The sequence below is a fragment of the Ruegeria sp. O6 genome, from assembly GCF_056535045.1.
This window is the reverse complement of sequence record NZ_JBQERM010000014.1, coordinates 1-100,122: the sequence shown is the minus strand read 5'-3', so window position 1 is coordinate 100,122 and position 100,122 is coordinate 1. Positions and strand designations below refer to the sequence as shown.

The window sequence follows — 100,122 nt, the reverse complement described above, 5'->3', positions numbered from 1 at the left end:
CTCTGAACGAAAAAAAGCTGCGCCTGAATGGCGCGGCTTCAAAATCTTGCTCAAGCAGAAGCTTAGCTGCCGCTGTTGCTGCCTGCAGTTGTGATACCGCCGGTTGCGGTGTTGCTGCCGGTGCTCAGCGATGCGCCGTTCAGGGCCTGGTTCACGTCTGTTGCCAGGCCGGTCGCGCCAGCCGAGATCTGCTGGTATGCAACGGCTGCCAGGCCGATGACTGCTGCGGTCAGAACAACCCAGTCAACTGTTACTGCGCCGTCTTCGTCTTTGCGGAAGTTCTTGATGAACTTGATCATGTTACGTCCCTCCTAAAGGATCAAAAAGAGTTTAACAAACCTCGGCGTTCTTCAGAGCTTTCTCTCTCAGTCCGCTCATGTCCGTCTCGGTATGGATTAATGTTTGCCTGTTGTGCGTGGCAGGAATTGGGCCAAACACAGATTTTTTTTCGCGCGGCTTAACTTTTTAGTCACTAAATGCGTAAGCGTTTGTAAATAAGGCAAAAAAAAATTCTTTGATTGATGCCAAGCGCTCTGTAGCGGTGCAAATTTACGCCAAATGAGGCGAAATTGCCCCAATTCGCTTTGTTTTTCTGGCTTTGGGCGAAGATTCGCGGTTCAAATCGCGTAAAAAGAATACATGAGGCAGGCACATGACTCTCCGGAACGCACTTCAATGCGCCGGTGTACTGGCGTTTCTACTATCTGGTGTCGCACCCGGGTATGCGACCGAGGTTGAGCCGCGCGGAGTTTACAAGCGGATCAAAGCTCCCAAGCCGGGTGAGCGTCCTCGCGTGACGATTCAGATCACCCCCGAGGAACACGCGGCCAAGCCCTCAGCCCCCAGTACAGGGGTGGAACTGGTGGTTCCAGAAATCATAGCAAGAACCAAAGTGGTTCAGCCAACAGTGCCCGGAATCGGTGCCGCGCCTGACCCTAAAGGGTCGTACAAGGCATTCTGGGACCGCATTTCACCACACATTGATGAAAGCGGGGCCGGGCGGCTTGATGCTGCGATAAACGCGCTGGCGGCGACGAATGTAAGATCGCCCCGGCTGCAAGCTCTGCAAAACATAGCAAAAGAACGCGGGATCGAGATTTTGCGGTCAACCGTGGGAACCAATGTGTCGCCAGCGCTGGTGCTGGCCGTCATTTCGGTTGAATCGGCCGGTCGCGCAGATGCCGTCAGTTCGGCCGGCGCGCAGGGGCTTATGCAATTGATGCCCGCCACAGCTGCCCGCTTTGGCGTTAAGGACAGTCTGCAACCCTCGCAGAACATCGCCGGGGGCGTGAAATACCTCAACTGGCTGATGGAAGAGTTCGGGAATGATCCGATTCTGGTTCTGGCCGGTTACAACGCGGGTGAGGGGGCTGTACGAAAACACAGCGGCGTGCCGCCTTATGCCGAAACCCGAGACTATGTCCCCAAGGTTCTGGCCGCTTTCCAGATCGCGCGGGCTTTGTGCGCGACGCCGCCGGATCTGATTTCAGATGGATGCGTGTTCCAGACCTCAAACTGAAAAGGCCCGCCTCGATCCGGCGGGCCTTTTCTTTTGTTCAGCCGACGATTGTAGCTTCGGTCGCGGCGCGCATTTCGTCTTCACTGACACCCTCTGCCAGTTCAACGATCCTCAATCCGCCCTCGACCACGTCCAGAACGCCGAGATTGGTGATGATGCGATCCACGACGCCCTTGCCGGTCAGTGGCAGAGTGCATTCCTTCAGGACTTTGCTTTCACCGTGCTTGTTAGTGTGGTCCATAACCACGATCACGCGCCCAACGCCTGCAACCAGGTCCATGGCGCCACCCATGCCTTTCACCAGCTTGCCGGGAATCATCCAGTTTGCCAGGTCGCCTTTCTCATCCACTTCCATGGCACCTAAAATCGCAGCAGCGATTTTGCCGCCCCGGATCATCGCAAAGGATGTGGCGCTGTCGAAATAGGCAGTGCGGGACAGTTCGGTGATCGTTTGTTTGCCCGCGTTGATCAGGTCCGGGTCTTCTTCGCCCTCATACGGGAAAGGGCCCATACCCAGCATTCCGTTTTCCGATTGCAGAGTGATGTCCTTGTCGCCCACATAGTTCGCCACCAGCGTCGGAATCCCGATGCCGAGGTTCACATACATGCCGTCTTCCAGTTCCTCTGCCGCGCGTGCGGCCATCTGATTGCGGTCCCAGGGCATTATGCATCCTCCTTCTTGCGGGTGGTGCGCTGTTCGATGCGCTTTTCGTGATCGCCTTGGATGATGCGATGCACATAGATGCCGGGCAGGTGGATCTTGTCCGGGTCCAGTGAGCCGCGCGGAACAATCTCTTCCACTTCGGCCACGCAGATCTTGCCGCAGGTGGCAGCGGGCACGTTAAAGTTGCGGGCGGTCTTGCGGAACACCAGATTGCCGGTGTCGTCAGCTTTCCAGGCCTTGACGATAGCCAGATCGGCAAAAATGCCTTCCTCAAGGATATAGGTCTCGCCGTTGAAATCCTTGTGCTCCTTGCCTTCCGCAATCACGGTGCCGACGCCCGTCTTGGTGTAGAACCCGGGAATACCGGCACCACCGGCGCGCATCCGTTCGGCCAGTGTTCCTTGCGGGTTGAATTCCAGTTCCAACTCGCCGCTCAGATACTGACGCATGAATTCGGCGTTTTCGCCGACATACGAGCTGATCATCTTTTTGACCTGCTTGGTCTGCAACAGGATGCCGATACCGAAATCGTCCACACCGGCGTTATTCGACGCAAAACTCAGGTCCTTGACGCCCGAATCCCGGATGGCAGCAAGCAACAGTTCGGGAATGCCGCACAGGCCAAACCCGCCCGCGGCAATCAGCATGCCATCCGTCAGCACCCCATCGAGTGCCTCGGCGGCATTGGCATAGACTTTCTTCATGGAAAACTCCCCCAATGACATGGTGATGGGCAGGTTTTGCCGCCACGTCATGGGGAAGTCAATGAAACCAGAAGGTTCAGGTATTTCTACGGTAGTTCAGCTGACAATAGTGTCAGTCGGCGATCAGGATCCCGCAGGCGATGCGCCCACCTGCACCGCCAATGGGCTGGCTCATGTGATCGTCGCCAGCTTCGTGGATGATGAAAGTTGATCCGTCCCCATCCAGCAATACATCTCCATCACCTTCAAGCGAAACAAGGTTTGTAAAGGCCTCCATCTCGCCCACGCCATCCTGTCCCACATATAGATTGGGCAGATCGCCGGGCTCGGGGCCTTCAGGGTTCAGCAGCCCATGTGCGCCTTCAACTTTGCCAACATGGCCTTGAGCCGTCTTGAACCCTTCGCCGGCCTCGCAGACACCATGGCTGTGCAGGTGCAACCCATGTTTTCCCGGCGGCAGGTCTGTGACGCGCACGTGCAGCAGAACACCATTGGGCCCTTGCGTCGCCTTCGCCTGACCAATGACGTCGCCTTGCGCGTTGATGATTTCGGCTGTGGCGGACTTGACGTGATGCGCGGCATGGCCCTGCGTGGCAGCCGCAACGCTTATCGCCGCAACAAGAATGGCGGTTCTGAACATGTCTCAACTCCTTTACTGAACAACGCAATCCTGTATCGCGTCAGTCCATAAACACGCGGGCCGGTTCCTTTATTCAGAAACCGGCCCGCGTGTTTGGTGACATGTCCCGGTCAAAAGTCCGGTTTATTCAGCCGCTTTCTTTGCTGTCTTCTTGGCGGCAGCCTTCTTTTTGGGTGCAGCCTTTTTCTTGGTGCCCTTCTTGGATGCGCGCTCATTGACCAGTTCGATGGCCATTTCCTGCGTCACGTCTTCGGGCTTGATGTCTTTCGGGATGGTCGCGTTGACCTTTTCCCACTTCACATATGGCCCGTACCGTCCGTCCAGAACCTGCATCGCGCCGCCATCGGGATGCTCGCCCAGGTCTTTCAAAGCTTTTGCCGCTGCGCGCCCGCGCCCACCGGGATTGGCTCGTTTTTCCGCCAAAAGCTCTACGGCGCGGTTCATACCGATCTCGAACACATCGTTTGGGTCTTTGAGGTTGGCATAGACCGGCTTGGCTTCATCGGCCAACTGATGCATCAGATAGGGGCCAAAACGCCCGAAGTTCGAGGTGATCATGCCGCCTTCGGGGTGCTCACCGATCTGGCGCGGCAGGGACAGAAGCGTCAGCGCCTTGTCCAGATCCATGTCATCCTTGCTCCAGCCGCGTGGAAGCGAGGCGCGCGGAGGCTTCTTGTTCTCGGGCGTGGGTTCGCCTCGCTGGACATACGGCCCAAATCGGCCGGACTTCAGCCAGATCTCATCCCCGGCGTCTTCGCCCAGCAATTGTTCGTCGCCTTCCGCGCCTTCACCGGCGATAGGCCGCGTATAAGTGCACTCCGGATAGTTTCCGCAGCCCACGAACCCGCCGGTGCGTGAGGTTTTCAGGTGCAATTGTCCCAACCCGCATTTCGGGCAGATACGCGGGTCGGACCCGTCTTCACGCGGGGGGTAAAGCTGTGGCGCCAATGCCTCGTCCAGCTTGTCCAGCACTTCCGATATGCGCAGTTCGGATGTTTCGCCAATCGCTGCCGAAAAATCACGCCAGAACTTGCCCAGCAGATCCTTGTAGTCACGATCACCGGCGCTGACGTCATCCAGTTGCTCTTCCAGATTCGCGGTGAACTCGTATCCAACGTATTGACGGAAAAAGTTCAGCAGAAAGATGGTGACGATCCGGCCCTTTTCCTCGGGGATCAGCCGGTTCTTGTCTTTGCGCACATATTCGCGGTCCTGAATCGTGGTCACGATTGAGGCATAGGTCGAAGGACGTCCGATCCCCAACTCCTCCATCCGTTTGACCAAAGTGGCCTCGGTATAGCGCGGGGGCGGTTGCGTGTGATGCTGCAACGCCAGAACGGCTTCGTTATCGGCCATGATAGCGGCTTTGTCCGACTCGCTGGTGGCCTTGGCAAACTGATCGCGCAGCGTGGTCTTGGAAAAGCGCGCGGGGTCGCCCTCCATGATCTGTGGCAGGCGCTTTTCGTCATCATCGGCGACATCATCGCGGCCTTCCTCATAGACGCGCATGAACCCGTCGAACATTACCACCTGACCGGTGGCTCGCAGACCGACCTGACCGTCGTCACTGCCAATCTCGACCGTTGTGCGCTCCAATCGTGCTGCCGCCATCTGGCAGGCAATGGTCCGTTTCCAGATCAGATCATAAAGCTTGCGCTGATCTTCATCCGTGACCTTCAGCGCCTTGGCATCGCGCGTCATATCCGTGGGGCGGATACATTCGTGTGCTTCCTGCGCGTTCTTGGCCTTGTTCTTGTACATACGCGGGCTGTCCGGCACATATTCTGCACCGTACCGGTCCGCGATGGTGTCGCGCGTTGCCGTCACGGCCTCGGGTGCCATGTCGATCCCGTCGGTTCGCATATAGGTAATGTATCCGGCCTCATAGAGGCGCTGCGCAACCTGCATCGCATGGCGCGCGCCCATGCCGAATTTGCGGCTCGCCTCCTGTTGCAGGGTCGAAGTCATGAACGGCGCGCTTGGATTGCGCGCGGCGGGCTTGGCTTCGACCGAAGTCACACGCAGCGCGCGGCTGGTGACGGCCTGAACCGCCAGTTCGGCCTGTGTTGCGTTGGCCAGATCGTGCTTGTCCAGTTTCTTGCCCGCCAACGTGACCAGCCGCGCCTCATAGGTCTGACCACGCGGTGTCTCGAACAGGGCCCGAACCGACCAGTACTCGACCGGCTTGAACGCTTCGATCTCCATCTCACGCTCGACGATCAGGCGCAGACAGACCGACTGCACCCGACCTGCGGATTTTGCGCCGGGCAGTTTGCGCCACAGAACCGGTGACAGGTTGAAGCCAACAAGGTAGTCCAAGGCGCGGCGTGCCAGATACGCTTCGACCAGGGGCATATCGACGTCGCGCGGGTTCTTCATCGCCTCGGTCACCGCTTCTTTGGTGATGGCGTTGAAGGTCACCCGGCTAACCGGTGTGTCTTTCTTGATCGAGCGGCGCTTGGTCAGCGCTTCCTGCAAATGCCAGCTGATTGCCTCACCCTCACGATCAGGGTCGGTGGCGAGGATCAGCGCGTTGTCTTCTTTCAGCGCGTCGGCGATGGCCTTTACATGTTTGCGGCTGTCATTACCCACTTCCCATGTCATGGAAAATCCATGGTCCGGATCGACCGATCCGTCCTTTGGCGGCAGGTCCCGCACATGGCCGTAAGAGGCCAGAACGGTGTAGTCAGGGCCGAGATATTTATTGATTGTTTTTGCTTTGGCCGGAGATTCTACAACAACTACGGGCATTTAAGGGGAAACCTCGCTCGACGAATTTGGCGCCTTCTATGGTGGTGCAAAATGTGTGGGGCAAGCGGGGATTGTCAATGCGTTCCTTTGGCAGGCGGAAAAGCGACGTGATTTCAGCGTGATACCCGCACCTGATCGCAGGCAGAGCGTTCGATTGGGCAATCTTGTTTTCCGTCCAAATCAGCCTGCCAGAGACAACAGCCCGCCCGGCTGTCGCTGGATTCGTCCGTCCAGTTCAAGGTCGACCAGCGCTGGCCCCAGATCCCCGGCCGAGGCCGCAATATCGCGCAGCAACTGGTCTTCGGCGATAGGGGAAGGTCCCAACCGCTCAAGAATTTGCGCCTGCAAGTCCAGTACGGCAGGCCGTGGCTGCATGGCGGGCGGCAACTCGGGTTTTGCAAAGACCAGATCGCCTTGCTGCGGCAGGGCTTCGACAACGTCGTCTGCCGAACGGACCAGCGTCGCACCGTCCCGAATCAAAAGGTTGCACCCGGCAGCGCGGGCGTCGAACGGATGGCCGGGCACGGCAAGAACCTCGCGCCCCTGATCCAGGGCGTCACGCGCTGTGATCAGGCTGCCGGATTTCGCGGCGGCCTCGACCACCACAACAGCTTGGGCCAGGCCCGAGATGATCCGGTTGCGGCGTGGAAAATGCCTTGCCTGAGGTGTCACGCCCATCGGCTGTTCCGACAGCCGCAGTCCCTTGGTCGCGATTTTATGCGCCAGTTCCGTGTTCTCGGCCGGGTAAATGACATCGACACCGCCCGCCATGACGGCAACAGTGCCGGTGTCCAGCGACGCCATATGCGCTGCCGTATCAATGCCGCGCGCCAGACCCGAGACAATCACATGTCCCTTTTCACCCAAGGCGCGCGCCAGACCACGCGCCATCCGTGCGCCCAGCGAGGAACAGTTGCGCGCGCCCACCATCGCAATCGTCGGTTTCTGCAACAGCGACACATCCCCGATGGCCCAAAGCAAGGGCGGGGCATCGGATAGGTCGTTCAACGCGTTGGGGAATTCTGCGGACCCAAGGCACAAAAGCCGCGCTTTGGCTGCTTCTGCGGCCCTGAGTTCCGCCTCGATCACGCCGGGGGGACAGGTTTCATACCCATCTATTCCGGCGGCGCGCGCCATTTCAGGCAGCGCGGCCAGCGCGTTCTGCGCCGAGCCATGTTCACGCAGCAGCCGACGAAACGTCGCCGGGCCGACCTTGCGCGAGCGCAACAGGCGAAGCCACGAAAACCGGTCCTCTTCCGTGGTGGGTGGGAGTGGGGGGTGATTGGAAGAAAGCTGCTCTTCGGTCATCCGTTGCTCCGCCTGATTGCAGAACTGGTTTACGGGACAGGGGGTTAACAGCCTCTGAATCGCAGATAATTAGCAGCGATTTATCTGTATTTCTCGAAGAATACACCGATCAAGTGTCTGAAAATAAATAAAAGAATATTTTCCAACCGGCGCTCAAATCAATGGCGTCGGTTGGAGTGCTATCGAATCAAAGTGGCGCATGGTTAACCCTGCGCCTGCCTTTGCGCTTCTCTTCCGCCTCAGGCTGCCGACCCGCCGACAGTCAACCCGTCCATCAGCACCGTCGGTTGACCCACACCCACGGGCACCCATTGACCGTCCTTGCCACAGGTTCCCATACCCGGATCCAGCGCCATATCGTTGCCAAGGCCGCGGATGCGCTTCAAGGCCGATGGCCCGTCACCGATCAGCGTGGCGCCCTTGACCGGCGCGCCGATCTTGCCGTTTTCGACACGATACGCCTCGGTGCACGAGAAAACGAACTTGCCGTTGGTGATGTCGACCTGGCCGCCGCCGAATCCAACCGCCCAGATGCCGTCATTAATATCTGCCACCAAAGCCGCCGGATCAGCGTCGCCCCCCAACATGATCGTATTGGTCATGCGCGGCATGGGTTTGTGCGCATAGCTCTGTCGCCGCCCATTTCCCGTGGGTGCAACGCCCATCAGCCGGGCGTTTTGCCGATCCTGCATGTAGCCGGTCAGGATGCCATCCTCGATCAATACGGTGCGCGAACTGGGCGTGCCCTCATCATCCACAGTGATCGAGCCGCGACGGTCGGCAATCGTGCCGTCATCCACCACGGTCACGCCCTTAGATGCTATCTGTTGCCCCATCAGTCCGGCAAAGGCCGAGCTTCCCTTGCGGTTGAAATCGCCCTCAAGCCCGTGACCGATGGCTTCGTGCAGCAAAATACCGGGCCAGCCGGGACCAAGTGCAACCTCCATCACGCCGGCAGGGGCGGGAACCGCGTCCAGATTGACCAATGCGATGCGCAGGGCTTCGCGCGCCTTGGCCTGCCAGTCGGCAGGGTCGATCAACCCGCTCAGGCCAACCCGCCCGCCGCCACCGGCCGATCCGCTTTCGCGCCGCCCGTCCTGTTCAACAATGACCGAGACATTCACGCGCGTCATGGGGCGCACGTCACGCACCGTCACACCATCGGGTCGCAGAATTTCCACCTCCTGAACGGCGGCTGCGATCATTGCGCTGACCTGAACCACCCGCGGATCCAGGTCGCGGGCAAAGGCGTCAATCTCCCGCAGGGTTTCGATTTTCACCGGGAAGGCGGCGGATTCGATTGGGTCTTCGTCCGTGTACAGGCGCGTATTCGTGGGCCGGGGCGCTTCGGCGAGCGTTCCGCCTCCATCGCCAACCGCCAGTCGCGCGGTTTCGGCGGCACGTTTCAGCGCGGCAATCGATACATCAGTCGAATGCGCATATCCGGCAACTTCGCCCTGAACGGCGCGCAGGCCAAATCCCTCGGATGCGTCATAAGACGCGGTGCGAAGCCGCCCGTCGTCAAACACCAGAGATTCGGATTTCCGACGCTCGACAAACAGCTCTCCATCCTCGGCCCCGTCCGTTGCCGAGCGCAATATGGCCAGTGCTTCATCTTGCGGCAGGGCGCTCTCAAAGGGGCGAAACGTGGCTTCAGGCATGGGTTGCGACCTTTCGGGTTTGATCCAGATCAAAAATAGCGTCTGTTTGACGCAAGCATTTTGCTTTATCTACCCGCTGGAATATGGTTTTTAACGCGGCCAAAGACAACGGGAGAGGTGCGACCGATTCACACCTTTCCGTCAGGGACGCAAAGATCAAACGATCAGGACAGAACATGAAGAATGCTTTGATGCTTTCAGGGTTTATGACAGCCCTCTCCAGCCTACCCGCCATGGCTCAGGAGCTTGAGATTATCGGCAAGCCGGTAGACGGCGGCATGGGCTTCCAGCCCGCGGCCACCAGCCTTGCCACAGGAATCCAGAAGCTGGACGGCATGATTCTCGTGATCATCACCGCAGTCTGTCTGCTGGTTGCAGCTCTGCTGGTCTATTGCATCGTGCGCTACAATCAGCGCGCAAACCCGACCCCGGCGCGTTTCTCGCACTATACCCCTGTTGAAATCGCCTGGACCTTGGGTCCGATCTTGATTCTGGTGTTTATTGGCGCGTTCTCGCTGCCGGTTCTTTTCAAACAGCAGGAAATCCCGGAAGGTGACATCACCATCAAAGTCGTCGGCAACCAGTGGTACTGGACCTACGAGTATGTTGATCACGATTTCGCATTCGACAGCTATCTGCTGGGCCACCCGGCGACCCTGGACGAGGGCGCACGCCCTGCGGACGCGGACGTGACGCCATTTGTTCTGGATGACGCAATGCGCGCCAAGCTGATCGATGCAGGCTACAGCGATGATGAATGGCTGTTGGCCACCGACACCGCTGTTGTCGTTCCGGTCGGCAAGGTCATCGTGATGCAGGTGACTGCATCCGACGTGATTCACTCGTGGACCATCCCGGCCTTTGGCGTAAAGCAGGACGGTGTGCCCGGACGTCTGGCCGAACTGTGGTTCCAGGCCGACAAGGAAGGCATCTATTTTGGTCAGTGTTCGGAACTGTGCGGCAAGGACCACGCCTATATGCCGATTACCGTCAAGGTCGTAAGCCAGGAAGTCTATGACGAATGGCTGCAAGGTGCGATCGAAGAATATGCGGGCCTGCCGCAAAGCTATCAGGTCGCCTCGAACTGAGTACGATAGGGGCGGGCTCAACCCCGCCTGAAACAAATTTCAGGCTGCGCGGGCGATCCGCGCAGTTTTCGCCCCAGAAGGACCGGAAATGACTGACGCAAGCATCAATGCCAGCACTGCGACCGCCCGGGCGGACGAGGCCGGCTTTGGCGATTACTTCGCCCTGCTGAAGCCGCGCGTGATGTCGTTGGTTGTGTTCACGGCATTGGTCGGCCTGTTGGCGGCCCCTGTTCCTGTCCATCCCTTCGTCGGATTCTGCGCCATCCTGTTCATCGCCATCGGAGGCGGAGCATCAGGTGCGCTGAACATGTGGTGGGACGCGGATATCGACCGTGTCATGAAACGCACCAAATCCCGCCCGATCCCTTCGGGCAAGGTCGAGGAAGGCGAGGCGCTGGCCGTTGGTCTGGCTCTGTCTGGTCTGTCGGTGATCATGCTGGGCCTTGCGACCAACTGGTTTGCAGGCGCGTTTCTGGCCTTCACCATCTTCTTCTACGTTGTCGTATACACGATGTGGCTGAAGCGTTCGACGCCGCAGAACATCGTGATCGGTGGCGCAGCGGGTGCGTTCCCTCCGGTGATCGGCTGGGTGGCCGCCACAGGATCGATGTCGGTCGAGCCCTGGCTGATGTTTGCACTGACCTTCATGTGGACGCCGCCGCATTTCTGGGCGCTGGCCCTGTTCATGCGCTCGGACTATGACGACGCGGGCGTGCCGATGCTGACCGTCACCCATGGTCGCCGCGCGACACGTGTCCATATTCTTGTCTATACAGCCCTGCTGGCCCTGCTGGCCATCGGAACTGCATTTTCAGGCATTGGCGGCCCGATCTATCTGACCGTTGCATTGATTCTGAACATCCTGTTCCTGCGGGGCGCGTGGAAAATCTCGCGCCGGACCGAGGATGATTCCGAGGCAGATAATTTCAAGGTCGAACGCGGTTTCTTCAAGCTGTCGCTGCTGTATCTGTTCCTGCATTTCGGTGCCGTTCTGGCCGAAGCCCTGCTGAAACCCTATGGTCTGGGGGGATGGTCATGAGCCTTCGCAAAGACCACGAGCTGCATCAGCGCCGGTTCAGCCGCAATCTGGGTGTCGGCCTGACCCTGGCCGCCTTTATCGTGATCATCTTTGGCCTGACCATCGTCAAGGTCTCGGGCACTGATTTCAACAGGGCGACGCAAGAGGTTCAGAACTGATGGCGTTGTCCGGTCCTCAGAAAACGGTTTTCCAGACTGTTGGCGTGGTTGTCCTGATGGGCAGTCTGGCCTGGGCGTCGGTGCCGTTCTACAACTGGTTCTGCCGGGTGACCGGATTTGGTGGCACCACCGGTGTTGCCGAAACTGCCCCCGATACCATTCTGGATCGCACCGTTACCATCCGTTTTGACGCGTCCAAGGCCAAGGACATGGAATGGGAATTCAAGCCGGTCGTGCGCGAGATGGATGTGCGCATCGGCGAAACAGGTCTCGCGTTTTACGAGGCCTTTAACCCGACCGACCGCCCCATTGCCGGGCAGGCGTCTTACAACGTGGCGCCCTATTCTGCGGGTGGGTATTTCCAGAAGATTGCCTGTTTCTGCTTTGAAGAGCAGGTGCTGCAACCCGGCGAACGCGTTGAGATGCCGGTGACTTTCTTCGTCGACCCGGAAATGGTCGAGGATCTTGAAGCCAAGTATGTTCATACGATCACGCTGTCGTATACATTCTACGAAATTGACCTGCCCGAGGGCTATGCCGCCCTCGATGCGCAGGCAGATACAAACACGAACTAACGCCTGTAGGTGAGGGACGCTGATGGCACACGCTAAAAACCACGATTACCACATTCTGGCCCCGTCGATCTGGCCTCTGATCGGCGCCGTCGGCGGCTTTGTCATGCTGTTCGGAGCCGTTCTCTGGATGCAAGGCATCACGCCCTTCATGTTCTGGGCCGGTCTGGCAGCTGTGCTTTACACGATGTTCGCCTGGTGGTCGGATGTGGTTGCGGAAAGCCGTCAGGGCGATCACACGCCTGTTGTCCGCATCGGTCTGCGTTACGGCTTCATCCTGTTTGTCATGTCCGAGGTGATGTTCTTCTTCGCCTGGTTCTGGTCGTTCTTCAAACATCGCATGTACCCGATGTACGACTATGCCGGCACCGAATACATTCAGCCGGATATTCATGCGGTTGACCCGTTCCACCTGCCGCTGATCAACACTCTGGTCCTGTTACTGTCAGGCTGTGCGATCACCTGGGCGCACCATGCGCTGGTGCATGACAACGACCGCAAGGCGCTGATCAATGGTCTGGCCATTGGCATCGTGCTGGGCATCGCCTTTACCTTCCTTCAGGGCTATGAATACGCCGAACTGCTCAAGCATGAAGGCTGGGAATTCGGCGGCGACCAGTTCTATTCCAACTTCTTCATGGCAACGGGTTTCCACGGCGCACATGTGATCATCGGGACAATCTTCCTGACCGTCTGCCTGATCCGCGCGCTTAAGGGTGACTTCACCCCCGAAAAACACGTCGGTTTTGAGGCCGCCGCTTGGTACTGGCACTTCGTCGACGTGGTCTGGCTGTTCTTGTTCTTTGCCGTCTACATCTGGGGCCAGGCTCCGCTGATGTAACGCCGGTCAGGCTGATCAGTTGCAAAAGCCGCCCCAAGGGGCGGCTTTTTCTCTATGCGGGGCGTAAGATTGCGCCCCATACAATTGCGTGGTTGCAATTCAGCACGCGCGCCCCTTAACAAGACGCCGGTTCCTGAAAAGAAGTTTGGTCCTGACATGCGCCGTTTCCTGTTCCTGCTAATCTTCGGCCTCGCCGGTTTGGGCGTGCTGCTGTCGCTGGGCATCTGGCAGGTGCAGCGTCTGGCGTGGAAGCAGGACGTGCTGACCGAGATCGAAGAGCGGATCTCGGCTGCGCCGGTTTCCCTGCCGCGGCAGGTTTCGGTGGATCAGGACAAATACCTGCCGGTAACAGTGTCGGGCGAAATGGAGCCTGCGGAAGTCCACGTTCTTGTTTCGCTCAAACAGGTCGGTGCGGGGTATCGCATCATTCAGGCTTTCAACACCGAAGATCGCACTATTCTAGTTGATCGGGGTTTTGTCCCGACAACTGCGAAGCAGACCGAACGTCTGACCGGTCCGATGGAGATCACCGGCAATCTGCATTGGCCAGATGAAGTTGACAGTTACACGCCCGCACCTGATCTCGACGCCAACATCTGGTTCGCCCGCGATGTGCCCGCGCTTGCGGCTGCACTGGGCGCGGAACCGGTTCTGCTGATCGCCCGTTCGCAAACCGATCCGAATGTGACACCGCTGCCGGTGGACACGGCGGGCATACCAAACGATCACCTGCAATATGCAATAACCTGGTTTGGCCTGGCTCTGGTCTGGGCCGCGATGACCGGATACTTCCTGTGGCGCAACCGTGCCAATTCTGAAAGTGACGCGACATGAAATATATCTCGACCCGCGGGCAGGCGCCCGAACTGACGTTTGAAGAGGCGATGTTGACCGGACTTGCCCGCGATGGTGGCCTGTATCTGCCCGCCGAAATCCCGGTGATGTCGCAGGACGAGATCGCGGCGCTGGCCGGATTGCCCTACGAAGAAATCGCATTCCGTGTGATGTGGCCCTATGTCAGCGGCTCATTCGCCGAGGATGAGTTCAAGGCGATCATCGCCCGCGCTCACGAAGGTTTCGGCCACGATGCCCGCGCGCCATTGAAGCAGCTGAACGAGAACCACTTCCTGCTGGAACTGTTCCACGGCCCCACACTGGCCTTCAAGGACTTTGCCATGCAGCTGATCGGCCAGTTGTTCCAGGTGGCGCTGAAACGCCGTGGTGACCGTGTGACCATCGTCGGCGCGACCAGCGGGGATACCGGTTCAGCCGCGATCGAGGCGTTCCGCGGGCTGGACGCGGTGGATGTGTTCATCCTGTTCCCGCATGGCCGCGTGTCCGAAGTGCAGCGCCGCCAGATGACCACGCCTGCGGACAGCAATGTGCATGCTCTGGCCGTTGATGGTGATTTTGACGATTGTCAGGCTGCGCTGAAAGACATGTTCAACGATTTCGACTTCCGCGACGGCGTGAAACTGGCGGGTGTGAACTCGATCAACTTTGCCCGCGTCTTGGCGCAGATCGTTTATTACTTCTCGGCTGCCGTCAGCCTTGGTGCGCCGCACCGCAAGGTCAGCTTCACGGTGCCAACCGGCAACTTTGGCGACATCTTCGCGGGCTATCTGGCCAAGCGAATGGGGCTGCCGATTGATCGCCTAGTGGTGGCGACCAACCAGAACGACATTCTGCATCGCTGCCTCTCGGGTGAGGGGTATTTCAAGGGCGAAACCATCCCCTCGATCAGCCCGTCGATGGACATTCAGGTCAGCTCGAATTTCGAACGCGCGCTCTATTATGCCTATGGCGAAGATGGCGGGGCCATCGCACAATTGATGGATGAGCTGAAACAGGGTGGCTTCAATATCAGCCAGGGCGCGATGAAAGCGCTGCGTGAGAATTTCGATTCGGGCCGTGTGTCCGAAGAGGAAACGCTGGCCACGATCAAATCCACGCTGGCGCACAGCGCCGAACTGGTCTGCCCGCACACCGCCGTGGGCATCAAGGTCGCAGAAGAACACCGCGCGGCAGACGTTCCGATGATCACGCTGGCCACTGCGCACCCGGCGAAATTCCCGGCCGCGGTCGAGAAGGCGAGTGGTGAACATCCGCCTCTTCCCTCCCGCATGTCTGATCTGTATGAACGTCCGGAACGGGTGACCCGCATCGCCAATGATCTGGGTGCCCTCGAGGATCATATTAAAAGGCACATCGCTGAGTGACTGTCAGACAAGACCAACTGAAGAACGGGTTTCGTATCGTCAGTGAACATATGCCGGGGCTGCAATCTGCGGCCATCGGCATCTGGGTAACCGCCGGTGGGCGGCATGAGCGGATCGAACAGAACGGTATTGCGCATTTCCTTGAACATATGGCGTTCAAGGGAACCGAGCGCCGTTCGGCCTTGCAAATTGCCGAGGCGATCGAGGATGTGGGCGGCTATATCAACGCCTATACCTCGCGCGAGGTAACGGCCTATTACGCACGCGTCTTGAAGGACGACGTGGCACTGGCGATGGATGTGATCGGTGACATCGTTTTGAACCCGGTGTTTGATCCACGTGAGATCGAGGTTGAGCGGGGCGTGATCCTTCAGGAAATCGGTCAGGCCCATGACACACCCGATGATGTGATCTTTGACTGGCTGCAAGAGCAGAGCTATCACGACCAGCCCCTGGGCCGGACGATCCTGGGCCCGTCCGAGCGGGTCAGTGCCTTTTCGCGCGAAGATTTGTCGGGCTTTGTGACCGAACATTATGGCCCCGAACAGATGATCCTGTCCGCAGCTGGTGCTGTGGATCACGACATGCTGATGAAACTGGCCGAAGAGATGTTTGGCCATCTGCAATCCCGTAAAGGTCTGATCCCCGAGATCGCACGCTTTACCGGTGGCGAAGCCCGTCAGGTAAAAGAGCTGGAACAGGCACATTTCGCCCTGGCGCTGGAAAGTCCCGGCTATCGCGACGATGCGATCTATACGGCGCAGATCTATTCGACCGCATTGGGCGGTGGCATGTCCTCGCGCCTGTTTCAGGAAGTGCGTGAAGCACGTGGGCTTTGCTACACGATCTTTGCGCAGACCGGTGCCTATGCCGATACCGGAACAACCACGATCTATGCCGGAACCTCGGCCAATCAGGTGGCCGAACTGGCGACGATCACCATCGATGAGATGAAGCGCGCCGCCGAGGACATGAGCCCCGAAGAGGTCGCCCGTGCCCGGGCCCAGATGAAGGCCGGGATGCTGATGGGGCTGGAAAGCCCGTCGAATCGGGCCGAGCGTCTGGCGCGGCTGGTGCAGATCTGGGGACGGGTGCCCTCGCTGGAAGACACGGTTGCCAAGATCGATGCGGTCAGCACCGAGGACGTGCGCGCCTTTGCCGAAACCATGGCCGTTCAGGCCCCGGCGGCGCTGGCGCTTTACGGACCGGTCGCAGACGCACCGACATTGGCGGACTTGCAGGAGAGGCGTGCAGCGTGATGCTGTTGGGCAGACGCAAGCTGAAACTCGAGACCGCGCGGCTTAGCTTGCGTCCGCCTGTACATTCCGATTTCAACGATTGGGCGGCGTTGCGGCGCGCCTCAAAAGGTTACCTGACCCCGTGGGAGCCGATCTGGGCCAAGGATCACCTGAGCCGCAAATCCTTTACCAATCGGGTCTACTGGGCTCAGCGCTCAGTCGCGAGTGGCACAGCAATTCCGCTTTTCCTTTTTCGCCGTGAAGACAATGTGTTGGTCGGGGCGATCACGCTGGACAATATCCGGCGCGGCCCTGCGCAGGCCGGAACCCTGGGTTACTGGACCGGTGAATCCTTTGCCCGTCAGGGATACATGCGCGAAGCGATTGGCGCGATGGTACATCACGCCTTTACCCGTCTGGATCTGAGCCGGATCGAAGCCGCGTGTCTGCCGGAAAACCGGGCGTCGCGCGGTTTGCTGGAAAGCTCGGGCTTCAAATATGAAGGCGTGGCGCAGTCTTATCTACAGATCAACGGGCGATGGCGGACGCATGTTCTCTATGCCAGCCTGCGGTCCGACCGGCGTGGCAAGACGGACGCGGGCTAGGGGGGCTCTGCCCCCGGTCGCGGCAAGCCGCGCCTCCCCCGGGATATTTTTGGCCAGATGAACAAGGGGCATGACTTGGTGACGATCTGCGCTACACTTCGGGTATGCGCTGGTTGGTTGCAGCATTGATGGTGATTTCGGGCGGGGCCGTGGCGCAGGAGCGGCGGCCGAGCCATTGTATCGCCATCGCCGAGGCGGCGCCGGGGATCGAATATCTGCACAAAGCTGCATGGCAGGACCCGGTGCCGGAGTTTTCGGTGCGCATCAGCTATATCGCGCATGCCGCTTTTATGATCCAGACCCGTGGCGGGTTGAATGTGGTGACAGACTTTACCGGGTTCATCGGCAGTGCCGATCTGATTCCCGATGTGGTGACAATGAACCATGCCCATGACACCCATTGGACGGCGCATCCCGACCCGGCGATCCCGCATGTCCTGCCGGGATGGGGAGAGTTCGGGCAGGGGATCGAACATCACCTGAATCTGGGCGAGATGCTGATACGCAATGTCCCAACCGATATCCGCTCGGCCTATGGCGGAGTTGAGGAACGCGGCAATTCTATCTTCGTGTTCGAGGTCGAAGGGCTGTGTATCGGCCATCTGGGACATTTGCATCATGTACCGTCAGACGAACAGTTTGCTGCGCTGGGTCGGTTGGATGTGGTCATGGCCGCCGTCGATGGCGGAACAACCATGCCCTTGCCCGACATGATCTCGGTTCTCAAGCGGCTGAAAAGCTCGGTGATCATTCCGATGCACTGGTTCTCGGAGTTTTCGCTGGATCGCTTCCTCGTGGATATCCGGGATGAGTTCCCGGTCGAACGTGACGGCGTGTCCGAGATCACCGTCTCTCTGCGTGACTTGCCGGACCGTCCAACCGTTGTCGTGCTGGAGCCGCGCTATCTGATTGATCTGGAATAAGGCTTGCCGTGGTGGGATCGGTTGGGCATTGAAAGCGTATGAGTCTGAACCCCGCTGATGACCGCATTGCCACGCTGATCCGCTCGAAACTGGGCGATCACGTGCTGCGCCCGGTGACCGACCGGTATCTGGAAGAGCCGCGTGGGCGACTTGTCGGACAGGCTGGCCTGCTGGCCTTGCCCCGCACAACCGAGGAGGTCTCGGTACTGGTGCAGGTGGCGTCCGAAATGCGTGTTCCGGTGGTGCCTTATGGCGGCGGAACCGGTCTGGTCGGGGGGCAGGTAATGCCGCATGGGCCAGCGCCCCTTGTGATTTCGCTGGAACGGATGACCGCCATCCGGTCCGTCTATCCCACCGAATACGTACTGATTGCCGAGGCCGGCGCCATTTTGCAGGATGTCCAAGCCGCGGCCGAGGCGCAAGACCGCCTGTTTCCCTTGACGCTGGCGGCGCAGGGATCCTGTCGGATCGGGGGCAACCTGTCCACCAATGCCGGGGGCGTCAACGTCTTGCGCTATGGCAATGCGCGCGACCTGTGCCTTGGGCTCGAGGCCGTTCTGCCCAATGGTCAAATCTGGCAGGGTCTCAGCCGGTTGCGAAAGGACAACACAGGCTATGACCTGCGCAATCTGCTGATCGGGGCCGAGGGCACGCTGGGGATCATCACCGCAGCCGCGCTCAAGCTGTTTCCCCGGCCTGCCGCGATCGGGACGGCGATGTTTCAGGTGGCGTCACCCGAGGCTGCCATTTCCCTGCTGGCCCAGGCGCGTGATCGCGTGGGCGAGGCTGTCAGCACTTTCGAACTGATCCACCGGCAGGGGCTGAAGTTCTTGTCCGAGGTTCTGCTGGATGTCCGGCAACCGTTTGAAACACCGCCAGAGTGGAGCGTTCTGATCGAATTGGGGCTGGCCACGGGGCAGTCTCCGTCCGACGCGCTGGAGGATATCTTTGTCCACGCGCAAGCGCTTGGGCTGGTGCAGGATGGCGTGATTGCACAAAGCGAGGCGCAGCGTGATGAGTTGTGGGCCGTGCGCGAGCGAATCCCCGAGGCCAACCGCCTGATCGGCTCGGTGTCGAGCCATGATATCTCGATCCCGATCTCAGAAATTCCGGAATTTGTGCGCCAAGGGGAAAAGTTGGTTTCCGGTCTCGGGCAGTTCCGGATCAATTGCTTTGGCCATCTCGGGGATGGCAATCTGCACTACAACGTCTTTCCCCCCAAGGGGCAGCGCCGCGCGGAATTTGAGGGTCAGAGCGCTGTGGTCAAGCGGGCCGTGCATGATTTGGTCCATGCCTTTGATGGTTCGGTCAGCGCGGAACACGGCGTGGGCCGCATGAAAACGGACGATCTGGACCGCTATGGCGATCCGGTAAAGCTGGATGCAATGCGGACCATCAAGGCGGCGCTGGACCCCTTGGGCATCATGAATCCCGGCGCGGTGCTGAAGGCGTGAACCCGGCTCTGACTCTTGTTAAGAAATCCGAAGGTTGCCGCGTTAAAGCCCTTCGAATTCGCACAGGACATGCACGTCCATGCCCATATCTTCCAATACTTTGCGCCCGCCGAGGTCAGGCAGGTCGATAATGAACGCGCATGAGACGATCTCACCGCCCAAACGCTCGATCAGTTTGATGCCCGCCGCCGCAGTGCCGCCTGTGGCCAGAAGGTCGTCAACGACAAGGATTTTTTCGCCTGGCTGGATGGCGTCATCGTGGATCTCGACGATCGCTTCACCATATTCCAGCTTGTAGTCCTGGCTGATCGTTGTGCCGGGCAGCTTGCCTTTCTTGCGGATCGGCACGAAGCCCAGGCTCAGCTGATGCGCAATCGCCCCCCCAAGGATAAAGCCCCGCGCCTCGAGGCCGACAACCTTGTCGATGCGTTCCCCGGCATAGGGGTGCAGCATCTGGTCAATGGCCATCCGAAATCCGCGCGGATCGGCAAACAGCGTCGTCACATCGCGAAACAGAATTCCTTCATGCGGAAAGTCGACAATCGTCCGGATGTAGTCTTTGACAGTCTTGTTCCTTGACATGAACCAACCCTTTTCCGCTTCAAATACCAAAACGTGTTTGGCCCAAGAGGGTTAGCCATGCAAGGAACAATTCATTCGCACGATCACCAGCGGCACGAAACCACAGCCTTGGGCAATCCGTAATACCGGTGAAGCGTGGCAGGTGGCCAAGACAGGTGCGGCTTGTGCATTTGCGTTGATCTCGCAAAAGAAAGGCCCCAGACGGTTTGAAGGTTCATTGCCATTTCCGTTCCGGTGCTGTTAAGTGCTCGATAACGACAATCACTATGCTATGTATACACAATGCATCTCCTGAATTAACAAGCATTTGCTAGGAGCAACGCGCGTGCCAAAGAAAGACGGCAAGGGATCGACGAAGAAAAACAGCCAGCTGGTTCTGCGTCTGGACAAGGATGAGCGCGACGCGTTTGTCGAGTTGTGCAGGGAGCTGGATACATCAGCTGCCCGCGAAATCCGCCGGTTTATCCGCGGGTTCATGAAGGAAAACGCCGAAAACTGAAAAGGGATCAGGCCGGGCGGCGCAGAACTGCCGTGGCGAAACCCATCCCGATCAGAGTCAGCCCGCCAAACCGCGTCATCCCGGTGATCACGCTGGTGCGGCCAATCAGCCGCCGCAACCGGTCGGCCAGCAACGCATAAGCCAACGCGTTCAGCCAGGCTAGCCCGACAAAAGTGGCAATCAGGATGGCAAATTGCGGCCCCAGTGGTTCAGCCGGGCGCAGGAACTGCGGCACAAAGGCGATGAAAAAGGCGATGGATTTCGGGTTCAGTGCCGTGACTGCGGCCGCGTGTCCAAACACGCTGCCGGGGGTGACATCCCGCCCGGTCGCGACCGTTCCCAGACCGTTCGCCGGGGCGCTGCGCAGCAGTTTAACCCCAAGCCAGACCAGATAGGCCGCACCGACCCATTTGAGGACGGAAAACAAGGTGGCCGAGGCCAGAACAAGCGCGCCTAGCCCCAACAAAGATGCGGTCATCGCCACAAGATCCCCCACAGCGACCCCCGTGGCCGAGGCCACGGCAACGCTGCGCCCCTTGGACAGCGCATAGCTCAGCACCAACAGCACGGTCGGGCCCGGGATCAGCAGCAAGGCGGTGGATGCGGCAACAAAGGCCAGCCAGAGTTCCAGAGACATAAGGGTCAGCTCGCAATACGTTCCTTTGGTATCGCTATAGCCAAACTACCGGTGCTTGACAATTTTCATGGCGACCAGCTTTCGGGCCCGCCAAAGCAGTCCGATCAGGCCCAGACTTGCACGAAAACTGATACCAGTGCGATCCTTCACAACCGTCGCATTCTTGCGGCGAGTATCCGGCAGAAAGAACCCGCATCCCCTGTGCCCGGACAGTTACGGGCGCAGGGTCGATGTCATGCTTGGACGCTTGCATAACGTGATCCGGGAACCCGAACTGCTGGCGGCGATGATGCCTGATGCGTCGCGCGGAACCTAGAGAATCCGCCCCGCTACCGCGTCCAGTTTGGCCAGCAGCACCGGATCGCGCTTTTCGGGCGCGGTGAGGATGGCATATTCTAGCGCCCGGTCACAGCCATGCGGACAGGGCGCGCGGTCAGTCCCCAACAGGACGGGAAGGCCTTTGACCAGTGCACGGCCCTTGTCGGCATTGCCGGTCAGGGTCGCAATGATGGTGGTCACATCCACCTCGCCATGATCCGGGTGCCAGCTGTCAAAATCGGTGACCATCGCGATTGAGGCATAACAAAGCTCGGCTTCGCGGGCGAGCTTGGCTTCGGGCATGTTGGTCATCCCGATCACGTCGCAGCCCCATTGCTCGCGATACATCTTCGATTCCGCCAGAGACGAAAACTGCGGCCCTTCCATCGCCAGATAGGTGCCGCCGCGATGGATCGTGATACCGGCAGCCTTGCCTGCGGTCTCACAGGCGTCCGACAGGCGCGGGCAGGTCGGGTGCGCAACGCTGACATGGGCGACGCAGCCTGTTCCGAAAAAGCTCTTGTCGCGCGCAAATGTCCGGTCGATGAACTGATCGACGATGACAAAGTCACCCGGTGCCATGTGTTCGCGAAACGACCCGCAGGCCGAGACCGAGATCACATCCGTCACACCAAGCCGTTTCAGCGCGTCGATATTGGCGCGATAGGGCACATCGGTCGGTGAATGCACATGCCCGCGCCCATGGCGCGGCAGAAAGGCCATTGCGACACCGTCCAGCGACCCGGTCAGAATCTGATCCGAGGGCGCCCCCCAAGGGGTATCGACACTGACCCATTCCGCATTTTCCAGCCCATCGATGTCATAGATGCCTGATCCGCCGATAACGGCAATCCTGGTTTGGGTCACTGTCCTGCTCCGCCTGAAATACTGATATTGAATTTGTGCGGGTTCGGCCTGAAATTGACAAGAGGTCTATTCCTGTTTCGCCAGCAGGTTACGCTGTTGAGATTGCGTATTGAAATCCGCCCACGCGGCTCCAAACTCATCCAGCGGCCACGTCAGGTCCTGCGATTGACCATGCCTGTCACGAAACTCAAAACGATACGCATCCCCGTTCAGCATGGCATCCAGCAGGCTGTCGGCGCGATGATCCTCGAATGTGCAGCTTAACCCTGTCAGGCACCCGGGGCGCCGCGTGCGCCAGATCACATCCTGATCTTTCTCTATGCGGAATCCAGAAGGGCTGAAGAAGGTGCCGGGCTCAATCCCGAACTCGATTTTGAAACCATCTGATTCAGGTGTGATGAACATGAATTGCGCCGCAAATTTCGGACGCAAGGAAAACACCTCGGCGCGCCTTATGTAGCAGCGCTTCACCAAAGTACCGGCTTCCTCACGCTCGTCACAAATCGAATTCCAGATGCCGAAAATTTCATGGTGCGTGACACGCCAGTTTCCGGCGGTGTCATTCCCTTCCAAGTCCTGTGCAAAGGCGGGCAGGGCTGATAGAAATATGAGGGCAATCCAGCGCATGAACTCACATTTGGGTGCTTGATCCGGGTGCCGCAAATCACGTTGCCGAGAGGCAAGTTATGCGCTGTGCGCATGGCTGCATCCCACCTCCCGCGGTGGCTTAACAGCGGCGCGCCCGCTACAACGACCCCTTCGCGCGAACATAAAATCCTATAGGACTGTCCAATGCCCCGAGCCTTGCTGGCAAGTTTTGCCAACCGTATCGCCATACCCGATCTGCGCTGGGTGCCGGATGAGGGGCTGACCTTCTCTCGCCTGCGGATCGAGCTGCTGTCCGGCCTGACCGTGGCCCTCGCACTGGTGCCCGAGGCCGTGGCCTTTGCCTTTGTGGCAGGCGTGCACCCGCTGGTGGGCCTTTATGCCGCTTTCCTTGTGGGGCTCATCACCGCGCTGATCGGCGGGCGACCTGGCATGATCTCGGGAGCGACGGGCGCGCTGGCGGTCGTCATGGTGGCTTTGGTGGCCGAACATGGTGTCGAATACCTGTTCGCGACGGTGGTGCTGATGGGGATCCTCCAGGTTATCGCCGGGGCGATGCACTGGGGCCGCTTCATCCGACTGGTGCCGCACCCGGTGATGCTGGGTTTTGTGAATGGCCTGGCCATCGTGATCTTTCTGGCCCAGATGGGCCAGTTCAAGGTGCCGGGTACCATGGAAAACACCGGTCACGGCATGGGCGGTGGAGAATGGCTCTCGGGTGCGCAGCTATACACCATGCTGGGCCTTGTGGCACTGACCATGGCGGTGATCTGGGTGGTGCCGCGCATCACGCGCATCATTCCTGCGCCTCTGGCCGGTATTCTGGTTGTCGCTGCGCTGGTGATCGGTCTGGGTCTGGATGTTCCGCGCGTCGGTGATCTGGCCTCGATCGAAGGTGGTCTGCCTGCCTTCCACATCCCCATGGTTCCTCTGAACTGGGGCACGCTTGAGATCATCCTGCCCTACGCCGTCATTCTGGCCGCAATTGGCCTGATCGAATCCCTTCTGACCCTGAACCTTGTGGGCGAGATTACCGGCAAGCGCGGCGGGGCGTCTCAGGAATGTATCGCGCAGGGTGCGTCGAATATCGTGACCGGCTTTTTTGGTGGCATGGGTGGCTGCGCGATGATCGGTCAGTCGATGATCAACGTGAAATCCGGTGGCCGGACCCGTATCGCCGGGATCGCCGCGGCGCTGTTTTTGCTGACCTTCATCCTGTTTGCCTCACCGCTGATCGAGCAGATCCCGCTGGCCGCGCTGGTCGGGGTGATGTTCATGGTGGTGATCGGCACCTTTGCGTGGAACTCGTTCAAGATCCTGCGCAAGGTTCCACTGACCGACGCCTTTGTCATCGTTCTGGTCACTGTGGTGACAGTGATGGAAGACCTCGCGGTCGCCGTTGTTGTCGGCGTCATTGTCTCGGCTCTGGCCTATGCGTGGAACAACGCCAAGCGCATCCACGCAGTCACCCGCGACTCGGCGACCGAAAAAGGGGCTAAGGTCTATGAAATCCAGGGGCCGCTGTTCTTTGGGTCATCGGATGGCTTTATCGAACTCTTCGATGTGCCGAATGACCCGGAAACCGTCATCGTCGATTTCGCTGAAAGCCGTGTGGTGGACCAGTCGGCATTGCAAGCCATCGAAAACATTGCGGCCAAATACGAGGCAGCAGGTAAACGCGTCATGCTGCGCCACCTGAGCCGGGATTGCCACAAGCTGCTGAACAAGGCAGGCCACCTGATGGTCGACAGTGATGATGACCCGGATTATGAACTTGCGGTCGATTACTCGGTCCGTACCGGCATTCTGGGCGGCCACTGATCCTTTTGCGAGGCTCTGCCTCGCGCTCCGGGATATTTGAAGCCAGATGAATGAAGGATCCCTGCTTCATCTCGCCAAAAAATATCCCGGGGGAGCCGCCCGGAACGGGTGGTGGGGGCAGAGCCCCCGACAACCTCAATCATCCGGGCGACTGAGCGAGAACAGCTCGGACACGACCGAATAGTCCCGGTACCCAAGCCGCGCCAGAGGTTTGAACGAGGTTACGTCGAACTTGCCCTCTCGGATGTGGTCGTCGAGCAGATGCACGCCTGTTACTTCGCCGAACACGACGCGGTTGGCCGCGCCCGGCAGAGTGACGATCTGGGTCAACTTGCATTCCAGTGCTGCCGGGGCGCCTTGTACGCGGGCGCAGGGTATGGTTTCACATTCGACCGGGGTTAATCCGGCATGGGCAAACTCGTCCACCTCCTTGGGAAGGCTGGCCGAGCTGGCGTTCATCGCATCCTGATGCGCAAGGGCCACGACATTCACGCAGAATACACCTGTCGCCTCGATATTGGCGATACTGTCCTTGCCGCCGATCTGATCGTGTTTCGTGCCGGTTGTGGCAAACATTACTTGCGGCGGTGTGTAAGCAACCCCGTTGAAAAAGGAATAGGGTGCCAGATTGTTGATCCCATCCGCATCACGGGTCGATATCCAGCCGATCGGGCGTGGCGTGATAATGGCGTTGAACGGGTTGTGCGGCAGGCCGTGGCCGTCTTCGGGGCGGTAGAACATCATATCTCCAAGCGTTTGCCCAAGGCGTAGCGAAGTGCTAGGGCGATTTCCAGCAAGGAAACGAGGGCGGGTGTGCAGCAATTCGGGATCAGGCCAGAAGAGCCGGACGATTGGTGGGAGGTCGAAGCCCTCTATGACCTGTGCTTTGCGCCGGGCCGTGAGGCGTTGTCGTCCTACCGGTTGCGCGATGATGTGCCGCCGGTTTCTGACCTGTCACTGGTCGCGCGCGACGGTCAGGGCATTCTGGCCGGGGCGATCCGCTTCTGGCCGGTCCATGTCGGTGAACACGACGCATTGCTGCTAGGCCCGGTTGCCGTACACCCAACCCACCAGGGCGAGGGTCTGGGCGGTTATCTGATCCATGCCGGTGTCGAAGCCGGGCGTAAGCGCGGGTGGCAGCGGGTCATGCTGGTCGGTGACGAACCCTATTACAGGCGATTTGGTTTTGCGCGGCTGCAAGGTGTCGAGATGCCGCCGCCCACCAACCCGGACCGGGTTTTGGGGCTGGAACTGATGCCTGGTGTCTGGTCCGGAGTTCAGGGGGCTGTCACCCGCTGGACCCGCTGACCTATTGAATCGGCGTGGCTTAACGCCGATGTTGATAGGCAGGAGGACGCACATGCAGAACGTGGTTCTTGTCGAAAACGTGGATGCCGACGCTGAACTGGATCGTTTGGCGGGTTATTACCGATCTGCCGGAGGGGCTGGTGTCAAACTGCTGAACAAGCTGGGCGGATCAGCCGAGTCACTGCTCGAGCAATTGCCCGATCCGGTTCGGAACGGCCTGACAGGGGCTACCGAGCAGGCGCTGTGGCTTGCGATGCACGCGGCTCAGGGGTCCCGGCGTGCGATCCCTGATCAGCAGCCCTGGGTCAATACCGCGCTTGCCACGGCCATGGGCGCGGCCGGCGGGCTGGGCGGTGTATCAACAGCCCTGATGGAGCTGCCTGCAACAACCGCCATGCTGTTGCGCGCCATTCAGGGGGCCGCCGCGCGCGAAGGTTTCGACCCGTCCGCCGAGAACGTAAAGTTCGACTGTGTGCGGGTTTTGTCCGCATCGGGCCCGCTGTCGCATGATGACGGTGCGGATCTTGGCTTTTTCTCGGTGCGCCTGACACTGACGGGTCCGGCCATGCAGCGTCTGATTGCTGCAGTGGCACCACGCTTTTCAATCGTGCTGGGGCAAAAACTGGCGGCACAGTCCGTCCCGGTGCTCGGCGCGTTGGCCGGTGGTGGAACGAACTATGTCTATTCGCGCTATTACCAGCAAATCGCGCGCGTGCATTTCGGCCTGCGAAGATTGGCGGTTGATGCCGATATCCCGCATGACGAGCTGGTGAAACAGCTGTCAGCCCGTATGTGATCAACAAATGCGCCATCACGCCGGACTTGGCGGACACCACTTCATATGGTAGTTTTTCAAGGGAAGGGCGCTAAATAGGCGTGTCCTGCGGGCCTATAACGCCAACGGGTCCTTTGCCCGAGCAAAAGGTGCGTCGCGCAATGAATGCAAGACCGGTACTGCGTGAATTGGCTGAGACTGCGGAACACCCTGTTTTGCGGCAATCCTCTGCCCTGTGTTACCGGATACGGCGTGGCCATCCAGAGGTGTTGCTGATCACGACACGCCGGGCCCAGCGGTGGATTGTCCCCAAAGGGTGGCTCATCCCCGGCCTGACCCCATCGGAAACCGCAGTGCAGGAAGCCTGGGAAGAAGCGGGCGTGACGGGGCGATGCAGCAAAGCGGGGCTGGGGCAGTTTCTGCACCTCAAGCACCGCCCAAATCAGCCCCCGACCTTGATTCTGGTCGATGTTTTTGCGCTGCATGTACAGGTAATGTCGCAGGACTTCCCCGAAAAGCACGAGCGCAGGCGCAAGTGGTTTGCACCTGAAAACGCGGCCCAAAAGGTCAGATCACCCGAGCTTGCCGAATTGTTACGCGACTTTAAGACCCATACACATTAAGATAGTACCAGAGAGGCTTGATATTGTCAGTCTGGTCGGTATCTATTCGCCAATCGTAATTTTGGACTGAACATGATTCAATACGCGTTGAAATGCAGTGAAGGCCACACATTCGACAGCTGGTTTCAATCCGCAGAAGCCTTTGACAAGCTGGCCTCTGCCAAGATGGTGACCTGCGCGATCTGCGGATGTACGCAGGTTGCGAAGGCGATCATGACACCGCGTGTCCGACCGGCCCGGAATGCGCAGGGAAAGCCCGAAAACGCGCCTGCATCCAATGAACAGATCAACGTCGCCACCCCTTCGCCCGAGATCGAGAAAGTTCTGGCCGAAATACGCCGCCATGTCGAAAAGAACTCGGACTACGTTGGCAAGGATTTTGCAAGCGAAGCGCGCAAGATGCATCTGGGAGAGGCGCCAGAGCGTTCGATCTATGGTGAAGCCAGACCGGATGAGGCGAAATCGCTGATCGAAGATGGCGTGCCGGTGGCACCGCTGCCGTTTCTGCCCAGCAGAAAGACCAACTGATCCATGCATGTCGTGATCACCGGTGCCAATCGCGGTATCGGCCGCGCCCTTGCCACGCGCTACGACACCCGCGGTGACGCGGTTACCGGAACCGCACGCGATGGCAGTGCACAGGTCCGTCTGGACGTGTCGGACCCGGCCCAACAGGCAGCAATGGCCGAACAACTGAAAGACCAGCCCGTTGATCTTCTGATCTGCAATGCCGGGGTCTATCTGGACAAGGGGCACACGATCGACGACTACCCCGCCGAAATGTGGGCGCAAAGCTTTGCCACCAACGTGACCGGCGTTTTCCTGACCGTTCAGGCCTTGTTGCCCAATCTGCGCGCCGCAGGCGGCAAGGTCGCGATCATCTCGTCGCAGATGGCGTCCCATACGCGGGCGCCGGGGGGCAGCTATATCTACCGCGCCTCCAAGGCGGCGGCGTTGAACCTGGGGCGGAATCTGGCGACGGATCTGAAAGCCGACGGGATCGCCGTGGGCATCTATCATCCGGGCTGGGTGCAAACCGACATGGGCGGCGCGGCCGCTGATATTGATGTCGATCAGGCCGTCTCGGGCCTGATGGAACGCTTTGAGGCCCTGTCGATCAGCTCTACCGGCTGTTTTGAAACCTATGACGGGCACGCGCACGCTTACTGACCGGTCAGCGCCGCTTTGGGAATTTCATAGACCTCACCGGGTTCAATATAGACCACAAGCACGTCACCCAGCGTTTCATAAGTCATTTTCGAGGTCGAGCTGCTGGACTCCGGCGCACCATCCTTGAAATAGATGTTGCGCACCTTGCCACCCCCCAAAGCCACGGCCAGCGTCGTTGTGCCGTCATCATGGCGGCGCAGCTCTGCATTGCAGCTTTGCATCGGGTCACCGGCATTTGCGGCGCAGGGCACCTTGCCCAGTGCATTCTTTCCGTCCGTGCCGGCCACACTGGCAACCTGCGCCAATGCAGGCGATGACAACAAAGTAACGGCAAGGACTAGGCGAAACATGGGGAACCTCTTGATTTGGTTGTTACTCGCAGGCTGACACCGCACCTGCGCAATGTAAAGCGGCCCTGTGCCACAGGCGGGTCCTGTTTGCCCTCTTGCTCTTGGGGTGCCCCTCGCTTATGAGGCTCGGGACCTCTAATCCAAGGCGCGGAGACATTTGCCCCCATGCCCGTACTCGTTATGAAATTCGGCGGCACTTCGGTCGCCAACCTGGACCGCATCCGCCGTGCTGCCAAGCGCATCGGTGTCGAAGTTGCCAAGGGCTATGACGTGATCGTCATCGTCTCGGCCATGTCGGGCAAAACCAACGAGCTGGTGGGTTGGGTGAACGAGACCTCGCCGCTGTTTGATGCACGCGAATACGATGCCGTTGTATCTTCGGGCGAAAACGTCACCGCTGGGCTGATGGCGCTGACATTGCAGGAAATGGATGTTCCTGCGCGCAGCTGGCAGGGCTGGCAAGTGCCGCTGCTGACAACCAGCGCGCACAGCCAGGCCCGGATCGAAGATATCCCGACCACGAACATCAACCAGAAATTCGGCGAAGGCATGAAAGTGGCCGTTGTAGCCGGGTTTCAGGGGCTCAGCCCCGAAGGCCGCATCACCACGCTGGGCCGGGGTGGCTCTGACACCACTGCCGTGGCTTTTGCCGCCGCGTTTGGTGCGGAACGCTGCGACATCTATACCGACGTGGACGGCGTCTATACCACCGATCCGCGCATCTGCGAAAAGGCGCGCAAGCTGGACAGGATCTCGTTCGAGGAAATGCTCGAACTGGCGTCGCTGGGCGCCAAGGTGCTGCAGACCCGCTCGGTCGAGCTGGCGATGCGCTACAAGGTAAAATTGCGCGTTCTTTCAAGTTTCGAAGAACAATCCGACGAGGCCGGTACGCTGGTCGTTGACGAGGAGGATATCATGGAATCCAATGTTGTGGCCGGTGTGGCCTATTCCCGTGACGAGGCCAAGATGACCGTCGTTTCGGTGGCGGACCGTCCCGGTATCGCCTCGACCATCTTCACCGCGCTCAGCGATGAGGGCGTCAATGTCGACATGATCGTGCAGAACATCTCGGACGAGGGGCGCACGGACATGACCTTCTCGTGCCCCACCGATCAGGTGGTCCGTGCCGAAAAAGCGCTGCTGGCGATCAAGGACAAGGGCGAGCTCAACTATGCCGAACTGGTCGCCGATACCGGTGTCTGCAAGGTCTCGGTGGTGGGAATCGGTATGCGCTCGCAATCGGGTGTCGCGGCCAAAATGTTCAAGATACTCTCGGATGAGGGGATCAACATCAAGGTCATCACAACCTCCGAGATCAAAATTTCCGTTCTTATCGACAGGAAATACATGGAACTTGCCGTTCAGGCACTGCATGATGCCTTTGAACTGGACAAGGCGGCCTGAGCTGATCGGCCAAGGGTTTCGCCTGACACACTGAATTGGTTGGGCCATGGCGGACGGCACGGAAACAGAATCCCGCAAGCTGCTGGGGCGGTTGCGCGAGGCGATGGCCAGCGAAGCCGCTGGACAGGAGCGTCTTGATCAGATCACTCATCTGATCGCCGACAGCATGCGCAGCGAAGTGTGCTCAATCTATCTGTTCCGCGATGATGAGACCCTGGAACTCTGCGCGACCCAGGGACTTGCGCCTGAATCGGTACACCAGACCCGGATGCGCATGGGCGAGGGGCTGGTGGGCAGGGTCGCCAAGACCGGCAAGGTGGTCAACACCCCGGATGCGCCGTCTGAAAAAGGGTTCCGGTATATGCCGGAAACCGGGGAAGAGCGGTTTTCGTCCTTTCTCGGCGTGCCGGTGCAGCGCCTTGGGGAAAAGCTGGGTGTTCTGGTTGTCCAGTCCCGCAAAGCGCGCGAATTTTCCGCCGACGAAATCTATGCGCTGGAAGTGGTGGCCATGGTGCTGGCCGAAATGACCGAACTGGGCGCCTTTGTCGGCGAAGGCGCGGCACTGTCGCCACGGCACCAGCAATCGGTCCTGCTGCGCGGCGGCCCGGCGCAGGAAGGCTCCGCCGAAGGCCATGTCTGGCTGCATGAACCCCGCGTGGTTGTCACCAATCCGATCGCCGAAGACCCGCACCGGGAACGCGAACGTCTGAACGAGGCGGTGGAAGAGCTGCGCGTCGGCGTCGACAAGATGCTCGAGATTTCCCGGGATGGTGACACCGAACAGCTCAAGGTGCTGGAAGCCTACCGGATGTTTGCCAATTCCAAAGGCTGGATGCGCCGGATGGAAGAAGACATTGCTCTGGGGCTCAGTGCCGAGGCCGCGGTCGAGAAAGAACAATCTCAGGCGCGCGCCCGGATGGGGCAGGTGTCCGATCCCTATCTGCGCGAACGGCTGGCGGATCTTGACGACCTCAGCAACCGTTTGCTGCGCATTCTGACCGGGCAGGGAAAAACCGACAGCGCCGATCTGCCACCCGACCCGATTTTGGTCGCACGCAATATCGGCCCCGGCGACCTGTTGGAATACGGTCGGGCGCTGAAGGGGATCATCCTCGAAGAGGGTTCAGTCGGCAGTCACGCCACCATTGTGGCCCGAGCGCTGGCGATCCCTCTGGTGGTCCATGTGGGCCGCATCACGACCGAAGCGCTGAATGGCGACCACGTGCTGGTTGATGGCGATCAGGGCGTTGTTCACCTGCGCCCCGAAGACAGCGTGGTCGGCGCCTTCCGCGACAAGATCGCGATGCAGGCCAAAGCGCAGGAACGCTATGCCTCGATCCGCGAAACGCCCTGTATCACACGCGACGGAACGCGCATCAATCTGGTGATGAACGCAGGCCTTATGGCCGACCTGCCGTCGCTGGGAACATCAGGTGCCGAAGGTGTTGGCCTGTTCCGAACCGAGCTGCAATTCCTGATCCGCAATCAGATGCCCAAACGGTCCGAGCTGGTCACCCAGTATCAGCGGGTTCTGGATGCGGCAGGCGACAAAAGGGTGGTGTTCCGCACACTGGATATCGGGTCGGACAAGGTGCTGCCCTATATGAAACACGTGGCCGAACCCAACCCGGCCCTGGGTTGGCGCGCCATTCGTGTCGGTCTGGACAAACGCGGCGTGATGCGGATGCAGTTGCAGGCCCTTCTGCGCGCTGCCAATGGTCGCCCGCTGACCATCATGTTCCCCTTTGTCGCGCAGGCCGAGGAGTATCGCGAAGCCCGCTGGGAGGTAAACAAAACCATCGAACGCGAAAAGCGACTGGGCCACGTTCTGCCCGAAACGCTTGAAGTCGGCGCGATGCTGGAAACCCCGTCGCTGGCCTTTGCCCCGCAAAAGTTCTTTGACGAGGTCGATTTCATCTCGATCGGCGGGAACGACCTCAAGCAGTTCTTTTTTGCGGCTGACCGCGAAAATGAACTGGTCCGCCGCCGCTATGACACGTTGAATGTCAGTTTCCTGAGCCTGATGGAACGCATTGTCGAACGCTGCGGGCTTTCGGACACCCCGCTCAGCTTCTGTGGCGAGGATGCGGGCCGCCCGGTCGAGGCGCTGTGCCTTGCGGCCATGGGTATTCGCACCCTGTCGATGCGCCCGGCGTCGATTGGTCCGGTCAAAAGCCTGTTGCTGCGGTGTGACCTGATGGAGGTACGCAAAATCATCGCGGACGCACGCCATCGTGGCGAACAATCCGTGCGCCCGGCCGTGATGGAATGGCTGCGCAGTCAGGTATAGCCCGCAAAACCTCGCTTTTTGGGAAACTATGCTTGATTTTTTCGCGCGGGCTTTTTATCACGCAGGCAATGTTAGCGGTAACAGTGTGCCGCAGAGCCGTTTCATGCCGTGCTGAACTGATATCGGCAAACTCGAGAAGGAGCCTGTGATGGTTTCACGCGTAATTCCGGTAGAGCCGTTCGATCTTGTGTTGTTCGGCGCGACCGGGGATCTGGCGCAACGTAAGATCTTGCCGGGCTTGTACCATCGGTTCGAGGTCGGCCAGATGCCCGATGGGGCGCGGATCATCGGCACGGCGCGCTCGGATATCGACAGCGACGGGTTTCGCGATCAGGTCCGTGCATCGATGCAGGAATTCGCACCAAAATTCAAAAAGGACACACTGGACCGGTTTCTGTCCCATGTTGAATACGTGCCGGTAGATGCACTGGGCGATGCCGGATGGTCCGATCTGTCCAAGGTGCTGCGCCCCGACGTGGTGCGGGCCTTTTACCTGTCAGTGGGTCCCAGCCTGTTTTCGGGCATTGCGCAGCGCCTGCATGACGCCGGTCTGGCCACGCCGGACAGCCGCATCGTTGTCGAAAAGCCTTTCGGCCATGATCTGGCCTCGGCCAGGGCGCTGAACGAAGGCTTGCGGGCGTGTTTCAAGGAACACCAGATTTACCGGATCGACCATTATCTGGGCAAGGAAACCGTGCAGAACCTGATGGCGCTGCGCTTTGCGAATTCCCTGTTCGAGCCGCTTTGGAACTCGACCCATGTCGATCATGTGCAGATCACAGTGGCGGAAACCGTCGGGGTCGAAGGGCGCGGGGCCTATTACGATCAATCCGGCGCGATGCGGGACATGATCCAGAACCATCTGGTGCAATTGCTGTGCCTGACCGCGATGGAACCTCCGTCAAAGTTCTCTCCCAATGCGGTGCGTGACGAGAAGGTCAAGGTGATCGAGGCGCTGGAACCGGTCGAACCCAGGGACATCGCCCGTGGCCAGTATCGCACTGGCAAGGGCGGTGACGGATACCTTGATCACGTTGGCAAGCCGGCCAGCCGCACCGAAAGCTTCATTGCACTCAAGGTCCATATCGGCAACTGGCGCTGGGCCGGGGTGCCGTTCTACCTGCGCACAGGCAAACGTCTGCGCGCCCGTGCCTCTGAAATCGCGGTGTTCTTCCGCGACCCACCACACACGATCTTTCCCAATGTCGGCCCGTTGCATGGCAACGTGCTGGTGATCCGTCTGCAACCTGACGAAGGCATCACCCTGCGCACAACGATAAAGGAACCGGGGCAGGGCGGCTTCCGCCTGTCCGATGTCGCTCTGGACATGAGCTTTGCCGACGCGCTGGGTGATGACTCGCAATCCCCGGACGCATATGAACGCCTGATCATGGATGTCATCCGGGGCGATCAGACCCTGTTCATGCGCGGGGACGAGGCCGAGGCCGCCTGGGCCTGGGTCGATCCCATCATTCACGGCTGGGAACAGCGCGGGGACAAACCCGCCAAGTACGATCAGGGCAGTTCAGGCCCCGAAGAAGCACTGATGCTGATGCATCGCGATGGGCGTCGCTGGCGTCAGATCGGAGGGTAATCATGGTTCACTCTGTCATTTCCGACGTCACCAAACGGATCATCGACCGCAGCGCCGATCTGCGTGGTCCCCATATCGACCGGATGGAACAGGCCAGATCCAAAGGTCCCGCCCGTGCGCACCTGTCCTGCAGTGGTCAGGCCCATGCCTATGCGGGTGCGGGTGAAGACCAGCAATCCATGGCCACTGGCACGGCGGGCAATCTGGGCATCGTTACCGCCTATAACGACATGCTGTCCGCCCATCAGCCCTTTGAACGGTACCCCGCCTTGATCCGCGACGCGATCCGCGCCGCCGGAGGCACTGCTCAGGTCGCGGGTGGCGTGCCAGCCATGTGCGACGGTGTCACCCAGGGCGAAGCAGGGATGGAATTGTCGCTGTTTTCACGCGACGTGATCGCTCTGGCAACTGGCGTAGCACTCAGCCACAACACCTATGACGCGGCAGTCTTCCTCGGCGTCTGTGACAAGATTGTCCCCGGTCTGATCATCGGCGCGCAGGCGTTCGGCCATCTGCCTGCCGTGTTCCTGCCCGCAGGGCCAATGACCAGCGGCCTGCCCAATGACGAAAAGGCCAAGGTCCGCCAGAAATTCGCTGCCGGAGAGGTCGGGCGCGACGAACTGATGGCCGCCGAAATGGCGGCCTATCACGGTCCCGGCACCTGCACTTTCTACGGTACCGCCAACACCAACCAGATGCTGATGGAATTCATGGGCCTGCACTTGCCGGGCTCCAGCTTCGTCAATCCCAACACGCCCTTGCGCGACGCGCTGACACAAGAGGGCGCGCGCCGCGCCCTGTCGCTCAGTGCGCTGGGAAACAGCTATACCCCTGTTTATCAGGTGCTCGACGAACGGGCCTTTGTGAACGGTATCGTCGGCCTGATGGCGACCGGAGGCTCGACCAATCTGCTGATCCACCTGATCGCCATGGCGCGCGCCGGGGGCATCGTGCTGGATTGGCAGGATTTTTCCGATATCTCCTCCGTTGTTCCACTGGTCGCGCGGGTCTACCCCAACGGTCTGGCCGACGTGAACCACTTCCACGCCGCAGGCGGGCTTGGGTTCACAATCGGCACGTTGCTCGAAGAAGGTTTGCTGCACCCCGATACTCTGACCGTCGCCGGGCAGGGCCTGCACAATTACACGCGCGAACCCAAGCTGATCAATGGTGAGCTGACCTGGCAAGACGGTACAGGCCACAGCCTGAATGACAAGATCGTCCGCCCCGCCCGCGATCCGTTCCAGCCCACCGGCGGCCTGTCGCGCCTGACCGGCAATCTGGGCACAGCCGTCATGAAGGTCTCGGCCGTCGCGCCAGAACATCAGGTGGTCGAGGCTCCGGTCCGCGTTTTCCACGACCAGGACGCGGTCAAGGCAGCCTTCAAGGCTGGCGAGTTCACCGGTGACGTCATCGTCGTCGTGCGCTTCCAGGGCCCCAAGGCCAACGGGATGCCGGAACTGCACTCGCTGACGCCCATGCTGTCGATCCTGCAGGGCCGGGGGCAGAAAGTGGCGCTGGTCACCGATGGCCGCATGTCTGGCGCATCCGGCAAGGTGCCCGCCGCCATCCATGTCGTCCCCGAGGCGCTCGACCGCGGCCCCATTGCATACCTTCAGGATGGTGACATCCTGCGCGTTGACGCGGTCAGGGGTGATCTGGAAATCCTCACTGAGGGCGTTCTGGACCGCGCGCCCGTCACCGCCGACCTGTCCGCCAATCAACACGGTACAGGGCGCGATCTTTTTGGCGCGTTCCGCCAGAATGTCGGCTCGGCCGACACCGGTGCCAGCATTTTCGGAGTTTAACCTCATGTCCAAATCCCAACGCACCCGTGAAATCTGCGCACTGGCCCCGATCGTTCCGGTTCTGGTCGTCGATGACGTTGCGCAGGCCCGCCCGCTGGCCGAGGCATTGGTCGCCGGCGGTCTGCCAGCGCTCGAGGTCACCTTGCGCACGCCCGCCGCGCTCGACGCGATCCGCGCGATGGCCAAGGTGCCCGGCGGCGTGGTCGGCGCAGGTACGCTGGTCACACCCGAAGATGTCCGCGCCGCCAAAGAGGCGGGCGCGCAGTTCGGCGTCTCTCCGGGCGCAACCGACGCGCTCATCGCGGCGTGTGAGGCCGAGGGCCTGCCGCTGTTGCCCGGCGCGGCCACGGCCAGCGAAGCGATGGCATTGCTGGAAAAAGGCTATGACATGCTGAAATTCTTCCCGGCCGAGGCCTCGGGCGGCGCGCCCGCACTCAAAGCCATCGGCGCACCCCTGCCGCAGATCAGCTTTTGCCCGACAGGCGGGGTGTCGCCGTCCAACGCCCGTGACTACCTGTCCCTGTCCAATGTGGTCTGCGCCGGTGGCAGCTGGGTCGCGCCCAAGCAGATGGTCGAAAGCGGCGACTGGGCCGGGATCGAAACACTTGCGCGCGAGGCATCGAAGCTGGCGGATTGACGCCGCGAAGCCCCTCGGTAATGTGGGCGTCAACTCAGACAGGTTGACCCCATGACACAGACATCTGCCCTCTCCCAGGGGCGAACTTATTTGGCGATCCCGGGCCCGTCGGTGATGCCGGACGCAGTCCTGCAGGCGATGCATCGCCCGTCGCCCAATATCTACGATGGCGCGCTCATCGACATGATGCCCGCGTTGACCCGCGATTTGCGCCGGGTTGCTCGCACAGGCCATGACGTCGCCATCTATATCGCCAACGGTCACGGCACGTGGGAGGCCGCGTTGTCCAACGTGATCGCCCCCGGCGAAACCGTTCTGGCTCCTGCCTCGGGCCGGTTCACCCATGGCTGGGCCGAGATGGCCGAAGGCATCGGGGCAAAGGTGCAACTAATCGATTTTGGCACCTCATCCGCCTGGGATCTCGACCGAATTGCCGACGCATTGCGCGCGGACAAAAGCTACCAGATCAAGGCCGTTCTCGCGGTTCATGTGGACACATCAAGCTCGATCCGCAACGATATCCCGGCACTGCGCAAACTGCTCGACGATCTGGACCACCCGGCGCTGTTGATGGCCGATTGCATCGCCTCGCTGGGATGCGACCGGTTCGAGATGGATGAATGGGGCGTCGATGTCACGGTCACCGCCTGCCAGAAAGGCCTGATGACCCCCGCAGGCACAGGCTTTGTCTTTTTCAACGACAAAGCACAGGCCAAGCGGGCCGCCATGCCGCGTGTGTCGCGATACTGGGACTGGCAGCCGCGCGCCAATCCCGACCTGTTCTACCAGTATTTCGACGGTACCGCGCCGACACATCACCTTTATGGTCTGCGCGCCGCGCTCGACCTGATCCATGCGGAAGGGATCGAACAGGTCTGGGCCCGCCATGAGCGTCTGGCTACTGCCATCTGGGCGGCCTGCGAAACATGGTCCGAAGGCGGCGCGCTGCATCTGAACGTTGCCGACAGCGACCACCGCAGCCATGCCGTTACAGCCCTGCGCCTGACCGCAGGGCGCGGCACGGCCCTGCGCGCGTTCACCGAACATCAACTGGGCCTGACACTGGGCATTGGCCTTGGGATGGAGGATTACGACAGCTGTTTCCGCCTCGGGCATATGGGCCATGTCAACGGGCAAATGGTGATGGCGATGCTGGGCGGTATGGAAACGGCCATGGCCGCGCTTGATATCCCCCGTGGCAAAGGCGCGCTCGAGGCCGCCGCCGCCGTCCTGGCCGCCTGATACACGTCAGACGAACAGCACTGATCCGCCCCTTCATCTGGCCAAAAATATCCTCGGGGGGAATCGCGCATTGCGCGATGGGGGGCAGACAGCCCCCCCTTTGCCCCGATGGCAAGACAGACCAGTGCTAGGCAGTATGTGACCGCACCTCCACTAGCGCCTTGGGCAAGGCGGCCGCAAAAGCATCCAGATCTGCTGTTTCACCACAGCTTACCCGGATGCACCTGTTCTGGGGCGCTGCAAACGGCATCCGAACAAACAGACCCCGCGCAACCAAAGCCTCCAGTACCGCTCTGGCGAACTCGCCATCCCGCCCGCAATCAATCGTCACGAAATTGGTGGCCGAGGGCAGGGGCTCCAACCCGTTCTCGCGGGCAATCGTTCCTATCCGCTCACGCGCCTCTGCGATCTGTGCCTGAATGTGCTCCAGCCACGCACCATCCTGCAACGCGGCCAGCGCCCCGGCCTGCGCCGCGCGGTTCATGCCGAAATGGTTGCGCACCTTGTTGAAGGCTGCAATCAGGTCGGGCGCTCCAATGGCATAGCCAACCCGTGCGCCCGCCATGCCATAGACCTTGGAAAATGTCCGCATTCGGATCACGCGAGGGTCGTCTGCGCTGACGGGTGCCGCTGTCCCCTCTGGCGCGCATTCCACATAAGCCTCATCCAGAATCAGCAGGCAACCCTCGGGCAGGGCATCCATCGCCGCCACGATATCCGCGCCGGAATGCCAGCTGCCCATCGGATTGTCCGGATTGGCCAGATAGACCAGTTTTGCCCCCACCTCGGCCGCCTTCGCAAACAGGGCCGCCGAGTCCTCGTGATCCCCGGCATAGGGAACCTTGTGCAGAACGCCACCGAACCCGGCCACATGATAATTGAACGTCGGATACGCCCCGTCCGAGGTTACAACCGCATCCCCGGGCCCTACAATCAGACGCACAAGATAACCCAGAAGCCCGTCAATCCCTTCGCCTACGACGATATTTTCGGGGGTTACCCCATGATACTCGGCCAAAGCATGGCGCAGATCGTGATTCTCGGGATCGCCATACATCCAGATATCAGACGCGGCCTGCTCCATGGCCCGGATCGCGCGGGGCGAGGGGCCAAACACGCTCTCATTGGCCCCAAGACGGGCAATGAACGCCGCGCCGCGCTGACGCTCTTGCGTTTCGGGGCCCACAAAGGGCACGGTGGCGGGCAGGGATTGGGCAAGCGGGGTGTATCGAGGTCCTGTCATGCCTGCAGATAACCCCAAGCCCGAGCTTCGGGCAAGCGCGCACCTCATCCCGCGCGTCAGAACGTATTGAAACAAAAGTAAGGAGCGCAGATGCGCATACTGTCTGCCATTGTTCTTCTGGGCCTTGCCTATCTTCTGTTCTGGCCCGTTCCCGTTATCCCCGTCGCCGTTGAGATACCGGAAGATGCCGGTTTCACAGGAGATTTCGCAGAAAACACCGCGCTGGACGCCGCGCAGCTGATCCGCCTGCCGGATGGGGAAACCGGCCCCGAAGATATCGCCATCCTGCCCGACGGCGCGGTCTATACGACCAGCCGGTCTGGCACGCTCTATCGGATTGACGGGGCCGACCCTGTTGTGGTCGACCAGCTTGGCGGGCGTCCTCTGGGCCTCAGGGCCGGGCCGGATGGCGCGCTATATATTGCCGACAGCTTTCGCGGGGTGATGCGCTGGACCGGGTCGGGCACGCTTGAATCCGTGGTGGCAGATATCGACGGTGCACCCGTGGTCTATGCAAACCAACTGGACGTGGCACAGGACGGCACGATCTATTTTTCGAACTCCTCTGACCGGTTCGATCCCGAAACCATGGGCGGGACCAAGCCGACCTCGGTCCTGACCATCTGGGAACAGTCCGATACAGGCTATGTCGCGCGTCACAACCCCGATGGCCGCACCGAAAAGATTGCCACTGGATTCGTCTATACCAATGGCATTGCGCTCTCACCTGACGCAGATTTCCTGCTGATCGCCGAAACCGGCCGCGCACGGGTGCACAAGCTGTGGCTCAGCGGGCCGAAAGCCGGTCAGCAAGAGGTCTTGCTGGACAACCTGCCGGGCTATCCCGACAATCTCGAAGCACAGGGCGATGGCACCTACTGGATGGCCTTTGCCAGCCCGCGTGTTCCGTCCGAGGTGCTGATGCCGTACCCCTTCCTGCGCAAGGTGATCTGGCGACTGGGTCCCACCGTGCGCCCGGCGCCGATCCACCGGGGTATGCTGGTGCAGTTCGATGGTGAAGGCACGATCCTGCGCACGCTACAGGATCCGCAGGGCCGTATTGGTATCACGACAGGGGGCCGGATCGTGGGCGATCAGTTTTATGTCATGACGCTTGATTCCCCCTGGTTCGGGCGGATGCCTGTCAGCGATATGCCCTGACGTCGCAGTGGAATTCGGCGTCCCGTCCGGGCATGGTCGCCGCAACTGAATTTCGGGAGGTCCCCCATGTCACGTGTATCCGTCACCTATCAAGACCATGTTGCCCATGTCACCCTGACCAGAGGTGACAAGATGAATGCGCTGGATGACGCGATGGTCAAGGCATTGCTCTCTGCCGGGCAAGAGGTCGCCGCCTCGGACGCCCGCGCCGTGGTTTTGTCGGGCGAGGGGAAAAGCTTCTGCGCTGGGCTCGACATGGCGAGCTTTGCAAAGATGGCCCATATGGATCCCACCGAATGGCTGATGACCCGCAGCCATGAGGATGCCAACGAGATGCAGGAGCTGGCCCTGATCTGGCGTCGCGTACCGGTGCCGGTGATCTGCGCCATTCAGGGCGTCGCCTATGGTGGTGGCCTGCAAATTGCGCTGGGCGCGGATATCCGTATCGCGCACCCTGAGGCGAAACTGGCGGTGATGGAGATGAAATGGGGTATCATCCCCGATATGGGTGGCATGGTTCTGTTGCCCCGGCTTGTGCGTTCGGACGTTCTGCGTCTGCTGACCTACACGGCCCGGCCCATCGGTGCGCAGCAGGCGATGGATTGGGGGCTGGTCACGCAGCTTTCAGATGATCCGCTGACCGAAGCTCTGGCCATTGCCGAGAACATCGCCGGTCAAAGCCCCTCGGCCATCCGTGCCGCCAAGCGGCTGATCGAAGTGGCCGAAACCCAGCCCCGCGCGGATGTTCTCAAGGCGGAATCCGCCGAGCAGGTTGAGCTGATCGGCAAGCCGCATCAGATGGAGGTCGTGATGGCGCAGATGCAGGGCCGCAAGCCCGAGTTCAAATGATCAGCGGATGAAAGCCCGCCGTGCATCGCGGGCCATGTTGTAACGCATTTCAAAATCGGCGTTTTTCGCCATCACAACCTTGCGTTCTGCCGAACCAACCAAGGGGCGATTAATCCCGGCAAGGGCAGGATGCGAAAGCGGCTACCGGATTCTGTTGCTCACCAGATAGGCCAGCCCGCCGACCAGCAGGCCCCAGACCGCCGCGCCCAGCCCAAAGACCGAGATGCCCGATGCGGTGATCGCAAAGGTCAGCATCGCGGCCTCACGCTCGGCCGGAACCTCAAGTGCTGCGAAAATCGAATTGGCCAGCACGCCGATCAGGGCGACACCGGTCAGTGTCCCCATCAACAGCGGATCGGCATGGGATGCAAAGCCGGTAATCGCCACGGCAAAGATACCGAATACACCATAGAACACCCCACCCATGATGGCCGACCAGTACCGTTGCGCGGGATCGGGGTGGCTGTCTTCGTTGGAACACATCGCAGCGGTGATCGCAGCAAGGCAGGTGGCAGGTGCACCAAACGGAGCCGATAACAGGCTCGCCCCACCCACGGATGAAAACAGCCTGCCCGGAGCCGGGGTATAGCCAAAGCTGCGCATCACCGCGATGCCGGGAATGTTCTGGGTCGCCATCGTGACGATGAACAGCGGGATGGCGATTCCGATGGTCGAGGCCAGCGAGAAACCGGGCATGGTCCAGACCGGTGCCGCCAGCCATCGCGCCGGGGTCACCGAGGTGTCGCCTGCGTTCAGTACCACAACCAGCGCGGCGGCGGCAACGGCCGCCGGAACGGCGAACAGCCGGTTGATCCGGCCTGCGATGAACCATGTCAGGATCACCGGCAGGGCTTGCGCGGGCAATTCGACTGCGGCCTGAAAGGGCAGAATGCAAAGCGGCAGCAGAACGCCCCCCAGCATGGCCTGTGCCAAAGTCGTTGGAATGGCGGCCGCCAGCCGCCCCAATGGCCGCCAGAGCCCGGCCAGCACCGTCAGCGCCCCTGCACACAGGAACGCGCCCGTTGCCTCGGAAAACCCCAGCGCCGGAGTCGCGGACACCGCCAGCAGCGCCGCCCCCGGTGTCGACCAGGCGACGCTGATCGGTTGCCGGTACCACAGGCTCAGCACAATGGCGGTCAGTCCCATTGCGATGGCCGCCATCATCAGACCCGAGGCCGCCTGCGCCGGAGACGCCCCCATCGCGGCCAGCCCCTGCAACACGATAGGAAAGGAACTGAAGAACCCGACAATGGCGACAACCAGCCCGGTCGAGACTGTCTGGAGCGGTGGGGCAAACTGGGTCATGACAGCCTCGGGCGGTTGGGGTTGGTGATTGCTAACAAGCGGCGGCAGGGGCGGGCAAGGTCTGAACGCGCAAAAGAAAACCCCGCCGGATCAGCGGCGGGGTTTGGGGTATGAGTATTTTGAAAAGGTGAAGATCAGGCGATCTCGGCCAGACGGGCCAGCGCCTCGTTCAGCTTGGCTTCTTCTTCCTCGCGGGCGGCGAGGTTGGCTTTGGCTTCCTCGACCACCTCGTCCGGGGCCGAGGCCACGAATTTGGGGTTGTTCAGACGCCCGCGCAAGCCACCCAGTTCCTTGGCCAGCTTGCCCTTGGCTTTCTCCAGCCGCTCCTTTTCCGCGCCGATGTCGATGATATCCGCCAACGGCAGGCCGAAGCTCGCACCGGGGGCCGCGATGGAGATCGTGCCTTTGGGCAGCTCATCGGCCTTGGTCAGGCTGTCGATCCGGGCCAGACGCTTGATCAGCGCCTCGTTGCGGTCCCACGCGGCTTGGCCGTTGGCGTCGATCTCGGTCACCAGCATCGGCACGTAGAGACCGGCAGGTACCCGCATCTGCGCACGGGCCGAGCGGGTGTTCTCGATTACCGAGATCACCCAGTTCATCTCACGATCCGCATCGGCGTCGACCAGTTCCGTGCCGTAGGTCGGCCAGTCGGCGTGGACGACCAATTTGGCGCGATTGCCGGTCAGGCCCCACAGCTCTTCGGTGATGAAGGGCATGATCGGGTGCAGCAGGACCATGCACTGATCCAGAACCCAGCGCATGGTGGCGCGGGTCTCGGCCTGTGCTTCGGCGTCGTCGCCTTGTAGCAAGGGTTTCGACAGTTCCACATACCAGTCGCAGACCTTGCCCCAGACAAAGGCATAAAGCCCGTTTGCCGCATCGTTGAAGCGATAGCTTTCCAGCGCCGCGTCGACCTCGGCCCGCACGCGGGCGGTTTCGCCGATGATCCAACGGTTGACGGCGGCTTTTGGCTTCAACTCGCTAACGTCCAGTTGCGGCACGGCGTCGGTAAAGACCTCGTTCATCTCGGCAAAGCGGACGGCATTCCAAAGCTTGGTGCCGAAGTTGCGATAGCCGGTGATGCGTTCACGCGACAGTTTCAGCACGCCGCCAATCGCCGCCATCGAGGCGTTGGTGAACCGCAGCGCGTCGGCACCGAACTCGTCCACGATCTCCAGCGGGTCAATGACGTTGCCGGTGGTCTTGGACATCTTCTTGCCCTTCTCGTCGCGGACGAGCGAGTGCAGGTAGACGGTGTGGAACGGAACCTCGTTCACCACGGCCAGCTGCATCATCATCATCCGGGCGACCCAGAAGAACAGGATATCCGCGCCGGTGATCAATACGCTGGTCGGGAAATAGCGGCGCATCTCGTCGGTATCCTCGGGCCAGCCCAGCGTGCCGATGGGCCAGAGGCCGGAGGAGAACCAGGTATCGAGGACGTCGGGGTCGCGGTAGAGGCCGATTTTGCCCTCGCGAATGAACGAGATAGCCTCTTCCTTAGTAGAGACCTCGGCGATTTCCATGCCTTCGTAGTAGCCCTCAACGTCCGCCCGAATTGCATCAAAAGACGGGCCGCAGAATACCGCAAACTCCCCTTTGTTGTGGCTTTCCATACGGGCGATGCGATCAGGGTTCGGTTCCAGCCCCGAGCACTTCTGCTGAGGCCCATACCAAACCGGAATCTGATGCCCCCACCACAGCTGGCGCGAGATGCACCAGGGCTCGATGTTTTCCAGCCAGTGGTAATAGGTTTTCTCGCCCGATTCAGGGATGATCTTGACCGTGCCATCCTTGACCGCGTCCAGCGCAGGGCCGACGACCTTTTCGGCGTCGACGAACCACTGGTCGGTGAACATCGGCTCGATGACGACTTTCGAGCGGTCGCCAAAGGGTTGCATGATCGGTTTGCTCTCGACCAGTGGGACAAGTGCCGGGCTGAAGTCCTGCTCACCGTCTTCGTCCTCTGTAGGCCGGGCCTCAGTCCGGCTCGATCCCAGACGCGGATCGTCCGCTGGACACATAACAGCCAGACCTTCGCGGGTGATCTCTTCGACCACCTTGGCGCGCGCCTCGAACCGGTCCAATCCGCGCAGGTGATCCGGGATCAGGTTGATTGCGTCGATCTCATTCTCGGTGAACGTTTTGCCGCGCGCATATTCCTGCGCCTTGCCCGCCTCTTCGGCGTAAGGCGCGCCATCAGCCCGCATCGCGCCCTTGGTGTCCATCAGGCGGTACATCGGAATGCCGCCGCGCCTGGCGACCATATTGTCGTTGAAGTCATGCGCGCCGGTGATCTTCACCGCGCCCGAGCCGAAGTCGGGATCGGGATACTCATCGGTGATGATCGGAATCTGGCGGCGATGCTCTTTCGGTCCAACCGGGATTTCGCACAGTTTGCCGACGATCGGCGCGTAGCGCTCATCCGACGGATGCACGGCCACAGCACCGTCGCCCAGCATGGTTTCGGGCCGCGTGGTTGCAATGGAAATATAATCCCGCTCTTCGCGAAGGATTACATTCCCATCTTCATCTTTTTCCAAATACTCATATGTCTCGCCGCCCGCCAAAGGGTACTTGAAGTGCCACATGTGGCCCGGCGTTTCAATATTCTCGACCTCAAGGTCCGAAATCGCCGTTTCGAAATGTGGGTCCCAGTTGACCAGTCGCTTGCCGCGATAGATCAGGCCCTTTTCGTACATGTCGACGAAGACCTTGATAACGGCATCATGGAAGTTGGGTGAGTTTTCGTGCCCGGTGCGTGGGTCACCTGGTGCGCCCGCCATGGTAAAGGCATTGCGCGACCAGTCGCAGCTGGCGCCCAGGCGCTTGAGTTGTTCAATGATCGTGCCGCCGTATTCGCCCTTCCACTCCCAGACTTTCGCAAGGAATTTCTCGCGTCCCAATTCGCGCCGACCTTCGTTGCCCTGCGCCGCCAGCATCTTTTCCACCTGCATCTGGGTGGCAATGCCCGCGTGGTCCTGCCCCGGCTGCCACAGCGTGTCAAAGCCCCGCATCCGGTGCCAGCGGATCAGGATATCCTGCAACGTGTTGTTGAACGCATGACCCACATGCAGCGCGCCCGTCACGTTGGGCGGCGGGATCATGATGGTAAAGCTTTCCTCGCGCGAACGGTTCGCGCCTGCCTTGAAGGCTCCGGCCTGTTCCCAGGCCTCATAGATACGGGCCTCGGCCTCGGCCGCGTTGAATGTCTTTTCCATCGCCATGGGATGCGTCCTGCGTCAACAAATTCGGGTCAGCGCCTGCAATAGCGAATGGAGACGGGAAGGGGAAGGCCCTGTGCGGCGACGATTGCCGAAGTCACCCCGTGCCGGTCGCCTCGTTTCCGTACAGGTGCGTGCTTTGCGCCGCGCCTTGTGTCATCGCCTTGGCCTGATCCTCCCGGATGCGGGCGTGAAGCGCCAAGGCTGGTGCCGAAAACAACTCGGTCGGCGGTTCGATGAGGATGAAATTGCCCACACGGTCTTCGCCCCGCGCCAAGACCGCGTAATCGCGGTCCGCCACTTTTTGCTGTGCGTTCGGGTTCAGATACCGGATCGCCAGCCCGATCCGCCGATCGTCCGACGTATTGGGCCCCGAGCCATGGATTGTTAGGCCATGGTGCAGCGACATCTGACCCGGCTGCAGTTCAATATGTGTCTTTTCCTCGTCTGCCACATCGACAGCCACCTCCTGCCCGCGCGACAGCAGGTTGTTGTCTGAAAACGTATCGTTATGGGGCAGGATCGGGTTTTTGTGGCTGCCTCTGACAAAGTCCATGCAGCCGCTTGCTACCGTGGCAGGCGACAATGCGATCCACGCGGTCATCTGATCCGGTGTTTCGCCCATCCCCCAATAGGTCAGGTCCTGATGCATTCCAACAACCTGCGTCGTGCGTGGCTCTTTGATGAACAGTTCCGCAGACCACAGCAGCAAGTCCGGTCCCAGTATTCCTTCGACGACGTCCAGAACCCTGGGATCCAATGCGATACGGGCGACCAGCGGTATCACCACATGGGCGTTCAGGCGCTTGTACATGTTCAGCGGCAGCGGAAGGTCGGCCACGCGCCAGGTCTCCTCGATCTGCTCCAGCTCGGCCCGGAACTGTGCGGTCTCATCCGGTGAGAAGACTGTAATGGGAAAGGCAAACCCGTCTTGCCAATACGCGTCGACCGATGGGGCGTCCAGACGGCCCTGTGACAGGGAAATAGGTTCGGGCATGGGGGACCTCCGGCAGGCTGTATCTTCAAACAGCCTACGAATCCCGCTGCGGCCCCCGCAATCCTGTTTACGACATCGGTGTCGCCACACGCTTTCAAGCAAGGCGCTGGACATAAGCAAGCACAGGGCTAGTGTCGCCATCAAGGCAGCGACAGGAGCATCCCATGGAAAAATTCGGCAAAAGCCAGCCCGTCAAACGGACCGAAGATCAGCGGTTCCTGACCGGGCAGGGGCGCTATATGGACGATGCCGTGCCCGGCAATGCGCTGTTTGCCGCTTTCTTCCGCAGCCCAGTGGCCCATGGCGATATCACTGCGCTGGATCTTGAGGCCGCGCGGAGCGCCGACGGGGTGCGGCTGGTCATGACATTGGACGATCTTGCCGCCTCGGGCATCGACACGGTGATGAATGCAGCAACCTTGACCAACCGCGACGGGACCGGCTCTGCCGCGCCGGATCGGCATATGCTGGCCAAGGACCGTGTGCGCTTTGTGGGCGAACCCGTGGCCGTTGTCATCGCGGATACGCTGGTACAGGCGCAGGACGCGGTCGAACTGATCTGGATGGATATCCGGGAACGCCCCGCCAAGCTGGACGTGAAAGCGGGGGGTGAGGCCCTGCACCCGCAAGCGCCCGACAATCGCGCGTTTGATTGGGGTCTGGGGGATGAGGCCGCGACCAAGGCCGCCTTTCAGGCCGCCGCCCACACCGTGTCGCTGAACGTGCAAGACAACCGCGTCATCATCAGCTCGCTCGAGCCACGGGGCTGTCAGGCCGATTGGTCTGGCGGGCGTCTGCACTTTTCCTATGGCGGGCAGGGTGTCTGGGCGATGAAGGCACAACTGGCGCAAAAGCTGAAACTCGATGCGGATGCAATCCGTGTCACCACCCCGGATGTGGGGGGCGGGTTCGGCATGAAGGTGATGCCATATCCCGAATATTTCTGCGTGGCCGTGGCCGCGATGAAACTAGGCCAGCCCGTGCACTGGATGTCCGACCGGTCCGAGGCAATGCTCTCCGATCACCACGGCCGCGACCTGACCTCTCTGGCCGAGCTGGCCTTTGATGCCGACCACCGGATCACCGCCTACCGCGTCCACAGCAAAGTCAACCTTGGTGCCTATAACAGCCATTTCGCGCAGGCGATCCAGACAAGCCTGTTCAGCAAGGTGCTGATGGGGGTCTATGACGTTCAGACCACCTATCTCCGGGTCGAGGGGTTCTATACCACGACAACGCAGGTTGACGCCTATCGCGGCGCCGGACGCCCCGAGGCGATCTATGTGCTGGAACGCGTGATGGACCGCGCCGCACGCGAACTGGGCGTTGACCCGTGGGAGTTGCGTCGCAAAAACTTCATCAGATCCGGCGATTTCCCCTACACCTCTGCCACGGGTGAAACCTATGATGTCGGCGATTTCGACATGGTCCTGCGTCGCGCGGCCAGCCAGACCAGCGGGTTCGAAGCCCGCAAGGCCGCCGATGCCGAACGCGGTCTGATCCGGGGGCAGGGTCTTTGTTACTATATCGAAAGTATTTTGGGGGACCCTTCCGAGAACTCGAAGGTCGAGTTTTGCGCGGATGGCACGGTGAACCTTTATGTCGGCACACAATCGAACGGGCAGGGGCACGAGACGGTTTATGCCCAGTTCCTGTCCGATCAGACCGGCGTTCCGATGGACAGGATCACCGTCATTCAGGGGGATACCGACCGGCTTGGCCATGGCGGCGGAACGGGCGGCTCGCGCTCGGTGACGGTGCAAAGTACCGCGACCCTCGCCACCATTGACAAAATGATCGCCGCATTCACGCCTTATCTGGCCGATAAGATGGGGGTCGAGGACAGTGATGTGCGATTTGACCATGAAACATTCCGCGCGCCGGGCTCGAACCTGACGCCGACCCTGACCGAAGCCGCGGCCATGGCCCGCGCTGACGGACGATTGGACTTGCTGACGCATGAGTCCCGCGCGCAACTGGATTCCCGCAGCTATCCCAACGGCGCGCATGTTGCCGAGGTTGTGATCGATTCCTTCACCGGCGAAACCCGTGTGGACCGCTACACCGTGGTTGATGATTTCGGAAATCTTATCAACCCGATGCTGGCCGAAGGGCAGGTGCATGGCGGGGTGGTTCAGGGCATCGGGCAAGCGCTGTCGGAACATGTGGTGCATGATGATCACGGACAGCTGCTCACGGCATCGTTTATGGATTACGCCTTGCCCCGCGCGGTGGACGTACCCATGATAAAGTTTACCTCGGCGCCGGTGCCGTCAACTTCCAACCCGATGGGGATGAAAGGATGCGGCGAGGCCGGCACGGTGGGCGCTCTGGCCGCTGTGGCGAACGCGGTTCAGGATGCGCTCTGGGATCACGGGGTGCGGCAGGCGGATATGCCTTTCACACCTCATAAAGTTTGGGAATTGCTGACGCATGGAACTGTCGCGGCTGAGTAGGAAGGTTCTGGGATGGCTCGGGCGGCCCTTACGGTCCGAGCACTCCGCCGAAACGCGGCACCGCGAGCCGATCAGCCACGTCATTATTTTAGATGGCACCATGTCCACCCTCGAACCGGGGTTCGAGACCCATGCCGGTCAGACCTATCGCCTGTGCTGCGAAATGGGCAGCAAGGTGTCGGTGTTCTACGAGGCGGGCGTGCAGTGGGAAAGCTGGAAATCCACCATGGACGTGATGATGGGCCGGGGCATCAACCGCCAGATTCGCCGCGCCTATGGCTATCTGGCGTCGCGCTACAAGCCCGGTGACCGGATTTATTTCATCGGTTATTCCCGTGGCGCCTACGGCGTGCGCAGCCTGGCCGGGGTGATCGACATGATCGGCCTGCTCAAGGCCGAACACGCGACCGAGCGGAACATCCTGCAAGCCTACCGCCATTATGAATGCAATGTCAGCGGCACCGCCGCCCGCGATTTCCGCCGCAAGTTCTGCCATGACAATGTCAAGATCGAGATGGTCGGAGTCTGGGATACGGTCAAGGCGCTGGGCCTGCGCCTGCCGCTGCTGTGGCGCTGGGCCGAGGATCGCCATGCCTTTCACAACCACCAGCTGGGCCCGGCCACTCTGCATGGCTATCACGCGCTGGCCCTCGACGAAACGCGCGAGGTGTTCGAGCCGGTTCTGTGGCGATGCAAGCCCGATTTCAAAGGTCATGTGGAACAGGTCTGGTTCCGTGGCACCCACGGCGATATCGGCGGCCAGCTGAACGGCTATGAAGAGGCCCGGCCGCTCAGCAATATCTCGTTGATCTGGATGCTGGACAAGGCCGAGATGCACGGGCTGCCGATGCCCGAAGGCTGGCGCACCCGTTTCCCGACGGATGCCCATGCGCAATCGGTTGGAACCTGGCGCGGCTGGGGCAAGATCTTTCTGCTGCGCAAACACCGCAAGGTCGGGCGGGATCAGTCAGAACGCCTGCATGTCTCGGTCGTGCCGGATGAATTGCCGGGCTGGGTGGCGATGCCGAACCTGCCGACACATCCCGCGCAGTGAAAGGCTACCATGTGCCACTGACACCAAGATCACCGGCACTTCAATGTCAGGTTCGAGCCCGAAGCGGGCAGAGCAGAACTTAATAAAAGTCGAATTGCATATAATCAAAGTAGTCAGTTAGCTCGATGGGATCGGAACACTCCGGGTATCTTTCGATGAATCTAAAGCCGATGCGCTCATAGATGCGGAGCATATCTTGATTGCCTTTTACAGTATTCACCAAAAGGGTGCGCCAACCCATCTCCCGAGCGGCCTCCATCCGTGCATCGACCAAAGCTCGGCCAAGGCGGTTTCCACTTGCTTCCGGTCGAACAAAAAGACGCTTTAGCTCTCCGGCATCTGGTCGGGCCTGTTGCAGCGTACCACACCCCACAAGGCGGTTTTGTTCACCATATGCCAGAACGAGGCGGCCGGTTGGCGGCAAGAACGTCTGAATATTTGCCAGAACGGATGATGCCATATCTTTTGGTTCTTTTCTCGCAGACCCGCCTGCCAAGGCCAGTTTATGAAAGACGACGGCGTAATACTCGGTCAGAAGTTCTTCGAATGCGGGTTTGTCGTCTACTTCGGTAACCGAAGCTATCCGATATTCCATACCGACCTCTTTTCATGCCCAATAAAGATCGGCAGCTTACTCCGCTTTTCCGCGCCGACATAGTAAAATCATCGAGGGCATCAGCCAACGGCACAGCCTGGAAAGGAATGATGCGTCTAGTGTCGGCGATGCCAGCTTCGTCCGCAAAGCTGACAACCACCGAGACGATTGGCGCCGCCACGCAGCGAACGGCAGCATCGTCCGCAAAGTTGACGCTCCGAACTAAAACACCCTCGCAGCATTCAGCGAGGGTGTTTTCTTTGTAAGAGCCCGTTACGCCTTGCGTCGTTCTTGACTATACAACGCCTCCGGTAAAGGGCGTGGCGAAACGCCTGCGCCCTTTTCACGTTCTATAGACATGATTTAGGTTCTGGTGTTCGCTATTACCGCCGCCGGTCGCGGCGCGAACTCATCGGCTGGAAAGCCACGCCCACATGCGCCTCGCAATAGGGTTTGCCTGCCTCAACCGGCAGGCCGCAGAACCAGAAATCCTCGGTCGCGGGGTCGCCCACAGGCCATTTGCAGGTCTTCTCGGTCAGTTCCATCAGCGTCAGCTTCTTGGCTTTCTTCTCGATCTCGTTGACCTTGGCCAGCGCCTCGGGGCTGATTTCGTTGGCCGAGGGCTGCGGCGGCAGCGGCTGACCGGCCGGGATGATCTGGCGGCGGGCCGGAACGGCGGGTTTCGCCTCGGCAGCAGCAGCCGGGCGCGCCGGTTCTGTCTTTGGCATGGGTCTGGGCTTGGCTTCGGCCTTGGGCGCGGGTGCCGGTTTCTCTTTCGGTTCGGACTTGGCCGGGGCTGCGCCTGCTGTCCGGTTGGACAGGCCCAGGCGGTGGACCTTGCCAATCACCGCGTTGCGGGTCACGCCACCCAGTTCCTTGGCGATCTGGCTGGCCGACTGGCCTTCGCCCCACATCTTCTTCAGCAGTTCTACGCGCTCGTCTGTCCAGGACATCGTCAGCCTTTCAAAAGCGGAAAGCGGCCCCGGATTCGGGCCGCCTTGGGAATTCGTCTCAGCCCCCTATTCTAAACACTGCGGCCCGAGTTACAAGCTGTCTTCGAATCAGGTTGAGGGCAAAGCATGCAGAATCCCGCAGAACAGACCGAACGCAGCTTTGGGGCGGTCAACTGGATGGGGCTTTACACGCTGGCGCAGCGCGAAATCCGACGCTTTCTTTCGGTCTGGACGCAGACCGTTCTGGCGCCTCTGGTCACGGCTGGCCTGTTCCTGCTGATCTTCACCATCGCCATTGGGCCCAGCCGCCCTGACGTCATGGGCGTGCCGTTTGTGGTCTTTCTGGCACCGGGGATCCTGATGATGACGGTAATCCAGAATGCCTTTGCCAATACCTCCTCTTCGATGGTGATTGCCAAGGTGCAGGGCAATATCGTCGACACGCTGATGCCGCCGCTGTCCCCGCTCGAGATCCTGCTGGGGTATCTCGCCGGTGGTATCGCCCGTGGCCTGATGATCGCGCTGGTGATTTCAGTTGCGTTGCTGGTCCTGCTGTCCATCGCGCCCCAGCACCCGTTGATTGCACTGATCTTTGTTGTTCTGGGGGGCGCCTTCATGGGCGCGCTGGGTCTGTTTGCCGGGATCTTTGCAAACAAGTTCGATCAGATGGCCGCGATCACCAACTTCATCGTCACACCTCTGGCCTTCCTGTCGGGCACCTTCTATTCGGTCGAGGCGCTGCCTCCTGTCCTGAACCGCCTGACCCACCTGAACCCGGTCTTCTACCTGATCGATGGGCTGCGCTACGGCATGATCGGCGTGTCCGACAGCTCACCGTGGTTGGGCATGGCAGTTTGTGGTTTTGCCACGCTGGCCATCGGGCTGATCACCTGGCAAATGCTGCGTACCGGTTATCGGCTTAAGGCTTAACCGGTCTCTGCCAGCCTGTCGGGCGGCAGGGCAGGTTTGGGTTCGCCCAGCCGCGGATGCAAGCGGGCCGAGACAGCCCATGCCCCGAACAAGGCAATCCCGCCTGCCGCAAACACACCGGCCACCGGAGCCACCAGCAGGACCAGAGCTGCAACACCGGGCGTCAGAATGCCCGAGACATCGCGGTAACTGGAATAAATCGCCGACATCTCGGTTCGCTCAGACGGTTTAACGGCCATAAGGAAGGGCAATCCGGCGCAGATATCCAGAACGATCAGCCAGACAGACCCCAGAACCAGCGCAGCCACCGAGGCAACCGGCCATCCCGCGACCAATCCGGCTGCGAAAAAGCAGGCCCCCGCGGCGGCAAACCCGATGCGAACAGCCGATCTGAGCGACCGCGTCTGGACCCAGCGCAGGATCAACGGGGCGGCCAGCAGCATGGCGTTAGTGCATGACAGAAGGATGCCGCCCAGTTGTTCTCCCAGCCCGTTTTGGATGGCGAAAATAGGCAGGTAGACCACATATATCCACCAGCCGCAGGACCGGATCATTGCAAACAGATATCCGGCAACCAATCTGGGTTGAACAAAGAACCGGGGAAGAAAGGCCAATGGGTTGTTGGCCGGACCACGGGCCTTGGTGATCAGCTTGCCATTGCCCAGACGCATGCGCCAGAACTGCGCCAGCATGACCAGCGCCGCTCCGGCACTGATGACAAACGGGGCAGGGCGCCAAAGCTCCATCAGCAGAACACCGGCCATTGGGCCGCCCGTCCATCCCAAAGCGCTGTAGAACATGCGGCTGGTCTCGCACCGGCCAAGTTCGATCTTGCTGATGTAATCCAGCACATAGGTGTTGAAGCAGATAAAAGTGACAACCGCGGCCATGGTATTCAGGGCCAATGCGCCGACAACGGCCTCGGGGCTGCCCACGATCGCCAGCGATGCACCACAGATGAACATGACGCACCCGGTGGAATAGGCCCATCTGCGCGGTACAAAACGGATCAGGAACGGCACCATCAACCCGACCAGCAAGGACAGGATGCCAATCAGGAAATACAGGAATGACACGGATGAGGCGTCGCCCAGCGCCCGGTACATCGCCAGCGGAAAGACCGAAATCAGAATACCGCGCACCACGGCTTCAATCCCGGCCAGAATCCCGAAATCGCGCACCGATGGGGCAGGCGCGTGGCGTACCCATTCAGGTATTCGGCGTTCATGCATAACAAACTCGCAAATCAACTCAGCCCAGAATGCGCCGGTCACCTCGCCATTCATGGGGATTTGCGACACAAAGGTCGCCCCTGAACCGCAAGGGCGGTTTTTTCTGTCAGGTCCGGCGGTTTGCCGCCTCGCGCCAGACCAGGATCAGCCCTCCGGTCAGAATCGTGACCGCGCCAATCAGGCTGATCCGGTCGGGGATCACATCAAACACCGCAAAATCGTACAGCGCGGCGAAAATCAGCGTGGCATAGCTGATCGGGGCCACGAATGACGCGTCCGCCCGTGCCATGCCGTTGATGAAACAAACCTGCGCGCAGGCCATCAGCAGGCCGATCCCCACCAGCGCAACCCATTGCTGTGGCGTAGGCATGTGAAAAACAAAGCTGACCGCGACCGTGGCGATCACCAGCCCCATCGTGTTGTTGATCAGCAGAATCTGGATCGGGGCCTCGCGCCCCGACAGTTTCTTGATAAAGATCAGCTCCATCCCGATAAACGCAGCCGCAGCCAGCGCCAGAAGGGCGGCGGGTTGAAAACTTGCAGGTGTCGGGCGCAGCAGGATCACCGCACCCACAAGGGCCACGGCCGCCGCCAGCCAGCGCCACGGGCCGACGCGTTCCCCCAATAGCGGAATGGCCAGGACCATGCCAAAGACCGGGTTCAGAAAGGAGATCGCCGTCGCATCCGCCATCGGAATGAACGCAACAGACGCGAACATCAACGTCACCCCGGCCCAGCCAAAGCTGGTTCGCCCGATATGCAGCCCCCAATGGGGCCGCCCCAGCCGGGGACGAAGCACCGCGACCGCCGACAGGATGGCAAGCAGGGCAAACAGAAACCGCCCGTGACTGATCTGCATCGCGTGCAAGGGTGGCCCGAGTGTATCCGTCCCCAAGGCCTTGGCCAGCAGCGTCGTCGCCGCGATAAAGGCGGTCGCGACAAAGATCAGCCCTGCGGCCAGAGCAGGATTTTGCGCCTTCGGGGTGAACATGGGCGAAAGCGGTGCGCCAAAACGGGGGCCATGGCAAGACGCAATTCTGCGCTCAGCGCAAAACCGGAGCGGCCGCCAGCGCCGCCTTGGCTTGTTTGAGGCTGTCCAAAAACCGCTCTGCCCGCACAATCCGCGCTTCGACCTCGTCAATCCGGTCCTGCAGAAACGCCTCGCCGTCAAAGCTGTCGGGATCGGCGGCTTCCAACTGCCCCAGCAACATGACCAGTTCTGCAATGCTGATGCCTGCCGCCTGTGCATCGGCTACCTGTTCCAGCGTGATCAGCGCGTCTTCGGGATAGTCGCGATAGCTGTTGGTGTTGTCCGGCCCCGGGCCTGACCGGATCAGCCCTTGGCGTTCATAAAACCTCAGCGTGTCGCGGCTCAGCCCGCTGCGCCGCGCAAGTTCCCCGATCCGCATGTTTCAAAACCGTTGACTCAACTCCATGGTTTTGATCCTATGTCAGACAGTCATTCTCTGCAAGGACATGCATCATGGGTCCCAAATGCCAAAGTTGCGGCATGCCGCTGTCAAAAGATCCCCAGGGCGGCGGGTCCGAAGCTGACGGCGGGCGCAGCACGCGTTACTGCTCGCTGTGTTACGAAAACGGTGCGTTCCGCCACCCCGACGCATCGTTGGAAGAGTTCCAGTCTCATTGCGTCGATGCCCTCGTCGCAAAAGGCATGCCCCGCATCCTTGCCTGGGCTTTCACCCGCGGCATGGGCAAGCTCGACCGCTGGCGCTCGGCGTAATGCTCCGGCGGTAATTTTGACCCTGCGGCAATAATAGGGTTTTCAGGCTGTCTTTTCACGTCTATAGAGCGGCCATGATCAAACGCGCACATATCCAGCTGCTCCGACGCCGACGCCTCTTTGCGTAATCGGCCTGTTTGATCCCATGTGCCTGCCAAATTGGCACAAATCTCACCAAATCTGTTGACGAACCGGGCCTTCGTGTATCACTCACGAGGCTCAAACGACCCGAAAAGGATGATCCCATGATCCCGTCCGTTCTGCCGACCTATAACCGCGCGCCCCTGTCATTTGTAAAGGGCGAAGGCGCCTGGCTGACCGAGGCGGATGGCCGACGTTTTCTGGACCTTGGCGCAGGGATCGCGGTGAACGCACTGGGCCACGCCCATCCGGCACTGGTGGCCGCCCTTACGGAACAGGCCCACGCGCTGTGGCATGTCTCGAACCTCTACAACATCCCGCAACAGCAGGCACTGGCAGACAAGCTGGTCGAACACACCTTTGCGGATACGGTATTCTTTACGAATTCCGGTACCGAAGCCTGTGAACTGGCCGTGAAAATGGCCCGCAAGTATTTCTATGACAAAGACCAGCCCGAACGGGTTGAGATCATCACCTTCGACGGCTCCTTCCATGGCCGGTCGTCGGCGGGCATCGCAGCGGCCGGGTCTGAGAAGATGACCAAAGGCTTTGGCCCGCTTCTGCCGGGCTTTGTCCACGTCGCCTTCGGTGATCTCGACGGTGTCACCGACGCCATCACCGAAGATACCGCAGCCATCCTGATCGAACCGATTCAGGGCGAGGGAGGCATCCGCCCCGTGCCTGACGCCGAACTCAGGGCCCTGCGCGCCATTTGTGACGAACACGGTCTGCTGCTGATCCTGGACGAGGTGCAATGCGGCGTCGGTCGTACCGGCAGGCTCTTCGCCCATGAATGGGCCGGGATCACCCCGGATATCATGATGGTCGCCAAAGGCATCGGCGGCGGTTTCCCTCTCGGTGCCGTGCTGGCAACCGAAGATGCGGCATCCGGTATGACCGCAGGCACGCATGGCTCCACCTATGGCGGCAACCCGCTGGGCTGCGCCGTGGGCTGTGCGGTGATCGACCAGGTCGCCACACCCGCCTTTCTCGAAGGTGTCAACCGCAAGGCTGGCCTGTTGCGCCAGAAACTCGAAGGCCTGGTCGCCGATCACCCCGAGGTCTTCGAAGAGGTGCGCGGATCGGGCCTGATGCTCGGCCTGAAATGCAAGGCGCCAAATATAGATGTGGTCAATGCGGGCTATGACAATCTGGTCATCACCGTCCCCGCCGCCGACAACGTCATCCGCCTGCTGCCCCCCCTGACCCTGACCGAGGATGACATCGCCCAGGCCATGATCCGCCTCGAAAAGGCCGCCAATCAGATCGAAACCCAGCTCGCAACTGCCTGAGCTTCATCTTTTCCCAAATACTCCGGGGGTGTGGGGGCTGGCCCCCACCGCCCGACCAGCCAAAAGCGAAGCGATATGAATCACTTTCTCGACATCCACAAAACCGATGCCACCGCGTTGCGGTCCATGATCGATCAGGCGGGCGCGATGAAACAGGCGCGTCTGGGCCGTCCCAAGGCCGCCCCTGACGACGAACAGCCGCTGAAAGACCGCATGGTCGCGCTGATCTTCGAAAAGCCCTCGACCCGGACGCGCGTGTCCTTTGACGTCGGTGTACGCCAAATGGGCGGCCAGACCATGGTGCTGTCGGGCAAGGACATGCAGCTGGGTCACGGCGAAACCATAGCCGATACCGCCCGTGTGCTGTCGCGTTATGTCGACATGATCATGATCCGCACCTTCGATGAGACCATCCTGACCGAAATGGCCGAATATTCCGACGTGCCCGTCATCAACGGCCTGACCGATCGTACCCATCCCTGCCAGATCATGGCCGACGTGCTGACGTTCGAGGAACACCGCGGCCCCATTGCGGGCAAGAAAGTGGTCTGGACCGGCGATGGCAACAATGTCTGCGCCTCCTTCCTGCACGCCGCCGGTCAGTTCGGCTTCGATCTGACCTTCAGTGGCCCGGCCCAGCTTGACCCCGAAGAAGAATTCATGGGGTTTGCCCGCCAGAAGGGGTCCAGAGTCGTCATCGAACGGGACCCGCACAAAGCGGTCGAGGGCGCGGATCTGGTGGTTGCCGACACCTGGGTTTCGATGCATGACAGCCAATCCGCCAAGGAACGCCGCCACAACATGCTGCGCCCCTATCAGGTCAACGCGGAACTCATGTCACATGCCAAACCCGACGCGCTGTTCATGCACTGTCTGCCCGCGCATCGTGAGGAAGAAGCAACCTCCGAGGTCATGGACGGCCCGAACTCGGTCATCTTCGATGAGGCCGAAAACCGCCTGCACGCACAAAAGGCCGTAATGCGCTGGTGTCTTGGCGTTTAGGATCAACTTGCAGTTTCGAGAGGGCCATCAGGCTCTCTCATGACCTCCGGAGCATTCAATGCCTCACGTCACGCTGGAATTTTCCAAATCTCTGGACGACACTCATGATTTCCAGATGATATGCGAGCGGCTGCATACTGTTCTCGCAAAACATGATGAAATCGACGCCTCAGCGCTCAAGATCCGCGCCGCACCAATTGCCTATTCCTTCATCGGCACGCAACCGCAGACCTTCGTGCATGCCACGCTGCTGTTGATGCGCGGCCGGGATGAGGCCACACGGGCCGAGCTTAACGCCATCATTCTGGACGTTCTGGCCCAGACCATGCCCGAGGTCGGCAGCATCACCGTGCAGGATGTCGAGATGACCCGCGCCACCTATGCAAAGCGCCTGGCAGGTTGATGGCGCGGGTACTCTCCGGGTCCGTCAGCCGTGTATCGGCGCGTTGTTGATCGCGCTGAGGTCTTCCATGATATCAAAGACATGATCCGAGGTCACTGCGACCCCGATGGCCTCAAGGCGTTTCAGGTGCATCGCCTTGTAGGTCTCCAGACTGGCGCGATCGCGAAACAGATAGGTCGATCCGAAATGGTTCGTGCCTTCTTCGACAGTCCAGATCTTCCAGACGACACCGGGTTCCTGGGCGATGCTTTCAGCCAGTTCCTTTGTTCCGGCCAGAAACTCTGCGGTTACGGGTCCGTCATAGGCCAGATGCAGATCCCAGATTTTCATCGTACTCATGGTCAAATGCTCCACGTTCAGGGGGGTAGGGGGTGTGATCAGCGGTTCTTGCCAAGCTGCACAAAGCTCAGAATGGCAAGCAGCGCAAAGAAGATGGGGTCGGACCAGCCAAAGCCGGTGAACACCCCGGTCAGACAGGCATAAAGCGTGATGACAACGCCCAATATGTTGGTCCCCATCAGACCTTTCAGGATGTTCTGTGCCGTCTCGGTACCGGTTTCAGTGTTTCGAAACAGGAAGCTGATTAGGCCGATGCCACCCAGAAAGATCGCATTATGCTGCGACAGAAACACGGCATACCGATCGTTCAGTTGCAGTCCATAATTGGGCCAAAGGATGGTTGGCGCAAATAAAAGCGCCAATGCGAAAAACATGTAGATCACACCATGCGCGGTCAGGAAGGTTTTGTTGGTCATGTCTCGCCTTTCTGTGGTTGGGGCAGCTTTTTGCGAAGCTGGTTGAGCGTTCTGATTGTCTCGCGTCTGGTTTCGGTGCTCAGGCGTCCGAATATCTGCTCCAGCGCCTGATTGTGGACGGGCATGAACGCGGCCACTTTCTGTTTTCCGGCTTCTGTCAGGCGTAAAACGCGGGCGCGCTTGTCGGTTTCATCAACGGTCTTCTCCACCAGACCGGCCTGAATCAGGTTTTTGACGACAACATCCAGATTGCCGGATGTGGACAGCGTCAGGCGCAACAGGTCATTGATCGACAGCGCACCTTTGGTGTTCAGGGTCTCCAGCGCATCCCACTGAGGTGCCGTCAGACCCCCGGCGCGAAACACCGGTCCCATGGCACGCATGAACAACTGCTGGCTGCGCAACAGGGCCAATACCAGGGCCTGATTTTCTCGGTTTTGAGTCTCGTGTGTCATGGCAATCATTTATCCCTAGTTAGGGGTTATATCAATATGCACCACCACGCGCGAATGCCGCAAATATGCACGTCCCCCGTGCAGGGCTGCACTGACGCCGGGCCCGGGCCTGCATATATTTTGACTTAGCGAATGCAGACCTGCTTTGGATGATCAAAAAGGCCGAGGATACGAATGTGAGCTGGAACCCGTCCCACACCCCCGACGCAGCTGAAAACGGCGCGCTGGAAACACTCATCATTCCCCGCGCCCGCGATCTGGGCGGGTTCGAGGTGCGCCGCGCGCTGCCCTCGGTCAAACGCCAACTGGTTGGCCCATTCATCTTCTTCGATCAGGTCGGCCCGGCAGAATTCGTCACCGAAGGTGGCATTGACGTGCGACCGCACCCGCATATCGGGCTGGGAACCGTCACTTACCTCTATCAGGGCGAATTCGAACATCGCGACAGCCTCGGCACTCACCAGATGATTTATCCCGGCGAGGTCAACTGGATGGTTGCAGGCCGTGGCGTGACCCATTCCGAGCGCACCAGCGAAGAAACGCGCGGCAAAGGCCACAAGCTGTTCGGCATTCAGACCTGGCTTGCCCTGCCCGAAGCGCAGGAGGATATGGCCCCCGAGTTCGAACACCACAAGCAAGGCGCGCTGCCCCATATCCAAGACAAGGGCGTCAGCGCACGGCTGATCCTCGGCAACGCTTATGGCGAAACCAGCCCCGTGACGATGCTGTCCGAGACCTTCTATCTGGATGTTCAGCTTGCCCCCGGCGCGTCCTTCCCGCTGCCCGACGACCACGAGGATCGCGGTGTCTATGTCACGCAAGGATCGATCGAGATTGCAGGCGACATGTTCGACGAAGGCCGCATGATGGTGTTCCGCCCCGGTGACAGGCTATCGGCCCGGGCAGGCCCGCAGGGTGCGCGGCTGATGCTGCTGGGCGGCGCGACCCTGAATAAGGATCGCTATATTTGGTGGAACTTCGTCTCATCCTCGAAAGAAAAGATCGAGACGGCGATTCATGAGTGGAAAAGCGCCGATTGGGTCAATGGCGCCTTCCACCTTCCGGCAGGGGATGACCGCGAATTTATCGCCATTTCAGAACAGTTTGAGCGTACTAAGCCCCGGCTGGCCCGCCCGCGTACGGCGTCGGGGCCGGGTGGGCTTGTGTAACCGTCCGTTTGCGGTGATCCTTTCTGGTATACCAGAGGGGGTATCATGAAACTTGTCATCGCAGGCGCGGGCAGCATCGGCTGCTACTGCGGCGGTTTACTGGCCCGCTCAGGGCATGCGGTGACCTTGCTGGGGCGTGCCCGTGTACTGGACCCGATCCGCGAACATGGGCTGGCGGTCACGGATTACGATGGCCTCAATGCCCATGTTGCGGCGGAAGCCCTGACACTCAGCACCGATCCTGCCTGCCTGGATCAAGCCGAGCTGGTCATTGTCACCGTCAAATCCGGGGCGACGGCGGATATGGCCGGTCACATCGCGGACGCCGCCTGTCGGGACGCGCCCGTCCTGTCCTGGCAAAACGGGATCGAGAACGCGGCAACCCTGCGCAAGGCGCTGCCCGGTCGGGATGTGCGCGCGGGTATGGTCCCCTTTAACGTGGTCCCGAACGGCCCCGCCACCTATCACCGGGCCACATCAGGCGAAATTGTCATCCAGAACGGCCCCGGCGATCTGGCCACCGCCCTCAGCAGCCCGGACCTGCCCGTTATCGCAACTGACCGGATCGAGGCGGTGCAATGGGGCAAGCTGGTGATCAATCTGAACAATGCGCTGAACGCGCTGTCGGGCCTGCCGCTTGTGGATCAGCTGCTCAGCCGTGACTGGCGCAACCTCATGGCCGACCAGATGGCCGAGGCGCTGTTGGTTCTCAAGGCGGCCGGGCATCCGGTGGCCTCGACAACGCCGCTTCCGGCGTGGATGACGCCGCATATCCTGCGGCTGCCGACACCTTTGTTCAGCCGGATCGCAGCGCGGATGCTCACCATCGATCCCACCGCCCGGACCTCGATGGCCTATGACCTGATGGCCGAGCGGCAAACGGAAATTGACAGCCTTCAGGGCCATATCATTCGGCTGGGGCATGAAACCGGGGTGCCCACCCCCCTTTGCACGAAAGTGTCAGACCTGATCAAACACGCGCCCGATCATCCGCTGTCCCCGGAACAGATCAGGCTTTGATCGCAGTCGTCAGACGAATCTGGTCAATATCCAGAAAATCACGGCCGACATGGCGGCTGCGGCAGGCACGGTCACGACCCAGGCCGCAATGATCGTCATGAAATGCGACCGCCGCACCAGCTTGCGCCGCCGGTATTCTTCCGGGGCCAGCTTCTGCGCTGTCGCGTTTCGCCCATTGTTCTGTTTCCGCCTGCGATCCGACTGCCACTCACGATAGAACCCGACGCCGAAAATTGCGCCAACGGCGATATGCGTGGAACTGACCGGCAAGCCCAGCCAGCTGGCGACAATGACCGTGATCGCCGCTGACAACGCCACGCAAAACGCCCGCATCGGGTTCAGCTTGGTGATCTGGCTGCCGACCATCCGGATCAGCTTGGGCCCAAACAAGAACAGACCGAACGATATCCCGAACGCGCCGATGATCATCACCCATAACGGGATCGAAACCTTTTGGGCGAAATCCCCGAACTCTGCCGCGTGGACAATCGCCGCCAGGGGGCCGACCGCGTTGGCCACATCATTTGCGCCATGGGCAAAACTCAGAAACGCGGCCGATATCACCAATGGCAGGCCAAACAGGGTTTTCAGCGACCGGGTCCGGTTCTCCAGCCCCTCGGACTTGCGACGCACCCAGGGAACCGTCAGCGCCCAGACCAGCACACCGCTGCCCAGACCGATCAGCAGCGCCACCTCCAATTCGATCTTCACGATCCGCTTCAGACCCTTGACCGACAGGTAGGTGGCGAACGCTGCCGCCATCACCGCCACAAGGATCGGCACCCAACGCCGCGCGGCGGCGATCTTGTCGTCCTGATACTGGATCTTGGTCTTGATCAGCGCCAGGAATGCCGCCGCAATCACGCCGCCTAGAACCGGAGATATCACCCAGCTGGCCGCAATCGCGCCCATCGTGCCCCAGCTCACCGCACTCAGCCCGGCAGCGGCAATCCCCGCGCCCATGACCCCGCCAACAACCGAATGCGTTGTCGACACCGGCGCGCCGATCCAGGTCGCCAGATTGACCCACATGGCGGACGAGATCAGCGCCGCCATCATGGCCCAGATGAACACGTTACTGTTCTGCACCGAGGCCGGGTCGATGATCCCCTTCGAGATGGTCGAGACCACATCGCCTCCCGCAAGCAAAGCGCCCGCGCTTTCGGCAACGGCGGCGATCACGATGGCACCGCCCATGGTCAGCGCGTTCGCACCCACCGCGGGACCCATGTTGTTGGCCACGTCATTGGCACCGATGTTGATCGCCATATAGGCTCCGAACGCGGCGGCAGCCACGACGATATAGGTGCCGTCGGCCCGACCGAACAGCACCGCCGCCATCAATCCGGAAAGCACCATGAACGCCAGTGCAATTCCCGGCGCCAGCAGCGGGCGGGCGACATGAAGATTGGCGATTTCTACGCGCGAGATGCGTTGCAGGTCGCTGTCAAGCGACTGCCAGCGCGGTTTTGAATTTGTGTCAGACATGGGCTTGGTCAAAGTTTCGCAGATCGCCCGCAGCTAACGGTTTCCCGGTTCAGGGGCAAGCGCGCAGCCATCAAATTGTTGCGAAACGGCTACATCTGTCGCAGCAGCGCCTGCAACTCGGGCTCCTGCACCCGTTTGGCGGCTTCTGCCGGTGAAAACCACTGACGTTTGCGCTTATCCACTTCGGGAAAATCATCGGCAAGTTCTCGCACGGAAACCCGGTAGACGCGGGTCAGGACCGACTGTGCCGATCCCCCCTTGAAGATCTTGTCATAGGTGAATTGGCCGATGGGCTCCTTGTCGACCGCTTCTGCACGCACGCCAGCCTCTTCCCACGCCTCCAGCAGGGCCGTCTCCAACCCGTCCAGACCATTGACAGGCCAGCCCTTCGGGATGATCCAGCGCCCGGTTTCGCGGCTGGTGATCAGCAGAACCTCGTCCTGATCCTCATGCCTGCGTGTACACAGGGCCGCAAACTGCACCCTTTGGGGACGCAGGAACAAGGGGCGTCCGACCTCTTCCCAGATATTTCGCAGCCAAGCACTCATGAGATGTCTTCAAATCCTGTTTCTGTCTTCGAAACCTGTGTGACGTAACAACAATAATGCCAGACTTCAATGAAATGTCCGCTTATTTCTGATTATGACCGGTTCTTCGGTCAATTTACTGTGATTTGTGAGATTTCGTGCAACAGCCCCGAAAGCCTGAGCCGCTTGCCGGAAGCAACACGGCAATGGGTCTATTCCTGCCTGCGTTTGGCCCTCAGAGTCGGGTCGGCCTGTGTCGGGTCTTCGGGCCATGGATGTTTGGGGTATTGCGCCCGCATATCCTTGCGCACATCCGCATAAGACCCGGCCCAGAACCCCGGCAGATCGCGGGTAATCTGGATCGGGCGCTGCGCCGGGGACAGCAGCGTAATCTTCAGGGGCTGTCCGCCAACCACCGGATGCCGGGTCACTCCGAACAGCTCCTGCAACCGAACCGAGATTTCGGGGACCGCCGCGCCATAATCGATTGGTACCTTGCGCCCCAGGGGTGTTTCAAACGATCCCGGGGCGCGCCGGTCCAGTTCCTGGGACTGGGTCCAGTCCAGCCGCGCGCGCAAGGCGGGCAGCGGGTCGAACCGTTTCCAGTCCTCCGCGCTTTTGACACCGGACAGCATCGGCAACAGCCAGTCGTCCAGCTCGGCCATCAGACCCTCGACCGAAAAGTCGGGCAGGTCCACCCCGTCGGCGCGCACCAGTTCCACCCGCGCGGCCAGCCGTGCGGCGGCCCCGTCCAGCCGCAATCCCAGATCGCGCACCCCGTCCAGCATCGCACGCGCCACGGCCGCGTCCGGGACATCCTTCCAGATGCGGTCGTCCAGCGTGATCGCCCCAAACCGCTCCTGCTGTCGTGACACAACCCGCCGCTCACGTTTTGACCAGGCGCAAACCTCGGCCCAATGGATCTGGTCGGCGAACAGTTCGCGGATCTCGCGTTCCGAAATCTGGGTGGCCATCCGCACCTTTGCCTCGCGCGGGTTTCCATCGGTGTCGGTGACAACCAGAAAAGGCGCCGCCGCCAGCGAATCGCCGCTGTCCAGCACGACACCTTTGCCCCCCGACAACACATAACGCGGCGCATCGCCCTTGCGCCGCTGTCCGATACGATCGGGATAGGCGAGGGCGGCCATGGCGGCAGCGCTCAGATCATCCGTCTTGCTTCCGGCCTGTTTCCTCAACCGCTTGGCCTCGGCATTGATCCGATCCACGGCGCCCATGTTCACCTGCCAGACCCGGTTGCGCTGAAAGGTGCGCACATCCCGCAGTGCCTCTTGCCGCAAGGCGATATCCACCGGCGCGCCGCGCAGGGGGTCGCGCTCGGCCATCAAGGCGGCCAAAGGCGCGGCACTCGGTCCGGCCCGCACCAGCATATGCCCCAGCCGGGGATGCAACGGCAGCGCCGCCAGCGCCCGCCCGTGTTCGGTGATCCGCCCCTTGCCGTCCAGCGCGCCCAGCATCGCCAGAAGGGCGCGCGCCTCGGCCATCGCGCCTTCGGGTGGCGGGGTCAGAAAGGCCAGATCGGCGGCATCCGCGCCCCACAGCGCCAGCTCCAGCGCCAGCCCGGTCAGATCGGCGGCTTCAATCTCGGCAGGCGGGTACGCGGCCAGCGCGCCATCCTCCCCGTTTGACCACAGCCGGTAACACAGCCCCTCTGCCACACGGCCCGCACGACCCGCGCGTTGCGTGGCCTCGGCCCGTGTCACCCGCTCGGTCACCAGCCGGGACATGCCCGAGCCCGGATCAAACCGCGCCCGCCGCGCTTGCCCCATATCCACCACCACCCGGATATCGGGGATCGTCAGCGAGGTTTCGGCAATCGACGTCGCCAGCACCACCTTGCGCCCGGTCTCAACCGGGGCAATCGCTGCGCGCTGGGCCGCAAAGGGCATGGCTCCGAACAGCGGGCGCACCGTGCAACTGGCGGGCAGGCGTCCGGTCAGGGCTGCTTCAGCCCGCCGGATTTCACCTTCACCGGGCAGAAACACCAAGATTCCGCCACCGATGGCGCGGGTCTCGCGCTCGGCCTCAACGACCAGATCGACCAATGCATCCAGCCGCCGTGCCTGAGGCCCCAAGGGCCGGTCCAGCAAGCGCATCTCGACAGGAAAACTCCGGCCTTCCGACGTAACCAGCGGCGCGGCCATCAGGCGCCCCACCGGGTCCGCGTCCAATGTGGCCGACATGGCCAGCAGAATCAGGTCGTCCCGCAGCGCGCCCGTGACCTCAAGGCACAGGGCCAACCCCAGATCCGCGTTTAGCGAGCGTTCGTGGAATTCATCAAGGATCACCGCCCCGATGCCCGGCAGGTCAGGGTCCGATTGCAGCATTCGGGTCAGAATGCCCTCGGTCACCACCTCGATCCTTGTGTCTTTTGACACTTTCGCATCGCCCCGCACGCGGTAGCCAACACTCTGGCCCGCGCGCTCTCCCAGCGTCTCTGCCATCCGCTCTGCCGCGGCCCGTGCCGCCAGCCGCCGCGGCTCCAGCATCACGATCCTGCCGCCGCACAGACCCGCCTCCAGCATCGCCAGCGGAACCCGCGTGGTCTTGCCCGCACCGGGCGGTGCTTGCAGCACAGCACGGCCCTGCGCCCGCAGGGTGTCCAGCAGGCCGGGTATGGCATCGTCTATAGGCAGGCGTAGGGTCATCCGGCCCTTATCCGCGATCCCGCAGGTGGCGTCCAGTTTCCGCGCTCACATCAGTAAATCGCCCCGCACGAAATGACGCAGGCTGCGCGATCTTCGCATTTCCTGCCGCCTCCGGTCTGGACAAACACCCTCCAAGCACGGCAACTGTTCCTGCCTCTAGGATCGGGACAAGAATGCAGACAGACAGCCTGAGCGACAGAATTCTGAAGGGCGAGCGTCGGGCGCTGGCGCGTGCAATCACCCTTGTTGAAAGCAACCGCGCCGATCACCGGGCACAGGCCAGCGACCTTCTGGCACAGCTTGCCGGTTCGGGGCGTCAGGCGATGCGTATCGGTCTGTCCGGCACGCCCGGTGTGGGCAAGTCCACCTTCATCGAAAGCTTTGGCATGATGCTGACCGGGCAGGGGCTGCGCGTTGCGGTTCTGGCGGTCGACCCCAGCTCGGCCCGCTCGGGCGGCTCGATCCTGGGCGACAAGACCCGGATGGAACGCCTGAGCCGCGAACAGAACGCCTTCATCCGACCCTCTCCCAGCCAGAGCCACCTTGGCGGGGTCGCCCGCCGCACCCGCGAGGCCATCGCCCTGTGCGAGGCCGCAGGCTATGACGTGGTGCTGATCGAAACCGTGGGCGTGGGGCAGTCGGAAACGGTGGTGTCCGAACTGTCAGACCTGTTTCTGCTGCTGCTGGCCCCGGCGGGCGGGGACGAGTTGCAGGGTGTCAAACGCGGCATCATGGAAATGGCCGACATCATTCTGGTCAACAAGGCTGATGGCGACCTGAAAGCGACTGCCACCCGCACCTGCGCGGATTATGCCGGCGCCCTGCGGCTGCTGCGCAAACGCCCGCAGGATCCCGAAGGTTTCCCCAAGGCGATGACCGTTTCCGCTGTCGAAGAACACGGGCTGGAACAGGCCTGGGACGAAATGCAAACCCTGACCCAATGGCGCCGCGACACCGGTATCTGGGAGGCAAACCGCGCCGCCCAGGCCCGCTACTGGTTCGATCAGGAGGTCCGCCACGCCCTTCTCGCCCGCCTCGACACACCGCAGGCCCGCGCCGAGATGGAGCGCCTGAACGACGAAGTCTCGCAAGGGCGACTCAGCCCGGCGGTCGCTGCCGGTCAGCTTCTGGACACGCTCGGCTGAAGGGCCGTCATGGCCGTTTCACCTTTTGCCAAATACTCTTGCCAACGGCATGGCCCATCCGGGCCATTCCTGCATGGCAGGCAAATTGAAAGATTTCGCGCAGCCCGTCTTGACCCCCCGCGCGATTCCCACTACACGCATCCAACCAGTTTTCGGGCGCGACTTCGGGTTGCGCCCCTTGTGATTTGGCCGCGGGTATCCAGCCCGGCCTCCAGAAACAAAGGAAGAAACCATGTCGCGCCGTTGCGAACTGACCGGAAAAGGCCCGATGACTGGCAACAATGTCAGCCACGCCAAAAACAGAACTCGTCGTCGTTTTCTGCCGAACCTGAATGACGTTACCCTGCAGTCCGAAACTCTGGGCCGTGGCGTCAAGCTGCGCATCTCGGCGGCTGCGCTGCGTTCGGTTGACCACCGCGGTGGTCTGGACGCGTTCCTAGCCAAAGCCAAGGATGATGAGCTGTCGGCAAACGCTCTGAAAGTGAAGAAAGAAATCGCCAAGGCGCAAGCTTCGGCCTAAGGTCTTTCAACCAACAGAATTTCAGGCCCTGCACCCTCTCGGTGCGGGGCCTTTTCTGTTGGGCCAGCCCCTTTCGGCCCCCATTGTTCTCAATCTGGAACTAATTTTTCGCCATTGGTGAACTTCTTCACATACAGGATTGCGAATCTGACCTAACGTCACTGTCATTCATCAGGCGGGGGCCACATTATGACGTTAAAAAGTTTTTATCTTTTCCTGTTTCTGGCCGCGGTATTCCGCAAGGCGATTGCAACCTGCACGCGGATGCAGCGCTGGGTGAACCGGTCCCATACCAGCTTCACCACAGACAGGGTGAAAAGACCCGGACTGGATTATTGAAAATCAGCTTCAAGCGCGACCCTTTGGCGCTTGAAGCTTTTCCCGCTGCTGACCTATAGCTGGGTCAGGATGAGACCTGTTGTTACCAGATTTCTGCCTTATGCGCTGTCCCTGCTGCTGGTTCTGACCGGGCAGGGGCTGGCCATGTCGCGCGGCATGGACAAGGCCGTGGGCCAGATGGTGCTGTGTACGGGCACCGGTCCGGTCGTCGTCTATATGGACGAAAACGGGCAACCGACTGTACCGCCGCATTATTGCCCGGACTACGCGATATCCCTGCTGGGGGCCGTTGCAGTTGCCGAACCGGCACTGCCAGCCGCACCGGAACAGGCGCAGCCGTCACCGCTGCGGCATCTGGGCAACCAGATCGCCCTGCCGGTTCCCGCAACCCCGGCCCGCGCGCCTCCTGTCAGCGTTTGAAACCCACCCTTTTCAAACCTTTATACAGGAGAGGCACGATGTCCCTCAAAACCACTCTGCTTGCAACTCTGGCCGCCGTGTCGCTGGCCATCCCCGCCTTTGCCGAAGGCCCCATCAAGGTTGACGACGCCTATGCCCGCTCCTCGGGCAAGACCGCCATCGCCGGAGCCGCGTTCATGATGATCCACAATCAGGGCGACGCCGATGACCGGCTGATCGGTGCAACCTCGGACGCGGCAGCGCGTGTGGAATTGCACACCCACAAGGTCGATGAAAACGGCGTAGCCAAGATGGTGCATGTCGAAGAAGGCTTTGCCATTCCGGCCGGTGAAACCCACATGCTGAAACGTGGCGGCGACCATGTGATGTTCATGGGGCTGACGGCCCCGTTCGAACAGGACGCCATGGTGCCGGTCACGCTGATCTTTGAAAAGGCAGGCGAGGTCGAGATCGAGATTCCCGTCGATCTGGAACGTCAGGACAAAGGCGGCCACGGATCACATTCGAACTAGGGCAGCGCCTGTCTTCGGGCCGCGCTGCGGCCCTCATCCATGCGTCAGGCCGGGCTTTGCCCGGCCTGATTTCCATGCGGCTGCGGATAGAGCTACTTGTTGATGGTTTTCATACCGACGCGGTCGCCCGCCTGCCGAAACCGAGAGGCCAGCCAGAACATCACAGCGGCCATGGCCAGCGCCGAGAATGCGATACCCCATCCCAGCGCAACCAGCGCCACCGCCGGCCAGATCATCAGGACAAGCCCGACGACAAGCGCGACAAATCCCGAGACGCGCATGGAACCGCGTTGCGGGTCACTTGCATGCATCTGCCCGGCAGCCGCCAGGGATCCGATCCCGATGATCAGTGCCCATGCGCCCATGAGGAAAAACGCCAGTTTCACCGTGCCTTCCGGCCAGATCAGCAGGACAAGCCCGATCAGAAGCGCGCTGATCGCAGCACCTCCCAGCACCCCGCGACGACCAACACCCAAAAGCGTCAGCCCACCGTCGAGGATCAGCAACACACCGACCAGCCGCAGCAGCAGCGCGATGCTGCCAGACGGCCAGAACAGCGCTGCAATACCGACAAGCCCGGCCAGCACCCCGCGCAGCAGAAAAGTCCACCACAGGCTGGACAGCTGTTCCCCCAGCATGTCACGCCCGGCCATGCTGCCGTCATCCAGGATTTCACCGGTGCGGGGGTCTTGATCAGTCATGGCGTGTCCTCCAGTCGCTATCGCAGATAGTGTACACAAATTAAGCCAGCGTTGTCTGTAGCTTAAGAATATCCCGCAAGAAGCTGACCGACCCATCGCGGAACCGTTTCGGATGCCCTGCCGACAATGCGCTCATCAAAGCCCGACGGCCCGGGCGTCGGCTCCAGATTGATCTCGACCGTCCGCGCGCCCACCGCCTGCGCCTCGTGGACAAAGGCCGCCGCCGGATAGACCTGACCCGAGGTGCCGATGGCGGCAAAGATCGATGCGCTGGCAAGGTGGTCGTAGATGTCGTCCATGTAATAAGGCATCTCGCCGAACCAGACCACATCGGGCCGGGCGGTGGGCTGGCCGCAGGCGGGGCAGGGCTCGGCGACGGCCGTTTCGGGCGGGGCGGGCCAGCGATGATCACATCCGGAACACAGGGCTCCCGCCAATGTGCCATGCATGTGGATGACACCCGTCGCACCGCCCGCTTCATGCAGGCTGTCGACGTTCTGGGTCACGATCACGACCTCTGCGGGCCAGCCCTGCTGCAACCGCGCCAGCGCCATGTGGGCCGCATTGGGCTTCACAGCGGCGGCCTGAACGCGGCGTGCATTGTAAAACCCCTGCACCAAGGCGGGATCGCGCGCAAAACCTTCGGGCGTGGCCACATCCTCGATCCGGTGCTGCGCCCACAGCCCGCCTTCGTCGCGGAAGGTGCTCAGCCCGCTTTCAGCCGAAATCCCTGCCCCGGTCAGAATGACGATCTTTTCCATATCCCCTCCGCGCGTTACACCTTGGCCATGACACACCGTATCCTCTTTGTCTGCCTGGGCAATATCTGCCGCTCTCCCGCGGCCGAGGGCGTCTTTCGCGCCCGCGCACCGCATCATGCAACCGACAGTGCCGGAACCATGGGCTGGCACACGGGCAATCCGCCCTATGGCCCGATGCAGAAGGCCGCAATCCGCAGAGGCATCGACCTCGGCGACCTGCGCGCGCGCCAGTTCACCGTCGCGGATTTCGACCGGTTCGACCTGATCATCGGCATGGATGCCCAAAACATCGCCGATATCGAAGACCTGCGCCCACCGGGCAACGGCACGCCGGTTCGCCTGCTGACGGACTTCGCGCCTCAGACCGGTGCCGATCACGTACCCGATCCGTATTTCACGCGGGATTTCGACGGCGCGCTGGACCTGATCGAAGCCGCAGTTGACGGGCTTGCCGCCCATCTGGACACCTAGCCGCCGGTCACCCGCAACTGGCCGCTCAGCCAGGGCAGCTTGGCAACCGCCGGGTCCACGATCTGGTTCTGCATCAGACGCCGGGTCATGCCCGCAACCTCCTGCGGGACCTGATCGGACCACTCGGTGCGCGCCAGCAGCGATATGTTGCGCGAGAACTCCCCGAACGGGGCAGGGTGCGCCTCCAGCCCCTCATGGAACCGCGCCGCGCGCATGAAGCCCAGCGGCGTCGTGATGGCCCAGCCCAGACCCCGCGCCACCATGGCCATCAGCGCCATGTGCGAGCCGATCTCGAACCGTTCCTCGAACACCTGCGACCGGCGCGCCAGATGCGCCTCGATCTGGCGGCTGATCAGCTGCTCGCGGGCATAGCGCAGAAACGGCAGCCGCTCCTGCACGGCCTCGACGCCCCCCGATCCCTGTGGGGCCACCAGAATGAACGGATCGTGGACCAGCGGGTATTCGACCACCCCCTCCAGCACTTCGCCGCTATGGGCGGTGACCGCCATATGCAGGCGCTGCTCGGCCAGCGCCTCGAACAGATCAAGGCTCGACAGGGTGATCAGCTTGAATTTCGACCGGGTCAGGCTGTCGGCCAGCAAGGTGGCCAGCCGCGGCGTCAGATCATTGTCGAAATCGTCGATCAGCCCGATCGACAGCGTGGTCAGATGGCCCAGATCCATGACCGACAGCTCGCTCTGGGCCATGTGCAGCTCGGACAGAACCGCCTCGGCCCGCGCAAGGAAACTGCGCCCCGCCTGCGTCAGCCGCATCGGTCGCCGCCCGTGATCGACCAGTTCGGTCCCCAGCGCGTTTTCCAGATTGCGCAATTGCTGCGAAACGGATGGCTGGCTGAGCCCTGTGATCTCGGCAGCCTGCGCCACCGATCCCGTCCGCGCCAATGCCTCGAACACTTCAAGGCCCCGCAGGGTCAGCCCTTTCATTACCATGCAATACACCTTTCGCTGCGCCTTTCTGGGGCGCAGCGTGGATCAGGTCAAGCATTCAGAACGGGTTAGCTGCAGATCGCCTGCGCCATCTGGCCAAAGTTCTGGTACCGATCCCACAGCGCATCATCGCGCGCGGATTTCGACATCTTCAACACCTGCGCCTGATGGGGGTCCTTGAACCATCTCGCCACGGTTTTCTGATCACTGCGCGTCAACGCCTGATCCGCCACGCGCTGAATGCAGCTGCACCGGTCCCGCGTCGCGGCCGAGCGGTCCGACGCCATGCACGCCTGCCTGATCTGCGCCGCATCCGCGACCTGAGCCACCGCCGTCAGCGATGCCGCACAAAATGCGATAATGAGGAACTGTTTCATACTCGAGCCTCGTTTTTGCCTGCCCGGACGGGTCTTGCGCCCCTCTCGGTCTGCGGCGGAGTATGAATCAAACGGGCGCGCGGATCAATTGTTTTGACAGGCAAATCAAACGGTGTTGATTTGACGAGGACAAAAGCCGCGCATCGGGAAATGCCGGAAGCGAATTTGAGCGGCGAATACAAGGGGTAGGGCAGTGATTTCGATAAAAAAGCTGATTCTGTCAGCCGCAGTTTGGTTTTATCCAATGGTGGCTTTGTCGGAAGTGCCCTCTTTGCAAGGTCAAGACGCGCCGGAATTCAAAGAAGCGGTTCTAGCTTGGTTGGGTGGCGAAGATCTGGCTGCATTGCAAAGCCTTTCTGCTCAGGCCCAAAATGGAAATGCTGCAGCTCAAATATTGCTGGCGAACATCGCAAGTCGAAGTAGTTTTCATGCGCATGTGACGTCCGAAATGGATCGCAAGGATCGCATAGCTCTACTGCGAAAACCTGGTGGTCTGTCGGGCAAATCATGGCTAACGGAAGTGCAAAACTCCGAGCCTCTGGCCCTTGCCCTGCTACAAGTTGCCAAATTCGAGAATAAAGCTCCTGCGATTGCAGTGTTGGTCGAACTTGGTGAACCAATTACCGCGATGCTTGCAGCGCAATCTATGCTCTACGATGGTGAAGGGGCTGATTTGGTTGAGGTTTTGCAAGGCCTCGACCACAAACTGCCCCAAGACGCCAGTGTCTTTTTGTTCTGGGCATTGTACCTGCAGAAACATAATTCGGAGGGTTCCAATCTGGGAGGTTCGGCATCGCTCGCTTGGCTGAATACTGGAGATGATCGCTTCTTATCTTCCGAACTAGCTTGGGGCCTATTTACTCCAAGAGAATTGATTAGTGACGCCGGCATCAGGGAAAAAGCAACGAAACTTAGCTCAGAGATAGTGGCCTGGACCCCCATTCGTAACTTTTGTAGCATTTACTGTGCGGATGAGGTCGCCGATTGTACGGTTACTGCTGCTGCGTTGCTCGCCTCACCTTATTCTCCAAGAAGCCCGCTACAGAGCTTGATCGCCAATGAAGACTATTGGTCGAGTGATCGCATTGAAGGCGACGTTGCGCGTTCAATTCTTGACATCCGGGATGTGGAGCTTGCTTCAGAGTATACGTACAATCAGTGCTTTACATCCAACATGCAGGCCCTTCAGCGAGCGCATTGGCCTTGAAACGGTATTTCGCCGCAATGCAAGTTTATCTCCTGCATCAAGTTTGGTGCTAAGTACAATCCTTGAAGCGATTTGTATGCGATTGGCAATGAAGTTGTATTGGTCGCGGCAGATCATCTTGAACCATTGACCACAGCCCATTTCCGACGCATATCCCCACTCCATGACAGACCTCGCTCATATCCGCAATTTCTCCATCGTCGCGCATATCGACCATGGCAAATCCACCCTTGCTGACCGGCTCATCCAAGAGACCGGGACAGTGCAGGATCGTGACATGAAGGAACAGCTGCTCGACAGCATGGATATCGAGCGCGAGCGTGGCATTACCATCAAGGCCAACACGGTTCGCATCGACTATACCGCCGATAATGGCGAGACCTATGTGCTGAACCTGATCGACACCCCCGGCCACGTGGATTTCGCCTATGAGGTCAGCCGGTCGATGCGCGCCGTCGAAGGCTCGCTGCTGGTTGTGGACTCGACCCAAGGGGTCGAGGCGCAGACGCTGGCGAACGTGTATCAGGCCATCGACGCCGATCATGAGATCGTGCCGGTCCTGAACAAGATCGACCTGCCCGCGTCCGACTGTGACCGCGTGGCCGAACAGATCGAGGACGTGATCGGCATCGACGCAAGCGACGCCATTCAGGTCAGCGCCAAGACCGGGCAGGGCATCCACGAGACGCTGGAAGCGATCGTGCACAAACTGCCCGCGCCGCAGGGCACTCTGGACGCGCCGCTCAAGGCGATGCTGGTGGATTCGTGGTACGACGCCTATCTGGGCGTCATTGTTCTGGTCCGCATCATGGACGGCACGCTGAAAAAGGGGATGCGGGTCAAGTTCATGTCGAACGGCACCCTGCACCATGTCGACCGCGTCGGTGTCTTCCGCCCGCAAATGCAGATGATCGACAGCCTCGGCCCGGGCGAAATCGGGTTTCTCACCGCCTCGATCAAGCAGGTCCGTGACACCCGCGTCGGCGACACCATCACCAATGACCGCAACGGCACCGAAGTTGCACTGCCGGGCTTCAAACCCGCGCAGCCGGTGGTGTTCTGCGGCCTCTTCCCGGTGGATTCCGCCGAATTCGAAGACCTGCGCGACGCGATCGAAAAGCTGGCGCTGAACGACGCCTCATTCTCGTATGAAATGGAAACCTCGGCCGCGCTTGGCTTTGGCTTCCGCTGCGGCTTCCTTGGCCTGCTGCACCTCGAGGTCATCCGCGACCGGATCGAGCGTGAATACGATATCGACCTCATCACCACCGCGCCCAGCGTGATCTATCACGTCTACATGAAAGACGGTGAGATGATCGAGCTGCACAACCCCGCCGACATGCCCGACCTGTCCAAGGTCGACCATCTTGAGGAACCGCGCATCAAGGCGACCATTCTGGTGCCCGACGAATATCTCGGCGACGTGCTCAAACTCTGCCAGGACCGCCGCGGCATCCAGATGGACCTGACCTATGCGGGCCAGCGCGCCATGGTCGTCTATGACCTGCCCCTGAACGAGGTCGTCTTTGACTTCTACGACCGCCTGAAATCGGTGACCAAGGGCTATGCCAGCTTCGACTACCAGATGACCGGCTACCGTCAAGACGCGCTGGTCAAGATGTCGATCCTTGTGAATGACGAACCGGTCGATGCGCTGTCGACCATGGTTCACCGCGACCGGGCCGAGATGCGGGGCCGCGCGATGTGCGAAAAGCTCAAGGACCTGATCCCGCGCCACATGTTCAAAATCCCGATCCAGGCCGCCATCGGAGGCAAGGTCATCGCCCGCGAGACCCTGTCCGCCCTGCGCAAGGACGTGACCGCCAAATGCTACGGAGGCGACGCCACCCGGAAACGCAAACTGCTGGACAAGCAGAAGGCGGGGAAAAAGAAGATGCGCCAGTTCGGGAAGGTGGATATCCCTCAGGAGGCGTTTATTTCCGCACTTAAGATGGATTCCTAATCCATCTTAAGTGCGCGTGCGCGAAAGCGTTTGGCAAAGCCAAACGCGTGCGGCACCCGGTGCAGTTTTAGTGCAGATGGACAGCTGAGGCTGTCCATAAACTAATTCGGCAACTTTCACGAATCTTACGTATTAGAAGTCAAAGTACCTTTTCCAAAATTGACAACCTGACCAATATTTGGATCGAATGCCGAAATAGAAAAGCTTGCGCTTTTATAGCTTCTGGGAATGCTTAAGACTTGAATGTGAAAATCTTTGATATTCTGAGGTAGCGCGTCAATTTTTTCATACTTTATGAAGTAATTCTGAGAAGCATGTAGCTCATCGTTTTCAAAGATGAGGTCCGTAATATTCTCTCCTAACGTCTCTTTTATGAATGTTGATGGGAGGTCCGAGGCGAATCCGAAAAATACTTCCGGCGATACATTCATTGACAAGTCGCATTTTGAAATCGGAATAATATCCCCATCGGCACCGTCAATCCAGAGTGGCTGCCCCACTTCTTCTTTTGTGATCTCCTTAGTTACTTTGCTATTATAGAAAATCTCATTGAAGGGTAGGAGCGAGAGTAAGTCTTTCACGCTCATTCCGCATAGATAACGATCTAACGAAGCTCTTATCCTTTTGTGCGATTGGTTCTCTTGGAAAGTATAATTTAAACTGAGGTTTTCGATTGCGAAGAATTTCACAATAATTGGCAGGCTGGCAAGTGGGTTGCTGAGATTGTTAGATAACTTGTCGATCGTACAAAGGTCGATTCCCAATCGGCGAGCTTTTTGGATAGCGTTTTTGCTAAAGCCGGATCGGGAAACTAAAATGCCTTTGTTTGCTCGGACGTCGTCTAAAAGTGAGTGAAATGCGTCTACAGTTGGCAAATCTACTCTTCGAAGCTTGTCCTTGCACTCAACTATAGTGAGGAGTTCATGCCCTGCCACATGTGTCTTGATCAGAAGGTCTATTTGTCTTGGACCTTCCGGGGATTCAAGTCGAGCATCTTTTTCAATAACAGACACCCCTTCTAGAGCGGAAATGGTTTTAAAAACATCTTCGACCTCGTTCTCAAATTTTTTCCCATCGTTTTCGTTCATCTTTAAATCTCTTTTGATCTCCGGAAATTTTTTAATTGTAGTTTTGCGATTCTGGGGTGTGTTGAACGGAAAAACGGTAATCTTTTTTAACTTAGTTTAGGTCAATAAAGCCATCAACCCGCATGTTTCCGCTTTCAACCCACCCGCCCGGCGGCACCGCCGGGCCGCGTCATGCTGAAAGCATGCCTCCGGCATGACCCGCCCGTCGAACCGAAGGTTCACCTTTGGCAAAACGGGCGGCGTGTTTGCGCCTCTCTTCGGTTCCACCGACCACTCGTAGGGCGGGCTTCAGCCCGCCAATCCTCCACTCCCCCATATCCCCGACCCCAAACCAACGCGCATGGACAGGCTGTATCCGGTGGCGGGCTGAAGCCCGCCCTACGGGGTGGGGTTGATATCTGCGCTTGCGTCCTTGGGGCTCTGGCCGTTCGCGGCCTTCGGGTCTGCGGGTCAACCGTCTGACCCACACCTCACCCGCGCGGCACCAGATGCAACCATTGCATCGGAAAGCCGCGTCCCTCAGACAGGATCGGCCATTTGAAATCATCCCCCAACCGGATGATCTCGTCCATCTCGGACGTGTCGCGCACGCTTCCGTCCACATAGGTGATATCAAAATACCCGGCGCAGAACGCTTCGATCGCTTTCAGTTTCGCATTACCATCCTCCACCATCTGGGGGTGCAGTTCGATCAGAAACTCCGATCTGCGGAAATGCGTCAGAAAATCTTCGGTCAACAGGCGGAATTCGACGCCCTCGATATCGATCAGAAAGAAGATGTCCGCCGGGTCGGGGGCCACGCTTGCGATGTTTTCAACCGTGTCTGTCAGCGCATCCCCAAACACCGTCACCCGGTCGCCCACGCCGTTATGTTCCGCCGTTTCCCGGATGACATCCCGGCCTTTTGCCGAAACCTCAAAGCACACGCTTTTTTCGAACTGCCCGGCGGCCACCAGCCCGACGCCCCAAAAGCCGTCCGCCGCCCCAATATCCACCAGCACCGGCTTGTCCGAGTTGCTCAGCACCTTCAGGTTCTGCTGCTCATACAGGCCAAAGATTTTCGTGGCCGTATCCGAATGCCCGCCCCAGAATGCGTTTTCGACAAAGCGAAACCCCTTCATCGGCCCGCACAGCACCTGTCCGCGGCTTTGTTCCAGCACGAACAGCGAAAACTCGTTGCGGAACCTGCGCACAATGCTCTTGAACTCTCGATGTTGTCGTTTTGGAAATCGCATGTTCTGTCTGGGGCTTTTCATGTTGGGTCGGACGCCCCCGGATGAGGGCAGTTGTCTGAAATCCCTGTTTAAGTTGAGGCGCGCGGTGTTGGAAGGAAAAACGCAATGCGCAATACCCGGCAGGATGGGGTTTTCTTCTTGTCCACCTTTCCCGCGCATGAACCCTTGATGAAGTTTCCTTCAGACAAGTTGTAACCGCCGCGCGCCCTTCCAATCTCAGTCACAGGCCACCACGGCCCGCATCCCAAAGGAGGGTGCCGATCATCAGATCAGAGATTTCCGTAGCCTGCGCACCGGGACTGTTTTCGACCCCGTTCCGGCCCGTCAGGTGAACCGAAGCGTTTCCGGCCCGGTCGGGTTGTTAAGGGGTATGAGCCGCCATTGCTCACGGATTGCGGCGGAGGGGGTGTTGGTACCACCGCCGGGCCGGAACGCTTCTCAGAAACGGAACCAGCGTCTCCATCGTGCGGAGGCAGGCCGGGCGGCCAGTTCACCGCCTGCGACAGGATCCAGACCGCCCCGCGCAAGAATGCGGCGTTCCTCGGCGCGGGTCATCTGGATCTCGCGGACCTTCAGCGCGGCCTCGCGCGCGGTGACATAGCGGCCGTCCGGTCCCGGTTCCATACCGGGGATGTTGCGCCCTTTCGACCACATCCCCCGCAGCCCCGACAGCGGGTGCTTCCATCCGATCTCCTCATCATCCTGCAACTGCCAGATCCGGTTGGCCTCGGTCATCGAGACCAGCGCGGCCAGCGGCTTGCCGTGCCGGGTCAGGATGATCACCTCACGCGGGTCCTGGGCGCGGGTGATCAGCGGCCCCAGATGGGCGCGGGCATAGGAAATGGTGCAGCGCATCGGCGAATCTCCGTCTGTACGATTCGTAAGATTGGGGGTCCGAGCGTTGTACAAATCGCACAATTTTGGCCTAACGGGCCGCGCGGAGCGTTTTGCACCCGCAGCATCGCCCGGATTTCGGGGATCAGGATTATGTCCGGATTTTTCCGCCCTCAACCCTTCGCGGGATGGGCATTTCTCAGGTTATCCACAAAATTCTCCCGCCGGATATCAACATCTTATCCCCGTCTAATTTTCATGCTGCAGTGCTATTTTCTTGTCGGATGCAGGGCGTGGTGCAACAGTCATCTCACCGCACAGGGTCTTCGGAACCGGGGCGGGACGCAAAGGCCAAGGGGGTCTGGGCAGAGGAAGGCGGATCTTAGGATTTGCGTTTAACTGCAAAGGCTTACCGGTGGGTGATCAGCCAGATATGGGTCTCAGACCCAGGTCGGGTGGCCATCTTCTCAGACGGCCAATGCATGTCGCGATGAACCTTAGGGGACAAAGCGGCGGCTACAGTCTCTCAGGGGGCTGGGGCGACTGGATCGGAGTGCTCCTCGGGGTACGTCGACCCGGTAAGGCGTCAGGGCGTATCCGAAAGGGTACATGCAAAGACCGCGTCTGCGCACCTGACGCCTTTTCTTATGCCGAAATTCGGTTTCATACAGGCTACCACTCACCCCTGCCGAACGGGAACGGGGCTCTTCTGCGTGCGCGAAAGAGCCCCGATTTAGTGTCAGATATGCAATGCCGCGTCTATGCACCTGTAGGGCTAGACTACTGCGTGTGGGCGCAATCTTCAACCATATATTGCGTTAATGTCCGGCTCGCCCGCAAGATAAGCGCGCTTACAGGCTTTCCTGCACGTCCGAAGCTGCGTTCTGGATTGCATCCCCGGCCTTTTCGATATCTTTGCCCGCGCCTTTGGCGGTTTCGCAGGCGGTCAGTGCAAACAGGCTCAGGCCAATCAGAATTACGCGGATCATGTGTGTCTCCTCAGTGCTCGATACGGATTCGGTAGCACCTTTCTCGACACCAAGCCAGAGCTAGCCTTTGTCCTCACCGCAGAACAGCTCGTACACCACTTCAAGCATCCGGCGCGGGCGGTCATCGGCCAACCGGTAGAAGATGGTTTTGCCCTCTCTGCGCGGTATCACAAGCCCCTCCAGCCGCAGGCGGGAAAGCTGTTGTGAAACAGCGGCTTGTCTGGCGGACAACAGCTCCTCCAGCTCGGTAACCGACTTCTCACCTGATACCAGGTGGCACAGGATCATCAGCCGGCCTTCGTGACTGATTGCCTTGAGGAAGTTGGACGCGCGTGTCGCATTATCGACCATACGATCCAGGTCGTGTTGCGACATGTCCTGAGACAGCTGTGGAAGTGCCATCGAATGTGTTCCTTGTGAACCCGTTGACCGGGCGTAGTTTCCGTTACGTAAAGCTCGTCGCCTGCGAGCCACTTCAGTACATGTTTCGATCAATTATTGCTATATGTATGAATCAAAAAACCGTGATGAAAAAAGGGGAACCCGCAGCCGTTTTCCCCGCAGCCCCTTTAGCGGGGCGCAATCATGGATAGGGTACTGCTGCGGGACAGCGGCAGGTGTGACAATCTTATTGACGGCGATCCACATTCATTCCGCGTTCTCACCGACACCCCCTTGCAGCCCCCCGGAGCCAACACTAAGACTCAGGTAACACTTGTTGGGATAATGTCCCGATCCACAGCAAAACAGGCAGGTTACGAATGTTCGATCCCGTAGATACCTACATGAATACGCTTGTTCCCATGGTCGTTGAACAGACCAGCCGGGGCGAGCGCGCGTATGATATTTTCTCCCGCCTGCTGAAAGAGCGGATCATCTTCATCAACGGCCCGATTCACGATGGCATGAGCCATCTGGTCGTGGCGCAGCTGCTGCACCTTGAGGCGGAAAACCCCAACAAGGAAATCTCGATCTACATCAACTCGCCCGGTGGCGTGGTGACCAGCGGTTTGTCGATTTACGATACAATGCAGTATATCAAGCCGAAATGTTCCACATTGGTGATCGGTCAGGCGGCCTCGATGGGATCGGTTCTGCTGGCCGGTGGCGAGAAAGGGATGCGCTTTTCGCTGCCTAACAGCCGGATCATGGTGCACCAGCCCAGCGGCGGATATCAGGGTCAGGCCAGCGATATCATGATCCACGCAGCCGAGACGCAAAAGCTCAAGGATCGCCTTTATGACATCTATGTGCGTCATACCGGGCAGACAAAAAAGGCGGTTGAAAAAGCGCTGGACCGTGACAATTTCATGAGTCCGGAAGAGGCCAAGGAATGGGGCCACATCGACGAGATCGTGGAAAATCGCGCAAAAATGGACGCGGATGAGGTCTGAGTTTCGGAGCCTGTGCCTCCGGTGCAGGAACCATTTTGAGATTGTAGCGGCCAAAGCGCTGGCCTAAGCTGCACGAACAGGCGAAACGCATCCCCGCCGGGGGTGCTGGGATGAGGCCCGAAAGGTAGATCATGGCGACGAATTCAGGCGGTGACGGGAAAAACACGCTCTACTGCAGCTTCTGCGGCAAAAGCCAGCATGAGGTGCGCAAGCTGATCGCAGGCCCGACCGTTTTCATCTGTGATGAATGTGTCGAACTTTGCATGGACATCATCCGCGAAGAGACCAAGGCCAGCGGGCTGAAGTCTTCGGACGGTGTTCCGACGCCCAAGGATATCTGCGAAGTGCTGGACGATTACGTGATCGGTCAAGCCACCGCAAAACGCGTCCTGTCGGTTGCGGTCCACAACCACTACAAACGTCTGAACCACGCCCAGAAGGCGGGCAATGATATCGAACTGGCAAAGTCCAATATTCTGCTGATCGGCCCCACCGGCTGTGGCAAGACATTGCTTGCGCAAACGCTGGCCCGGATACTGGATGTTCCCTTTACCATGGCCGATGCCACCACGCTGACCGAAGCCGGTTACGTGGGCGAGGATGTTGAAAACATCATTCTCAAGCTGTTGCAGGCCAGCGAATACAATGTCGAACGCGCGCAGCGCGGCATCGTCTATATCGACGAGGTCGACAAGATCACCCGCAAATCCGAGAATCCGTCGATCACGCGCGACGTGTCCGGTGAAGGTGTACAGCAGGCGCTGCTGAAACTGATGGAAGGCACCGTGGCCAGCGTTCCGCCGCAGGGCGGCCGCAAACACCCGCAGCAGGAATTCCTGCAGGTGGACACCACGAACATCCTGTTCATCTGTGGCGGCGCTTTTGCGGGTCTGGACCGGATCATTGCACAACGCGGCAAGGGCTCGGCCATGGGCTTTGGCGCCGATGTGCGTGACAATGACGAGCGCGGCGTGGGCGAGATCTTCAAGGATCTGGAGCCCGAAGATCTGCTGAAATTTGGCCTGATCCCCGAATTCGTCGGTCGTCTGCCGGTTCTGGCAACGCTGGAGGATTTGGACGAGGAAGCACTGGTCACCATCCTGACCAAGCCGAAGAACGCCCTGGTCAAGCAATACCAGCGCCTGTTCGAGCTGGAAGATGTTGAACTGGGCTTCACCGATGACGCGCTGAAGGCGATTGCCAAGAAAGCCATCGAGCGCAAAACCGGTGCGCGCGGCCTGCGGTCAATTCTCGAGGATATCCTGCTGGACACCATGTTCGAACTGCCGGGCATGAAAAATGTCAGCGAAGTTGTGGTGAACGAAGAGGCGGTGATGTCCGACGCGCAGCCGCTGTTCATCTATGCCGATGCGGCCAAGGAATCGGCCTCGGCGGGTTGAGGCCGGTCATTTCGCGGCGGCGGGACTTCAGTTGAACAGGTTCAGGGGGCTCTGCCCCCGCTGCCCTTCGGGCATCTCCCCCGGGATATTTATAGCCAGATGAAGCTGGGGATCCGTCGCTCGCACGCGAAGGCATGCGCAATCAGGCGGCGGGAGCTTAAGCAAGTTTTCGAACAACAAAGGTGACGGGTTATGACAGTGAAGCGCATTTCTTCGGGCGGTGAGTTTGAGGCGAAAGTCGGCTATTGCCGTGCAGTGGTTGCGGGCGGCTGGGTTCATGTCGCCGGGACCGTCGGGCAGGGCGAGGGCGTGGTGGCGCAATGCCGGTCTGCGCTGGATGTCATCGGCAAGGCACTGGCTGAGGCGGGCGCGGGTTTTGAAGATGTGGTTCGGGTCACCTACATGTTGCCGGACCGCAATGAGTTCGCGCCGTGCTGGCCGGTTCTGGCCGAGACGTTTGGCGCCAATCCACCGGCTGCGACGATGATCGAATGCGGTTTGATTGATCCGAAGTACCGGATCGAGATCGAAGTGACCGCCTTCCTGCCGCAGTGACACTGGAAGCCCAAGGGGCACTGGACCTTGGCGAGCCTTTGGTCCATACCTTCTCTCGACCGAAATGCCGGAGGCAGCCGATGGGAATCCTGAACAGTCTTTTACGAGCCGTGACCTGGTGGAACGGGTCAACACTGAACACGCAGCTTTATACGGCGCGCAAGGGTGTGAAAGTGGGCGAAGACAATGAAGGCAATGTGTTTTATCGCACCGCCGACGACAGCAGGCGCTGGGTGATTTTCAATGGCGAGGCCGAAGCCAGCCGGGTTGACCCCGAATGGCACGGCTGGTTGCACCGCACCTGGGACGAACCCCCGACCGACAAACCGCTGCCGCACAAAGCCTGGGAAAAACCGCATCAGGAGAACCTGACAGGTACGGCGCTGGCCTATGCGCCTGCCGGGTCGCTGCGGCGGGCCAAGCCGGTTGAGCGCAGGGATTACGAGGCCTGGAGCCCGGAATAAACGAGGCGAAGATGTCGACCCATAACTGGACCGAAGTTCTTGTCGGAGGCGTCGTATTGGCCGGTGCCATCGCGTTTGGCGTTTATGCCAGCCAATCGACCGGCCTGTCGCAAGGTGCCGCGGGCTATGAGCTGGGCGCCTCGTTCCGGTCGCTGGAAGGGGTCGGCGTTGGCACGGATGTCCGTCTTGCCGGGGTGAAAATCGGCACCGTTACCGGGGTCAAGCTGAACCCGGACACCTATCGTGCCGACACGACTTTCTCTGTTGCCGAAGGCGTGCTTGTGCCCGATGACAGCGCCATCGTGATCTCGTCCGAAGGGCTGTTGGGTGGAAACTTTGTCGAAGTCATGCCCGGCGGTTCACCCTTCTTTTTTGAACCTGGCGATGAGATTCAGGATACCCAGGGTGCGGTCAGCCTGATCTCGCTGCTGGTCAAGTTCGTAGCCGGAGATGGCAGCGAATGATGCGCGCCGCCCTGTTTGCCCTGTTGCTGGCTGCAACCGGTGCCGCCGCGCAGCAGAAAGTCAACTCTGGCCCCGGCGCCATGCTGCGGGGGCTCGACAAAGTCAGTGGCCAGACGGTTGATATCGAATTGCAGACAGGTCAGACCGAAGCTGTTTTCGGGCTGGATGTGGCGCTGGGGGATTGCCGGTATCCGGTGGATAACCCGACAGGCGATGCCTTTGCCTATCTGACCATTTGGGAAACGGGCAAAGCGGATCAGCTGTTTGACGGCTGGATGATCGCGACCTCTCCGGCGCTGAATGCGCTGGATCACGCGCGGTATGACGTCTGGGTCATCCGCTGTATCACGCCTTCTGCGGACTGAGTGATCGGCGCAGCAAAGTCGGCGCTCTGGTTCAGGGCTTCTTCCAGTTCTTTCTTGTAAGCGCCACGCGGGATTTCGATCGCCCCAAGGGATGCCAGATGCGCGGTCAGGAACTGCGTGTCAAACAGGTGAAAGCCGGTTTGCCGCAACCGGTCCACAAGATAGGCGAGCGCGATTTTCGAGGCATCCGTGCGGCGCGAAAACATGCTTTCTCCAAAGAACGCGGCCCCCAGCGTCACGCCATATACGCCGCCCACCAGTGCCGCTCCGTCCCAGACTTCCAGTGAATGCGCATGACCGGATTGGTGCAGCTGGCGATAAAGGGTGTGCAGTTCCGCGTTGATCCAGGTGTCGGACCGGTCGGCGCACCCATCAACAACGCCGGAAAAATCCTGGTTGATTGAAATCTCGAACCCGCAGTTCCGGATGCGGCGGGCCAGACTGCGCGAGATGTGGAACCCGTCCAGCGGAAATATCCCGCGAAACTTGGGATCAACCCAGAACAGTTCAGGATCGTCGCGGTGTTCGGCCATCGGGAAGATACCGATGGAATACCCGTGCAGCAGCAGTTCGGGGGTCAGGCTCATGCCGGTGACAGGGCGACCAGAGGGCGCGGGCCCTCTGGCACATGGCCCTTATTTTTCCATGTTCTCCGCAAGCCAGCGCTCCAGCCAGTGGATGTTGTACTCGCCGCTGTGCAGATCGGGCTCCTGCAACAGGGCGTGGAAAAGGGGTACGGTGGTGTCGATACCGTCGACGATCAACTCTCCCAGCGCGCGTTGCAGACGCGCCAGCGCCTCGGCCCGGTCGCGGCCCTGCACGATCAGCTTGCCAATCAGCGAGTCGTAATAGGGCGGGATCGAATAGCCGTCATAAAGCGCCGAGTCCATCCGCACGCCCAGGCCGCCCGGCGCGTGATAGGCCGTGATCTTGCCGGGGCAGGGCGAAAAGTTCGGCAGCTTCTCCGCGTTGATCCGGACCTCGATGGCATGGCCGTTGATCTCAAGATCGTCCTGACCGAATGACATCGGTTCACCCGCTGCGACAAGGATTTGCTCGCGCACCAGATCGACGCCGAAAATTCCTTCGGTGACAGGGTGTTCCACCTGCAGGCGGGTGTTCATTTCGATGAAATAGAACTCGCCCTTTTCATACAGGAACTCGATGGTGCCTGCGCCGATATAGTTGATCTTGGCCACCGCGTCGGCGCAGATCTTGCCGATCCGGGCGCGCTCTTCGGCGGTAATGCAGGGGCCGGGGGCCTCTTCAAAGACCTTCTGGTGACGGCGCTGCAACGAACAATCGCGCTCGCCCAGATGCACCGCATTGCCCTTGCCGTCGCCAAAGACCTGAATCTCGATATGGCGCGGCGTGGTCAGATATTTCTCGATATAGACCTCGTCATTGCCAAAGGCGGCCTTGCCTTCGGCGCGCGCGGTCATGAAGGCGCTTTCCATCTCGTTCGCGTTCATCGCGACTTTCATGCCGCGCCCACCGCCGCCAGCCGTGGCCTTGATGATGACGGGATAGCCGAATTCCTCACCGATGCGCTTGGCGTCGGCCAGCGTGGGAACGCCACCGTCCGAACCGGGAACGCAAGGCACACCCAGCGCCTTCATCGTGTCCTTGGCGGTGATCTTGTCGCCCATGACGCGGATATGTTCCGCGGTGGGGCCGATGAACGTGATGCCATGATCTTCGACGATCTGCACGAACTCGGCGTTTTCGGACAAAAAGCCATAGCCGGGATGGATCGCCTGCGCGCCGGTGATCTCACAGGCCGAAATGATCGCGGGCACCGACAGATAGCTTTGCGGGCTGGGCGGGGGGCCGATGCAGACCGATTCGTCCGCCATGCGCACATGCATCGCGTCGCTGTCGGCGGTGGAATGGACGGCAACCGTTTTTATCCCCATCTCGCGCGCGGCGCGGATGACGCGCAGGGCGATCTCGCCTCGGTTGGCAATCAGGATCTTGTCGAACATGGGCCCGCCTTACTCGATGATGACCAGAGGGGTGCCGAACTCAACAGCGTCGCCATCGCCCACCAGCACGCGCTTGATGGTGCCCGATTTGGGGGCGTGGATGTGGTTCATGGTCTTCATCGCTTCGACGATCAGCAGCGTGTCGCCTTCGGACACTGTCGCGCCGACGGAAATGAACGCGGGCGCGCCGGGTTCCGGCTGCATATAGACCGTGCCCACCATGGGCGAGGTGACAGCGCCCGGATGGCTGGCCGGATCTTCGGCGGCAGCAGGGGCCGCCGCGGGGGCCGCAGCCGGTGCCGCAGCAGGGGCGGGCGCTGCCGCAGGAACAGCCATCTGAACCGGAGCGGCCACGGTCTGTGTCATACGGCTGACGCGCACGTTCAGGCTGTCTTCTTCGCCGTATTCGCGTTTGACCTGCAACTCGGTCAGATCGTTTTCGCGCAGCAACTCGGCCAGAGCTTTGATGAATGCCACATCCGCTTCGTGTTTGGTGTCTGTCATGAGTATCCTCGACGGTTCCCCTTTGGCCCGTCTGTTTCTTGCGGGCTCTGATCAAATTACGCAGGGTTATAGGCTAAGCGGCGGTGCATGAAAAGCGCCGACTCGCACCATCTGGCATGCGTTTCACGCGTAATTTAAAGGGTCGGACAGGTCACAGGGGCATCCCCGATAATTTGGCGACCAGTTCAGACAGCTTTCGTGCGCCGAATTTTTCAAGCAAACGGGCGCGGTAAGCCTCAATTGTGCGGTAACTCAGGCCCAGCTCTGCTCCGATTTCCTTGGCCGACAGGCCGCGGCAGGACAGGATGGCCACTTCGCGTTCACGGATGGTCAGCTCAACCAGCGGTCGTTCCTCGGATATGTCGGAAAAGCTCCAGATACCGTGGCGGAACGGGTCGTCGGGCGTCAGCGACCTGCCGCGGGCGCGGCACCAGAACAGGTCGCCGCTGCGGCGGCGCATGACGCGCTCGTCCGTGTAATATCCGGTGCCGCGCATCACCTGCAGGCTGCGTTCGCCAATCCTCTCCCAATCCGCGACCGAAGGGTAAAGGTGCAACAGCGGCATGTTGCGATAGTCGTTTTCTTCTCCGCCAAAGGTGCGGGCAAATTGCAGGTTGCAGCGCCGGATGATCCGGTTTTCCAGCTCAACAAGCCCGATCGGCGCATATTCAAAGGCGGGGTCGCTCATGCGTGTATGGTGCCGGGAAAGCGCGCGGAAATGAAGGGGGGATGCGATGTCTTGCGCCAGATTGACGCCCGAAACAGATGCTGTGGTCTGCGCCAGTTTGTGAAAGTTGTAAATGCCGGTTGAAAAGAAATGATTAACCTGCGGAAACAGATGTTATAATCTGAAAACGAATGTGAATTCCGCCAGATCTGAATTCAGGGAAAGTAGACATGCGCGACACGTTGACAGGCAGCCGCATTCGCGAAAGACGCCAGATTGCCGGGCTGCGGCAGGCCGAACTGGCGCGGCAGGCCGGCGTATCGGCGTCTTATCTGAACCTGATCGAACATAATCGCCGCAGGATCGGGGGCAAGTTGCTGGTCGATATTGCGGCGGCGCTGGGCGTTGAACCTTCGGTCCTGACACAAGGGATCGAGGCAACTCTGGTTTCCGCCCTGCGCGAGGCGGCCGAGGAAGCGGTCGGGCAACAGGCCGAGGTTGACGGGCTCGAGGAGTTCGCCGGGCGTTTTCCCGGCTGGGCCGGTGTTCTGGCGCAAATGCATCGCCGTGTCGTGTCTTTGGAGCGGAACGTCGAAACCCTGTCCGACCGCCTTACGCACGACCCGCAACTGGCCGCGTCGATGCACGAGGTTCTGTCAACCGCCGCAGCCATACGCTCGACCGCCGCGATCCTTGCGGATACCCAAGATATCGAGGCCGAATGGCGCGAGCGTTTCCACAAGAACCTGCATCAGGATGCCGAACGGCTGGCAGGCAGTTCCAAGGCGCTGGTGACCTTCCTCGACGAAAGCGACTCGGCGGTTGATCCGCGTGCCGTTCCCCTGGAAGAGGTCGAAGCCTTCTTTGAAGCCCGCGCCTACACGATTTCCGAACTGGAAGACGGGGGTGATGTGGACGCGGTTGACCTGAGCGGGCTCAATACCTCGGCGGCGCGCACCGTCGCGCGCGAAGTTCTCAGGATCTATCGCGCAGACGCGCAGGCGCTGCCGCTGGAGGCCGTCAAAGCGGTTGTTCAGCAGGGTGATCCGAACCCCATCGAACTGGCGCAGCGGTTCTCGGTTGATTTTGCCACCGTCCTCAGGCGCCTGGCCTTTCTGCCAGATGGCATCCTGTCACAACCGGTCGGCATGGTACTGTGCGACGCGTCCGGAAGCATCCTGTTTCTCAAGCCGATTCAGGGGTTTACCTTGCCCCGACACGGCGATGTCTGCCCGCTCTGGCCGCTGTTCACGGCCCTCAGCCGTCCGTTGGTGCCGGTGCGCAAGCAGGTCGTCCTGACCGGAAGGTCCTCGGCCGTGTTCGAATGCGTCGCTTATGCCTGGCCGCATGCGGTGTCGGGATACGATCAGGACCCGGCCTATCGCTCGGTCATGGTGGTGCGCCCGGTCAGGGACCCGTCAGACGGGGTGCCGGTCACTCAGGTCGGGCCAAATTGCCGTGTCTGCCCAAACCGCGATTGCAAGTCCCGGCGCGAGCCGTCGATTTTGAGCGAAGGTTTTTGACACGTTCATGACAGACCGCTTAATCTGGCGGGAACCGGTCTCGGGATGGAAGACCGGTTATGGGAGGAACTGAACATATGAGCCGAAAGGTTCTGCTGATTGAGGACGAACCGAACATCGCCGAGGCTATCCGGTTCCTGCTGTCGCGCGAGGGATGGCAGGTCGAAACGCATGGCGATGGAACGGATGCGGTTCAGGTGATCCAGGGGGCGCAGCCCGATCTGGTCATTCTGGATGTCATGCTGCCAGGCAAGAACGGTATGGATATCCTGCGGGAACTCAGAAAAATGGAGGAACTGGCAGGCTTGCCGGTTCTGATGCTGACCGCACGGGGTCAGTCGCGCGACCGGGAAATGGCCGAAAACGCAGGCGTCAGCCGCTTCATGACCAAACCGTTTTCCAATGCCGAAGTTCTGACAGCCGTGCGTGACCTTCACGCGCAGGCGACGCGCTTATGATGTCCGGCGAGGGCAACAAGACCAAACCACCGGGCACACGCCCCTCGCTTTTTCTGGAACGACAAAGCTATCGTCGTCACAGGTTGACGGATGCCGCCCGGATTTTGCCCTTTCTGGGTGCGGCGCTGCTGGCCCTTCCGTTGCTGTGGCCAGACCCGTCCGGCGGGGATGCGGCGGTGCCCCTGTCTTCGGCGATGTATTACATATTCCTCTGCTGGGGCGCGCTGATCCTGGCCGGGTTTGTCTTTGGGCTGGCCGCCCGCCGCATGGCCGCGCGCGAGGGATCGGACACGGGCGCTGAGTGATGGCCACCATAAACGTTCTGATTCTGGTTTGCCTTGCCTATGTCGTGTTCCTGTTCGCAGTGGCCTTCGCCGCGGATCGCATGGCTGCGGCCGGGCGCGGCAAATGGTTGCGTTCACCCGTGATCTACACGCTGTCCCTGTCGATCTATTGCACCGCCTGGACATTTTATGGCGCGGTGGGCAACGCCGCGCGGTCGGGGCTGGAATTTGTCACCATCTACCTCGGTCCGACGCTGGTGATGGTCGGCTGGTGGTGGGGGCTGCGCAAGCTGGTGCGCGTCGGGCGCAGCCAGCGGGTCACCTCGATCGCCGACCTGCTGTCGTCCCGGTATGGAAAGTCGAACACGTTGGCGGTCTGCGTGACCATTCTGGCGGTGCTGGGCGGCACGCCCTATATCGCGCTGCAACTGCAATCCATTACCCTGTCATTCTCGATCTTTGCCGAGGCTGACCCGTCAGGCCTCTATCGCGAAGGGTCCAGCGTGTTCTGGGTCGCGGCTGGACTGGCCGTGTTTGCCATCCTGTTCGGCACCCGCAATCTGGACGTGAACGAACGTCACCATGGCGTGGTCACGGCCATCGCGGTCGAGGCCGTTGTCAAACTGTTTGCGCTGATCGCCGTGGGCGTTTTCGTGGTGTGGGGGATCGCGGGTGGAATTGGCCCGATGATGGACCGGATCGACGCCTCGGAAATCGGCCAGTGGAACGTCGATGCCGGGCGCTGGACGACGTTCATCTTTCTGTCGGCCGCCGCCTTCATCTGCCTTCCCCGGATGTTTCAGGTGATGGTGGTGGAAAACGATGACGAAGGCCATCTCAGAACCGCTGCCTGGGCTTTCCCGCTCTACCTGCTGTTCATGAGCCTGTTTGTCGTGCCCATCGCCGTGGTCGGACTGGACCTGCTGCCCCAGGGCGCCAACCCCGACCTGTTCGTGCTGACCGTGCCGCTGTCCCAAGGCAATGACTGGCTGGCAATGCTGTCCTTCATCGGCGGGTTTTCCTCGGCAACCTCGATGGTCATCGTCAGTGCGATGGCCCTGTCGACAATGGTGTCGAACCATGTGGTCATGCCCATCTGGCTGAACACGCAGGAAGGCACCGGCTCGGTATCGGGCGATGTGCGCAACATTGTCCTGATGGCACGCCGTGTTTCCATTGCCGCCATCATCGCGTTGGGCTTTTTCTACTACCGGCTGTCCGGGGGCGGTGCCGCTCTGGCCTCGATCGGGTTGATCGCCTTTGCCGGTATCTCGCAGATTCTGCCAGCGCTGGTTGGGGGGCTGTTCTGGCGCAGGGCGACCCGGACCGGGGCGCTGGTCGGGTTGACCGTGGGCTTTGTGCTGTGGATATACACCCTGCTGCTGCCGGGAATGGGCGGCGCGTGGATGCCCGAAACCGTGCTGCAAAACGGCTTGTTCGGCCTTGGCTGGCTGCGCCCTCATGCCCTGTTCGGGATCGAGGGGATCGATCCGATGGTGCATACGGTGATGTGGTCCTTGTCCCTGAACACGCTGGCTTTCTGCGTCGCGTCCCTGCTCAGCTTTCCCAGCCCGTTGGAACGGTTGCAAGGGGCGCAGTTCGTCAACGTCTTTGATCACTCGGTCGCGCCGCGCGGGTGGTCCGGGTCGGTGGCGCAAAGCGAAGACCTGATGATCATGACGCAGCGCATTCTGGGCACCGGCCCCACGCAGGAGTTCTTTCAGGCCGAGGCGCAAAAACAGGGTGGCCGTTCGCACCTGCCAGAGCCGACGCCGGGCTTTCTCAACCGTCTGGAACGCGAGCTCAGCGGCTCGGTCGGTGCGGCCATGGCCCATGCGATGATCGGCCAGATCGTGGGCGGATCGTCGGTCTCAGTCGAGGATCTGCTGGCCGTGGCAGACGAATCCGCGCAACTGCTGGAATACTCCGGCCAGCTCGAGGAAAAGTCCTCCGAACTCAGCCGAACCGCTCGGCAATTGCGCGAGGCTAACGCCAAGCTCACCCAGATTTCCGAACAGAAGGACAGCTTCCTGAGCCAGGTCAGTCACGAATTGCGCACGCCGATGACCTCGATCCGGGCGTTTTCGGAAATCATGCGTGACACCGATGGCCTCAGCCGCCAGGAGCAGACCCGCTATGCCGCGATCATTCATGACGAAGCCCTGCGCCTGACCCGGCTGCTCGATGATCTGCTGGATCTGAGCGTGCTTGAAAACGGGCAGGTCAGCCTCAATCTCAGCGATGACAGCCTGCGCTCGGTTCTGGACCGCGCCGTGCCCAGCGCTCTGGCCGGGGCGGACCGAAAGATCACCGTCCGCCGGACCCGCACGGCCGAGCGGATTTTCCTGCATACGGATCTGGATCGGTTGGGACAGGTGTTCATCAACCTGATCTCGAATGCGCAGAAATACTGCGACGCGGACGATCCGGTGCTGGTCATCTCTGCCCATGATGTCGGCGGGCGGGTCATCGTCGATTTCATCGACAATGGCAGTGGCATCCCACCTGGCGCGCGCTCGATGGTGTTTGAGAAATTTGCCCGCGTGGGCGGCGACAAGGCTGGCGGAGCGGGGCTTGGTCTGGCCATCTGCCGCGAAATCATGCAGCGGCTGGGGGGTGAGATCACCTATCTGCCGGGGCAGGGCGGCGCGGCCTTCCGGATCAGCCTGCCACAGGCCTACCAGCAGGCGGCGCAGTGACGCGGCCATAAAGAACTTGGTAACGCCCGAGGGTGTAAACCGGTTGCCAGGTTCTGGAACAATTGGTGATCGGGCGTCATGTCACAAGATGTCAATGCCGCGTTGGCGCGCAAACTGTCCGTCGGGCAAAAGGATCTGGGGGATCGCCCACGCTCGGTTCTGCGGGCGCTGCGCCTTGGGTTCGCGCGGGCTGCGGGCGACCGGCTGAACCTGCCGCTGGCGGTTATCGGGGCAAAACAATCCAGCCAGTCGCAAGACGTGCCGGGGGACGCGGCGGGGCAGGATTGGCTGCTGCTGGTGTTTGACGGCCCCGAAGGCCGCGCCGCGGCCTGTCTCAACCCGAATGTGGTCTCGGCCATTGTTCAGGCCCAGACCATTGGTCAGGTCCTGTCCGGTGATCCCGGCACACGCACGTTCACGGATACCGACGCCGCCATCGTGGCCCCCTTGATCGAAGCCGCGTTGACCGGTTCCGCCGCTTTGTTCGACGCCTCAAGCGATCAGATTTGCCTTGCAGGGCTGGAATTTACCTCGCGCGCCAAGGATTTGCGCACCCTGTCACTGGCGATGACGGAAGAGGCGTACCGCATTTTCGAACTGACCGTCGATCTGGCGAACGGAGAGCAGCAGGGTCGCATCTCGGTCTTTCTGCCGGAACTTCCTGCCGTCCCGGATGTGGCAGAAGATACCGGGGAAAAGGCTGACCTGCGTATGGATCAGTGTTCAGGCGTGATGCGGGCGGAACTGACCGCCGCGCTGTGCCGCATGTCGCTGCCGCTGTCCGACCTGTCCGGAATGCGGATCGGGGACATTCTGCCGTTGCGCGGGGCGCGTCTGGACCGGACCGAGGTTCTGACGATTGACCGGACACGCGCCGGTATCGGTCGCCTTGGGCAATGCGGTGGTCTCCGGGCCGTGCGGCTGAATGAAGCCGCTGCATTGCCGGCCCTGACCGGCGCTGACGCGCAGGACTTCATCGCCAGCAAAAGTGGAACACCACCGCAGGATCATCCGGTCGAACCAGCTGTGCATGATGCGCACGCCCAGCCCGTCCCGGCCGGGGTGTCAGATCTGACAGATAGCGATCTGATCGTGAACGATTCCGAACGGATGGTCGCTGAAATCACGCAACTGGCGGGGTTGGCACCCCCGGAGTCCACCAGCTAGGTTGAGGGGCACTCAGCCGCCAGTGCCGCGGATCTGGTCCAGCATGGGGCGCAAATTGTCCAGCTGATACCCGGCTTTGCCGGTCGCACTCAGGATGTCGTCCGTGCTCATGTGGTCGCACTGGCCCAGGGCCCAGACAACCGAACACCGCGTGCCCGAGGCGCAATAGGCCAGAACAGGGCCACTGCCGTTTTCCGCCATGTCGCGCTGCCGCTTCACGTTCTCAGGTGTCATCGTCTGGTGGGTCAGCTCCAGCACCTCATATTCCATACCGGCGGCCCGCACCGCTTCGCCGATCGCGTCGGATTGCATGGCCGGGGGAACTTCGGCATTGGGCCGGTTGCAGATCACTTTGGCAAAGCCAGCCTCGGCGATGGCCGGAACATCCTCGACCGTGATCTGCGGCGAGACAGCATAGCGGGGGGTAATCTGACGAATCTCCATGCCAATTCCTTAGGCCGCGTTTGCCGCCCTGTCCAGTTGCGCGCCCAGCGGTGGTGCCACGAACATCCCAGCCGCCATTGCAACCAGAAAGACCAGCCCGCCCAGCCCGCCATAGCTCAGCGAGGCCATTGCCGGTCCGGGGCACAGCCCGGCCAGTCCCCAGCCCATCCCGAACAGAACCGAACCCACGATCAGCCTGCGATCAACCTCGGGCTTTGCAGGGGGTGGAAAGGCTCCGCCGGTCAGGGCGTTTTGCCGTCCGGTTGTCATCCGCCACGCCACAAGCATCGGCAGGATGGCACTGGCCATCACAAAGGCCAGCGTCGGATCCCAGTTGCCAAACACATCCAGCCAGCCCTGAACTTTTGTGGTGTCTGTCATGCCCGAAATCAGCAACCCGGCGCCGAACAGCGATCCGGCGATCAATGAAATGAAAAGGCGCATCAGATCACTCCCAACACATGACGCAGCAGCACAAGGGTGACGCCCCCGGCAAGGATATAGAAAACGGTGGCCACGATGCCGCGCAGCGAGAACCGAGAGATCCCGCACACCCCGTGCCCCGAGGTACAGCCATTGGCGATCCGTGTACCGATACCGACCAGCAGCCCGGCCAGAATGACAACACCCAGATTGCTGGTAAGATGCGTCTGGGCCTCGGGCAGGATCAACGGGCGCAGAAGAAGGGGCATTCCGACAAGCCCCGCAATAAAGGCCAGCTTTTCGGCCATGCTCCCCTTGGCGCTGCCATCGACAAGGCCGCCCAGAATGCCGCTTGCGCCCATGATCCGGCCATTGCCCAGCAGGTAAACCGCCCCGGCCAGACCGATCACCAGACCGCCGCACAGCCCCCAGATCCACTCTATATTCATGTGGGATTTCCCTTTGTGATTTGTTGTGCCCGCGTCACAGCTTGTTGACCGGCAGTTTCAGGAAAACATCGCCCTGTTCATCCGCCGGGGGCATCTGACCGGCCCGCATGTTGACCTGCAAAGACGGCAGGATCAGGCGCGGCATGGCCAGCGTGGCGTCCCGCGCGTCGCGCATTTCCACGAAGTCTTCGATGCTGCGCCCCTGTCCGATATGGACGTTCAGCGCCTTCTGCTCACCCACCGTCGTCTCCCACGCGTATTCGTCGCGGCCCGGGGCCTTGTAATCATGCCCGACATAGATGCGAGTGTTGTCCGGCAGCGACAGTATCTTCTGGATCGACTGGAACAGCGTGGCCGACGATCCTCCGGGAAAATCGCAGCGCGCTGTGCCGAAATCGGGCATGAACAGCGTGTCACCAACAAATGCCGCATCGCCAATCACATAGGTCATGCAGGCCGGTGTATGGCCGGGGGTGTGCAGCACGTCGCCCCGCATCTGGCCGATGTGAAAACTGTCGCCTTCCTTGAACAGCGCGTCAAACTGGCTGCCATCGCGCTGAAATTCGGTTCCTTCGTTGAAAACCTTGCCAAACGTGTCCTGCACGGTGACGATCTGATCGCCAATCCCGATCTTGCCGCCCAGCTCCTGTTGCAGATAGGGGGCCGCGGACAGGTGGTCGGCATGGACATGGCTTTCCAGAATCCACTCGACCTTAAGGTCCTGCGCGCGCACAAAATCGATGATCCTGTCCGCCGAAATTGTCGACGTCCGCCCCGAGGCATGGTCGAAATCCAGTACGCTGTCGATGATGGCACAGGCCCGTCCCTGAGGTTCATGAACCACGTAGGAAACCGTAAAGGTCTGCTCGTCAAAAAACGCTTTCACTTTCGGTGTCATGATCTTCTCCGTTTCGGTCTCGCATATCATATATGTGAATTGGAATGTGATGCAATATCGAACCTGAATTTGATGCCGGTCAAAGCAACCGCTGTAATTCTGGCTTAATCTTTAACCTATCCGCGTCAGATTGCCGAAACTTCGACCATGGCAGGCAATTTCCCGCACAAGGCTACGATATTATCTGCGGGTCGTAATCCCGTTACGTATATTGGGGATACTGGCGCCACTTGGGAGGATAGTTATGACACCGACTGGTCTTTATTCCGAAGCCGAGCAGCTTGAACGTAAGCTTGTGAACGCGGGTCTGGAAACGCGTTTGGCGCTTCAGCCGAGTGTGAGTAAGATTGTTGACCGGATGCGGCAGCAGGGGATGGAGGTGCCTTCGCGCCTGCGTCGTCTGGATGCGGCCTTGTGCGAAGATGCGATTGAAGCGCAGTTTGATAACTTGCCGGTGTGAACCGGATGGTCATCCAAGGGAAATCCCGAGGATGACCAGCATCAATCCAAGCACCGACAGAAACAGCGAGGCCAGGTTCCAGGGCAAGACCCCCTGAACCACCGCGCGCAGCTCGTCATCCGACAGACCGGCCTTGCGCGCCCGCATCACGCGAAGAATGCACCAGACCAGACCGGCAAGCCCGGCCACAGACAGGGCTGCACCGCCCCAGGTGATGAATTCAAACATGGTTCCCCGCATATCCTCGTGACCTGATCACGCGCTTAACGGATCGGTTGGGGTCATACAAGTGCGCCAGCCCATTGGGTGCTTGCGACCCGGGCGGCAGCACTGTATCCGGCATTCCACACCAGGGTTTCAGCCTCTGGGACAGGCGTGTTTCGAAGGTGCCCCCGATGATCGGGCCACCGCCGTTCACCGCCAGCGGCAGGCTGACCTCTTCTGGTTGCAGGTCCATAACCGGGAACAAAAAAGATGAGCATGTCTGAAGAAGCAGAAGCAAATTACAAGGTCACCGCGGGCGAGCTGCGCCAGTTTGTGGAACGTATCGAGCGCCTGGAGATGGAAAAGAAAGACATCGCCGACCAGATCAAAGAGGTCTACGCCGAAAGCAAGTCGCGCGGCTATGACGTAAAGGCCCTGCGCAGCATCATTTCCCTCAGAAAAAGGGACAAGGATGACATCGCCGAGCAAGAGGCCGTCATCGAAATGTACAAAGAAGCGCTGGGCATGACCTAAGCCCGACCGCCACGAAACGATCTATGGCTCTGGAATGGGTTCAATGCCCTGAAAGAGCCACTGGCCGGGGGGATGCAACGGGCGCGCAGCAGCTCCCCTTGCCAAGCGCATGGTACTACCACGCACAGCGCTCGACGCCTCCGGGCTGTATCGAACCGCCCATAAACCAAACGTGCACCACAAAAGTCTCTGACACGCCAATAGCCAAAGACGCCGGAACACCCAAACCCTTCCGGATAAAAGCGCGCTTTTTCGCAGGAATATGAAGGATGGTGCTGCTGGAGAGAATTGAACTCAGGCTGTCGTGTATCAGTGCTTTGATTTTATTACATAAAGTTTTTAGCAGGGCAACCATTGTGTGGGAGTTCTGTCGGGAAGTGACACAATCCAGCATGGCTCTATGAGAACAGCAGGGGGGGCATGACTATTGCTAAGGTGACAACCGAACTGACCGCTAGTGGCGCATTTGGGTTCCCGTGGATTATCCTAGGCTTTTCCGATGTCAGCTTAGCTGTTTAGGCGTTCGGTTATGGTACCCTCAAATTGCGGTGCATTCATTCTCGAAATGCCTAGCTAAGTTTTCTAAGGTCTGGCACGGTGGTGACGTGCTGTTCTCGTCACGGTTACTCGACACGCGCTGAGGTTAGTAACTCCCTTACAGATCAGCGGATTAAAGTTTATGGTGTCGAGTAAGAGTCGAGTAAGAGTCGAGTAAAAAAATAATGGCATCCGAAAACGACGGGCAGTTGTCCCTCATAGACCTTCTTGAGAAGCCTCCTATCGAGGCTCTTTACTCGCCTGATCAAATATATGACAGCGAAGACATTTCGCTATTTTCAAGGCTCACTGAAGACCATCGTTTTGACCGCAAGTCCGCGAGAATTCAGCCCAAAGAACTAGCCAAATACCTTTCTGCTTTTGGGAACGGCCCAAGCGTAGACGGTGGGGTTCTGGCTATAGGCATTGAAGAAGACGGTTCAATCACAGGCTGCGGACACCTCGAACAAGACCGCTTGTCCAATCTGGAGCGCTTGGGGGAGAACAATTGTCCAGACGGTAGATTTGAAACTCGTAGAGTGTTCACCAAGAACAAGAATGGCGAAGATGACTTTCTGGTCTTAGCGAGGGTGCGATACGTTGAAGGCAAGTTGGTCGAACTCACGAACGGTGAAGCATACGAACGTTTAGGCGATGAGTGTAAGCGCCTTAGCGACGCAAAGAAGCAGGAAATCCGCATTGACAAGGGGGAGAGGTCGTTCGAGCAAGAGCCGTGTGGTCTAGTGTACCCCGATGACTTCAATGAAAATGCGATAGCGCGCTTTGCTAAGCTGGTCACAGAAAGTGCTTCCACCGATCTTCAATATACACGCGTGGATATCCTAAAGGCATATCACCTTGGGAGAGAGAGGTCTGGCACCTTCGTCGGTAACAATGCTTGCGCTTTGCTGTTCGCCAAAGACCCTGTGACAGTATTTCCCGGCCTTTTGGTCCACTTTCTGCGTTACGAGGGAACAGAGGCACTTTCAGGCCGCCAATACAATGTTGTTAAGGACCGCATGGTCTCTGGAACAATTGTGCAGGTGATAAACGATGCCGCAGCTTTGATCGACTCAAGCATCAGGGAGTTTACTGAGTTTAGAGACGGAAAATTCTTCACCGTTCCGGAGTATCCGCGTGATGCTTGGTATGAAATGCTCGTAAACGCGTGTGTCCACAGGTCATTCAATATTCGTAACGCACCAGTATTTGTTCGCATGTTTGATGACCGCTTGGAAGTTGAGAGCCCCGGCGGGTTCATGCCGCAAATCACACCCGAGACCATTGTCGGCACTCACCGACCGAGAAACCCATTTGTGATGCGTAGTCTGCGAGAATTCGGCGAAGTCAGGTGTATTAGCGAAGGGACTAGACGGATGGTCGCTGAAATGTCTGCAGCAAACCTGCCGCCGCCTGAGTTTAAGCAGAAGCGTTCTGACAACCTAAGTGTGATTTGCACACTCCGAAACGATGTCAGGGGACGGACAAACTCTCTTGATAGCGACGCTTACAAGCAGCTTGGGCAAACAATAGCCTTCAGCCTAACAGCGGAGGAGCGAAAGATTGTGAATTACCTCATCGAACACGGCAAGATAAATGTAAGTGGCGCGCTCCGCATTTTGTCTACAACTCGTTGGCACACAGCGCGGGACATGTTAGCCGGTCTCGAAGCACGGGGAATATTGGACTACGTGACAAGCGGGAAACCACGTGATGCACACTCTCACTATCGGCTAGCAAAGAGAAGTGACTGACAAATATTAACCAGCTTGGGGGGCCTTACGGCCACCCGAAGGTGACCGCCCATGTCGCTATATGTATAGGCAACCTATGTGCTTGTCGGGTTTGTCTGCGTCTCGATCACGCGGCCATATTTGCTGCCGCCGTTGCCAATGCATCCACTTCTTCGTTTCTCTGGTCTCCTGCGTGGCCCCGAACCCACTTCCATTGCACGTACAGTCCGTCGCTCGCCGCAAGAAGTTCTTCCCAAAGATCGCGGTTCGCGATGGGTTTTCCGCCCGCTTTCCGCCAGCCGTTAGCCTGCCATTTGGGTGTCCGTCATCGAATGATTTGGAACACGAGCGTTTGATTGGCTTAGGAGGATCAGGCTCGCCGCAGTTTCAATCTACGCCGCGTTCTGATGATGCAGCAAGCGGCGTTTC

107 protein-coding genes and 1 pseudogene are annotated in these 100,122 nt (G+C 60.2%); 60 read left to right on the top strand and 48 right to left on the bottom strand.

Annotated elements, in window-relative coordinates:
• Positions 1–62 precede the first annotated feature (62 nt).
• Entirely contained in the window at positions 63–299 is a 237-nt protein-coding gene (locus ACR0DY_RS16535; protein WP_480484372.1) for a Flp family type IVb pilin, read from the bottom strand.
• Positions 300–652: 353 nt separating this feature from the next.
• Between ACR0DY_RS16535 and ACR0DY_RS16530 the strand changes: the two genes are divergently transcribed.
• Positions 653–1,519: a lytic transglycosylase domain-containing protein gene (locus ACR0DY_RS16530; RefSeq protein WP_480546441.1), complete on the top strand. Its 867-nt coding sequence runs from the start codon at positions 653–655 to the stop codon at positions 1,517–1,519.
• Between the two features lie 37 nt (positions 1,520–1,556).
• On the opposite strand, the gene ACR0DY_RS16525 is transcribed toward ACR0DY_RS16530, so the two are convergent.
• The 6 genes from ACR0DY_RS16525 to tldD all read right to left on the bottom strand — a co-directional run bounded on the left by ACR0DY_RS16525 (position 1,557) and on the right by tldD (position 9,247).
• The gene (locus tag ACR0DY_RS16525; RefSeq protein ID WP_209505577.1) at positions 1,557–2,183 is read right to left on the bottom strand and encodes a CoA transferase subunit B; all 627 of its coding nucleotides are present in this window, start codon (positions 2,181–2,183) and stop codon (positions 1,557–1,559) included.
• A complete protein-coding gene (locus ACR0DY_RS16520; RefSeq protein WP_209505579.1) occupies positions 2,183–2,887 on the bottom strand; it encodes a CoA transferase subunit A in 705 nt (234 codons plus the stop codon). The genes ACR0DY_RS16525 and ACR0DY_RS16520 overlap by 1 nt, the downstream gene beginning before the upstream one ends.
• 112 nt (positions 2,888–2,999) lie before the next feature.
• Positions 3,000–3,527, bottom strand: a complete 528-nt coding sequence (locus tag ACR0DY_RS16515) for a superoxide dismutase family protein (RefSeq protein ID WP_480539575.1) — start codon at positions 3,525–3,527, stop codon at positions 3,000–3,002.
• Positions 3,528–3,650: 123 nt separating this feature from the next.
• On the bottom strand, positions 3,651–6,278 hold the full coding sequence (gene topA, locus ACR0DY_RS16510) for a type I DNA topoisomerase (RefSeq protein WP_209598180.1): 2,628 nt from the start codon (positions 6,276–6,278) through the stop codon (positions 3,651–3,653).
• A gap of 180 nt (positions 6,279–6,458) precedes the next feature.
• Entirely contained in the window at positions 6,459–7,586 is a 1,128-nt protein-coding gene (gene dprA, locus ACR0DY_RS16505; RefSeq protein ID WP_480898742.1) for a DNA-processing protein DprA, read from the bottom strand.
• Between the two features lie 239 nt (positions 7,587–7,825).
• Positions 7,826–9,247 carry a metalloprotease TldD gene (tldD, locus tag ACR0DY_RS16500; RefSeq protein WP_480539573.1) on the bottom strand — a complete coding sequence of 474 codons (1,422 nt, stop codon included), beginning with the start codon at positions 9,245–9,247 and terminating at the stop codon, positions 7,826–7,828.
• Positions 9,248–9,423: 176 nt separating this feature from the next.
• Between tldD and coxB the strand changes: the two genes are divergently transcribed.
• The 12 genes from coxB (at position 9,424) to ACR0DY_RS16440 (ending at position 19,384) form a co-directional block, all read left to right on the top strand.
• A complete protein-coding gene (coxB, locus tag ACR0DY_RS16495) occupies positions 9,424–10,335 on the top strand; it encodes a cytochrome c oxidase subunit II (protein WP_209505589.1) in 912 nt (303 codons plus the stop codon).
• An 88-nt stretch (positions 10,336–10,423) separates the two neighbouring features.
• Positions 10,424–11,374, top strand: coding sequence for a heme o synthase (gene cyoE / locus ACR0DY_RS16490; protein WP_480484378.1), 951 nt, complete (start codon positions 10,424–10,426; stop codon positions 11,372–11,374).
• A complete protein-coding gene (locus ACR0DY_RS16485; protein ID WP_267363054.1) occupies positions 11,371–11,532 on the top strand; it encodes a hypothetical protein in 162 nt (53 codons plus the stop codon). Before cyoE ends, ACR0DY_RS16485 begins: the two co-directional genes overlap by 4 nt.
• Complete coding sequence (locus ACR0DY_RS16480; protein WP_267363056.1) at positions 11,532–12,107, top strand: cytochrome c oxidase assembly protein; 576 nt, start codon at positions 11,532–11,534, stop codon at positions 12,105–12,107. The genes ACR0DY_RS16485 and ACR0DY_RS16480 overlap by 1 nt, the downstream gene beginning before the upstream one ends.
• A gap of 22 nt (positions 12,108–12,129) precedes the next feature.
• Positions 12,130–12,945, top strand: a complete 816-nt coding sequence (locus ACR0DY_RS16475; protein WP_209505605.1) for a cytochrome c oxidase subunit 3 — start codon at positions 12,130–12,132, stop codon at positions 12,943–12,945.
• 88 nt (positions 12,946–13,033) lie between these two features.
• Entirely contained in the window at positions 13,034–13,126 is a 93-nt protein-coding gene (locus ACR0DY_RS16470) for a twin-arginine translocation signal domain-containing protein (RefSeq protein ID WP_480484380.1), read from the top strand.
• The gene (locus tag ACR0DY_RS16465; RefSeq protein WP_480546435.1) at positions 13,102–13,779 is read left to right on the top strand and encodes an SURF1 family protein; all 678 of its coding nucleotides are present in this window, start codon (positions 13,102–13,104) and stop codon (positions 13,777–13,779) included. The genes ACR0DY_RS16470 and ACR0DY_RS16465 overlap by 25 nt, the downstream gene beginning before the upstream one ends.
• Positions 13,776–15,164 (top strand): threonine synthase, encoded by a 1,389-nt coding sequence (gene thrC / locus ACR0DY_RS16460; RefSeq protein ID WP_480488486.1) that lies wholly within the window; start codon positions 13,776–13,778, stop codon positions 15,162–15,164. Before ACR0DY_RS16465 ends, thrC begins: the two co-directional genes overlap by 4 nt.
• On the top strand, positions 15,161–16,423 hold the full coding sequence (locus ACR0DY_RS16455; protein ID WP_209598175.1) for a M16 family metallopeptidase: 1,263 nt from the start codon (positions 15,161–15,163) through the stop codon (positions 16,421–16,423). The genes thrC and ACR0DY_RS16455 overlap by 4 nt, the downstream gene beginning before the upstream one ends.
• Positions 16,423–17,007: a GNAT family N-acetyltransferase gene (locus tag ACR0DY_RS16450; RefSeq protein ID WP_209505614.1), complete on the top strand. Its 585-nt coding sequence runs from the start codon at positions 16,423–16,425 to the stop codon at positions 17,005–17,007. Before ACR0DY_RS16455 ends, ACR0DY_RS16450 begins: the two co-directional genes overlap by 1 nt.
• A 104-nt stretch (positions 17,008–17,111) precedes the next feature.
• On the top strand, positions 17,112–17,930 hold the full coding sequence (locus tag ACR0DY_RS16445; protein WP_480546433.1) for an MBL fold metallo-hydrolase: 819 nt from the start codon (positions 17,112–17,114) through the stop codon (positions 17,928–17,930).
• Between the two features lie 38 nt (positions 17,931–17,968).
• Entirely contained in the window at positions 17,969–19,384 is a 1,416-nt protein-coding gene (locus tag ACR0DY_RS16440; protein WP_480546431.1) for an FAD-binding oxidoreductase, read from the top strand.
• Positions 19,385–19,426: 42 nt separating this feature from the next.
• Here the strand turns inward: ACR0DY_RS16440 and ACR0DY_RS16435 are convergent, their stop codons facing one another.
• The gene (locus ACR0DY_RS16435) at positions 19,427–19,966 is read right to left on the bottom strand and encodes an adenine phosphoribosyltransferase (protein WP_209505620.1); all 540 of its coding nucleotides are present in this window, start codon (positions 19,964–19,966) and stop codon (positions 19,427–19,429) included.
• Between the two features lie 325 nt (positions 19,967–20,291).
• On the opposite strand from ACR0DY_RS16435, the gene ACR0DY_RS16430 reads away from it, so the two are divergent.
• The gene (locus tag ACR0DY_RS16430) at positions 20,292–20,465 is read left to right on the top strand and encodes a hypothetical protein (protein ID WP_209505622.1); all 174 of its coding nucleotides are present in this window, start codon (positions 20,292–20,294) and stop codon (positions 20,463–20,465) included.
• 7 nt (positions 20,466–20,472) lie between these two features.
• Here the strand turns inward: ACR0DY_RS16430 and ACR0DY_RS16425 are convergent, their stop codons facing one another.
• Positions 20,473–21,102: a LysE family translocator gene (locus ACR0DY_RS16425; RefSeq protein WP_480898738.1), complete on the bottom strand. Its 630-nt coding sequence runs from the start codon at positions 21,100–21,102 to the stop codon at positions 20,473–20,475.
• Positions 21,103–21,238: 136 nt separating this feature from the next.
• Here ACR0DY_RS16425 and ACR0DY_RS16420 point away from each other — a divergent pair, with 136 nt between their 5' ends.
• On the top strand, positions 21,239–21,418 hold the full coding sequence (locus ACR0DY_RS16420) for a hypothetical protein (protein WP_480484386.1): 180 nt from the start codon (positions 21,239–21,241) through the stop codon (positions 21,416–21,418).
• Here the strand turns inward: ACR0DY_RS16420 and ACR0DY_RS16415 are convergent.
• Complete coding sequence (locus tag ACR0DY_RS16415; protein WP_480898735.1) at positions 21,415–22,287, bottom strand: S-methyl-5'-thioadenosine phosphorylase; 873 nt, start codon at positions 22,285–22,287, stop codon at positions 21,415–21,417. The two genes, ACR0DY_RS16420 and ACR0DY_RS16415, sit on opposite strands and share 4 nt — an antisense overlap.
• Positions 22,288–22,353: 66 nt before the next feature.
• Positions 22,354–22,914, bottom strand: coding sequence for an invasion associated locus B family protein (locus ACR0DY_RS16410; RefSeq protein WP_480898733.1), 561 nt, complete (start codon positions 22,912–22,914; stop codon positions 22,354–22,356).
• Positions 22,915–23,079: 165 nt separating this feature from the next.
• Between ACR0DY_RS16410 and ACR0DY_RS16405 the strand changes: the two genes are divergently transcribed.
• Positions 23,080–24,714 (top strand): SulP family inorganic anion transporter, encoded by a 1,635-nt coding sequence (locus ACR0DY_RS16405; protein WP_480484389.1) that lies wholly within the window; start codon positions 23,080–23,082, stop codon positions 24,712–24,714.
• A gap of 135 nt (positions 24,715–24,849) precedes the next feature.
• Here ACR0DY_RS16405 and ACR0DY_RS16400 read toward each other — a convergent pair whose 3' ends face one another.
• Positions 24,850–25,455: a flavin reductase family protein gene (locus ACR0DY_RS16400; RefSeq protein ID WP_480484413.1), complete on the bottom strand. Its 606-nt coding sequence runs from the start codon at positions 25,453–25,455 to the stop codon at positions 24,850–24,852.
• A 72-nt stretch (positions 25,456–25,527) separates the two neighbouring features.
• On the opposite strand from ACR0DY_RS16400, the gene ACR0DY_RS16395 reads away from it, so the two are divergent.
• From ACR0DY_RS16395 to ACR0DY_RS16375, 5 genes are all read left to right on the top strand, one after another.
• Positions 25,528–26,022 (top strand): GNAT family N-acetyltransferase, encoded by a 495-nt coding sequence (locus tag ACR0DY_RS16395; RefSeq protein ID WP_267363076.1) that lies wholly within the window; start codon positions 25,528–25,530, stop codon positions 26,020–26,022.
• A gap of 52 nt (positions 26,023–26,074) precedes the next feature.
• Positions 26,075–26,818 (top strand): EcsC family protein, encoded by a 744-nt coding sequence (locus ACR0DY_RS16390; protein WP_480484390.1) that lies wholly within the window; start codon positions 26,075–26,077, stop codon positions 26,816–26,818.
• A gap of 140 nt (positions 26,819–26,958) precedes the next feature.
• Positions 26,959–27,420 (top strand): NUDIX hydrolase, encoded by a 462-nt coding sequence (locus ACR0DY_RS16385; RefSeq protein ID WP_480484391.1) that lies wholly within the window; start codon positions 26,959–26,961, stop codon positions 27,418–27,420.
• Positions 27,421–27,492: 72 nt separating this feature from the next.
• Entirely contained in the window at positions 27,493–27,948 is a 456-nt protein-coding gene (locus ACR0DY_RS16380; protein WP_480546425.1) for a DUF1178 family protein, read from the top strand.
• A 3-nt stretch (positions 27,949–27,951) separates the two neighbouring features.
• Complete coding sequence (locus ACR0DY_RS16375; RefSeq protein ID WP_480546423.1) at positions 27,952–28,590, top strand: SDR family oxidoreductase; 639 nt, start codon at positions 27,952–27,954, stop codon at positions 28,588–28,590.
• Here ACR0DY_RS16375 and ACR0DY_RS16370 read toward each other — a convergent pair.
• Positions 28,584–28,940, bottom strand: coding sequence for a hypothetical protein (locus tag ACR0DY_RS16370; protein WP_480546421.1), 357 nt, complete (start codon positions 28,938–28,940; stop codon positions 28,584–28,586). The genes ACR0DY_RS16375 and ACR0DY_RS16370 overlap by 7 nt on opposite strands.
• Before the next feature lie 165 nt (positions 28,941–29,105).
• On the opposite strand from ACR0DY_RS16370, the gene ACR0DY_RS16365 reads away from it, so the two are divergent.
• The 6 genes from ACR0DY_RS16365 to ACR0DY_RS16340 all read left to right on the top strand — a co-directional run bounded on the left by ACR0DY_RS16365 (position 29,106) and on the right by ACR0DY_RS16340 (position 37,915).
• Entirely contained in the window at positions 29,106–30,344 is a 1,239-nt protein-coding gene (locus tag ACR0DY_RS16365; protein ID WP_480488466.1) for an aspartate kinase, read from the top strand.
• 46 nt (positions 30,345–30,390) lie between these two features.
• Positions 30,391–32,634 carry a phosphoenolpyruvate--protein phosphotransferase gene (ptsP, locus tag ACR0DY_RS16360; protein ID WP_480546419.1) on the top strand — a complete coding sequence of 748 codons (2,244 nt, stop codon included), beginning with the start codon at positions 30,391–30,393 and terminating at the stop codon, positions 32,632–32,634.
• A gap of 148 nt (positions 32,635–32,782) precedes the next feature.
• Positions 32,783–34,228, top strand: a complete 1,446-nt coding sequence (gene zwf / locus ACR0DY_RS16355; protein ID WP_209505650.1) for a glucose-6-phosphate dehydrogenase — start codon at positions 32,783–32,785, stop codon at positions 34,226–34,228.
• Between the two features lie 2 nt (positions 34,229–34,230).
• Positions 34,231–36,036, top strand: a complete 1,806-nt coding sequence (edd, locus tag ACR0DY_RS16350; RefSeq protein WP_480546417.1) for a phosphogluconate dehydratase — start codon at positions 34,231–34,233, stop codon at positions 36,034–36,036.
• A gap of 4 nt (positions 36,037–36,040) precedes the next feature.
• Complete coding sequence (locus ACR0DY_RS16345; RefSeq protein WP_209505652.1) at positions 36,041–36,673, top strand: bifunctional 4-hydroxy-2-oxoglutarate aldolase/2-dehydro-3-deoxy-phosphogluconate aldolase; 633 nt, start codon at positions 36,041–36,043, stop codon at positions 36,671–36,673.
• Between the two features lie 51 nt (positions 36,674–36,724).
• Positions 36,725–37,915 carry a pyridoxal-phosphate-dependent aminotransferase family protein gene (locus tag ACR0DY_RS16340; protein ID WP_480507795.1) on the top strand — a complete coding sequence of 397 codons (1,191 nt, stop codon included), beginning with the start codon at positions 36,725–36,727 and terminating at the stop codon, positions 37,913–37,915.
• Between the two features lie 127 nt (positions 37,916–38,042).
• Here ACR0DY_RS16340 and ACR0DY_RS16335 read toward each other — a convergent pair whose 3' ends face one another.
• Positions 38,043–39,158, bottom strand: a complete 1,116-nt coding sequence (locus ACR0DY_RS16335) for a pyridoxal phosphate-dependent aminotransferase (RefSeq protein ID WP_480546415.1) — start codon at positions 39,156–39,158, stop codon at positions 38,043–38,045.
• Between the two features lie 90 nt (positions 39,159–39,248).
• Here ACR0DY_RS16335 and ACR0DY_RS16330 point away from each other — a divergent pair, with 90 nt between their 5' ends.
• Both ACR0DY_RS16330 and ACR0DY_RS16325 read left to right on the top strand, forming a co-directional pair.
• Complete coding sequence (locus ACR0DY_RS16330) at positions 39,249–40,319, top strand: SMP-30/gluconolactonase/LRE family protein (RefSeq protein ID WP_480546413.1); 1,071 nt, start codon at positions 39,249–39,251, stop codon at positions 40,317–40,319.
• Positions 40,320–40,385: 66 nt separating this feature from the next.
• Entirely contained in the window at positions 40,386–41,168 is a 783-nt protein-coding gene (locus ACR0DY_RS16325; RefSeq protein WP_209505660.1) for a crotonase/enoyl-CoA hydratase family protein, read from the top strand.
• 141 nt (positions 41,169–41,309) lie between these two features.
• On the opposite strand, the gene ACR0DY_RS16320 is transcribed toward ACR0DY_RS16325, so the two are convergent.
• From ACR0DY_RS16320 to ACR0DY_RS16310, 3 genes are all read right to left on the bottom strand, one after another.
• A complete protein-coding gene (locus ACR0DY_RS16320; protein WP_480488455.1) occupies positions 41,310–42,473 on the bottom strand; it encodes a benzoate/H(+) symporter BenE family transporter in 1,164 nt (387 codons plus the stop codon).
• A gap of 134 nt (positions 42,474–42,607) precedes the next feature.
• Entirely contained in the window at positions 42,608–45,700 is a 3,093-nt protein-coding gene (locus ACR0DY_RS16315) for a valine--tRNA ligase (protein ID WP_480898726.1), read from the bottom strand.
• A gap of 94 nt (positions 45,701–45,794) precedes the next feature.
• On the bottom strand, positions 45,795–46,694 hold the full coding sequence (locus ACR0DY_RS16310) for a phytanoyl-CoA dioxygenase family protein (protein ID WP_480546409.1): 900 nt from the start codon (positions 46,692–46,694) through the stop codon (positions 45,795–45,797).
• A gap of 164 nt (positions 46,695–46,858) precedes the next feature.
• Between ACR0DY_RS16310 and ACR0DY_RS16305 the strand changes: the two genes are divergently transcribed.
• Both ACR0DY_RS16305 and ACR0DY_RS16300 read left to right on the top strand, forming a co-directional pair.
• On the top strand, positions 46,859–49,150 hold the full coding sequence (locus ACR0DY_RS16305; protein WP_480898723.1) for a xanthine dehydrogenase family protein molybdopterin-binding subunit: 2,292 nt from the start codon (positions 46,859–46,861) through the stop codon (positions 49,148–49,150).
• Positions 49,128–50,204, top strand: a complete 1,077-nt coding sequence (locus ACR0DY_RS16300) for a DUF2235 domain-containing protein (RefSeq protein ID WP_480495125.1) — start codon at positions 49,128–49,130, stop codon at positions 50,202–50,204. The genes ACR0DY_RS16305 and ACR0DY_RS16300 overlap by 23 nt, the downstream gene beginning before the upstream one ends.
• 79 nt (positions 50,205–50,283) lie before the next feature.
• On the opposite strand, the gene ACR0DY_RS16295 is transcribed toward ACR0DY_RS16300, so the two are convergent.
• Together ACR0DY_RS16295 and ACR0DY_RS16290 are read right to left on the bottom strand one after the other, a co-directional pair.
• Positions 50,284–50,799, bottom strand: coding sequence for a GNAT family N-acetyltransferase (locus tag ACR0DY_RS16295; protein WP_480473656.1), 516 nt, complete (start codon positions 50,797–50,799; stop codon positions 50,284–50,286).
• Positions 50,800–51,182: 383 nt separating this feature from the next.
• Positions 51,183–51,752: a GcrA family cell cycle regulator gene (locus ACR0DY_RS16290; protein ID WP_267363457.1), complete on the bottom strand. Its 570-nt coding sequence runs from the start codon at positions 51,750–51,752 to the stop codon at positions 51,183–51,185.
• A 126-nt stretch (positions 51,753–51,878) separates the two neighbouring features.
• Between ACR0DY_RS16290 and ACR0DY_RS16285 the strand changes: the two genes are divergently transcribed.
• Positions 51,879–52,682, top strand: a complete 804-nt coding sequence (locus ACR0DY_RS16285) for an ABC transporter permease (RefSeq protein ID WP_209505676.1) — start codon at positions 51,879–51,881, stop codon at positions 52,680–52,682.
• Here ACR0DY_RS16285 and ACR0DY_RS16280 read toward each other — a convergent pair.
• The 3 genes from ACR0DY_RS16280 to ACR0DY_RS16270 all read right to left on the bottom strand — a co-directional run bounded on the left by ACR0DY_RS16280 (position 52,679) and on the right by ACR0DY_RS16270 (position 55,323).
• A complete protein-coding gene (locus ACR0DY_RS16280) occupies positions 52,679–53,914 on the bottom strand; it encodes an MFS transporter (RefSeq protein ID WP_480898745.1) in 1,236 nt (411 codons plus the stop codon). The genes ACR0DY_RS16285 and ACR0DY_RS16280 overlap by 4 nt on opposite strands.
• A 106-nt stretch (positions 53,915–54,020) precedes the next feature.
• Positions 54,021–54,905, bottom strand: a complete 885-nt coding sequence (locus ACR0DY_RS16275) for a DMT family transporter (RefSeq protein WP_480898721.1) — start codon at positions 54,903–54,905, stop codon at positions 54,021–54,023.
• 52 nt (positions 54,906–54,957) lie between these two features.
• Entirely contained in the window at positions 54,958–55,323 is a 366-nt protein-coding gene (locus ACR0DY_RS16270; protein WP_480586237.1) for a MerR family transcriptional regulator, read from the bottom strand.
• A gap of 74 nt (positions 55,324–55,397) precedes the next feature.
• On the opposite strand from ACR0DY_RS16270, the gene ACR0DY_RS16265 reads away from it, so the two are divergent.
• The 4 genes from ACR0DY_RS16265 to ACR0DY_RS16250 all read left to right on the top strand — a co-directional run bounded on the left by ACR0DY_RS16265 (position 55,398) and on the right by ACR0DY_RS16250 (position 58,493).
• Complete coding sequence (locus ACR0DY_RS16265; RefSeq protein ID WP_480507823.1) at positions 55,398–55,655, top strand: zinc ribbon domain-containing protein; 258 nt, start codon at positions 55,398–55,400, stop codon at positions 55,653–55,655.
• A 245-nt stretch (positions 55,656–55,900) separates the two neighbouring features.
• Entirely contained in the window at positions 55,901–57,088 is a 1,188-nt protein-coding gene (locus tag ACR0DY_RS16260; RefSeq protein ID WP_480539536.1) for an acetylornithine transaminase, read from the top strand.
• A gap of 75 nt (positions 57,089–57,163) precedes the next feature.
• Positions 57,164–58,090 carry an ornithine carbamoyltransferase gene (gene argF, locus ACR0DY_RS16255; RefSeq protein ID WP_480473650.1) on the top strand — a complete coding sequence of 309 codons (927 nt, stop codon included), beginning with the start codon at positions 57,164–57,166 and terminating at the stop codon, positions 58,088–58,090.
• A gap of 58 nt (positions 58,091–58,148) precedes the next feature.
• Complete coding sequence (locus ACR0DY_RS16250; RefSeq protein WP_480484532.1) at positions 58,149–58,493, top strand: 5-carboxymethyl-2-hydroxymuconate Delta-isomerase; 345 nt, start codon at positions 58,149–58,151, stop codon at positions 58,491–58,493.
• 24 nt (positions 58,494–58,517) lie between these two features.
• Here ACR0DY_RS16250 and ACR0DY_RS16245 read toward each other — a convergent pair whose 3' ends face one another.
• Genes ACR0DY_RS16245 through ACR0DY_RS16235 form a run of 3 tightly spaced genes read right to left on the bottom strand, consistent with a single transcriptional unit; the run spans position 58,518 to position 59,703 of the window.
• On the bottom strand, positions 58,518–58,832 hold the full coding sequence (locus ACR0DY_RS16245; protein ID WP_480473648.1) for a monooxygenase: 315 nt from the start codon (positions 58,830–58,832) through the stop codon (positions 58,518–58,520).
• Positions 58,833–58,870: 38 nt separating this feature from the next.
• Positions 58,871–59,248, bottom strand: a complete 378-nt coding sequence (locus ACR0DY_RS16240; RefSeq protein WP_480484531.1) for a hypothetical protein — start codon at positions 59,246–59,248, stop codon at positions 58,871–58,873.
• Positions 59,245–59,703, bottom strand: coding sequence for a MarR family winged helix-turn-helix transcriptional regulator (locus ACR0DY_RS16235; protein WP_480473645.1), 459 nt, complete (start codon positions 59,701–59,703; stop codon positions 59,245–59,247). Before ACR0DY_RS16235 ends, ACR0DY_RS16240 begins: the two co-directional genes overlap by 4 nt.
• Positions 59,704–59,879: 176 nt before the next feature.
• On the opposite strand from ACR0DY_RS16235, the gene ACR0DY_RS16230 reads away from it, so the two are divergent.
• Together ACR0DY_RS16230 and ACR0DY_RS16225 are read left to right on the top strand one after the other, a co-directional pair.
• Positions 59,880–60,872, top strand: coding sequence for a pirin family protein (locus ACR0DY_RS16230; protein WP_480546452.1), 993 nt, complete (start codon positions 59,880–59,882; stop codon positions 60,870–60,872).
• 45 nt (positions 60,873–60,917) lie between these two features.
• Positions 60,918–61,892 carry a 2-dehydropantoate 2-reductase gene (locus tag ACR0DY_RS16225; protein WP_480546397.1) on the top strand — a complete coding sequence of 325 codons (975 nt, stop codon included), beginning with the start codon at positions 60,918–60,920 and terminating at the stop codon, positions 61,890–61,892.
• A 9-nt stretch (positions 61,893–61,901) separates the two neighbouring features.
• Here the strand turns inward: ACR0DY_RS16225 and ACR0DY_RS16220 are convergent, their stop codons facing one another.
• The 3 genes from ACR0DY_RS16220 to hrpB all read right to left on the bottom strand — a co-directional run bounded on the left by ACR0DY_RS16220 (position 61,902) and on the right by hrpB (position 66,573).
• Positions 61,902–63,380 (bottom strand): inorganic phosphate transporter, encoded by a 1,479-nt coding sequence (locus tag ACR0DY_RS16220; protein ID WP_480546395.1) that lies wholly within the window; start codon positions 63,378–63,380, stop codon positions 61,902–61,904.
• Between the two features lie 89 nt (positions 63,381–63,469).
• Complete coding sequence (locus ACR0DY_RS16215) at positions 63,470–63,928, bottom strand: NUDIX hydrolase (protein ID WP_480473641.1); 459 nt, start codon at positions 63,926–63,928, stop codon at positions 63,470–63,472.
• Positions 63,929–64,119: 191 nt separating this feature from the next.
• Positions 64,120–66,573: an ATP-dependent helicase HrpB gene (gene hrpB, locus ACR0DY_RS16210; protein ID WP_480546393.1), complete on the bottom strand. Its 2,454-nt coding sequence runs from the start codon at positions 66,571–66,573 to the stop codon at positions 64,120–64,122.
• Positions 66,574–66,746: 173 nt separating this feature from the next.
• On the opposite strand from hrpB, the gene meaB reads away from it, so the two are divergent.
• The 5 genes from meaB to ACR0DY_RS16185 all read left to right on the top strand — a co-directional run bounded on the left by meaB (position 66,747) and on the right by ACR0DY_RS16185 (position 69,509).
• The gene (meaB, locus tag ACR0DY_RS16205) at positions 66,747–67,718 is read left to right on the top strand and encodes a methylmalonyl Co-A mutase-associated GTPase MeaB (RefSeq protein WP_480560337.1); all 972 of its coding nucleotides are present in this window, start codon (positions 66,747–66,749) and stop codon (positions 67,716–67,718) included.
• Between the two features lie 232 nt (positions 67,719–67,950).
• The gene (gene rpmB, locus ACR0DY_RS16200; RefSeq protein ID WP_008756960.1) at positions 67,951–68,238 is read left to right on the top strand and encodes a 50S ribosomal protein L28; all 288 of its coding nucleotides are present in this window, start codon (positions 67,951–67,953) and stop codon (positions 68,236–68,238) included.
• 189 nt (positions 68,239–68,427) lie between these two features.
• Entirely contained in the window at positions 68,428–68,577 is a 150-nt protein-coding gene (locus ACR0DY_RS16195; RefSeq protein WP_480484525.1) for a hypothetical protein, read from the top strand.
• A gap of 69 nt (positions 68,578–68,646) precedes the next feature.
• The gene (locus ACR0DY_RS16190; RefSeq protein WP_480484524.1) at positions 68,647–68,997 is read left to right on the top strand and encodes a hypothetical protein; all 351 of its coding nucleotides are present in this window, start codon (positions 68,647–68,649) and stop codon (positions 68,995–68,997) included.
• Between the two features lie 38 nt (positions 68,998–69,035).
• Positions 69,036–69,509: a copper chaperone PCu(A)C gene (locus tag ACR0DY_RS16185; RefSeq protein ID WP_209505710.1), complete on the top strand. Its 474-nt coding sequence runs from the start codon at positions 69,036–69,038 to the stop codon at positions 69,507–69,509.
• 92 nt (positions 69,510–69,601) lie between these two features.
• On the opposite strand, the gene ACR0DY_RS16180 is transcribed toward ACR0DY_RS16185, so the two are convergent.
• Together ACR0DY_RS16180 and ACR0DY_RS16175 are read right to left on the bottom strand one after the other, a co-directional pair.
• On the bottom strand, positions 69,602–70,210 hold the full coding sequence (locus ACR0DY_RS16180; RefSeq protein WP_480484523.1) for an HdeD family acid-resistance protein: 609 nt from the start codon (positions 70,208–70,210) through the stop codon (positions 69,602–69,604).
• A 62-nt stretch (positions 70,211–70,272) separates the two neighbouring features.
• Positions 70,273–70,971 (bottom strand): NAD-dependent deacylase, encoded by a 699-nt coding sequence (locus ACR0DY_RS16175; protein WP_480898716.1) that lies wholly within the window; start codon positions 70,969–70,971, stop codon positions 70,273–70,275.
• A 27-nt stretch (positions 70,972–70,998) separates the two neighbouring features.
• Here ACR0DY_RS16175 and ACR0DY_RS16170 point away from each other — a divergent pair, with 27 nt between their 5' ends.
• Positions 70,999–71,442, top strand: a complete 444-nt coding sequence (locus ACR0DY_RS16170) for a low molecular weight protein-tyrosine-phosphatase (RefSeq protein ID WP_480546383.1) — start codon at positions 70,999–71,001, stop codon at positions 71,440–71,442.
• On the opposite strand, the gene ACR0DY_RS16165 is transcribed toward ACR0DY_RS16170, so the two are convergent.
• Together ACR0DY_RS16165 and ACR0DY_RS16160 are read right to left on the bottom strand one after the other, a co-directional pair.
• Positions 71,439–72,392: a LysR family transcriptional regulator gene (locus ACR0DY_RS16165; protein WP_480484520.1), complete on the bottom strand. Its 954-nt coding sequence runs from the start codon at positions 72,390–72,392 to the stop codon at positions 71,439–71,441. The genes ACR0DY_RS16170 and ACR0DY_RS16165 overlap by 4 nt on opposite strands.
• A 65-nt stretch (positions 72,393–72,457) precedes the next feature.
• Complete coding sequence (locus ACR0DY_RS16160) at positions 72,458–72,766, bottom strand: hypothetical protein (protein ID WP_480507844.1); 309 nt, start codon at positions 72,764–72,766, stop codon at positions 72,458–72,460.
• 193 nt (positions 72,767–72,959) lie between these two features.
• Between ACR0DY_RS16160 and ACR0DY_RS16155 the strand changes: the two genes are divergently transcribed.
• Positions 72,960–73,973 carry a hypothetical protein gene (locus ACR0DY_RS16155; RefSeq protein ID WP_480898713.1) on the top strand — a complete coding sequence of 338 codons (1,014 nt, stop codon included), beginning with the start codon at positions 72,960–72,962 and terminating at the stop codon, positions 73,971–73,973.
• Positions 73,974–74,136: 163 nt separating this feature from the next.
• Entirely contained in the window at positions 74,137–75,936 is a 1,800-nt protein-coding gene (lepA, locus tag ACR0DY_RS16150; RefSeq protein ID WP_209598132.1) for a translation elongation factor 4, read from the top strand.
• Positions 75,937–76,061: 125 nt separating this feature from the next.
• Here lepA and ACR0DY_RS16145 read toward each other — a convergent pair whose 3' ends face one another.
• From ACR0DY_RS16145 to ACR0DY_RS16125, 5 genes are all read right to left on the bottom strand, one after another.
• Complete coding sequence (locus ACR0DY_RS16145) at positions 76,062–77,024, bottom strand: restriction endonuclease (RefSeq protein ID WP_480539520.1); 963 nt, start codon at positions 77,022–77,024, stop codon at positions 76,062–76,064.
• A 470-nt stretch (positions 77,025–77,494) separates the two neighbouring features.
• Positions 77,495–78,259: a hypothetical protein gene (locus ACR0DY_RS16140; RefSeq protein ID WP_480898711.1), complete on the bottom strand. Its 765-nt coding sequence runs from the start codon at positions 78,257–78,259 to the stop codon at positions 77,495–77,497.
• A gap of 438 nt (positions 78,260–78,697) precedes the next feature.
• A complete protein-coding gene (locus ACR0DY_RS16135) occupies positions 78,698–79,114 on the bottom strand; it encodes a type II toxin-antitoxin system Phd/YefM family antitoxin (protein ID WP_480518955.1) in 417 nt (138 codons plus the stop codon).
• 830 nt (positions 79,115–79,944) lie between these two features.
• Positions 79,945–80,082 (bottom strand): entericidin A/B family lipoprotein, encoded by a 138-nt coding sequence (locus ACR0DY_RS16130; protein WP_209505735.1) that lies wholly within the window; start codon positions 80,080–80,082, stop codon positions 79,945–79,947.
• A 60-nt stretch (positions 80,083–80,142) separates the two neighbouring features.
• Positions 80,143–80,484 carry an ArsR/SmtB family transcription factor gene (locus ACR0DY_RS16125; protein WP_480473625.1) on the bottom strand — a complete coding sequence of 114 codons (342 nt, stop codon included), beginning with the start codon at positions 80,482–80,484 and terminating at the stop codon, positions 80,143–80,145.
• A 359-nt stretch (positions 80,485–80,843) separates the two neighbouring features.
• Here ACR0DY_RS16125 and ACR0DY_RS16120 point away from each other — a divergent pair, with 359 nt between their 5' ends.
• The 6 genes from ACR0DY_RS16120 to ACR0DY_RS16095 all read left to right on the top strand — a co-directional run bounded on the left by ACR0DY_RS16120 (position 80,844) and on the right by ACR0DY_RS16095 (position 84,724).
• Positions 80,844–81,476, top strand: coding sequence for an ATP-dependent Clp protease proteolytic subunit (locus tag ACR0DY_RS16120; protein WP_209505739.1), 633 nt, complete (start codon positions 80,844–80,846; stop codon positions 81,474–81,476).
• A 131-nt stretch (positions 81,477–81,607) separates the two neighbouring features.
• On the top strand, positions 81,608–82,876 hold the full coding sequence (clpX, locus tag ACR0DY_RS16115; protein WP_209505741.1) for an ATP-dependent Clp protease ATP-binding subunit ClpX: 1,269 nt from the start codon (positions 81,608–81,610) through the stop codon (positions 82,874–82,876).
• 192 nt (positions 82,877–83,068) lie between these two features.
• Positions 83,069–83,431, top strand: coding sequence for a RidA family protein (locus ACR0DY_RS16110; RefSeq protein WP_480546373.1), 363 nt, complete (start codon positions 83,069–83,071; stop codon positions 83,429–83,431).
• Positions 83,432–83,511: 80 nt separating this feature from the next.
• Complete coding sequence (locus ACR0DY_RS16105) at positions 83,512–83,895, top strand: NADH:ubiquinone oxidoreductase subunit NDUFA12 (protein WP_267364687.1); 384 nt, start codon at positions 83,512–83,514, stop codon at positions 83,893–83,895.
• A gap of 11 nt (positions 83,896–83,906) precedes the next feature.
• Positions 83,907–84,359, top strand: coding sequence for an outer membrane lipid asymmetry maintenance protein MlaD (gene mlaD, locus ACR0DY_RS16100; protein ID WP_267364689.1), 453 nt, complete (start codon positions 83,907–83,909; stop codon positions 84,357–84,359).
• Positions 84,356–84,724, top strand: a complete 369-nt coding sequence (locus tag ACR0DY_RS16095; protein ID WP_480546371.1) for a DUF2155 domain-containing protein — start codon at positions 84,356–84,358, stop codon at positions 84,722–84,724. The genes mlaD and ACR0DY_RS16095 overlap by 4 nt, the downstream gene beginning before the upstream one ends.
• Here ACR0DY_RS16095 and aat read toward each other — a convergent pair.
• From aat to ACR0DY_RS16075, 4 genes are all read right to left on the bottom strand, one after another.
• Positions 84,670–85,311, bottom strand: a complete 642-nt coding sequence (gene aat, locus ACR0DY_RS16090; RefSeq protein WP_480507451.1) for a leucyl/phenylalanyl-tRNA--protein transferase — start codon at positions 85,309–85,311, stop codon at positions 84,670–84,672. The genes ACR0DY_RS16095 and aat overlap by 55 nt on opposite strands.
• A gap of 48 nt (positions 85,312–85,359) precedes the next feature.
• Positions 85,360–86,709 carry an acetyl-CoA carboxylase biotin carboxylase subunit gene (gene accC, locus ACR0DY_RS16085; RefSeq protein ID WP_480539510.1) on the bottom strand — a complete coding sequence of 450 codons (1,350 nt, stop codon included), beginning with the start codon at positions 86,707–86,709 and terminating at the stop codon, positions 85,360–85,362.
• A gap of 9 nt (positions 86,710–86,718) precedes the next feature.
• Complete coding sequence (gene accB, locus ACR0DY_RS16080) at positions 86,719–87,213, bottom strand: acetyl-CoA carboxylase biotin carboxyl carrier protein (protein ID WP_480546369.1); 495 nt, start codon at positions 87,211–87,213, stop codon at positions 86,719–86,721.
• A 151-nt stretch (positions 87,214–87,364) separates the two neighbouring features.
• A complete protein-coding gene (locus ACR0DY_RS16075; RefSeq protein WP_209505755.1) occupies positions 87,365–87,901 on the bottom strand; it encodes a LuxR C-terminal-related transcriptional regulator in 537 nt (178 codons plus the stop codon).
• Positions 87,902–88,110: 209 nt separating this feature from the next.
• Here ACR0DY_RS16075 and ACR0DY_RS16070 point away from each other — a divergent pair, with 209 nt between their 5' ends.
• The 5 genes from ACR0DY_RS16070 (at position 88,111) to ACR0DY_RS16050 (ending at position 94,011) form a co-directional block, all read left to right on the top strand.
• Complete coding sequence (locus ACR0DY_RS16070) at positions 88,111–89,403, top strand: helix-turn-helix domain-containing protein (protein WP_480898704.1); 1,293 nt, start codon at positions 88,111–88,113, stop codon at positions 89,401–89,403.
• 77 nt (positions 89,404–89,480) lie between these two features.
• Complete coding sequence (locus tag ACR0DY_RS16065) at positions 89,481–89,861, top strand: response regulator transcription factor (RefSeq protein WP_480484506.1); 381 nt, start codon at positions 89,481–89,483, stop codon at positions 89,859–89,861.
• The gene (locus tag ACR0DY_RS16060; protein ID WP_209505761.1) at positions 89,858–90,166 is read left to right on the top strand and encodes a hypothetical protein; all 309 of its coding nucleotides are present in this window, start codon (positions 89,858–89,860) and stop codon (positions 90,164–90,166) included. Before ACR0DY_RS16065 ends, ACR0DY_RS16060 begins: the two co-directional genes overlap by 4 nt.
• Positions 90,166–92,844 (top strand): sensor histidine kinase, encoded by a 2,679-nt coding sequence (locus ACR0DY_RS16055; protein ID WP_267364699.1) that lies wholly within the window; start codon positions 90,166–90,168, stop codon positions 92,842–92,844. Before ACR0DY_RS16060 ends, ACR0DY_RS16055 begins: the two co-directional genes overlap by 1 nt.
• A gap of 78 nt (positions 92,845–92,922) precedes the next feature.
• Positions 92,923–94,011 (top strand): FliM/FliN family flagellar motor C-terminal domain-containing protein, encoded by a 1,089-nt coding sequence (locus ACR0DY_RS16050; RefSeq protein WP_480546365.1) that lies wholly within the window; start codon positions 92,923–92,925, stop codon positions 94,009–94,011.
• A 12-nt stretch (positions 94,012–94,023) separates the two neighbouring features.
• Here ACR0DY_RS16050 and ACR0DY_RS16045 read toward each other — a convergent pair whose 3' ends face one another.
• From ACR0DY_RS16045 to ACR0DY_RS16030, 4 genes are read right to left on the bottom strand one after another with little or no spacing between them, the layout of a single operon-like run.
• Positions 94,024–94,455, bottom strand: a complete 432-nt coding sequence (locus ACR0DY_RS16045) for a protein tyrosine phosphatase family protein (RefSeq protein ID WP_267366616.1) — start codon at positions 94,453–94,455, stop codon at positions 94,024–94,026.
• Between the two features lie 9 nt (positions 94,456–94,464).
• Positions 94,465–94,899 (bottom strand): DUF6691 family protein, encoded by a 435-nt coding sequence (locus ACR0DY_RS16040; protein ID WP_480546363.1) that lies wholly within the window; start codon positions 94,897–94,899, stop codon positions 94,465–94,467.
• Positions 94,899–95,327, bottom strand: coding sequence for a YeeE/YedE family protein (locus ACR0DY_RS16035; RefSeq protein ID WP_267366620.1), 429 nt, complete (start codon positions 95,325–95,327; stop codon positions 94,899–94,901). The genes ACR0DY_RS16040 and ACR0DY_RS16035 overlap by 1 nt, the downstream gene beginning before the upstream one ends.
• Before the next feature lie 34 nt (positions 95,328–95,361).
• Complete coding sequence (locus tag ACR0DY_RS16030) at positions 95,362–96,225, bottom strand: MBL fold metallo-hydrolase (protein WP_480484504.1); 864 nt, start codon at positions 96,223–96,225, stop codon at positions 95,362–95,364.
• A 244-nt stretch (positions 96,226–96,469) separates the two neighbouring features.
• Here ACR0DY_RS16030 and ACR0DY_RS16025 point away from each other — a divergent pair, with 244 nt between their 5' ends.
• Complete coding sequence (locus ACR0DY_RS16025) at positions 96,470–96,685, top strand: hypothetical protein (protein WP_209505776.1); 216 nt, start codon at positions 96,470–96,472, stop codon at positions 96,683–96,685.
• Positions 96,686–96,694: 9 nt separating this feature from the next.
• On the opposite strand, the gene ACR0DY_RS16020 is transcribed toward ACR0DY_RS16025, so the two are convergent.
• Together ACR0DY_RS16020 and ACR0DY_RS16015 are read right to left on the bottom strand one after the other, a co-directional pair.
• The gene (locus ACR0DY_RS16020) at positions 96,695–96,913 is read right to left on the bottom strand and encodes a hypothetical protein (RefSeq protein WP_209505778.1); all 219 of its coding nucleotides are present in this window, start codon (positions 96,911–96,913) and stop codon (positions 96,695–96,697) included.
• Positions 96,906–97,142 (bottom strand): hypothetical protein, encoded by a 237-nt coding sequence (locus ACR0DY_RS16015; RefSeq protein ID WP_480546361.1) that lies wholly within the window; start codon positions 97,140–97,142, stop codon positions 96,906–96,908. Before ACR0DY_RS16015 ends, ACR0DY_RS16020 begins: the two co-directional genes overlap by 8 nt.
• Before the next feature lie 17 nt (positions 97,143–97,159).
• On the opposite strand from ACR0DY_RS16015, the gene ACR0DY_RS16010 reads away from it, so the two are divergent.
• Together ACR0DY_RS16010 and ACR0DY_RS16005 are read left to right on the top strand one after the other, a co-directional pair.
• Positions 97,160–97,423 (top strand): DUF2312 domain-containing protein, encoded by a 264-nt coding sequence (locus ACR0DY_RS16010; protein WP_209505782.1) that lies wholly within the window; start codon positions 97,160–97,162, stop codon positions 97,421–97,423.
• 722 nt (positions 97,424–98,145) lie between these two features.
• Positions 98,146–99,714 carry an ATP-binding protein gene (locus ACR0DY_RS16005; RefSeq protein WP_480898702.1) on the top strand — a complete coding sequence of 523 codons (1,569 nt, stop codon included), beginning with the start codon at positions 98,146–98,148 and terminating at the stop codon, positions 99,712–99,714.
• Positions 99,715–99,820: 106 nt separating this feature from the next.
• Here ACR0DY_RS16005 and ACR0DY_RS16000 read toward each other — a convergent pair.
• Positions 99,821–99,997 (bottom strand): annotated as a pseudogene (locus ACR0DY_RS16000) (RNase H family protein); the annotation flags it as partial.
• Between the last annotated feature and the right edge of the window lie 125 nt (positions 99,998–100,122).

What these genes read in the sequence shown, in the direction of transcription:
- ACR0DY_RS16535 (WP_480484372.1), bottom strand. Translation starts at nt 299, where the DNA reads ATGATCAAGTTCATCAAGAACTTCCGCAAAGACGAAGACGGCGCAGTA.
- ACR0DY_RS16530 (WP_480546441.1), top strand. Translation starts at nt 653, where the DNA reads ATGACTCTCCGGAACGCACTTCAATGCGCCGGTGTACTGGCGTTTCTA.
- ACR0DY_RS16525 (WP_209505577.1), bottom strand. Translation starts at nt 2,183, where the DNA reads ATGCCCTGGGACCGCAATCAGATGGCCGCACGCGCGGCAGAGGAACTG.
- ACR0DY_RS16520 (WP_209505579.1), bottom strand. Translation starts at nt 2,887, where the DNA reads ATGAAGAAAGTCTATGCCAATGCCGCCGAGGCACTCGATGGGGTGCTG.
- ACR0DY_RS16515 (WP_480539575.1), bottom strand. Translation starts at nt 3,527, where the DNA reads ATGTTCAGAACCGCCATTCTTGTTGCGGCGATAAGCGTTGCGGCTGCC.
- topA (WP_209598180.1), bottom strand. Translation starts at nt 6,278, where the DNA reads ATGCCCGTAGTTGTTGTAGAATCTCCGGCCAAAGCAAAAACAATCAAT.
- dprA (WP_480898742.1), bottom strand. Translation starts at nt 7,586, where the DNA reads ATGACCGAAGAGCAGCTTTCTTCCAATCACCCCCCACTCCCACCCACC.
- tldD (WP_480539573.1), bottom strand. Translation starts at nt 9,247, where the DNA reads ATGCCTGAAGCCACGTTTCGCCCCTTTGAGAGCGCCCTGCCGCAAGAT.
- coxB (WP_209505589.1), top strand. Translation starts at nt 9,424, where the DNA reads ATGAAGAATGCTTTGATGCTTTCAGGGTTTATGACAGCCCTCTCCAGC.
- cyoE (WP_480484378.1), top strand. Translation starts at nt 10,424, where the DNA reads ATGACTGACGCAAGCATCAATGCCAGCACTGCGACCGCCCGGGCGGAC.
- ACR0DY_RS16485 (WP_267363054.1), top strand. Translation starts at nt 11,371, where the DNA reads ATGAGCCTTCGCAAAGACCACGAGCTGCATCAGCGCCGGTTCAGCCGC.
- ACR0DY_RS16480 (WP_267363056.1), top strand. Translation starts at nt 11,532, where the DNA reads ATGGCGTTGTCCGGTCCTCAGAAAACGGTTTTCCAGACTGTTGGCGTG.
- ACR0DY_RS16475 (WP_209505605.1), top strand. Translation starts at nt 12,130, where the DNA reads ATGGCACACGCTAAAAACCACGATTACCACATTCTGGCCCCGTCGATC.
- ACR0DY_RS16465 (WP_480546435.1), top strand. Translation starts at nt 13,102, where the DNA reads ATGCGCCGTTTCCTGTTCCTGCTAATCTTCGGCCTCGCCGGTTTGGGC.
- thrC (WP_480488486.1), top strand. Translation starts at nt 13,776, where the DNA reads ATGAAATATATCTCGACCCGCGGGCAGGCGCCCGAACTGACGTTTGAA.
- ACR0DY_RS16450 (WP_209505614.1), top strand. Translation starts at nt 16,423, where the DNA reads ATGCTGTTGGGCAGACGCAAGCTGAAACTCGAGACCGCGCGGCTTAGC.
- ACR0DY_RS16445 (WP_480546433.1), top strand. Translation starts at nt 17,112, where the DNA reads ATGCGCTGGTTGGTTGCAGCATTGATGGTGATTTCGGGCGGGGCCGTG.
- ACR0DY_RS16440 (WP_480546431.1), top strand. Translation starts at nt 17,969, where the DNA reads ATGAGTCTGAACCCCGCTGATGACCGCATTGCCACGCTGATCCGCTCG.
- ACR0DY_RS16435 (WP_209505620.1), bottom strand. Translation starts at nt 19,966, where the DNA reads ATGTCAAGGAACAAGACTGTCAAAGACTACATCCGGACGATTGTCGAC.
- ACR0DY_RS16425 (WP_480898738.1), bottom strand. Translation starts at nt 21,102, where the DNA reads ATGTCTCTGGAACTCTGGCTGGCCTTTGTTGCCGCATCCACCGCCTTG.
- ACR0DY_RS16410 (WP_480898733.1), bottom strand. Translation starts at nt 22,914, where the DNA reads ATGCGCTGGATTGCCCTCATATTTCTATCAGCCCTGCCCGCCTTTGCA.
- ACR0DY_RS16405 (WP_480484389.1), top strand. Translation starts at nt 23,080, where the DNA reads ATGCCCCGAGCCTTGCTGGCAAGTTTTGCCAACCGTATCGCCATACCC.
- ACR0DY_RS16400 (WP_480484413.1), bottom strand. Translation starts at nt 25,455, where the DNA reads ATGTTCTACCGCCCCGAAGACGGCCACGGCCTGCCGCACAACCCGTTC.
- ACR0DY_RS16390 (WP_480484390.1), top strand. Translation starts at nt 26,075, where the DNA reads ATGCAGAACGTGGTTCTTGTCGAAAACGTGGATGCCGACGCTGAACTG.
- ACR0DY_RS16385 (WP_480484391.1), top strand. Translation starts at nt 26,959, where the DNA reads ATGAATGCAAGACCGGTACTGCGTGAATTGGCTGAGACTGCGGAACAC.
- ACR0DY_RS16380 (WP_480546425.1), top strand. Translation starts at nt 27,493, where the DNA reads ATGATTCAATACGCGTTGAAATGCAGTGAAGGCCACACATTCGACAGC.
- ACR0DY_RS16375 (WP_480546423.1), top strand. Translation starts at nt 27,952, where the DNA reads ATGCATGTCGTGATCACCGGTGCCAATCGCGGTATCGGCCGCGCCCTT.
- ACR0DY_RS16370 (WP_480546421.1), bottom strand. Translation starts at nt 28,940, where the DNA reads ATGTTTCGCCTAGTCCTTGCCGTTACTTTGTTGTCATCGCCTGCATTG.
- ACR0DY_RS16365 (WP_480488466.1), top strand. Translation starts at nt 29,106, where the DNA reads ATGCCCGTACTCGTTATGAAATTCGGCGGCACTTCGGTCGCCAACCTG.
- ptsP (WP_480546419.1), top strand. Translation starts at nt 30,391, where the DNA reads ATGGCGGACGGCACGGAAACAGAATCCCGCAAGCTGCTGGGGCGGTTG.
- zwf (WP_209505650.1), top strand. Translation starts at nt 32,783, where the DNA reads ATGGTTTCACGCGTAATTCCGGTAGAGCCGTTCGATCTTGTGTTGTTC.
- edd (WP_480546417.1), top strand. Translation starts at nt 34,231, where the DNA reads ATGGTTCACTCTGTCATTTCCGACGTCACCAAACGGATCATCGACCGC.
- ACR0DY_RS16345 (WP_209505652.1), top strand. Translation starts at nt 36,041, where the DNA reads ATGTCCAAATCCCAACGCACCCGTGAAATCTGCGCACTGGCCCCGATC.
- ACR0DY_RS16340 (WP_480507795.1), top strand. Translation starts at nt 36,725, where the DNA reads ATGACACAGACATCTGCCCTCTCCCAGGGGCGAACTTATTTGGCGATC.
- ACR0DY_RS16335 (WP_480546415.1), bottom strand. Translation starts at nt 39,158, where the DNA reads ATGACAGGACCTCGATACACCCCGCTTGCCCAATCCCTGCCCGCCACC.
- ACR0DY_RS16330 (WP_480546413.1), top strand. Translation starts at nt 39,249, where the DNA reads ATGCGCATACTGTCTGCCATTGTTCTTCTGGGCCTTGCCTATCTTCTG.
- ACR0DY_RS16325 (WP_209505660.1), top strand. Translation starts at nt 40,386, where the DNA reads ATGTCACGTGTATCCGTCACCTATCAAGACCATGTTGCCCATGTCACC.
- ACR0DY_RS16320 (WP_480488455.1), bottom strand. Translation starts at nt 42,473, where the DNA reads ATGACCCAGTTTGCCCCACCGCTCCAGACAGTCTCGACCGGGCTGGTT.
- ACR0DY_RS16315 (WP_480898726.1), bottom strand. Translation starts at nt 45,700, where the DNA reads ATGGCGATGGAAAAGACATTCAACGCGGCCGAGGCCGAGGCCCGTATC.
- ACR0DY_RS16310 (WP_480546409.1), bottom strand. Translation starts at nt 46,694, where the DNA reads ATGCCCGAACCTATTTCCCTGTCACAGGGCCGTCTGGACGCCCCATCG.
- ACR0DY_RS16305 (WP_480898723.1), top strand. Translation starts at nt 46,859, where the DNA reads ATGGAAAAATTCGGCAAAAGCCAGCCCGTCAAACGGACCGAAGATCAG.
- ACR0DY_RS16300 (WP_480495125.1), top strand. Translation starts at nt 49,128, where the DNA reads ATGGAACTGTCGCGGCTGAGTAGGAAGGTTCTGGGATGGCTCGGGCGG.
- ACR0DY_RS16295 (WP_480473656.1), bottom strand. Translation starts at nt 50,799, where the DNA reads ATGGAATATCGGATAGCTTCGGTTACCGAAGTAGACGACAAACCCGCA.
- ACR0DY_RS16290 (WP_267363457.1), bottom strand. Translation starts at nt 51,752, where the DNA reads ATGTCCTGGACAGACGAGCGCGTAGAACTGCTGAAGAAGATGTGGGGC.
- ACR0DY_RS16285 (WP_209505676.1), top strand. Translation starts at nt 51,879, where the DNA reads ATGCAGAATCCCGCAGAACAGACCGAACGCAGCTTTGGGGCGGTCAAC.
- ACR0DY_RS16280 (WP_480898745.1), bottom strand. Translation starts at nt 53,914, where the DNA reads ATGCATGAACGCCGAATACCTGAATGGGTACGCCACGCGCCTGCCCCA.
- ACR0DY_RS16275 (WP_480898721.1), bottom strand. Translation starts at nt 54,905, where the DNA reads ATGTTCACCCCGAAGGCGCAAAATCCTGCTCTGGCCGCAGGGCTGATC.
- ACR0DY_RS16270 (WP_480586237.1), bottom strand. Translation starts at nt 55,323, where the DNA reads ATGCGGATCGGGGAACTTGCGCGGCGCAGCGGGCTGAGCCGCGACACG.
- ACR0DY_RS16265 (WP_480507823.1), top strand. Translation starts at nt 55,398, where the DNA reads ATGGGTCCCAAATGCCAAAGTTGCGGCATGCCGCTGTCAAAAGATCCC.
- ACR0DY_RS16260 (WP_480539536.1), top strand. Translation starts at nt 55,901, where the DNA reads ATGATCCCGTCCGTTCTGCCGACCTATAACCGCGCGCCCCTGTCATTT.
- argF (WP_480473650.1), top strand. Translation starts at nt 57,164, where the DNA reads ATGAATCACTTTCTCGACATCCACAAAACCGATGCCACCGCGTTGCGG.
- ACR0DY_RS16250 (WP_480484532.1), top strand. Translation starts at nt 58,149, where the DNA reads ATGCCTCACGTCACGCTGGAATTTTCCAAATCTCTGGACGACACTCAT.
- ACR0DY_RS16245 (WP_480473648.1), bottom strand. Translation starts at nt 58,832, where the DNA reads ATGAGTACGATGAAAATCTGGGATCTGCATCTGGCCTATGACGGACCC.
- ACR0DY_RS16240 (WP_480484531.1), bottom strand. Translation starts at nt 59,248, where the DNA reads ATGACCAACAAAACCTTCCTGACCGCGCATGGTGTGATCTACATGTTT.
- ACR0DY_RS16235 (WP_480473645.1), bottom strand. Translation starts at nt 59,703, where the DNA reads ATGACACACGAGACTCAAAACCGAGAAAATCAGGCCCTGGTATTGGCC.
- ACR0DY_RS16225 (WP_480546397.1), top strand. Translation starts at nt 60,918, where the DNA reads ATGAAACTTGTCATCGCAGGCGCGGGCAGCATCGGCTGCTACTGCGGC.
- ACR0DY_RS16220 (WP_480546395.1), bottom strand. Translation starts at nt 63,380, where the DNA reads ATGTCTGACACAAATTCAAAACCGCGCTGGCAGTCGCTTGACAGCGAC.
- ACR0DY_RS16215 (WP_480473641.1), bottom strand. Translation starts at nt 63,928, where the DNA reads ATGAGTGCTTGGCTGCGAAATATCTGGGAAGAGGTCGGACGCCCCTTG.
- hrpB (WP_480546393.1), bottom strand. Translation starts at nt 66,573, where the DNA reads ATGACCCTACGCCTGCCTATAGACGATGCCATACCCGGCCTGCTGGAC.
- meaB (WP_480560337.1), top strand. Translation starts at nt 66,747, where the DNA reads ATGCAGACAGACAGCCTGAGCGACAGAATTCTGAAGGGCGAGCGTCGG.
- rpmB (WP_008756960.1), top strand. Translation starts at nt 67,951, where the DNA reads ATGTCGCGCCGTTGCGAACTGACCGGAAAAGGCCCGATGACTGGCAAC.
- ACR0DY_RS16195 (WP_480484525.1), top strand. Translation starts at nt 68,428, where the DNA reads ATGACGTTAAAAAGTTTTTATCTTTTCCTGTTTCTGGCCGCGGTATTC.
- ACR0DY_RS16190 (WP_480484524.1), top strand. Translation starts at nt 68,647, where the DNA reads ATGAGACCTGTTGTTACCAGATTTCTGCCTTATGCGCTGTCCCTGCTG.
- ACR0DY_RS16185 (WP_209505710.1), top strand. Translation starts at nt 69,036, where the DNA reads ATGTCCCTCAAAACCACTCTGCTTGCAACTCTGGCCGCCGTGTCGCTG.
- ACR0DY_RS16180 (WP_480484523.1), bottom strand. Translation starts at nt 70,210, where the DNA reads ATGACTGATCAAGACCCCCGCACCGGTGAAATCCTGGATGACGGCAGC.
- ACR0DY_RS16175 (WP_480898716.1), bottom strand. Translation starts at nt 70,971, where the DNA reads ATGGAAAAGATCGTCATTCTGACCGGGGCAGGGATTTCGGCTGAAAGC.
- ACR0DY_RS16170 (WP_480546383.1), top strand. Translation starts at nt 70,999, where the DNA reads ATGACACACCGTATCCTCTTTGTCTGCCTGGGCAATATCTGCCGCTCT.
- ACR0DY_RS16165 (WP_480484520.1), bottom strand. Translation starts at nt 72,392, where the DNA reads ATGGTAATGAAAGGGCTGACCCTGCGGGGCCTTGAAGTGTTCGAGGCA.
- ACR0DY_RS16160 (WP_480507844.1), bottom strand. Translation starts at nt 72,766, where the DNA reads ATGAAACAGTTCCTCATTATCGCATTTTGTGCGGCATCGCTGACGGCG.
- lepA (WP_209598132.1), top strand. Translation starts at nt 74,137, where the DNA reads ATGACAGACCTCGCTCATATCCGCAATTTCTCCATCGTCGCGCATATC.
- ACR0DY_RS16145 (WP_480539520.1), bottom strand. Translation starts at nt 77,024, where the DNA reads ATGAACGAAAACGATGGGAAAAAATTTGAGAACGAGGTCGAAGATGTT.
- ACR0DY_RS16140 (WP_480898711.1), bottom strand. Translation starts at nt 78,259, where the DNA reads ATGCGATTTCCAAAACGACAACATCGAGAGTTCAAGAGCATTGTGCGC.
- ACR0DY_RS16135 (WP_480518955.1), bottom strand. Translation starts at nt 79,114, where the DNA reads ATGCGCTGCACCATTTCCTATGCCCGCGCCCATCTGGGGCCGCTGATC.
- ACR0DY_RS16130 (WP_209505735.1), bottom strand. Translation starts at nt 80,082, where the DNA reads ATGATCCGCGTAATTCTGATTGGCCTGAGCCTGTTTGCACTGACCGCC.
- ACR0DY_RS16125 (WP_480473625.1), bottom strand. Translation starts at nt 80,484, where the DNA reads ATGGCACTTCCACAGCTGTCTCAGGACATGTCGCAACACGACCTGGAT.
- ACR0DY_RS16120 (WP_209505739.1), top strand. Translation starts at nt 80,844, where the DNA reads ATGTTCGATCCCGTAGATACCTACATGAATACGCTTGTTCCCATGGTC.
- clpX (WP_209505741.1), top strand. Translation starts at nt 81,608, where the DNA reads ATGGCGACGAATTCAGGCGGTGACGGGAAAAACACGCTCTACTGCAGC.
- ACR0DY_RS16110 (WP_480546373.1), top strand. Translation starts at nt 83,069, where the DNA reads ATGACAGTGAAGCGCATTTCTTCGGGCGGTGAGTTTGAGGCGAAAGTC.
- ACR0DY_RS16105 (WP_267364687.1), top strand. Translation starts at nt 83,512, where the DNA reads ATGGGAATCCTGAACAGTCTTTTACGAGCCGTGACCTGGTGGAACGGG.
- mlaD (WP_267364689.1), top strand. Translation starts at nt 83,907, where the DNA reads ATGTCGACCCATAACTGGACCGAAGTTCTTGTCGGAGGCGTCGTATTG.
- ACR0DY_RS16095 (WP_480546371.1), top strand. Translation starts at nt 84,356, where the DNA reads ATGATGCGCGCCGCCCTGTTTGCCCTGTTGCTGGCTGCAACCGGTGCC.
- aat (WP_480507451.1), bottom strand. Translation starts at nt 85,311, where the DNA reads ATGAGCCTGACCCCCGAACTGCTGCTGCACGGGTATTCCATCGGTATC.
- accC (WP_480539510.1), bottom strand. Translation starts at nt 86,709, where the DNA reads ATGTTCGACAAGATCCTGATTGCCAACCGAGGCGAGATCGCCCTGCGC.
- accB (WP_480546369.1), bottom strand. Translation starts at nt 87,213, where the DNA reads ATGACAGACACCAAACACGAAGCGGATGTGGCATTCATCAAAGCTCTG.
- ACR0DY_RS16075 (WP_209505755.1), bottom strand. Translation starts at nt 87,901, where the DNA reads ATGAGCGACCCCGCCTTTGAATATGCGCCGATCGGGCTTGTTGAGCTG.
- ACR0DY_RS16070 (WP_480898704.1), top strand. Translation starts at nt 88,111, where the DNA reads ATGCGCGACACGTTGACAGGCAGCCGCATTCGCGAAAGACGCCAGATT.
- ACR0DY_RS16065 (WP_480484506.1), top strand. Translation starts at nt 89,481, where the DNA reads ATGAGCCGAAAGGTTCTGCTGATTGAGGACGAACCGAACATCGCCGAG.
- ACR0DY_RS16060 (WP_209505761.1), top strand. Translation starts at nt 89,858, where the DNA reads ATGATGTCCGGCGAGGGCAACAAGACCAAACCACCGGGCACACGCCCC.
- ACR0DY_RS16055 (WP_267364699.1), top strand. Translation starts at nt 90,166, where the DNA reads ATGGCCACCATAAACGTTCTGATTCTGGTTTGCCTTGCCTATGTCGTG.
- ACR0DY_RS16050 (WP_480546365.1), top strand. Translation starts at nt 92,923, where the DNA reads ATGTCACAAGATGTCAATGCCGCGTTGGCGCGCAAACTGTCCGTCGGG.
- ACR0DY_RS16045 (WP_267366616.1), bottom strand. Translation starts at nt 94,455, where the DNA reads ATGGAGATTCGTCAGATTACCCCCCGCTATGCTGTCTCGCCGCAGATC.
- ACR0DY_RS16040 (WP_480546363.1), bottom strand. Translation starts at nt 94,899, where the DNA reads ATGCGCCTTTTCATTTCATTGATCGCCGGATCGCTGTTCGGCGCCGGG.
- ACR0DY_RS16035 (WP_267366620.1), bottom strand. Translation starts at nt 95,327, where the DNA reads ATGAATATAGAGTGGATCTGGGGGCTGTGCGGCGGTCTGGTGATCGGT.
- ACR0DY_RS16030 (WP_480484504.1), bottom strand. Translation starts at nt 96,225, where the DNA reads ATGACACCGAAAGTGAAAGCGTTTTTTGACGAGCAGACCTTTACGGTT.
- ACR0DY_RS16025 (WP_209505776.1), top strand. Translation starts at nt 96,470, where the DNA reads ATGACACCGACTGGTCTTTATTCCGAAGCCGAGCAGCTTGAACGTAAG.
- ACR0DY_RS16020 (WP_209505778.1), bottom strand. Translation starts at nt 96,913, where the DNA reads ATGTTTGAATTCATCACCTGGGGCGGTGCAGCCCTGTCTGTGGCCGGG.
- ACR0DY_RS16015 (WP_480546361.1), bottom strand. Translation starts at nt 97,142, where the DNA reads ATGGACCTGCAACCAGAAGAGGTCAGCCTGCCGCTGGCGGTGAACGGC.
- ACR0DY_RS16010 (WP_209505782.1), top strand. Translation starts at nt 97,160, where the DNA reads ATGAGCATGTCTGAAGAAGCAGAAGCAAATTACAAGGTCACCGCGGGC.
- ACR0DY_RS16005 (WP_480898702.1), top strand. Translation starts at nt 98,146, where the DNA reads ATGGCATCCGAAAACGACGGGCAGTTGTCCCTCATAGACCTTCTTGAG.